Origin of the sequence: Sphingomonas sp. BE123, assembly GCF_031456015.1 — a bacterium.
GTDB lineage: Bacteria > Pseudomonadota > Alphaproteobacteria > Sphingomonadales > Sphingomonadaceae > Sphingomonas.
Window position 1 is genome coordinate 452100 of record NZ_JAVDTW010000001.1, and the last position, 113300, is coordinate 565399.

General features: G+C 66.6%; 107 protein-coding genes and 1 other RNA gene (2 of these 108 cut by a window edge). 54 read left to right on the forward strand and 54 right to left on the reverse strand.

What is annotated here, in order from left to right; all coding sequences use genetic code 11:
* From alaS to recA, 6 genes are all read right to left on the reverse strand, one after another.
* Positions 1-541: the beginning of an alanine--tRNA ligase gene (gene alaS, locus J2Y54_RS02115; protein ID WP_310036521.1), read on the reverse strand. It extends 2117 nt beyond the left edge of the window; 541 of the gene's 2658 nt are visible here — the first part of the coding sequence; the start codon lies at positions 539-541; its stop codon lies beyond the left edge, outside the window.
* 62 nt (positions 542-603) lie between these two features.
* The gene (locus J2Y54_RS02120; protein ID WP_310036523.1) at positions 604-1320 is read right to left on the reverse strand and encodes a site-2 protease family protein; all 717 of its coding nucleotides are present in this window, start codon (positions 1318-1320) and stop codon (positions 604-606) included.
* Complete coding sequence (locus J2Y54_RS02125) at positions 1317-2567, reverse strand: Xaa-Pro peptidase family protein (protein ID WP_310036525.1); 1251 nt, start codon at positions 2565-2567, stop codon at positions 1317-1319. Before J2Y54_RS02125 ends, J2Y54_RS02120 begins: the two co-directional genes overlap by 4 nt.
* Complete coding sequence (locus tag J2Y54_RS02130; protein WP_310036526.1) at positions 2564-3874, reverse strand: dicarboxylate/amino acid:cation symporter; 1311 nt, start codon at positions 3872-3874, stop codon at positions 2564-2566. The genes J2Y54_RS02125 and J2Y54_RS02130 overlap by 4 nt, the downstream gene beginning before the upstream one ends.
* A gap of 25 nt (positions 3875-3899) precedes the next feature.
* The gene (locus tag J2Y54_RS02135; RefSeq protein WP_310036527.1) at positions 3900-4541 is read right to left on the reverse strand and encodes a glutathione S-transferase; all 642 of its coding nucleotides are present in this window, start codon (positions 4539-4541) and stop codon (positions 3900-3902) included.
* Between the two features lie 265 nt (positions 4542-4806).
* Positions 4807-5877, reverse strand: a complete 1071-nt coding sequence (recA, locus tag J2Y54_RS02140) for a recombinase RecA (protein ID WP_310036529.1) — start codon at positions 5875-5877, stop codon at positions 4807-4809.
* A 174-nt stretch (positions 5878-6051) separates the two neighbouring features.
* Between recA and J2Y54_RS02145 the strand changes: the two genes are divergently transcribed.
* Positions 6052-7062, forward strand: a complete 1011-nt coding sequence (locus tag J2Y54_RS02145; protein WP_310036534.1) for an adenosine deaminase — start codon at positions 6052-6054, stop codon at positions 7060-7062.
* Entirely contained in the window at positions 7062-7580 is a 519-nt protein-coding gene (locus J2Y54_RS02150; protein ID WP_310036536.1) for a phosphoribosyltransferase family protein, read from the forward strand. Before J2Y54_RS02145 ends, J2Y54_RS02150 begins: the two co-directional genes overlap by 1 nt.
* Positions 7581-7584: 4 nt before the next feature.
* Here J2Y54_RS02150 and J2Y54_RS02155 read toward each other — a convergent pair whose 3' ends face one another.
* The 6 genes from J2Y54_RS02155 to dapA are packed head-to-tail and all read right to left on the reverse strand — an operon-like array spanning position 7585 to position 14515.
* Entirely contained in the window at positions 7585-7935 is a 351-nt protein-coding gene (locus J2Y54_RS02155) for a response regulator (RefSeq protein ID WP_310036537.1), read from the reverse strand.
* Positions 7936-7975: 40 nt separating this feature from the next.
* Positions 7976-10363 carry a response regulator gene (locus tag J2Y54_RS02160; protein ID WP_310036538.1) on the reverse strand — a complete coding sequence of 796 codons (2388 nt, stop codon included), beginning with the start codon at positions 10361-10363 and terminating at the stop codon, positions 7976-7978.
* A 38-nt stretch (positions 10364-10401) separates the two neighbouring features.
* Complete coding sequence (locus J2Y54_RS02165; protein WP_310036539.1) at positions 10402-12471, reverse strand: M13 family metallopeptidase; 2070 nt, start codon at positions 12469-12471, stop codon at positions 10402-10404.
* Positions 12472-12528: 57 nt separating this feature from the next.
* Positions 12529-13101, reverse strand: a complete 573-nt coding sequence (locus J2Y54_RS02170; RefSeq protein ID WP_310036540.1) for a DUF2062 domain-containing protein — start codon at positions 13099-13101, stop codon at positions 12529-12531.
* Position 13102: 1 nt separating this feature from the next.
* On the reverse strand, positions 13103-13585 hold the full coding sequence (gene smpB, locus J2Y54_RS02175; RefSeq protein WP_310036542.1) for an SsrA-binding protein SmpB: 483 nt from the start codon (positions 13583-13585) through the stop codon (positions 13103-13105).
* Positions 13586-13633: 48 nt separating this feature from the next.
* Positions 13634-14515 (reverse strand): 4-hydroxy-tetrahydrodipicolinate synthase, encoded by an 882-nt coding sequence (gene dapA, locus J2Y54_RS02180; RefSeq protein WP_310038431.1) that lies wholly within the window; start codon positions 14513-14515, stop codon positions 13634-13636.
* Positions 14516-14586: 71 nt separating this feature from the next.
* On the opposite strand from dapA, the gene J2Y54_RS02185 reads away from it, so the two are divergent.
* Together J2Y54_RS02185 and greB are read left to right on the forward strand one after the other, a co-directional pair.
* Positions 14587-16602 carry a lytic transglycosylase domain-containing protein gene (locus J2Y54_RS02185; protein ID WP_310036543.1) on the forward strand — a complete coding sequence of 672 codons (2016 nt, stop codon included), beginning with the start codon at positions 14587-14589 and terminating at the stop codon, positions 16600-16602.
* A 32-nt stretch (positions 16603-16634) separates the two neighbouring features.
* Positions 16635-17114, forward strand: a complete 480-nt coding sequence (gene greB, locus J2Y54_RS02190) for a transcription elongation factor GreB (protein WP_310036544.1) — start codon at positions 16635-16637, stop codon at positions 17112-17114.
* 26 nt (positions 17115-17140) lie between these two features.
* Here greB and J2Y54_RS02195 read toward each other — a convergent pair whose 3' ends face one another.
* Both J2Y54_RS02195 and aspS read right to left on the reverse strand, forming a co-directional pair.
* On the reverse strand, positions 17141-17920 hold the full coding sequence (locus J2Y54_RS02195; protein ID WP_310036546.1) for a polyphosphate kinase: 780 nt from the start codon (positions 17918-17920) through the stop codon (positions 17141-17143).
* 3 nt (positions 17921-17923) lie between these two features.
* Positions 17924-19723 carry an aspartate--tRNA ligase gene (gene aspS / locus J2Y54_RS02200; protein WP_310036548.1) on the reverse strand — a complete coding sequence of 600 codons (1800 nt, stop codon included), beginning with the start codon at positions 19721-19723 and terminating at the stop codon, positions 17924-17926.
* Positions 19724-19821: 98 nt separating this feature from the next.
* Here aspS and rnd point away from each other — a divergent pair, with 98 nt between their 5' ends.
* Complete coding sequence (gene rnd, locus J2Y54_RS02205; protein ID WP_310036550.1) at positions 19822-21000, forward strand: ribonuclease D; 1179 nt, start codon at positions 19822-19824, stop codon at positions 20998-21000.
* Entirely contained in the window at positions 20997-21281 is a 285-nt protein-coding gene (locus J2Y54_RS02210) for an I78 family peptidase inhibitor (protein WP_310036554.1), read from the forward strand. The genes rnd and J2Y54_RS02210 overlap by 4 nt, the downstream gene beginning before the upstream one ends.
* Positions 21282-21285: 4 nt before the next feature.
* Here J2Y54_RS02210 and J2Y54_RS02215 read toward each other — a convergent pair whose 3' ends face one another.
* Genes J2Y54_RS02215 through J2Y54_RS02230 form a run of 4 tightly spaced genes read right to left on the reverse strand, consistent with a single transcriptional unit; the run spans position 21286 to position 26889 of the window.
* A complete protein-coding gene (locus J2Y54_RS02215) occupies positions 21286-22791 on the reverse strand; it encodes a Ppx/GppA family phosphatase (protein WP_310038432.1) in 1506 nt (501 codons plus the stop codon).
* Positions 22792-22793: 2 nt separating this feature from the next.
* On the reverse strand, positions 22794-24980 hold the full coding sequence (locus J2Y54_RS02220; protein ID WP_310036556.1) for an RNA degradosome polyphosphate kinase: 2187 nt from the start codon (positions 24978-24980) through the stop codon (positions 22794-22796).
* An 11-nt stretch (positions 24981-24991) separates the two neighbouring features.
* Positions 24992-25615, reverse strand: coding sequence for a chromosomal replication initiator DnaA (locus J2Y54_RS02225; protein WP_310036560.1), 624 nt, complete (start codon positions 25613-25615; stop codon positions 24992-24994).
* Positions 25612-26889 carry a heavy-metal-associated domain-containing protein gene (locus J2Y54_RS02230; RefSeq protein WP_310036562.1) on the reverse strand — a complete coding sequence of 426 codons (1278 nt, stop codon included), beginning with the start codon at positions 26887-26889 and terminating at the stop codon, positions 25612-25614. Before J2Y54_RS02230 ends, J2Y54_RS02225 begins: the two co-directional genes overlap by 4 nt.
* A gap of 212 nt (positions 26890-27101) precedes the next feature.
* On the opposite strand from J2Y54_RS02230, the gene purM reads away from it, so the two are divergent.
* The 18 genes from purM (at position 27102) to J2Y54_RS02320 (ending at position 42675) form a co-directional block, all read left to right on the forward strand.
* On the forward strand, positions 27102-28196 hold the full coding sequence (gene purM, locus J2Y54_RS02235) for a phosphoribosylformylglycinamidine cyclo-ligase (RefSeq protein ID WP_310036564.1): 1095 nt from the start codon (positions 27102-27104) through the stop codon (positions 28194-28196).
* A 90-nt stretch (positions 28197-28286) separates the two neighbouring features.
* Positions 28287-28853 carry a phosphoribosylglycinamide formyltransferase gene (purN, locus tag J2Y54_RS02240; RefSeq protein ID WP_310036567.1) on the forward strand — a complete coding sequence of 189 codons (567 nt, stop codon included), beginning with the start codon at positions 28287-28289 and terminating at the stop codon, positions 28851-28853.
* 105 nt (positions 28854-28958) lie between these two features.
* Positions 28959-29162 (forward strand): hypothetical protein, encoded by a 204-nt coding sequence (locus J2Y54_RS02245; RefSeq protein WP_310036568.1) that lies wholly within the window; start codon positions 28959-28961, stop codon positions 29160-29162.
* A gap of 42 nt (positions 29163-29204) precedes the next feature.
* A complete protein-coding gene (locus J2Y54_RS02250; protein WP_310036569.1) occupies positions 29205-29900 on the forward strand; it encodes an endonuclease/exonuclease/phosphatase family protein in 696 nt (231 codons plus the stop codon).
* Between the two features lie 2 nt (positions 29901-29902).
* Positions 29903-32197 (forward strand): patatin-like protein, encoded by a 2295-nt coding sequence (locus tag J2Y54_RS02255; protein WP_310036571.1) that lies wholly within the window; start codon positions 29903-29905, stop codon positions 32195-32197.
* A 63-nt stretch (positions 32198-32260) separates the two neighbouring features.
* Entirely contained in the window at positions 32261-32599 is a 339-nt protein-coding gene (locus J2Y54_RS02260) for a hypothetical protein (RefSeq protein WP_310036572.1), read from the forward strand.
* Positions 32596-33267, forward strand: a complete 672-nt coding sequence (gene pyrF / locus J2Y54_RS02265) for an orotidine-5'-phosphate decarboxylase (RefSeq protein WP_310036573.1) — start codon at positions 32596-32598, stop codon at positions 33265-33267. The genes J2Y54_RS02260 and pyrF overlap by 4 nt, the downstream gene beginning before the upstream one ends.
* Positions 33268-33366: 99 nt before the next feature.
* Complete coding sequence (locus tag J2Y54_RS02270; protein ID WP_310036576.1) at positions 33367-33870, forward strand: GNAT family N-acetyltransferase; 504 nt, start codon at positions 33367-33369, stop codon at positions 33868-33870.
* A 75-nt stretch (positions 33871-33945) separates the two neighbouring features.
* Complete coding sequence (locus J2Y54_RS02275; protein ID WP_310036577.1) at positions 33946-35505, forward strand: leucyl aminopeptidase; 1560 nt, start codon at positions 33946-33948, stop codon at positions 35503-35505.
* A 103-nt stretch (positions 35506-35608) separates the two neighbouring features.
* Entirely contained in the window at positions 35609-36247 is a 639-nt protein-coding gene (locus tag J2Y54_RS02280; RefSeq protein ID WP_310036578.1) for a phosphoribosylanthranilate isomerase, read from the forward strand.
* Positions 36248-36291: 44 nt separating this feature from the next.
* Positions 36292-37521, forward strand: a complete 1230-nt coding sequence (trpB, locus tag J2Y54_RS02285) for a tryptophan synthase subunit beta (protein ID WP_310036581.1) — start codon at positions 36292-36294, stop codon at positions 37519-37521.
* Complete coding sequence (locus tag J2Y54_RS02290; RefSeq protein ID WP_310036582.1) at positions 37518-37898, forward strand: hypothetical protein; 381 nt, start codon at positions 37518-37520, stop codon at positions 37896-37898. The genes trpB and J2Y54_RS02290 overlap by 4 nt, the downstream gene beginning before the upstream one ends.
* The gene (gene trpA, locus J2Y54_RS02295; protein ID WP_310036583.1) at positions 37895-38698 is read left to right on the forward strand and encodes a tryptophan synthase subunit alpha; all 804 of its coding nucleotides are present in this window, start codon (positions 37895-37897) and stop codon (positions 38696-38698) included. Before J2Y54_RS02290 ends, trpA begins: the two co-directional genes overlap by 4 nt.
* Positions 38695-39555, forward strand: coding sequence for an acetyl-CoA carboxylase, carboxyltransferase subunit beta (accD, locus tag J2Y54_RS02300; protein WP_310036585.1), 861 nt, complete (start codon positions 38695-38697; stop codon positions 39553-39555). Before trpA ends, accD begins: the two co-directional genes overlap by 4 nt.
* Positions 39556-39607: 52 nt before the next feature.
* Positions 39608-40000, forward strand: a complete 393-nt coding sequence (locus tag J2Y54_RS02305) for an endonuclease domain-containing protein (protein WP_310036586.1) — start codon at positions 39608-39610, stop codon at positions 39998-40000.
* Positions 40001-40142: 142 nt separating this feature from the next.
* Entirely contained in the window at positions 40143-40790 is a 648-nt protein-coding gene (locus J2Y54_RS02310; protein WP_310036590.1) for a 3'-5' exonuclease, read from the forward strand.
* 64 nt (positions 40791-40854) lie between these two features.
* On the forward strand, positions 40855-42168 hold the full coding sequence (locus J2Y54_RS02315) for a glutamate ligase domain-containing protein (RefSeq protein ID WP_310036592.1): 1314 nt from the start codon (positions 40855-40857) through the stop codon (positions 42166-42168).
* A 66-nt stretch (positions 42169-42234) separates the two neighbouring features.
* Positions 42235-42675 (forward strand): DUF6628 family protein, encoded by a 441-nt coding sequence (locus tag J2Y54_RS02320; protein ID WP_310036594.1) that lies wholly within the window; start codon positions 42235-42237, stop codon positions 42673-42675.
* On the opposite strand, the gene J2Y54_RS02325 is transcribed toward J2Y54_RS02320, so the two are convergent.
* Together J2Y54_RS02325 and J2Y54_RS02330 are read right to left on the reverse strand one after the other, a co-directional pair.
* On the reverse strand, positions 42672-44315 hold the full coding sequence (locus J2Y54_RS02325) for an AmpG family muropeptide MFS transporter (RefSeq protein ID WP_310036597.1): 1644 nt from the start codon (positions 44313-44315) through the stop codon (positions 42672-42674). The genes J2Y54_RS02320 and J2Y54_RS02325 overlap by 4 nt on opposite strands.
* A 66-nt stretch (positions 44316-44381) precedes the next feature.
* Complete coding sequence (locus tag J2Y54_RS02330; protein WP_310036600.1) at positions 44382-44849, reverse strand: response regulator; 468 nt, start codon at positions 44847-44849, stop codon at positions 44382-44384.
* A gap of 69 nt (positions 44850-44918) precedes the next feature.
* On the opposite strand from J2Y54_RS02330, the gene J2Y54_RS02335 reads away from it, so the two are divergent.
* Genes J2Y54_RS02335 through J2Y54_RS02350 form a run of 4 tightly spaced genes read left to right on the forward strand, consistent with a single transcriptional unit; the run spans position 44919 to position 47266 of the window.
* On the forward strand, positions 44919-46268 hold the full coding sequence (locus J2Y54_RS02335; protein ID WP_310036602.1) for a pseudouridine synthase: 1350 nt from the start codon (positions 44919-44921) through the stop codon (positions 46266-46268).
* Positions 46265-46804 carry a 16S rRNA (guanine(966)-N(2))-methyltransferase RsmD gene (gene rsmD / locus J2Y54_RS02340; protein ID WP_310036604.1) on the forward strand — a complete coding sequence of 180 codons (540 nt, stop codon included), beginning with the start codon at positions 46265-46267 and terminating at the stop codon, positions 46802-46804. The genes J2Y54_RS02335 and rsmD overlap by 4 nt, the downstream gene beginning before the upstream one ends.
* 17 nt (positions 46805-46821) lie before the next feature.
* A complete protein-coding gene (locus tag J2Y54_RS02345) occupies positions 46822-47016 on the forward strand; it encodes a stability determinant (RefSeq protein ID WP_310036607.1) in 195 nt (64 codons plus the stop codon).
* Positions 46988-47266: a type II toxin-antitoxin system RelE/ParE family toxin gene (locus J2Y54_RS02350; RefSeq protein ID WP_310036609.1), complete on the forward strand. Its 279-nt coding sequence runs from the start codon at positions 46988-46990 to the stop codon at positions 47264-47266. The genes J2Y54_RS02345 and J2Y54_RS02350 overlap by 29 nt, the downstream gene beginning before the upstream one ends.
* Here the strand turns inward: J2Y54_RS02350 and J2Y54_RS02355 are convergent.
* Positions 47257-48525 carry an MFS transporter gene (locus tag J2Y54_RS02355; protein ID WP_310036610.1) on the reverse strand — a complete coding sequence of 423 codons (1269 nt, stop codon included), beginning with the start codon at positions 48523-48525 and terminating at the stop codon, positions 47257-47259. The two genes, J2Y54_RS02350 and J2Y54_RS02355, sit on opposite strands and share 10 nt — an antisense overlap.
* Before the next feature lie 36 nt (positions 48526-48561).
* Positions 48562-48777, reverse strand: a complete 216-nt coding sequence (locus J2Y54_RS02360; protein ID WP_310036613.1) for a hypothetical protein — start codon at positions 48775-48777, stop codon at positions 48562-48564.
* 88 nt (positions 48778-48865) lie between these two features.
* On the opposite strand from J2Y54_RS02360, the gene J2Y54_RS02365 reads away from it, so the two are divergent.
* Together J2Y54_RS02365 and J2Y54_RS02370 are read left to right on the forward strand one after the other, a co-directional pair.
* Entirely contained in the window at positions 48866-51199 is a 2334-nt protein-coding gene (locus tag J2Y54_RS02365; RefSeq protein ID WP_310036616.1) for a UvrD-helicase domain-containing protein, read from the forward strand.
* Positions 51200-51335: 136 nt separating this feature from the next.
* Complete coding sequence (locus J2Y54_RS02370; protein WP_310036618.1) at positions 51336-51866, forward strand: hypothetical protein; 531 nt, start codon at positions 51336-51338, stop codon at positions 51864-51866.
* 174 nt (positions 51867-52040) lie between these two features.
* Here the strand turns inward: J2Y54_RS02370 and J2Y54_RS02375 are convergent, their stop codons facing one another.
* Positions 52041-52502, reverse strand: a complete 462-nt coding sequence (locus J2Y54_RS02375) for a hypothetical protein (RefSeq protein WP_310036619.1) — start codon at positions 52500-52502, stop codon at positions 52041-52043.
* 3 nt (positions 52503-52505) lie between these two features.
* Positions 52506-53252 (reverse strand): triose-phosphate isomerase, encoded by a 747-nt coding sequence (gene tpiA, locus J2Y54_RS02380; RefSeq protein ID WP_310036622.1) that lies wholly within the window; start codon positions 53250-53252, stop codon positions 52506-52508.
* Between the two features lie 178 nt (positions 53253-53430).
* Here tpiA and J2Y54_RS02385 point away from each other — a divergent pair, with 178 nt between their 5' ends.
* Together J2Y54_RS02385 and trpE are read left to right on the forward strand one after the other, a co-directional pair.
* Positions 53431-55377 (forward strand): SurA N-terminal domain-containing protein, encoded by a 1947-nt coding sequence (locus J2Y54_RS02385; RefSeq protein ID WP_310036623.1) that lies wholly within the window; start codon positions 53431-53433, stop codon positions 55375-55377.
* A gap of 4 nt (positions 55378-55381) precedes the next feature.
* On the forward strand, positions 55382-56896 hold the full coding sequence (trpE, locus tag J2Y54_RS02390; protein ID WP_310036625.1) for an anthranilate synthase component I: 1515 nt from the start codon (positions 55382-55384) through the stop codon (positions 56894-56896).
* 4 nt (positions 56897-56900) lie between these two features.
* Here the strand turns inward: trpE and J2Y54_RS02395 are convergent, their stop codons facing one another.
* Positions 56901-57311 carry a hypothetical protein gene (locus tag J2Y54_RS02395; protein ID WP_310036628.1) on the reverse strand — a complete coding sequence of 137 codons (411 nt, stop codon included), beginning with the start codon at positions 57309-57311 and terminating at the stop codon, positions 56901-56903.
* Between the two features lie 139 nt (positions 57312-57450).
* On the opposite strand from J2Y54_RS02395, the gene J2Y54_RS02400 reads away from it, so the two are divergent.
* A complete protein-coding gene (locus J2Y54_RS02400; protein ID WP_310036631.1) occupies positions 57451-59034 on the forward strand; it encodes a class II 3-deoxy-7-phosphoheptulonate synthase in 1584 nt (527 codons plus the stop codon).
* 24 nt (positions 59035-59058) lie between these two features.
* Here the strand turns inward: J2Y54_RS02400 and J2Y54_RS02405 are convergent, their stop codons facing one another.
* From J2Y54_RS02405 to J2Y54_RS02460, 12 genes are all read right to left on the reverse strand, one after another.
* Positions 59059-60792, reverse strand: a complete 1734-nt coding sequence (locus tag J2Y54_RS02405) for a hypothetical protein (RefSeq protein WP_310036634.1) — start codon at positions 60790-60792, stop codon at positions 59059-59061.
* Positions 60789-62495, reverse strand: coding sequence for an Hsp70 family protein (locus J2Y54_RS02410; protein WP_310036636.1), 1707 nt, complete (start codon positions 62493-62495; stop codon positions 60789-60791). The genes J2Y54_RS02405 and J2Y54_RS02410 overlap by 4 nt, the downstream gene beginning before the upstream one ends.
* An 86-nt stretch (positions 62496-62581) precedes the next feature.
* Positions 62582-67138: a CHAT domain-containing protein gene (locus J2Y54_RS02415; RefSeq protein WP_310036638.1), complete on the reverse strand. Its 4557-nt coding sequence runs from the start codon at positions 67136-67138 to the stop codon at positions 62582-62584.
* 71 nt (positions 67139-67209) lie between these two features.
* Positions 67210-67606: RNase P RNA component class A (gene rnpB / locus J2Y54_RS02420), an RNA gene on the reverse strand.
* A gap of 17 nt (positions 67607-67623) precedes the next feature.
* Positions 67624-68259, reverse strand: a complete 636-nt coding sequence (locus J2Y54_RS02425; protein ID WP_310036639.1) for a DUF2306 domain-containing protein — start codon at positions 68257-68259, stop codon at positions 67624-67626.
* On the reverse strand, positions 68256-68669 hold the full coding sequence (locus J2Y54_RS02430) for a hypothetical protein (protein WP_310036640.1): 414 nt from the start codon (positions 68667-68669) through the stop codon (positions 68256-68258). Before J2Y54_RS02430 ends, J2Y54_RS02425 begins: the two co-directional genes overlap by 4 nt.
* Complete coding sequence (gene ilvD / locus J2Y54_RS02435; RefSeq protein WP_310036641.1) at positions 68650-70371, reverse strand: dihydroxy-acid dehydratase; 1722 nt, start codon at positions 70369-70371, stop codon at positions 68650-68652. Before ilvD ends, J2Y54_RS02430 begins: the two co-directional genes overlap by 20 nt.
* A gap of 7 nt (positions 70372-70378) precedes the next feature.
* Entirely contained in the window at positions 70379-71110 is a 732-nt protein-coding gene (locus tag J2Y54_RS02440) for an N-formylglutamate amidohydrolase (protein WP_310036643.1), read from the reverse strand.
* Entirely contained in the window at positions 71107-71835 is a 729-nt protein-coding gene (locus tag J2Y54_RS02445; protein ID WP_310036644.1) for an enoyl-CoA hydratase/isomerase family protein, read from the reverse strand. The genes J2Y54_RS02440 and J2Y54_RS02445 overlap by 4 nt, the downstream gene beginning before the upstream one ends.
* Positions 71836-72010: 175 nt before the next feature.
* Positions 72011-72841 carry a 4-(cytidine 5'-diphospho)-2-C-methyl-D-erythritol kinase gene (locus tag J2Y54_RS02450; protein ID WP_310038433.1) on the reverse strand — a complete coding sequence of 277 codons (831 nt, stop codon included), beginning with the start codon at positions 72839-72841 and terminating at the stop codon, positions 72011-72013.
* Complete coding sequence (locus J2Y54_RS02455; protein WP_310036645.1) at positions 72841-74430, reverse strand: tetratricopeptide repeat protein; 1590 nt, start codon at positions 74428-74430, stop codon at positions 72841-72843. The genes J2Y54_RS02450 and J2Y54_RS02455 overlap by 1 nt, the downstream gene beginning before the upstream one ends.
* 4 nt (positions 74431-74434) lie before the next feature.
* On the reverse strand, positions 74435-76096 hold the full coding sequence (locus tag J2Y54_RS02460; protein WP_310036646.1) for an electron transfer flavoprotein-ubiquinone oxidoreductase: 1662 nt from the start codon (positions 76094-76096) through the stop codon (positions 74435-74437).
* A gap of 115 nt (positions 76097-76211) precedes the next feature.
* Here J2Y54_RS02460 and J2Y54_RS02465 point away from each other — a divergent pair, with 115 nt between their 5' ends.
* Both J2Y54_RS02465 and J2Y54_RS02470 read left to right on the forward strand, forming a co-directional pair.
* Positions 76212-76946 (forward strand): uracil-DNA glycosylase family protein, encoded by a 735-nt coding sequence (locus J2Y54_RS02465; RefSeq protein ID WP_310036648.1) that lies wholly within the window; start codon positions 76212-76214, stop codon positions 76944-76946.
* Positions 76943-78718 carry a lytic transglycosylase domain-containing protein gene (locus tag J2Y54_RS02470; RefSeq protein WP_310036651.1) on the forward strand — a complete coding sequence of 592 codons (1776 nt, stop codon included), beginning with the start codon at positions 76943-76945 and terminating at the stop codon, positions 78716-78718. The genes J2Y54_RS02465 and J2Y54_RS02470 overlap by 4 nt, the downstream gene beginning before the upstream one ends.
* A gap of 37 nt (positions 78719-78755) precedes the next feature.
* Here J2Y54_RS02470 and J2Y54_RS02475 read toward each other — a convergent pair whose 3' ends face one another.
* Positions 78756-79271, reverse strand: a complete 516-nt coding sequence (locus J2Y54_RS02475) for a YbjN domain-containing protein (protein WP_310036652.1) — start codon at positions 79269-79271, stop codon at positions 78756-78758.
* A gap of 132 nt (positions 79272-79403) precedes the next feature.
* On the opposite strand from J2Y54_RS02475, the gene J2Y54_RS02480 reads away from it, so the two are divergent.
* Entirely contained in the window at positions 79404-80474 is a 1071-nt protein-coding gene (locus J2Y54_RS02480; protein ID WP_310036653.1) for a PA0069 family radical SAM protein, read from the forward strand.
* A 3-nt stretch (positions 80475-80477) separates the two neighbouring features.
* Here J2Y54_RS02480 and J2Y54_RS02485 read toward each other — a convergent pair whose 3' ends face one another.
* The 5 genes from J2Y54_RS02485 to J2Y54_RS02505 all read right to left on the reverse strand — a co-directional run bounded on the left by J2Y54_RS02485 (position 80478) and on the right by J2Y54_RS02505 (position 88233).
* Positions 80478-82073, reverse strand: coding sequence for a long-chain fatty acid--CoA ligase (locus J2Y54_RS02485; protein ID WP_310036655.1), 1596 nt, complete (start codon positions 82071-82073; stop codon positions 80478-80480).
* Positions 82074-82152: 79 nt separating this feature from the next.
* Positions 82153-85635, reverse strand: coding sequence for a DNA polymerase III subunit alpha (gene dnaE / locus J2Y54_RS02490; RefSeq protein WP_310036656.1), 3483 nt, complete (start codon positions 85633-85635; stop codon positions 82153-82155).
* 195 nt (positions 85636-85830) lie between these two features.
* Positions 85831-86310 (reverse strand): glutathione peroxidase, encoded by a 480-nt coding sequence (locus J2Y54_RS02495; protein WP_310036657.1) that lies wholly within the window; start codon positions 86308-86310, stop codon positions 85831-85833.
* Positions 86307-86990 (reverse strand): ABC transporter ATP-binding protein, encoded by a 684-nt coding sequence (locus J2Y54_RS02500; protein ID WP_310036658.1) that lies wholly within the window; start codon positions 86988-86990, stop codon positions 86307-86309. Before J2Y54_RS02500 ends, J2Y54_RS02495 begins: the two co-directional genes overlap by 4 nt.
* Positions 86983-88233, reverse strand: a complete 1251-nt coding sequence (locus tag J2Y54_RS02505) for a lipoprotein-releasing ABC transporter permease subunit (RefSeq protein WP_310036660.1) — start codon at positions 88231-88233, stop codon at positions 86983-86985. The genes J2Y54_RS02500 and J2Y54_RS02505 overlap by 8 nt, the downstream gene beginning before the upstream one ends.
* A gap of 462 nt (positions 88234-88695) precedes the next feature.
* Between J2Y54_RS02505 and J2Y54_RS02510 the strand changes: the two genes are divergently transcribed.
* A complete protein-coding gene (locus J2Y54_RS02510) occupies positions 88696-89160 on the forward strand; it encodes an Hsp20 family protein (RefSeq protein WP_310036662.1) in 465 nt (154 codons plus the stop codon).
* A gap of 101 nt (positions 89161-89261) precedes the next feature.
* On the opposite strand, the gene J2Y54_RS02515 is transcribed toward J2Y54_RS02510, so the two are convergent.
* The gene (locus J2Y54_RS02515) at positions 89262-90896 is read right to left on the reverse strand and encodes a CTP synthase (RefSeq protein ID WP_310036665.1); all 1635 of its coding nucleotides are present in this window, start codon (positions 90894-90896) and stop codon (positions 89262-89264) included.
* A gap of 83 nt (positions 90897-90979) precedes the next feature.
* Entirely contained in the window at positions 90980-91318 is a 339-nt protein-coding gene (gene secG / locus J2Y54_RS02520) for a preprotein translocase subunit SecG (RefSeq protein WP_310038434.1), read from the reverse strand.
* 218 nt (positions 91319-91536) lie between these two features.
* On the opposite strand from secG, the gene J2Y54_RS02525 reads away from it, so the two are divergent.
* From J2Y54_RS02525 to eda, 8 genes are all read left to right on the forward strand, one after another.
* Positions 91537-91908 (forward strand): MarR family transcriptional regulator, encoded by a 372-nt coding sequence (locus J2Y54_RS02525; RefSeq protein WP_310036667.1) that lies wholly within the window; start codon positions 91537-91539, stop codon positions 91906-91908.
* Positions 91895-92218, forward strand: coding sequence for an SH3 domain-containing protein (locus J2Y54_RS02530; protein WP_310036669.1), 324 nt, complete (start codon positions 91895-91897; stop codon positions 92216-92218). Before J2Y54_RS02525 ends, J2Y54_RS02530 begins: the two co-directional genes overlap by 14 nt.
* Entirely contained in the window at positions 92215-93150 is a 936-nt protein-coding gene (argC, locus tag J2Y54_RS02535; RefSeq protein ID WP_310036670.1) for an N-acetyl-gamma-glutamyl-phosphate reductase, read from the forward strand. Before J2Y54_RS02530 ends, argC begins: the two co-directional genes overlap by 4 nt.
* A 112-nt stretch (positions 93151-93262) precedes the next feature.
* Complete coding sequence (gene zwf / locus J2Y54_RS02540) at positions 93263-94720, forward strand: glucose-6-phosphate dehydrogenase (protein WP_310036672.1); 1458 nt, start codon at positions 93263-93265, stop codon at positions 94718-94720.
* A 44-nt stretch (positions 94721-94764) separates the two neighbouring features.
* The gene (gene pgl / locus J2Y54_RS02545; RefSeq protein ID WP_310036673.1) at positions 94765-95472 is read left to right on the forward strand and encodes a 6-phosphogluconolactonase; all 708 of its coding nucleotides are present in this window, start codon (positions 94765-94767) and stop codon (positions 95470-95472) included.
* Positions 95473-95519: 47 nt separating this feature from the next.
* Positions 95520-97301: a phosphogluconate dehydratase gene (edd, locus tag J2Y54_RS02550; RefSeq protein ID WP_405052892.1), complete on the forward strand. Its 1782-nt coding sequence runs from the start codon at positions 95520-95522 to the stop codon at positions 97299-97301.
* Positions 97302-97437: 136 nt separating this feature from the next.
* The gene (glk, locus tag J2Y54_RS02555) at positions 97438-98409 is read left to right on the forward strand and encodes a glucokinase (RefSeq protein WP_310036676.1); all 972 of its coding nucleotides are present in this window, start codon (positions 97438-97440) and stop codon (positions 98407-98409) included.
* The gene (gene eda, locus J2Y54_RS02560) at positions 98406-99014 is read left to right on the forward strand and encodes a bifunctional 4-hydroxy-2-oxoglutarate aldolase/2-dehydro-3-deoxy-phosphogluconate aldolase (protein ID WP_310036678.1); all 609 of its coding nucleotides are present in this window, start codon (positions 98406-98408) and stop codon (positions 99012-99014) included. The genes glk and eda overlap by 4 nt, the downstream gene beginning before the upstream one ends.
* A 7-nt stretch (positions 99015-99021) precedes the next feature.
* Here eda and J2Y54_RS02565 read toward each other — a convergent pair whose 3' ends face one another.
* The 7 genes from J2Y54_RS02565 to fabD all read right to left on the reverse strand — a co-directional run bounded on the left by J2Y54_RS02565 (position 99022) and on the right by fabD (position 104552).
* Positions 99022-99525 (reverse strand): GFA family protein, encoded by a 504-nt coding sequence (locus J2Y54_RS02565; protein ID WP_310036679.1) that lies wholly within the window; start codon positions 99523-99525, stop codon positions 99022-99024.
* Positions 99489-100457, reverse strand: a complete 969-nt coding sequence (gene mltG / locus J2Y54_RS02570; protein ID WP_310036680.1) for an endolytic transglycosylase MltG — start codon at positions 100455-100457, stop codon at positions 99489-99491. Before mltG ends, J2Y54_RS02565 begins: the two co-directional genes overlap by 37 nt.
* A gap of 22 nt (positions 100458-100479) precedes the next feature.
* Positions 100480-101739 carry a beta-ketoacyl-ACP synthase II gene (gene fabF / locus J2Y54_RS02575; RefSeq protein WP_310036681.1) on the reverse strand — a complete coding sequence of 420 codons (1260 nt, stop codon included), beginning with the start codon at positions 101737-101739 and terminating at the stop codon, positions 100480-100482.
* Positions 101740-101909: 170 nt separating this feature from the next.
* Positions 101910-102146 carry an acyl carrier protein gene (locus J2Y54_RS02580; RefSeq protein WP_310036682.1) on the reverse strand — a complete coding sequence of 79 codons (237 nt, stop codon included), beginning with the start codon at positions 102144-102146 and terminating at the stop codon, positions 101910-101912.
* Between the two features lie 102 nt (positions 102147-102248).
* A complete protein-coding gene (locus J2Y54_RS02585; RefSeq protein WP_310036683.1) occupies positions 102249-102821 on the reverse strand; it encodes a hypothetical protein in 573 nt (190 codons plus the stop codon).
* Between the two features lie 46 nt (positions 102822-102867).
* Complete coding sequence (gene fabG / locus J2Y54_RS02590; protein ID WP_310036684.1) at positions 102868-103605, reverse strand: 3-oxoacyl-[acyl-carrier-protein] reductase; 738 nt, start codon at positions 103603-103605, stop codon at positions 102868-102870.
* 11 nt (positions 103606-103616) lie between these two features.
* Positions 103617-104552 carry an ACP S-malonyltransferase gene (gene fabD, locus J2Y54_RS02595; protein WP_310036685.1) on the reverse strand — a complete coding sequence of 312 codons (936 nt, stop codon included), beginning with the start codon at positions 104550-104552 and terminating at the stop codon, positions 103617-103619.
* A gap of 188 nt (positions 104553-104740) precedes the next feature.
* Between fabD and J2Y54_RS02600 the strand changes: the two genes are divergently transcribed.
* The 5 genes from J2Y54_RS02600 to rplI all read left to right on the forward strand — a co-directional run bounded on the left by J2Y54_RS02600 (position 104741) and on the right by rplI (position 107550).
* Complete coding sequence (locus tag J2Y54_RS02600; RefSeq protein ID WP_310036686.1) at positions 104741-105112, forward strand: RcnB family protein; 372 nt, start codon at positions 104741-104743, stop codon at positions 105110-105112.
* A gap of 176 nt (positions 105113-105288) precedes the next feature.
* Positions 105289-106206, forward strand: a complete 918-nt coding sequence (locus J2Y54_RS02605) for a hypothetical protein (RefSeq protein WP_310036688.1) — start codon at positions 105289-105291, stop codon at positions 106204-106206.
* Positions 106207-106348: 142 nt separating this feature from the next.
* Complete coding sequence (rpsF, locus tag J2Y54_RS02610) at positions 106349-106717, forward strand: 30S ribosomal protein S6 (protein ID WP_310036689.1); 369 nt, start codon at positions 106349-106351, stop codon at positions 106715-106717.
* A gap of 5 nt (positions 106718-106722) precedes the next feature.
* On the forward strand, positions 106723-106947 hold the full coding sequence (gene rpsR / locus J2Y54_RS02615) for a 30S ribosomal protein S18 (RefSeq protein ID WP_066575653.1): 225 nt from the start codon (positions 106723-106725) through the stop codon (positions 106945-106947).
* Positions 106948-106959: 12 nt separating this feature from the next.
* Positions 106960-107550, forward strand: coding sequence for a 50S ribosomal protein L9 (gene rplI / locus J2Y54_RS02620; protein WP_310036690.1), 591 nt, complete (start codon positions 106960-106962; stop codon positions 107548-107550).
* 443 nt (positions 107551-107993) lie between these two features.
* On the opposite strand, the gene J2Y54_RS02625 is transcribed toward rplI, so the two are convergent.
* Both J2Y54_RS02625 and mutL read right to left on the reverse strand, forming a co-directional pair.
* Entirely contained in the window at positions 107994-108218 is a 225-nt protein-coding gene (locus tag J2Y54_RS02625) for a hypothetical protein (RefSeq protein ID WP_310036691.1), read from the reverse strand.
* Between the two features lie 9 nt (positions 108219-108227).
* Entirely contained in the window at positions 108228-110051 is a 1824-nt protein-coding gene (mutL, locus tag J2Y54_RS02630; protein ID WP_310036692.1) for a DNA mismatch repair endonuclease MutL, read from the reverse strand.
* 149 nt (positions 110052-110200) lie between these two features.
* Between mutL and J2Y54_RS02635 the strand changes: the two genes are divergently transcribed.
* The 4 genes in view from J2Y54_RS02635 to mrdA are tightly spaced (at most 13 nt apart) and all read left to right on the forward strand, a layout consistent with a single transcriptional unit that may run on beyond the window.
* The gene (locus tag J2Y54_RS02635; RefSeq protein ID WP_310036693.1) at positions 110201-111241 is read left to right on the forward strand and encodes a rod shape-determining protein; all 1041 of its coding nucleotides are present in this window, start codon (positions 110201-110203) and stop codon (positions 111239-111241) included.
* Between the two features lie 13 nt (positions 111242-111254).
* On the forward strand, positions 111255-112139 hold the full coding sequence (gene mreC, locus J2Y54_RS02640; protein ID WP_310036694.1) for a rod shape-determining protein MreC: 885 nt from the start codon (positions 111255-111257) through the stop codon (positions 112137-112139).
* Positions 112136-112648 carry a rod shape-determining protein MreD gene (mreD, locus tag J2Y54_RS02645; protein ID WP_310036696.1) on the forward strand — a complete coding sequence of 171 codons (513 nt, stop codon included), beginning with the start codon at positions 112136-112138 and terminating at the stop codon, positions 112646-112648. Before mreC ends, mreD begins: the two co-directional genes overlap by 4 nt.
* Positions 112645-113300, forward strand: the 5' portion of a protein-coding gene (gene mrdA / locus J2Y54_RS02650; RefSeq protein ID WP_310036698.1) for a penicillin-binding protein 2. Its footprint extends 1399 nt past the window's final position; 656 of the gene's 2055 nt are visible here — the first part of the coding sequence; it begins with the start codon at positions 112645-112647; its stop codon lies off the right edge, out of view. The genes mreD and mrdA overlap by 4 nt, the downstream gene beginning before the upstream one ends.

The window sequence follows — 113300 nt, forward strand, 5'->3', positions numbered from 1 at the left end:
CGCCATGGTCGTAGAAGATTTCCGAGCATGGCCCGCACGGACCATCCGACCCCATCGCCCAGAAATTGTCCTTGGTCGCGATGCGGATGATCCGCTCTTCGGGCAGACCCGCAATCTTCTTCCACAGCTCGAACGCCTGATCGTCGGTGTGATAGACGGTCGCGGTCAGCTTGTGCGCCGGCAGGCCCCATTCCTTGGTCAGCAGCGTCCAGGCATGCAGGATCGCCTGCTCCTTGAAATAGTCGCCGAACGAGAAATTCCCGAGCATTTCGAAGAAGGTATGATGCCGCGCGGTATAGCCGACATTGTCGAGGTCATTATGCTTGCCGCCCGCGCGCACGCACTTCTGGCTCGACGCCGCGGTGGTGTAGGGCCGCGTTTCAAGCCCGGTGAACACATTCTTGAACGGCACCATGCCCGCATTGACGAACATCAGCGTCGGATCGTTATGCGGCACCAGCGGCGCGGACTGGACACGGGCATGGCCCTGGCCCTCGAAATAGTCGAGGAAGCTGCGGCGGATATCGTTGGTCGAGGTCATTTTCGCGACTTAAGCGCGCGCGCGCGTTCGCTCAAGCGAAACGGTTCGATCAGGGTGATTGCCTAGCCCGCATCGCGGCGGCGCCGGTATCGCCGAACCTCCCCCATGTCGCGAAGCGCGCGGCGAATATGATCACCATCGCTGCCGCGAAATGGGATCAGATTGGCGATTCCAGCCGCGCCTGACAAAAGCAGCAACGCAGACACCAGCGGCGTCCATAGTCCCTTGATCTCTCTTGCCCGCTCCGCTCGTAGCGCGCGCTGGACATCTGCATCAGTCGGAAGCGCAACCTGATATGGTGCGTTGGACGGCACGGATTGTTCGACCGCGATCAACGTCGGATCCGCTGCGGGAACGTGGCCGGGTGTAAGCGCGAGCACTGCGACGCCAATAAGAGCTGCCGAGGCGAGATTTGCAAGCGGGCCTGCTATCGCGACGATGATGTCTTTCCGCGTCGTCTCGGCACCATCGAACGTTGAAACGACAAATCCGCCCAGTTCGCGGTCGTCCTGCGCCAACTCCGGGGTTCCCCCCAGGCTGAACGGATGGAAGCGCGCTGCCAAAGGACCAACAGCAAGTATAAGAACCCGCCCCCTGAGCCACCAAACCGCACCAGCGTGCCCGAGTTCATGGATCAGAATGACCAGATAAGTCAGAGCACCGGAGATGATGAAGGCGGTCAGAAACCCAAAATAGGGCGAGGCCGCCAGCGCCAGGATCGCTACGAAATTCGCCAGCAGTAAAATCCCACCTGCAACTCCGCGCGCCCAGTCGCTCACCCGATCGGCTCCTCAATCGACCTCGGCGGCACGCTGAACCATTTCGGCCCTGCCGCGGTCATATGGAAGCAGTCCTCCAGCCGCACGCCGAACTTGCCCGGCAGATACAGGCCCGGTTCGTTCGAAAAGCACATGCCCGGCGCCAGCTTGGTCATCTCGCCGCGCACCAGGTTGATCGGCTCATGCCCGTCCATGCCGATGCCATGGCCAGTACGGTGCGACAGGCCGGGGAGCTTGTAGTCAGGGCCATAGCCCAAAGTCGCATACCAGCCGCGCACCGCATCATCGACACGGCCCGCCGGGGTGCCGAGCTGCGCGGTGGCGAAGGCGCGCTGCTGCCCCGCGCGGACATGGTCCCATACCTTGCGCTGCTCCGCATTCGCCGCGCCATGGACAAAGGTGCGGCTGATGTCGCTTTCATAGCCATGGACCCGCGCGCCGCAGTCCATCAGCACGACTTCGCCCTTCACCACCCGCTGGGGCTTGCCCGTGCCGTGCGGATAGGCCGATGCCTCGCCCAGCAGGATCAGGTTGAACGCCACCTGCCCGCCCAGCTTGACCGTCGCCGCGCTCATCAGCGCGGCGATGTCGGCGGGGGTCATCCCCGCCTCGATCCGGGGGTAGGTCCAGCGATAGGCAGCCAGCGTCACGTCCGCCGCCTTCTGCATCAGCGCGATCTCGGCCGGTGTCTTGAACATCCGGCACCCGCGCACGACCGGGTTGGCCGACACGATCTTCACGCCCGCCAGTGCGCGCCACATGCCATCGACCGCAAAGAAGCGCGCAGTCTCTTCAATCCCCAGCGGGCGGCCGAGCAGCTTTTTCTCGCGCAGGAACCCGGCGACCACCGCGAACGGATCCTCATGCTCCTGCCACACCCGGATCTCCGCCGGAATGCCGAGCGATTCGCGGACCGACGGTTCCTCGAAAAACGGCGTGACGATGATCGGATCGCCCTCGACCGGAATTACGGCCGCAGTTAGCCGCTCGCTCCGCCCCCAGCGCACCCCGGTGAAATAGAGCAGGCTCGCCCCCGGCTCGATCAGCACCGCGCCGATGCCGTTCGCCTTCATCAGCGCCTGCGCGCGGGCAAGCCGGGCGGAGCGCTCCTCGCGCCCGATCGGCACCGCGTCGCCAGTGATCGGCTGTAGCGCCGACAGGTCGGGCTGCGCCGCCCGCGCCACGGCGGAAAAGCCGATCGGGGCCAGCGCTCCCGCTGCGAGCAGTCCGCGCCGGGTCAGCCTCATGCCACGGGCTCCGGCGACTCCTTCTCGCCCGCCGACACGATGGTCGCGAGCACCAGATCGCCGATGACGTTGAGTACGGTGCGGCACATGTCGAGGAAGCGATCGACCCCCAGCACCAGTCCGATCCCCGCCGGCGGCACGCCGACCATGCCGAGGATCAGCGCGATCACCGGGAGCGACCCCGCCGGAACGCCCGCCGTGCCGATGCCGCCAAGGATGCACACCAGCATCACCGTGATCTGCTGGGTCAGCGTGAGATCGACGCCAAAGAACTGCGCAAGGAAGATGACGGTCACGCCTTCGAACATCGCGGTGCCGTTCTGGTTGGCGGTCGCGCCGATCGTCAGCACGAAGCGCGACACCTTGGGCGGCAGCTTGAGCTTGGTCTCGGCAACGCGCAGCGCGGTCGGCAGCGTCGCGTTGGACGACGCGGTCGAAAAGGCCATCACCGCCGCTTCCTGCGTCTCACGGAAAAAGGCGAGCGGGCTCTTGCGGGCGAGCAACAGCAGCAGGATCGGGAAGATCACGAACATCTGTGTGCCGAGTGCCGCGAGCACGACGCCGACAAAGGCGAGCAGCCGCATCAGCAATTCCCAGCCGAACAAAGCGGCAAGGTTGAACATGAAGCAGAACACCGCGATCGGCGCGAGCCGGATGACGAGCCCGATCAGCCGCATCGAGACTTCGAAAACTCCCTCGATCCCGCGCTTGAGCGTCTGCACCTGCGGACGGTCGGCAGTGAGGAGGATGCCGATGCCAAAGAACAGCGCGAAGAACATGATCGCAAGGATGTCGTTCGCGGTCATTGCCGCGACGACATTGGTGGGCACGATGTTGAGGACCGCTTCCACCCCGGTCGGCGTGCTGGCGGTGCGGTCGAGGATCGCGCCCGCGCTGTCGCCCGATGCGGCGAGCAGTGCCTGCGCCTCGCCGCGATCGACCCCGGCACCGGGTTGCAGCAGATTGACCAGAACCAGGCTCACGATCACGGCAATGGTCGAGACGCAGATGGTGAGCACCAAGGTGCGCAGCCCGACTCGCTTGAGCGCGGCGATCTCGCCCATCTCGGCGATGCCGACGACCAACGCCGAGAACAGCAGCGGGATCACCAGCATGAAGAGCAGGCGCAGGAACACCTGACCGATCGGTCCCGTCACATACGTCGTGACGGTCTTGACCCAGGCCGCGTCGGCCGCGGTGAAATGAACGAACAGGCCCAGCGCAAGCCCCAGGGCGAACCCGCCCAGCATCTGCCATTGCAGCGTCGATTCGCGCCGCCGCTCCGTGATCGCCTCTGCGCCCGACATGCGTCCCCCTCAAATTGTTGCGGCGTCACGCATAGGCATAGGGGCCGCCCTTGGCGAGAGCCGTCTGATAGGCGGGCCGGGCATGGACCTTGTCGAGCCATGCGATCGTGGCGGGGCGCGACGCGTCGAGCCCCGCGCGCGACCGCGCCGCCTCGAGCGGAAAGCTCATCATCACATCCGCCGCGGTCATGGCGTCCCCGGCAAACCAGGGGCGGGCCGCCAGCACGCTTTCGACATAATCGAGGTGGACGTCGATCATCGGCTGAATTTTCTTCTGCGCTGCCTTGCCGAACAACGGAACCCGCGCCAGCACCAGCTTGACCAGCAGCGGTGGCATCAACGAGCCTTCGGCATAATGCATGAAGTGCCGGTAGTGCAGCGCCGACTCGCGATGCGCCGGCGCACCAAGCTTTCCGTCAGCCTTCTCGACCAGATATTCGACGATCGCGCCGGTTTCGGCGACGGTGCGGGGCGCGTCGCCGGTCGCGTCGGCATCGACGATCACCGGCGATTTGCCCAGCGGATGGATCGCGCGCAACTCGGGCGGCGCCAACATCGTTTTGGGGTTCCGCCGGTAGTGGCGGATCTCATAGGGCAGGCCCAGTTCCTCCAGCAGCCACAGCACGCGCTGCGATCGCGAATGTTCTAGGTGATGCACGGTGATCATCGCTGGAGCTTCCCTTGCCAATCCGGTTCGGGAAGACTTGTGCGCGGCAATGCCGCAAATGGAAAGAGCGCCGAAGCGTTGTGCAGCGCATCGCCCGCCCCGCCAGCGACCGGCAACAGGAAAGGCCCGGCGCACGCCACGCCGGGCCTTCCAATGGGATCGAGGTCCCTTGACCGCCACCGCCCCACAAGGTGCGGCACGGCCCGCAATGGCTCCCTTGTGCCCGAAACCGGTTAACGGGCGCTGAGGAACAACCCTGGTAGAATCAGAGGTCATCCTCCGCGTCGGGGCCGGTCATCATCTCTTCCGCGACCTGCTCGGTCCGGCTGCGGATCGCTGCCTCGAGCCGCGCGCACACTTCCGGATTTTCCTTGAGGAAGGTCTTGGCGTTTTCGCGCCCTTGGCCGATGCGAATACTGTCATAGCTGAACCAGGCGCCGGCCTTCTCGACCAGACCCGCCTTGACCCCGATGTCGAGGATCTCGCCGATCTTCGAAATCCCCTCGCCATACATGATGTCGAACTCGACCTGCTTGAACGGCGGCGCGACCTTGTTCTTGACCACCTTCACCCGGGTCGAATTGCCGATGATATCGTCACGATCCTTGATCTGCCCGGTGCGGCGGATGTCGAGGCGGACCGAGGCATAGAATTTGAGCGCATTGCCGCCGGTGGTCGTCTCCGGATTGCCGTACATCACGCCGATCTTCATGCGCAGCTGGTTGATGAAGATCACCATGCAGCGCGAACGGCTGATCGACCCGGTCAGCTTGCGCAGCGACTGCGACATCAGGCGTGCCTGCAGGCCGACATGGCTGTCGCCCATCTCGCCCTCGATCTCCGCCCGCGGTACCAGCGCCGCGACCGAATCGACCACCAGCACGTCGATCGCATTCGATCGCACCAGCGTGTCGGTGATCTCCAGCGCCTGCTCGCCCGTATCGGGCTGCGACACGATCAGCTCGTCGATATTGACGCCCAGTTTCTTGGCATAGACCGGGTCGAGCGCATGTTCGGCATCGACGAACGCGGCAACGCCGCCATTCTTCTGCGCCTCCGCAATCACGTGCAGCGCCAGCGTGGTCTTGCCCGAGCTTTCCGGACCGTAAACCTCGATCACGCGGCCGCGCGGCAATCCGCCAACGCCCAGCGCAATGTCGAGCCCGAGCGAGCCGGTCGAGATCGCCTCGACCTGCATCGTCTCCTTCGAGCCGAGCTTCATCGCGCTGCCCTTGCCAAAGGCGCGGTCGATCTGTGCCAGTGCGGCGTCGAGCGCCTTCTGCTTGTCCGGAGAAATGCCCATCTTTCCTTCGATCACCTTGAGGGAAGCCGCCATGAGAAGTCTCCGTCGCTAGAGGCTTTGCGCATCTTCTTCAACACGCTCGACCCGTTCCTATTTTGATCTTGTATGCACTTTGTTCTTTTCGCACAAGCGGAAAATTCCTATTTTGTTCCAGCCCTGCGCGGCGCACGCTTGCCCGGCCGCACGATTTGCCGCACATCCTGCGCGATGGACACGCGCGACTTCATCGCCGGCCTGCCCAAGGCCGAACTTCATCTGCATATCGAAGGGTCGCTGGAGCCCGAACTGATGTTCGCGCTGGCCCGGCGTAACCGCATCGACCTGCCCTTTCCCACGGTCGAGGCGGTGCGGGCGGCCTATCAATTCTCGCGGCTCCAGGATTTTCTGGACATCTATTATGCCGGTGCCGATGTGCTGCGGACCGAGCAGGACTTTCACGACCTTGCCGACGCCTATTTCGCGCGCGCTGCGGCCGACGGCGTGGTCCATGCCGAAATCTTCTTCGATCCCCAAACGCACACCGATCGCGGCATTCCGTTTCAGGTGGTGGCGGACGGGCTGCTCGCGGCGATGCGCGCGGCGGAACAACGCCATGGCGTGACGTCCAAGCTGATCCTGTGCTTCCTGCGCCACCTTGACGAGGATGCGGCGTTCGCGACGCTCGATGCCGCCGAACCATGGCTCGACCGCATTGCCGGCGTCGGGCTGGATTCGTCCGAACTTGGTCATCCCCCGGAAAAATTCGCGCGCGTATTCGCCGAAGCCGGAAAGCTCGGCCTCAAGCGCGTTGCCCATGCCGGAGAGGAAGGGCCGCCCGATTATGTGTGGCAGGCGCTCGATCTGCTCAACGTCGACCGGCTCGACCATGGCAACCGCAGCCTTGAGGACCCGCAGCTGGTTCGCACGCTCGCTGAGCGTGAGATGACCCTGACCGTCTGTCCGTTGTCGAACCTCAAACTGTGCGTGGTCGACAGCCTGGCGCAGCACCCGATCGACCGGATGCTCGATTGCGGCCTCTACGCTACGATCAACTCCGACGACCCCGCCTATTTCGGCGGCTATGTCGCGGACAATTACCGCGCGGTCGCCGCCGCACGCGGGCTGACGCGCGATCAGATCGTCCAGCTCGCGCGCAACAGCTTCACCGGCTCCTTCCTCGACGACGCCAGCATCGCCGCGCATCTTGATCGGCTCGATGCCTATGTGGGCGCACACTGATGCCGGTCTTTACCCCGATCCCGCATGAGCAATTCGTCGCCGACCTGCTCGCGCTGGCCGATGCGCTGCGCGCCGACAGCGACTGGCAGCCCGATTACCTGATCGGAATCGGCCGCGGCGGGCTGATCCCGGCAGTCTATCTCAGCCATGCCTGTGGCGGACCGATGCTGTCGGTCGACTATAGCGCGCGGAACGAGGATCTTGCCGCACCCGCCCTCGCCCGGCTGGCCGAGCGGACCCGTGCCGGTGCCCGCCTGCTGTTCATCGACGACATCAATGACAGCGGCGCGACCATCGGTCGGCTGCGTGCCGGGCTCGCCGCAGCGGGCGCGCGCGCCGGCGCGGTGCGCTTCGCCACGCTGATCGACAATGTCCGCTCCGGCCAGCGCGTCGATTATGCCGCGCGCACCATCGATCGCAGCGTGACCAAGGACTGGTTCGTCTTCCCCTGGGAAGCGGTCGCGCCCGATGCCGCGATCGCGGCCGATGCAGCCGAGCTGCCCGACCGGATCGCCTGACCGGTTACAGCGCGGCCAGCGCCTGCTCGACAGAGTCCATCGTGAACGGCTTGGCCAGTACCGGCCGGTCGCGATACGCCTCGGCCACCATGTCGCCGCTGCCGCCGGTGGCAAGGATGAACGGGACGCCCTTTGCCGCCAGCGCGTCGGCCACCGGCCAGCTCTGCTCGCCACCCGACAGGTTGACGTCGAGGATCGCAGCATCGACGCCTCCCCCCTCGACCAACTCGAGCGCGGCGGCCACGCTCTCGGCGGTGCCGGCATGGTCCTTGCCCAGCATGTCGAGGAAATCCTCGATCATCATGGCGATCAGGGGTTCATCCTCGACCACGAGGATACGTTGCGGTGCGCTCATCGCACGAGCATGTGCCCGACTATCGCCACGCGGTCGAGCGCTATTTCGCAGTCATCACCGCCCGGGCCAGCTCGCCAAGCTGCTGGACCGAAAAGGGTTTTGGCAGGAACGCGACATTGTCCAGATCAATCGACCGGCGCAGCTGTTCCTCGGCATAACCCGACATGAAGATGATCTTGAGGTCGGGATATTTCTTGCGCGCATGGCGGACCATGGTCGGACCGTCCATCGTCGGCATGACCACGTCGCTGATCAGCAGATCGGGCTTGTCGCTTTTCTCCAGCAACTCGAGCGCCGCCTCGCCATTTTCGGCGGTCAGCACGGTATAGCCCTGCCGCGCCAGCGCGCGCTCCGCGACTGCGCGGACCATGGCTTCGTCCTCGACCAGCAGGATCGTGCCGCTGCCCCACAGGTCGCCCTGCACCGCCGTGGGCGGGTTGAGCTGCGCGGCCGGCTCCGGCGCGGTGTGGACGGGCAGATAGATGGTGAACACCGCGCCCTTGCCCGGCTCGCTCTCGGCAAAGATGAACCCGCCCGATTGCTTGATGATGCCATAGACGGTCGACAGGCCAAGGCCCGTGCCCTTGCCCACTTCCTTGGTGGTGAAGAACGGTTCCCAGATATGCGCGAGCACGTCCGCCGGGATGCCCGAACCGGTGTCCGACACGCGCAACGCGGTATAATCGCCGACCGGCAGCACATCCTCGTCCATCGCGCGCACTTCATGTGCGGCGACGCTCAGCGTCTCGATCGTCAGCGTGCCGCCGCCATTGGGATTCTTGGCCAGCATCGCATCGCGGGCATTGACCGCCAGATTGACGACGACCTGTTCCAGCTGCCCCGGATCCGCGCGCACCGGACCCAGATTGCGGCCATGGTTGACGATCAGCTCGACCGTTTCGCCCAGCAGGCGCTTGAGCAGGTTCGACACTTCGGAAATGACGTCGGGCAGTTGGAGCACCTGCGGACGCAACGTCTGCTGGCGCGAAAAGGCAAGCAACTGCCGGGTCAGCGCTGCGGCGCGGTTCGAATTGAGCAGGATCTGCTGAATATCGTCATAATCGCTGTCGCCTGGCGCATGGCGCATCAGCATCAGGTCGCAATGGCCGATAATCGCGGTCAGGATGTTGTTGAAGTCATGCGCCACGCCGCCGGCCAGCTGGCCGACCGCCTGCATCTTGGTCGCCTGCGCCACCTGCCGCTTGAGCTGACCCTCCTCACCCGCATCGCGCAGGCTGAGCAGCACCGCCGCATCGCCCAGCCCCCGCGCCGACGCGATCGAGATCGACACCGCTTCATCAGGCGCATGAGCAAAGCGGACGGTCAGGTCCATCGCATGCGCCGCGCCCGCCGCGAACCGGCGGACCGCGTCGGCAAGCGTGCTCTTGTCCTCGCGCACGACGAGATCGCCCGGGTAGAGCGGCGGCGCGTCGCCATTGATCTGCGCGGCGCGGACAAACGCATCGTTCATGAACGCAAAGCGCCCATCGGCTCCGACCAGCGCAATACCGGTAGGAAGCAGCCCGATCAGCGAGCGGACATGCGTGGCGGAATCCGCCCCCATATCCTGCGCCGGGGCATATTCCTCGTCGAGCAGCGCGACCAGCATCGGGCTGGCATCGCCATCGAGAAACGGGATTTCGAGCACCCGCACTGGCGTCCCGGACAGGCCCTCGCGCTCGAACCGCACGGTTCCGCGATTGTCGGTGATCAGGAACCGGGTGATGTCCCGCCCCTCGATCATCGCCTGCTCGTCGCCCGCAGCGCGCAGCCGCAGCACGCGGTTCGCGGCGCGCACGCGGCCATCGGCGCCGATCAGCGCCATCATGATCCCCGCCTGGCCCAGCCGGTCGCCCGATTTGCCGGCGACGAGCGCCTGCGCCTGTTTGGCCAGATCGACCGCATCGGCGCCGACAAAGCGCCACACCAGCATCGCGTCGCCGACGCGCGTCACATGCGCGGTCAGCTTGGCCCCGGCGGCGTCGAACGCCCCGCTCGACGCCTGGCCGTCGCGCCACGCGGCGCGACCCGCACTGCCCAGTTGCGACGCGGCCCAGTCGCCGATCACCACTGCGGGCGGCGCGGGATAGCCGGGGAACAGCGTGCCGAACCGGTCATTCGCGCACACCAGCCGGCCTGCCCGGTCGGTCACCGCAATGGCATCGCTGCTCATCGTCGCCAGCATATGCGCCAGCGACCAGTCGATCGCCGCCGGGTCGGCTTCGCCCGCATCAGCCGCCGCCGGACGCCGCACCAGCGTCGCGGCCGCGCCGATCAGGACTGCGGCCGCGGCGAACCCTGCCGCGACCGGCAGCGAGTCGATCGCCCACAGCACGACGCCGCCCGCAATCAGCCCGGCGGCGCCGGCGGCGATCAGCGGACCGACGACACCCGCAGGTTCGTCAGATGGGGCGGGAGACGTGGCCATGGCCCCCTTTCCCGCCCCGCTGCCATAGCGTCAAGCGCTCACCAGACGCGAACGCGCTTTGCCGGGTCCAGATACAGTTTCTCGCCCGGCTTCGCACCGAATGCACCATACCAGGGGTCGAGGTTGCGCACGACCCAGGCGCGCTGGATCGACGGGCTGTGCGGATCGGTCAGCAACCGCTGCCGCAGATTCGCCTCACGATAATTGCGCCGCCACACCTGCGCCCAACCAAGGTAGAAGCGCTGGTCGCCGGTAAAGCCGTCGATCACCGGCGCTTCCTTGCCGCCCAGAGCATGCTTGTAGGCGTCATAGGCGATGGTGAGGCCCGCCAGGTCGCCGATATTCTCGCCCAGCGTGAACTCGCCCTTCACATGCTCGCCCGGCAGCGGCTCATAGGCATCATACTGCGCGATCAGCGCCTTGCCCGCCGCCTCGAACGCCTTGACGTCTTCCGGCGTCCACCAGTCGGCCAGTTCGCCCTTCTCGTTATACTTCGCGCCCTGATCGTCGAAATGGTGGCTGATCTCGTGCCCGATCACCGCGCCGATGCCGCCATAGTTGATCGCCGGATCGGCCTTGGGGTCGAAGAAGGGCGGCTGCAGGATCGCGGCCGGGAAGACGACCTCCATCATGCCGAAATTGGCATAGGCGTTCACCGTCTGGGGCAGCATGCCCCATTCCCACTTGCGCACCGGCCCGCCCAGCTTGTCGAGCATATATTGATAGTCGAAGCGGTTGGAGCGCACGGCATTGCCGAACAGGTCGTCCGCCTTGACCTCAAGCCCGGCATAGCTGCGCCACTGGTCGGGGTAGCCGACCTTGACGGTGAAGTTCGCAAGCTTCGCCTTGGCGCGCGCCTTGGTCTGCGGCTGCATCCAGTCGAGCGAGTCGATGCGGCGCCCCATCGCGTCGAGCACATTGGCGACGAGCTTGTTCATCTCCGCCTTGTATTCGGCCGGGAAATAGCGCGCGGCATATTCCTTGCCCAGCTCCTCGCCCAGCACGCCCTCGGTGAAGCTCACCGCGCGCTTCCAGCGCGGCTCGCGCTGCGGCGTTCCCTGCAGCGTCGTGCCGTAAAAGGCGAAGTTGGTGTCGGCGACCGCGTCCGGCAGATAATCCGCCATCGCCGCCAGACTGCGGACCATCATCTGGTCCTTGATCACCGCCAGCGGTGCATCGTCCAGGATCTTGCCGATTGCGGCGACCGCGCTCGGCTGGCTGACCAGCACCTCGGTGATTTTGGGGCTGACCGCCTTGAGCATGGCCGGCATGTCGAGCGTGCGCGACGACAGCTTTGCCGTCTCGGCAAGCGTGAATTTGTTATAGGTCTTGGCGGCATCGCCCGATTCCTCGCGCGTCCACTGCACCTTGGCGATCCGGGTTTCGAGCTCGACGATCGCCTTGGCCCGCGCGTCGGCATCCGCCTCGCCGGCCAGCGTCAGCATCTTGGCGAGATAGCCGGCATAAGCGGTGCGGATCGCCGCCATCTTGGGATTGTCGAGCAGGTACATGTCCCGGTCGGGCAGACCGGTCCCGCCCTGATAGATCGAGAAGATGTAGCGGTCGGGGAATTTGTCGTCCTGTCCGACATAGCCGCCAAACGCCCCCGGCACGCCCATCTTCGCCGCCTCGACCGCCAGCGCGCCATAGCCCGCCTTGCTGTCCAGCGCCTTGACCCGCGTCAGCCAGGGCTGGATCGGTGCCATGCCGCGCGCCTCGACCGTCGCGGTGTCGAGATAGCTGGTATAGGCGCGCCCCACGGCGCTCGCCGGATCCCCCTTCACTTCGTCGAGGATGCCGCGCACGCGTTCCTTGGACAGGTCGTCCAATGCGGTGAACATGCCATAGTTCGACTTGTCGGCCGGAATCGGCGTGTTCTTGGCCCAGACGCCGTTGGAAAAGGCATAGAAATCCTCGCCCGGCGCCACGCTGCGGTCCATCCCGGCAACGTCGAAGCCAAAGCTGCCCAGCTGGGGCTTGGCCGTCGCGGCGGGTGCGGGTGCCGGTGCGGGCGCAGCGGCCGACGGCGCGTCCCCCTGGCCATAGGCAGCGCAACCGCTCGCCAATGCGGTGCCGGCGAGCAGGACGGGGATCAGGATCAGACGCATCGGGTACCCTTCGGGACGATTGAGAACGCCCGTGTCTTACGCCGATGACACGCCCGATCAAGTCTCGGCTGAAACTTTCGCTCGAAGCGCAATCCGCTTGCGCCATTTCCGTGCAACCCAGGCACGCCATCCGACGATCGACAGCCCGTAACCGGCGGCGGCCGACGCGACCGAAATGATCAGCAGGCCGATCAGCAGCGCCGGGGCAGCCTGGGAAAACAGCCAGCTCAGCCATTCGCCGACGCCGGCATGATGCTCGATCAGCGCCATGAACCCGGAAATATCGGCGCTGCGACCGAGCATCGCGTTGCCGGTATAGACCGATCCGTACAGGATGAACGGGGTCGTTGCCGGATTGCTCAGAAAGGTCATCGCCGCGGCGATCGGCACATTGGCGCGGAACGGCATTGCCAGCATCGCGGCACCCGCGATCTGCAGCCCCGGGATGAGCAGGAAGATACCGACCAGCAGGCCCAGGGCCACGCCGCGCGGCACCGACCGGCGGGTAAAGCGCCACAATTCGGGCGCCAGCACGCGATGGGCGACCGGACGCAGCCACCGGATCTCCTCGATCGTGTCGCGGGTGGGCATGTTGCGCTGCCACCAGGACCGCAGGCGACCCGGCTTCATCTTACCCTCGATCGCGGAGGATCCGCCCCTGTTCACGCTTCCAGTCCCGTTCCTTGATCGACTCGCGCTTGTCGTGAGTCTTTTTGCCCTTCGCCAGCGCCAGCTCGACCTTCGCCCGGCCGCGGCCGTTGAAATAGATCGACATCGGGATCAGCGTCATGCCCTCCCGCGCAACCGCGCCCTGCAGCTTTTCTACCTGGCGTTGATGAAGGAGCAATTTACGGGGACGCTTCGGTTCGTGATTGAAGCGGTTTCCGTGCGAAAATTCCGGGATGTTGGCGTTGACCAGCCACGCCTGCCCGTCGCGGACCTCGGCATAGCTCTCCGCGATCGACCCTTCGCCGAATCGCAGCGACTTCACCTCGGTCCCCTGCAGCGCAATCCCCGCCTCGAAAAACTCCTCGAGGAAATATTCGTACCGCGCCTTGCGGTTCTCCGCGACGATCTTCTTCTTGTCGAATTCAAGGGGACGAGGGCGTGCCATGGGACGCGCGATGTAGGGGGGCGGGAGGAGAAAGGGAAGCGGATCGCCTCAGATAATCCCCGCCGCCGCCATCGCCGCATCCACCGCCGCCTTGCTCGCGTCGTTCGGCGCGACCATCGGCAGGCGCAGTTCGGCGGAAATCTCGGGGCGCAGCTTGTTGACCGCGTACTTCACCGGCCCCGGCGAGGCGTCAGTGAACAGCGCGAGGTGCAGCGCGAACAGGCGGTCGTGCAGCGCCAGCGCGATCGCGGTGTTGCCCTCGGCGCATGCCGCCTGAAACTGTGCGCACAGCTTCGGCGCGACGTTCGCGGCGACCGAGATGCAGCCCACCCCACCCATCGCGTTGAACGCGAGTGCCGTTTCGTCATTGCCCGACAACTGCGCAAAGCCCGCGCGCAACGCTGCGCGGTGCTTCGACACGCGGGCCAGGTCGCCGGTCGCGTCCTTGATCGCGACGAACTTGTCGGGGAATGCCTGAACGATCCGGATCACCGTCTCGGGCTGGATATCGGTCACGGTGCGACCGGGGACGTTGTAGAGGATGATCGGCAATTCGCACTCGGCGGCGACCGCCGCGAAATGCTGGAAGATGCCTTCCTGGCTCGGGCGATTGTAATAGGGCGGGACCATCAGCACCGCATCGGCACCCGCTTCCTTCGCCGCCTGGACGTTCCCGATCGCCACGCGCGTGTCATTCGACCCCGCCCCCGCGATCACCGGCACGCGCCCGCGCACCTGATCGGCGCACACGCGCACCACCTCGAAATGCTCGTCCTTGGACAGCGTTGCCGCTTCGCCGGTGGTGCCGACGGGGACCAGCGCCGACGAGCCCTCCGCGATCTGCCAGTCGACGAACGCGCGGAACGCAGCCTCGTCGAAGCTGCCGTTACGGAAGGGCGTGATGAGCGCGGGGATCGAGCCGGAGAACATATGCGTCAAAATGCACCAGTTTTGGGAAATTCGGGGTGGTCAATAGGGGGGGATCGCGTACTATGTCCAGCATGCTTGCCTCTGTGTTCAAGAGCGGGCTTCTGCTCGCCGGCGTTTCGGGTGTCGCGGTCTCCTCCCAGGTGGTGCAGGAGGGGGCGGACTGGTATCAGGCGCGCTTTGCAGCGGTCGCCGCCCAGATCCTTCCCGCCCCGGCGCCGCCGCCTGCGACGACGATCCAGACAACCCTCGACCAGTGGAAGCGGCTGCAGCAGTCGGACGGGCTGCCCTTCTCCGACTATGCGGAGTTCCTGCTCGCGCATCCCGGCTGGCCGGGTGAATTGAGCCGCCGTGCCGCTGCGGAAACCAGCCTTGGCGCGGGCACCGACGCACCTTCGCTCGCGGTCCGCTTCTTCACGCGCTTTCCCCCGATCACGGCCGCTGGCCGGGTCCGCTTTGCCGAAGCGCTGGCAATCACCGGACGCCGCGCCGAGGCTGAGGAACAGGCCCGGCGCGCGTGGCGCAGCGGTGTGTTGCGTCCCGGTGACGAAACCGCAGTGCTGGGCAGCTTTTCCGGCGCACTGACCCCGGCCGACCATGACGCGCGCATGGACGCGCTGCTGTGGCAGGACGCCCGCACCGCCGCGACGCGCCAGATCGGGCTGACCTCGCCCCAGCGCCGCACGCTGTTCGATGCGCGCCTCGCATTGCGCTCCAACGCACCCGATGCGCAGCAACGCGCATTGGCCGTGGAAGCATTGGGCGCGCGCGATCCCGGCTTCCTTGCCGACCGCGCGAGCTGGTTCCGCAACAATGGCGCCAGCGGCTCGGCGCGCTCGCTGCTCGCGCGGCCCCGCACCCTCGACGGCCGCCCCGGCAATGTCGAGAAATGGTATGAGGTGCTGCTGACCAACGCGCGCGCGGCAGAATCCGACCGCCAGTTCGCGCTCGCGTATGCGATCGCGTCACAGGTCGATGACGCCGTTGCGCCGGGGACCGATATCTCCGATCTCGGCCTTGGCATCCGCGACGATTACACCAGCCTTGCCTGGCTCGCCGGCACGGTTGCGCTGCAGAAGCTGGGACGCCCCGCCGATGCGATCGGCATGTTCGACCGCTATTCGCGCGGCTCGCGCACCCCGACTACCCAGTCCAAGGGTATCTACTGGGCCGGCCGTGCCGCCGAAGCCGCCGGGCAGGCGGCGACCGCGCGCGCCTATTATGAGCGCGCCGCCGCCTATTCCGACCTATACTATGGACAGCTTGCTGCCGAACGGCTCGGCCGGGCGCTCAAGGCGCCGCCGGTGGTCGATGCACGCGGCGTCCCGGCTGCCGCACGGACTGCCTTCTACAATCGCGAAGTGGTGCGCGCCGCCCAGATGCTCGGAACGCTGGGCCGCCCCGATGATCAGGGACTGTTCCTGCGCCAGATCGCCGCCGACGCGACCAGCGCCGACGATCACCTGCTCGCCGCCGAACTGTCGCGCACGATCGGGCGCCCCGATCTGGGCGTGATGGTCGGGCGCAGCGCGCTCGCCAACGGCCTCAGCGATTATACGGCGGCCGGCTATCCGTCGGTGCCGGTCCCGCCGGGACAGGAGGCGCATTTCACCCTGATCCATGCGATTGCGCGGCAGGAAAGCCAGTTCGACAAGGCGGCGATCAGCCATGCCGGCGCGCGCGGGCTGATGCAGCTGATGCCGGCCACCGCGCGCGAAACGGCGGGGAAGCTTGGCCTTGGCTATGATCGCGCCGCACTCACCAGCGACACCGATTACAATATCCGCCTCGGGTCGAGCTATATTCAGCGGATGCTCGATTATTATGGCGGCAGCTATCCGCTTGCCGTCGCCGCCTACAATGCCGGCCCGGGCAATGTGAACAAATGGATCCGCGCGAATGGCGACCCGCGCACCCCCGGCGTCGACATTCTCGACTGGGTCGAGCAGATTCCCATCTTCGAAACCAAAAACTATGTGCAGCGGGTGCTCGAAAATGCAGTGGTCTATGACCTGATGCATCCCGACCGCGCGCGGTCGCGCGGGCCGCACCGGATGAGCTGGTATCTGGGCAAGAACCGGCCGGGGTGACGCGGGCGTCGCGCCCGCGCTATGGGCGTGCGATGGATCGTCCGAACTACATCACGCCCGCCGGCTATGCCGCACTCAAGTCCGAATATGATGCGCTGTTCGCCACCGAGCGCCCGGCTTTGGTCGAAACGATCGCCTGGGCGGCGGGCAATGGCGACCGCTCCGAAAATGGCGACTATATCTATGGCCGCAAGCGACTGCGCGAGATCGATCGGCGGCTCGGCTGGCTGGCGAAGCGGATGAAGGCGGCCAAGGTGGTGGACCCGTCAAAACAGGAAGATCGCTCGAAAATCTGGTTCGGCGCGACCGTCACCATCGCCGATGAAGACGACAACCACCGCACGCTGACCCTGACCGGAGATGACGAGGCAGATGCAGGGGCGGGCCGGATCGGGTGGAACTCCCCCCTCGCTCGCGCGCTACGCGGCGCGGCGCTGGGCGACCTGCGCCGCGTGATGCTCCCGGCGGGCGAGAAGGAATATGAGGTGATGACGATCGCCTATCCGGACTGACCCGTCGCCCGGCGCGACCGGCTCGATCAGTCGATCACGCCAGCGCGCCGCGCCGCTGCTTCGACCGCGGGATCGAGCGCGGGCGGGTCCATCGGCACCCGCGCCGCCAGCGCATCAGCAATGGCCGTCAGCGCGGCGATCCGCGCCGCCTTCTTGTCATTGCCGTCGATGACGACCCATGGCGCGTGCTTGGTGCTGGTTCGCGCGAACATCTCATGCATCGCGTCGAGATAGTCCGCCCGCCGCGCGCGGTTGCGATAATCATCAAGGCCGGTCTTCCACCGCTTCCACGGCGTCTCGATCCGCTCGCGCAGCCTTTTGTCCTGCGTTTCCTGCGTCACATGGACGAACAGCTTGATCAGCGTCGCGCCGGTCTCGGCCTGCTGCGCCTCGAAGTCATTGATCTCATCATAGCCGCGCCGCCACTCGGCCCCGCTCGCATAGCCCTCGACCCGCTCGACCAGTACGCGCCCGTACCAGCTGCGGTCGAACACTGCGATATTGTGCTGTGCGGGAAGGCGCCGCCAGAAGCGCCACAGGAAATGGTGCGACAGCTCCTCCGGCGTCGGCGCGGCGATCGGCCACACCTCGAAATAGCGCGGGTCCCATTCGGCGGTCAGCCGCTTGATGATCCCGCCCTTCCCCGCCGCGTCCCAGCCTTCGAACACGATGATCGCGCGACGCTTGTGGATGATGTGCGCGGTCTGGATATGCCCCAGCCGCTCCTGCAGTGCGGCGAGCCGGTCGGCATAGTCGTCGACCTTTCCGCCCTGTTCAAAGTCGGAAAGGTCGATCGACTTGGTCATGGATCAGCCCTTGTTGTCCAGCGCCTGCGGCGCCAGCCGAATGTGCAGTTCCTTCAGCTGCTTCTCGCTCACCGGCGACGGCGCCTGCATCATCAGATCCTCCGCCTTCTGGTTCATCGGGAAGACGATGACCTCGCGGATGTTCGGCTGGTCGGCGAGCAGCATGACGATGCGGTCGACACCCGGGGCCGAACCGCCGTGCGGCGGGGCGCCGTACTTGAACGCGTTAATCATGCCCGCAAAGTTGCTGTCCACGTCCTGCTGGCTGTAGCCGGCGATCTCGAACGCCTTGTACATGATCTCCGGACGATGGTTCCGGATCGCGCCCGAGCTCAGCTCGATGCCGTTGCACACGATGTCATATTGCCAGGCGAGGATGTCGAGCGGGTCCTTGGTCTCCAGCGCCTCCAGCTCGCCCTGCGGCATGCTGAACGGATTGTGGCTGAAGTCGATCTTCTTCGCGTCCTCGTCATATTCGAACATCGGGAAGTCGACGATCCAGCAGAACTCGAACCGGCTCTTGTCGATCAGCTCGAGGCTCTCGCCAACGCGGGTGCGCGCGAGACCGGCGAGCTTGGCGGCCTGCGCCTCCTTGCCCGCGGCGAAGAAGATGCCGTCATTGGGGCCAAGGCCGAGCGCATCGGCAATCGCCTTCATGCCCTCCTGCCCGTGATTGTTGGCGATCGGGCCACCGAACACGCCATCCTTCTGCGTCGCATAGCCAAGGCCGGGGAAGCCCTCGGCCTGCGCCCATGCGTTCATGTCGTCGAAGAATTTGCGGCTCTTCTCGGCCGTGTTCGGCGCGGGGATCGCGCGCACGACATCGCCCGCCGCGACCATCGAGGCAAATCGCCCGAAACCGGAACCTTCGAAATGGCTGCTGACATCGGAAATGAGGATCGGGTTGCGCAGGTCGGGCTTGTCGTTGCCGTATTTCAGCATCGACTCACGGTACGGGATACGCTTGAACGGCAGCGGGCTGACGGTGCGGCCCTTGCCCTGCCAGTTCGCAAATTCCTCGAACACGCCGTGCAGCACCGGCTCGATCGCCGCGAACACATCGTCCTGCGTGACATAGCTCATCTCGAAATCGAGCTGGTAGAACTCGCCCGGCGAGCGGTCGGCGCGCGCATCCTCGTCGCGGAAGCACGGCGCGATCTGGAAATAGCGGTCGAAGCCCGCGACCATCAGCAGCTGCTTGAACATCTGCGGCGCCTGCGGGAGCGCGTAGAATTTGCCCGGATGCACGCGGCTCGGCACCAGATAGTCGCGCGCGCCTTCCGGCGACGACGCGGTCAGGATCGGGGTCTGGAATTCGGTAAAGCCCTGCGCGATCATCCGGCGGCGCAGCGACGCGATGACATGACTGCGCAGCATGATGTTGGCGTGCAACCCTTCGCGGCGCAGGTCGAGGAAGCGGTTCCGCAGGCGGATTTCCTCAGGGTACTCGGCGTCGCCGAACACCGGCATCGGCAGCTCCTGCGCCGCCGACTGCACGCTCACGCCCCGGGCGAACACTTCGATCGCGCCGGTGGCGAGGTTCGCGTTCACCGTCGCCTCGCTGCGCGCCTTGACCACGCCGTCGATCGTCACGACCGATTCGACGCGCAGCCCCTCCAGCACCGGCAATGCGGGCGAGTCGCTGTCGCACACGATCTGCGTCACGCCATAATGGTCGCGCAGGTCGACGAACAACACGCCGCCATGGTCGCGCTTGCGATGGATCCAGCCGGACAGGCGGACGGTCTCGCCGACCTGATCGGCGGTCAGCTGGCCGCAAGTGTGGGTGCGATAGGCGTGCATGAGCGGTTTCCAACGGTTTCAGGTGAGAAGAACAGGCCGCGCGCATCCTTCTCACGCGCCCCTTTGTCAACCCGCGCGGGCTTGGCTATGGGCCTGCGATGCATATTCACGGCCTGATTCAAGACTCGGCAACCCTCGCCAACCTCTGCACCCGCCTCGCGCAGCAACCGTTCATCACGGTGGATACCGAGTTCATGCGGGAAAACACCTTCTGGCCCGAGCTGTGCCTGATCCAGATTGCCGACACCAATGAGGCTGCGGCGATCGATCCGATGGCACCCGGGATCGACCTCACGCCCCTGCTCGATCTGTTGGTGAACAACGAGGACGTGCTCAAGGTGTTCCACGCCGGCGGGCAGGATATCGAGATTGTCTACAACCTGACCGGAAAGACCCCCCACCCGCTGTTCGACACGCAGGTCGCGGCGATGGCGCTGGGTCAGGGCGAACAGATCGGCTATTCCAATCTGGTCGAAACCTATCTCGGCATCACCGTCGACAAGGGCGCCCGCTTTACCGACTGGTCGCGCCGTCCGCTCGACCAGCGCCAGATCGATTACGCCATCTGCGACGTCACCTATCTCTCCGAAATCTTCCCCAAGATGCTGGCGAAGCTGAAGAAGACCGGGCGCGGTGCGTGGCTGGACGAAGAGATGGAGCGGATCGCCGACCCGGCAAACTACCGCAACGATCCCGATCTGGCATGGCAGCGCATCCGCATCTCCAGCCGCAAGCCCGAAGTGCTCGGCCGCCTCAAGGCGCTGGCCGCATGGCGCGAAAAAGAGGCGCAGGGCAAGGATCTGCCGCGCGGTCGCATCGTCAAGGACGAAACGATCGCCGACCTTGCCGCCAATCCGCCGCGCAAACAGGCTGACCTCGCCAAGGTGCGCGGCCTGTCCGCAACCTGGGCCGGCAACGACATTGGCGGCCGCCTGATGGCAGCGATCGAGCATGCCGTACCGATGCCCGCATCGGAAATGCCCGCGCGGGACGACCGCAAGCTTCCGCTCGGCAAGGAAGGCGCGCTGGTCGCCGACCTGCTCAAGCTGCTGCTCAAGATCCGCGCCCGCGACATCAACGTCGCCGCGCGCCTCCTCGCCCGCTCCGACGATCTGGAGGCGCTCGCGGCGGGCCAGCGTGAGGGTCTGTCGATCCTGCGCGGTTGGCGCTTCGAACAATTCGGCCGCGACGCGCTCGCCCTGGTCGAGGGTCAGCTTGGGTTCACCGTGCGTAACGGAAAGCTCAAGATGACGCGTACCGAGGAGCCGAACCCATGAAAGCGATTGCCCTGATTGCCCTGCCGCTCACCCTTGCCGCATGCGGGTACGAGCGCCCCGCCCCCGGCACCGGCATCCGCGAATGCAATGCCGACCGCGTCCAGCCGCTGGTCGGCCGCGAAGCCAAGCCGCAGGTGATCGAGCGCGCGAAGCAGCGTTCGGGCGCGCGCACCGTCCGCGTGATCAAGCCGGGTATGGCAGTGACGATGGACTATCGCTCCGACCGGCTGAACGTCGAACTCGACGACGTGAACACGATCACGGCATTGCGCTGCGGCTGACGCTTCAGCCGGTCAGCGCGATATCGGCCGTCAGGCCCAACGCTCCGGCCAGCGCGCGGTGCCGCTTTTCGACCGCCTCGCCATAGAGCGCCGCGTCGTCTGCATGCAGGTGCAGCATCAGCCGCTCGCCCGCAACCGCCACCCGCGCGCGGCGCAGCGGCCCGGCAACGCCGCCGGACAAACGCTGCCCCAGCCGCATCGCCAGTCCCCACAGCCGCGCGCGTTCGAGCAGGTCGGGAGGCGCGAGCTGGCCGACCGGGGCCGGTGACTCAAGCCCGCCGCCGAGCGAGGTAAACAACGCCTGCGCCAGAAGCGCACGGCCGCGCGCGTCGATCCCAACCCAGTTGCCATGCAGCGCGATCTCCAGCCCGCGCTCCGCGCGAAACTCGGGATTGGCGCGCCACCCGACATCGGCAAGCAGGCAGGCGGCATGGCGCAGCCGCACCTGATCCGCCGGATCGTCGTCAAACAGCGGCGCGATCCAGTCATGCAACAGGTCGCCATGTTCCGGGAACCGTCCCGACCGTCGCGCCTCGTCGCGCGTCGCGACGATCAGCGGGTCCTCACGCCGCTCCTCGATCGACAGCTCGCCATAGAGCAGCCCTTCGCGCAGCCCGAAGGCTGAAGCGACCGTCTCGCTGCTGCCAAGATGCTTGATCAGCACGCCGAGCAATGCGGCGGCGTGCTCCAGCGTCGCGACCCGGCCCGAGGACAGGTTGGGTACCGACCGGATCCGGCTCTTGCCGAGCTGGGCGATCGTCCGCTGCAATCGGGTCACCGTCGCGGCGGGCATCGCATATTCGTGGATGACCGGCAGCGGATAGCCGGTCAGGTGCATGTCGAGCCGCGCCAGCGCGCGCCACGACCCGCCGACCAGATAGAAAGGCAGGCCATCGCCACGCCGCGTCCAGCCCGATTCGGCCAGCAACCGTGCGACCAGCTTGTCGAGTGAGCCCTTGCCCTGCGCACGGATCGCCTCCAGCCGCAGCACGCCCAGCGGAAACGATACCCGGTCGGTGACCGTTCCGGCCACCACCCGAACCAGTTCGAGCGACCCGCCGCCCAGATCGCCGACGATGCCATCTGCCTCGGGAATCCCCGACAGCACGCCATAGCCCGCGGCGAGCGCTTCCGCCTCGCCCGACAGCAATTCGACCGTCAGGCCCAGCGCCCCGGCAATATCGAGCAGGCGCGCGCCATTGCTCGCCTCGCGCACCGCGGCGGTCGCCACGGTGCGCAGCGAATCGACCTCCATCTCACGCGCCAGGCTCGAGAACCGCGCCAGCGCTGCCGTGGCAAGCGTCAGCGATTCCTCGCCGATCGTGCCGGTTTCGGCCAGCGATCGGCCCAGACCCGCCATGACTTTTTCGTTGAACAGGATCGCGGGCAGGCGGGCGGCACCATCATAGACGACGAGGCGGATCGAATTGGAACCGATATCGATGATCGCGGTGCGCCGGGGCGACGCCGCCGCCTGGGTCCGCGGCCGCCGCTGAAGAAGCGTGGAAATGCTCAAGCGCCGCGCTCCGCGCGCCAGCGACGCAGCGACAGCTTGGGCACTGCCCCGCTCGACTCAAGCGCCGCGCCGCGTCCCGACAGCGACGGGTTGGTCATGAAATAGCGATGCAGGTTGAACGGCTTGGCGCCGGGTTCATCGCGGACATAGCGGCCATCGGACTGCAACTCCCAGCTTTGCTCGGTATCGATCAGATTGGCGACCATCACCTGATCCAGCACCTGATCGTGCACCGTCGGGTTGATGATCGGGAGCATGAACTCGACGCGCCGGTCGAAGTTGCGCGGCATCCAGTCGGCGGACGAGATGAACACCTCGGCCGCGTCGCTCGGCAATGCCTTGCCGTTGCCGAACGCCCAGATGCGGCTGTGTTCGAGGAAGCGTCCGACCACCGACTTGACCCGGATATGTTCGGACATGCCGACGATGCCCGGACGCAGACAGCAGATGCCGCGGATCACCAGATCCACGATCACGCCCGCATTGCTCGCTTCGTACAGCTTCTCGATCATCACCGGATCGACCAGGCTGTTCATCTTCGCCCAGATTGCGGCCGGCTTGCCCGCCAGCGCATTGGCGATCTCGCGGTCGACCAGCTCCATCAGCCGGTCGCGCAAATGGCGCGGGGAGACGGTCAGCAGCTCCAGCCCCTCCGGCTCGACATAGCCGGTGACATAGTTGAAGATCTTGGCGGCATCGCGCCCGACGCGCGGGTCGGCGGTGAAAAAGCTGAGATCGGTATAGATGCGCGCGGTCACCGGGTGATAATTGCCGGTGCCGAAGTGGCAATAGGTGCGGAACTCGTCGCCCTCGCGCCGCACCACCATCGACACCTTGGCGTGGGTCTTCCAGTTGGTGAAGCCGTAGATGACCTGCACCCCGGCGCGTTCGAGCGCGCTGGCCCAGAGCAGATTCTGCTCCTCGTCGAACCGGGCCTTGATCTCGACCACCGCGGTGACCGACTTGCCGGCTTCGGCCGCGGCGATCAGCGCCTGGATCACCGCCGACTGCTTGCCCGCGCGATACAGCGTCTGCTTGATCGCCACCACGTCCGGATCGCTCGCCGCTTGCTTGAGAAAGGCAAGCACCACGTCGAACGATTCATAGGGGTGATGGACGACAATGTCCTTCGCCTTGATCGCCGCGAAACAATCGCCGTCATAATCGCGGATCCGCTCGGGGAAGCGCGCGACAAAGGGCGGGAATTTGAGGTCGGGCCGGTCCTCCTCGACGATCAGCGCGAGGTCGCCATTGCCGAGGAACCCGCCGGTTTCGGTAAGCAGCGCCTCGCTCCCGCCCAGCTCTTCCTTGAGCACCGCTTCCAGCCCGGGGTCGATCCCCTCCTCCATCTCCAGCCGGATGACCCGGCCGCGGCGGCGGCGCTTGATCGCCGTGCGGAAGTAGAGGACCAGGTCCTCCGCTTCTTCCTCCAGCTCGATATCGCTGTCGCGCAGCACGCGGAACGTCGCCGACTTGCGGATCTCGAACCCCGGAAACAGCACCGGCGCGAACCGCTTCACCAGCGTTTCGACCGCGATGTACCGCGCCGTCTCGCCTGGCACGCGCACGAAGCGCGGCGTCGCGGCGGGCAGCAGCACCAGTTCGCGCACCGCCTCGCCATCGCTGCTGCGGACCAGATCGAAAATCACGCTCAGCCCCTTATTCGGGATGAACGGAAACGGGTGCGACGGGTCGAGCGCCTGCGGGGTGAGGATCGGGAAGATCTGCAGCCGGAAATGCTCCTCCAGCCACGTCGCCGTGTCACCGGTCACCCCGTCGGCGTCGAGCACTTCGATCCCGCGCCCGATCAGTTCGGCGCGAATATCCTGCCACACCGCCTGCTGGCTATCGACCAGGTCGGCAGCATCGGCGACGATCGCCGCCAGCTGCTGCGCCGGGGTCAACCCGTCGGCCGAATGGGCATCGACCTCCTGCATCTGCTGCCCCTTCAGACCCGCGACGCGGACCATGAAGAATTCGTCCAGATTGGATCCGGAAATCGACAGAAAGCGCAGCCGCTCGAGCAGCGGGTGCGCCGGATTGCGCGCCTCCTCCATCACCCGCCGGTTGAAGCCGAGCCACGACAGCTCGCGGTTGAAAAAGCGCGCTTCGGGCACTGCGGCGGTCGATGGGTCCGCCGCAGCGGTGGCGTTCGGTCCGGCCTTGGTCTGAGCGCGCGTCATGGGTCCTCGGTTCAGCTTTGGGCAGCGGGTTCGCGAAGCAGCCCCGCCGCGGTCAATGTGGCGCGCGCCGCCGGGATCGACAAGCGCCGGTTCCCCCGGCGGCTTGCATCTTCCTCCAGCGCTTCGGCGGTACGCAGGATCGCCAGATGGCTCCGTTCGATCCTCCGCACGATCCACGCCAATAGATCGGGCTGGGCGACAAGTTCATGACGCTCGAGCAACTGGGCGAGCAGGTCGTGCGCCAGCGCGTCGTCGGGCGCGCCGATCTGGGCGAGGACGCTGGCACCCAGGCGCGAGCGCAGGTCGGGCAGTCGCACGGCCCAGGCCGGGGGCGCGCGTTCCGCCACCATGAACAGCGGCCGCTGCTCCGCCTGCGCCGCGTTCCAGGCATGGAACAGCGCCACTTCGTCCATCCGGTCAGCATCGTCGATCATCGTGCCGCCGCTGCGGCCGACCATCGTCCGCGCGAGCAGGCTGCGCCCGGATTTGCGCGGACCGGTAATCAGTGCGGCGCGGACCGGCCAGTCCGCCCAGCGCTCGAGCAAGCGCACTGCCTGGGCATTGGATTCACCGACCAGGAACCGGTCCTCGCGCGCGCCAGCCGGTCGGGCGAGCGGCAGGGAAAGCTGCGTCATCCGTCGCTGTCATTCCCCGCTGCCGGCGTCGTAGGCGTCGGTTGCGCAGGGGCAGTGCCGCCACCGCCGCGGCGGATGCGCAGCACGCCGGCGCCCTCCTGCACCTGCCACCCGCGCGCTTCCAGCGCCGCGCGCAGCGATGCCTGGCTGCCGTCATAGGTCACCCGCATCAGCGACACACCGCCCAGCGCGGTGCTGGTGGTCGCGGCCGAACTGACCCCCGGCACGACGCGCAGCGACGCTTCCGCGCTGGTCAGCGCACCGACGCTCGGCGTGTCGAACTGGATGGTGATGACCGATCCGGTCGCTGCGGCCGGCGTTTCGCCGGTATCGATCGCTTCCTCGGTCCCGCTTTCCTCCAGCGGCACTTCGGGACGCGGCGGCTCGGTGACCAACAGCCGGTCGGGCTTGAGGATGCCCGCGCGCAGCGCGTCCTGATACGCCTTGTCGATCCGCGCGATCCCGGCATCGATCAGCGCGGGAATGGCGTTGCCGTCATTGACCCGCAGCACGAACTGGGCAAGCCGGCGATTGTCGGGCCCCTGGCCGGCGGTAAAGATTCCCGTCACCGGACCGCCGGGGTAACTGCGGCGCAGCTCGACCGTCGGGATCAGGATGTCGGTCGCGCCATATTGGTCGAGGATCGACCGCCACCAGCCGCGCCCGCGCCGCGACACCTGTCCGGCGTTCATCAGCAAGCGATCGGGACCCGAGCCATTGGGGCGGACATAATCAATGCTGCTGTTGCCGGTGCGGAACCGGGTCCAGCCCTCGGCAAAGGCGCTGCTGCCCTCGAACACGCGATGCGCGCCGCCCGAAATCTGGACCGGCACGACCAGCATCGGCGGCGATCGCATCAACGCTCCGCCCACGCCCAGGATCGATGCGGCGCGATTGCGGTCGAACAACACGCCCAGCCGCGCGACGTAGCGATTGGGGCCGATCTGCTCGCGCTCGACCACGATCCCGGTCACCAGCCCGTCCAGCGCCGAATCGGACAGGGTCGATGGCGAACCGGTCAACTGCTTCGACAGCATCGACCAGCCCTTGCGCTGCGCCAAGCGCCAGCCACCCAGGCGCGCCGCCTCCGCGCTCTTGCCGCGTACATCGACATCGACGCCGCCGACCTCGAAACTGCCCGAGCTGTTGCCCGCGTCCTCGCTCGCCCCCGCCTTCGACCCCGCGCCGCCGGACTGCGCCACGGCATAGCCGGCCGATGCAAGCAGGGCGGCGATGCCGATGGCGGCGATGGCAGAGGACGGACGAACAGTCATTCCGCGCCCTTTTGGCGAAGCGGGCGTGGAAATCCAAGCGCTATCCTCCCCCATCGTCGTCCCGGGCTTGACCCGGGACAGGGCTTTTCTGTCGATCGTTGCCAAAGGAAGCCCCGGCCCGGGTCAAGCCCGGGCAGACGAGAAGCTTTGGCGCGCGGTTTCTGTACGATCGATGGTTTCGCTTTGCACGCCCCGGCGCTAAGCGCTCCCACATGACCGATCCCGAGTCCTATACCTACGCCCAGGCGGGCGTTTCGATCGACGCCGGCAATGCGCTGGTCCGCGCCATCGCCCCGCTCGCCCGCTCCACCCGCCGTCCGGGCGCCGACGCCGACCTTGGCGGCTTTGGCGGCCTGTTCGACCTCAAGGCAGCCGGCTTCACCGATCCGCTGCTGGTCGCGGCGAATGACGGCGTGGGGACCAAGCTCAAGCTGGCGATCGATCACGACTCGCACGACGGCGTCGGCATCGACCTCGTCGCGATGTGCGCCAACGATCTGATCGTGCAGGGTGCCGAGCCGCTGTTCTTCCTCGACTATTTCGCCACCGGAAAGTTGGTCAACGGCGTCGCCGAACGCGTGATCGCGGGCATTGCCGAGGGCTGCAAACAGGCCGGCTGCGCGCTCATCGGCGGCGAAACCGCCGAAATGCCCGGCATGTATGCCGATGGCGACTATGACCTTGCCGGCTTCTGCGTCGGCGCGGTCGAGCGCGACCACTTGCTCGACGGCAAGAAGATCGCACCGGGCGACGTCATCCTCGGCCTCGCCTCGACCGGGGTTCACTCCAACGGCTATTCGCTCGTCCGCCGCCTCGCCGCGGACAAGGGCTGGAAGCTCAACCGCCCCGCGCTGTTCGATCCCGAGGTGATCCTGCTCGACGCGCTGATGGCACCCACCCGCATCTATGTCCGCAGCCTGCTGCCCCAGTTGCGCAAGGGCAGCATCCACGGCCTCGCCCACATCACCGGCGGCGGTCTGCTGGAAAACATCCCCCGCGTCCTGCCTGAAGGCTGCCACGCCCGCGTCGACGCCGACAGCTGGGCCCAGCCCCGCCTGATGGCGTTCCTGCAGGCGCAGGGAAATATCGAGCCACAGGAAATGGCGCGCACCTTCAACTGCGGCATCGGCATGATCGCCGTGGTCGCGGCGGATCGGGCGGACGCAGTCGCGGCGGAGCTGGAAGCGGCGGGCGAGACCGTTCATCGCATCGGGTCGATCGCGGCAGGGCAGCGCGGCTGCACCGTGTCCGGGAGCGCCGAAACCTGGAGCGCACGCGCCGACTGGGAAGCAACGCATAGCCACTGACGCCGCCCGCCCTGAGCGTGTCGCAGGGCCGCCTTCCCCCTTGAGGCTGCTGCGCGCAGTGCTCCGACAAGCTCAGCACGAACGGATGTGATGAAACGCAAACTCGGCATCCTGATCTCGGGTCGCGGATCGAACATGCAGGCGCTCGTGGAGGCCGCCCGCCTCGCCGACAGCCCCTACACCGTCGCACTTGTCGCCTCCGACAAGCCCGAGGCCGCCGGTCTCGCCTGGGCGTCGGACCATGGCATCGCAACGTTCGCGCGCTCGCCAAAGGGCCTCGCCAAGGCCGAGTATGAAGCCGCGATCGACGCCGCGCTGCGCGATGCCGGCGTCGAAGCCATCGCCCTTGCCGGCTATATGCGCCTGCTCTCCGACGCTTTCGTTGCGCGGTGGCGCGGGCGGATCGTCAACATCCACCCCTCGCTGCTCCCGCTCTACAAGGGCCTGGACACCCACAAGCGGGCGATCGAAGGGGGCGACAGCCATGGCGGCTGCTCGGTCCATATCGTGACCGAAGAACTCGACGGCGGCGAAGTGCTGGGCCAAGCCCGCGTCCCGATCCTCCCCGGCGACACGCCCGAAGCACTGGCCGAACGCGTACTCGCCGAGGAACATGCGCTCTATCCCCGCATCGTCGCGGACTGGCTGCGCCGGTGACCCCGCCGGCGCGTGGCGCCACTCTCCTGCACTAAACCACGGATACAACTGCAAAATCCTGCGTTATCCGGGCTCGTCACAGTTGTACTTCAGGAGGATCCGGCGATGGGACAAGCGCGCCAGCCGCACCGGTTGTCCGGGATTGCCAGCGCCGAAGCCGGATTGGTCCTGCTCGACGGCCCTGCCGGCGTCGCCATTGCCATGACGCCCGACGCTGCAGAGGAAACCGCGCGCAGCCTGCGCCGTGCCGCGGCTGAAGCACGCGGCCAGCGGCCCGCCGCGCCCGGTCCCGAATCCAGCGCGCATTGATCGCCGCTTGCCACGCGCGCTCACGCCCCCCAAACAAGGTCGATGCTGAAAGTTGCCAGCTACAACATGCGCAAGGCGATCGGGACCGACCGGCGCCGTCGGCCCGAGCGCACGCTCGAAGTGCTGCGCGAAGTGGATGCCGACATCGTCGCGCTGCAGGAATGCGACCGCCGCTTCGGGCAACGCCAGGGGGTCATCCCGCTCCATCTGCTCGACGAGCATAGCGACTGGAAGGCGGTGCCGTTCGGTGTGCGCACCGGGTCGATGGGCTGGCACGGCAATGCGATCCTCGTGCGCAAGGACGCGCAGATCCTCGATTGCGAAATCATCCACCTCCCCGCGCTCGAGCCGCGCGGCGCGGTGATGGCTGACCTGCGCGTCAGGGGACACGCCCTGCGCGTCGTCGGGATGCATCTCGACCTGTCCGGCCTGTGGCGGCGGCGCCAGGCGCACGCGATCCTCAGCCATCTGGCGGCCAGCGCGCGCCCGCTGCCGACGGTGATGATGGGCGACCTCAACGACTGGAGCGCGCAGTCGGGTTGCCTGCGCGATTTCGGCCGCGACTTCAGCTTCGCGCCGACCGGCCGCTCCTTCCACGCGCGCCGCCCGGTCGCGCGGCTCGACCGGATCATGGTCTCGCCCGAGCTGGCGATCGACGATTGCGGCGTCAACGACAGCGCCGCCGCGCGGACAGCGTCCGATCACTTGCCCGTCTGGGCCGCGATCCGGCCGGCCTGACGATGCAGGACAAGGAACTCCGCCTCGCGCTGGTCTGCTATGGCGGGATCAGTCTCGCCATCTACATGCACGGCATCACCAAGGAAATCTGGCACCTCGCCCGCGCGAGCCGCGCGCATCGCGATTTCGAGCCCGCCGGCGGTGCCAGCGAGCGCGTCTACCATGCGCTGCTCGACGAGATCGGCGACACTGCCGGGATCAACCTGCGCGTGATGGTCGACATCGTTGCGGGCGCCAGCGCCGGCGGGATCAACAGCGTGTTCCTCGCCCAGGCGGTGTCGACCGGCCAGTCGCTCGATCCGCTGACCGACCTCTGGCTCGAAATCGCCGATGTCGAAACCTTGCTCGATCCCGGCCAAGGTCCATCCCACCGGCTGGCCAAGATCTGGGCCCTGCCGATCGCCTGGATGCTGGCGGGCCGCGACGCCGCGGTCGACGGCACGGTCGAGCCGGCCGCGCAGGCCGAGGTGCGCGCCAAGCTCGAACGCTTTGTCCGCTCGCGCTGGTTCGAACCGCCATTCGGCGGCAAGCAGCTGATGAACATGCTGCTCGATGCGCTCGAAACCATGCGCGACGCGCCCGCCGGCCCGCGCCTGCTGCCCGATGGTCAGCCGCTCGACCTGTTCGTGACGGTCACCGACTTCCACGGTCACCCGCAGCGGCTCGCGCTCAACTCGCCGCCGGAGGTGGTCGAGACCGAGCATCGCCTGGTCTTTTCGTTCAGCGATCATGGCGACGCCGCCGCGCCGCTCGCCAATGCCGCCGAACTCGCCTTCGCCGCCCGCGCCACCTCCAGCTTTCCCGGCGCCTTCCCGCCCGCCACCGTGGCCGAGGTCGATCAGGTGCTGGCCGCGCGGGGCACGGACTGGCCCGGTCGCGCCGCCTTTCTCGAACATGCGCTGCCGCGCCACTTTGCCGCCGGCGTTGCCGAGAGCGCGCCACTGATCGACGGATCGGTGCTCGCCAACGCACCGTTCCGCCCGGCGATCGATGCCCTGCGTGAGCGGCCCGCACGGCGCCAGATCGACCGCCGCTTCGTCTTCATCGACCCGACGCCCGGCTATCGCATCGCGGTTGCGCCGGGCAGTGGCGATGCCGCCCCCGGATTTTTCCGCACGATCCTCGGCGCACTGTCCGAACTGCCCCGGCAGCAGCCGATCCGCGACAATCTCGAGGCGATCGGCCAGCGCTCGGCCCAGATCGAGCGCATGCTGGCAATCATCGAACGGTTGCGCGGCGAGGTCGAGGCGCAGGTCGAATCGCTGTTCGGCTACACGCTGTTCCTCGATTATCCGACGCCCAAGCGGCTGGCGGGCTGGCGCGCGCGCGCGCAGCAGGCGGCATCGACCCGGGCCGGCTATGGCCATGCCGCCTATGGCCTGCTCAAGGTCGAAGGGGTGGCGGATCGCATCGCCACCCATCTCAACCAGATTGCCGACCTGCACGGCGCCGAACGCTGGCAACGCATGCGCAGCGCGGTCGGCGCGGAAATCGCGCGGCGCGGCGCCGATTCGTTCAGTATCCAGCATAGTGGTGCGGCAAGCGTCGCAACGCTTGATCTGCTGCGCGCGCACGATCTGGGGTTCCGCATCCGGCGGCTGCGGCTGCTCGCCCGCCGGGTCAGCGAACTCGATGTCGATCATGCCCGCGCCGAACTCGTCCCGATCCGCACCGCGATCTACGAATCGCTTGCCGGCTATCTCGAATGTCAGCGCGCCGATCCGTTTCTCGGCATGCGCGAGTCGATCCGCTCGCCCGACTGCGATGTCGGTGCGGTGATGGACGAACTCGCGGCGCGGATGGACCTGCGCACGCTCGACGACGATACCGACATCCGCCTGTCGGAAGGGTTCAGCCATCTGCCGCGCGACCTGCGCCGCCCGATGCTGCTCGCTTATCTGGGCTTTCCCTTTTTCGACATCGCGACCCTGCCCCTGCTCAGGGGCGAGGGGCTCAACGAATTCGACCCGATCCGCGTCGATCGCATCTCCCCGGACGACGCGACCGCCATCCGCAGCGGCGGCGCACAGGCGACGCTCAAGGGCATCCAGTTCCACAATTTCGGCGCCTTTTTCAGCCGCGCCTATCGTGAGAACGACTATCTCTGGGGCCGTCTCCACGGTGCGGACCGGCTGGTCGACATCATCCTGTCGACGCTCCCGGCGGGCAAGCGGCTCGGCGCCGGGCGGATCGCGACGATCAAGCGCGCGCTGTTCCACGCGATCCTCGACGAGGAGGAGCCCCGGCTCCAGGCGGTCCCCGGCCTTGTTGCCCAGCTTCGCACCGAAATCGGCTAAGGCTGGCCAAGCCGGGCCGCGCGTCCTAAAGCATGGCTTCACGCAACAGGGCGAACGCAGCGGATGCAGTTTCTCAAGGCATTATTCTGGTTCCTGATCCTCGGTCTTGCCGCGGCATTCGCGGTGACCAACTGGCATCCGGTCGAAATCCACCTGTGGAGCGGGCTGATCGCCGATGTGAACCTGCCCTTCCTGTTGTTCGTCATCTATCTTGGCGGCCTGCTGCCGATGCTCGCCATCTATCACACGATGCGCTGGCGGATGCGCAGCCGCATCGCGATGCTGGAGCAGACGGTCGATGCGCTGCGTCCCGCGCCCGCGCCGGTCGCCGCAGCGCAGCCGGTTCAGGATCCGGGCGAAGCGGCGCCTGTCGACGCCAGCCAGGCGCCGTCCGTGTCATGAGCCCGATCTACGTCGCCCTCGACACGCCCGATCTCGCCCGCGCCAAGGCGATTGCGACCCGCGTGCGCACCCATGTTGGCGGGATCAAGCTTGGCCTCGAATTCTTCATGGCCAATGGCCGCCACGGCGTGCACGAAATGGCCGAGATCGGCCTGCCGATCTTCCTCGACCTCAAATTCCACGACATCCCCAATACGGTGGGCAAGGCGGTGCAGGCACTGCGCCCGCTCGAACCCGCGATCATCACCGTCCATGCCGCGGGCGGCCGCGCGATGCTGGAGGATGCCAAGGCGGCCGCTCCCACGGGCACCAAGGTCGTGGCGGTGACGATGCTCACCAGCCTCGACGCCAATGACCTGACCTCGATCGGCCTGTCGCCCGACCCGCATGAACAGGTCGTCCGCCTCGCCGAACTCGCCAAGTCGGCCGGTGTCGACGGCATCGTCTGCTCGGGTGAGGAAGTGAAGGCCGCCCACGCGGCGTGGAAGGACGGCTTCTTCGTCGTCCCCGGCGTCCGCCCGTCGCAAGGCCATAGCGGCGACCAGAAGCGAGTCGTTACCCCCCGCGCCGCGCTCGACGCCGGCGCCTCGATCCTCGTTATCGGCCGCCCGATTACCCAGGCGGAAGACCCCGACCGCGCCGCACGCGAGATCGAGGCGACCCTCTAGCCCCTTCGTCACCCCGGGCTTGACCCGGGGTCAGGCTTCTTCTTCCCGGCCGCAAGAACAACGCGCCCCGAATCGAACGGGGGTGTCACGAGCTCGAAAATGCCCACCATCCGCCCCGCCACCGCCGCCGACCTCCCCCGCCTCCACATCGTTGTCGAGCGCGCCTATCGCGGCAATTCGGCGCGGCGGGGATGGACGCATGAGGCGGACATGCTGTTCGACGCGCGCACCGACCTCGATACGCTCGTCACACTCATCGACGGCGCCAGCCGCATCCTGATCGCGCTGGACGGCGACACCATCCTCGGCTGCGTCAACATCGTCAGCCGCGGCAATGGCCTCGCCTATCTCGGCCTGCTCTGCGTCGATCCCGAGCTTCAGGCGCGGGGCATCGGCAAGCAACTCATCGCCGCCGCCGAATCCACTGCGCGCGAAACCTTCGCCGCCACCCGTGTGGAAATGACCGTCATCGACCGCCGGATCGAATTGATCGCCTGGTACGAACGCCATGGCTATGTCCGTACGGGCGAGACGCGCCCCTTCCCGGTCGCGGTCGATCCCCCGCTGACCATGGCGGTGCTGGCCAGGCCGCTGCCGCGCTGACGCCATGGTTGCACTCGCCCGGTGGCTTGGTTACCGATGTGACAAAATCACAAAACCCTAGGGAGTGTGTTGCCGATGCGTATCCTGTTGCTTGCCGCCACCTTGTTGAGCAGCCCCGCCCTCGCCCAGGCCGAACGCGCCGCCATCGGCACCGGGGTCAGCGCCAGTGACCGCGCCAACAGCGCGGAACGCCCGATCCGCTTTGCCGCAACCGCCCCTGCCGATGGTGTGCTCGTCATCCCGATGGCGGGCGCAAGCGACTTGAGCCACGTCCCCACCGCGCTCCGTGCCGCCGTGACCGACGCGGTCGCAACCGCCGGGTTCAAGGCGGCGGCGGACAAGACGCTCTCGCTCTACGGCGTCGGCGGCTATCATCGCATCGTCCTGATCGGCGTGCCCGCAGGCCAGCTCGACGCTGCCGCTCTCGCCGATTTCGGTGGCCGCGCCGCGCAGGAAACGCGCGACAATCGTCAGCCGGTCGCGATCCTCGCGGGAACGCTGGCCAGCACCGCCACCGACCCCGCCGCGCATGTCGCGCTCGGCGCCAGCCTCGGCCAATATCGCTTCGACAAGCTCAAGAGCAGCGCCGACGCCCCTGCCGTTCAGCCGCTGACCATCGTCGCCGCGCGTGGTGAGGCCAGCTTCACCCGCGACCATGCCGGGATCGCCGATGGCGCGCGCATGGCCCGCGACCTCATCACCCTGCCGTCCAACGCCAAGACCCCCGACAGCTTCGTCGCCGCCGTCCGCGCCCAGTTTGCCGGCGTGCCCAATGTCCGCATCACGGTGCTCGACGAGGCCGAAATGCGGAAGCGCAACATGGGCTCGATCCTTTCGGTTTCCGCCGGGTCGCGGCATCCGGCGCGGATGATGATCGTCGAATATCGCGGCGCGGGCGACGCTGCCCCGCTCGCACTGGTGGGCAAGGGCATCACCTTCGACAGCGGCGGCATCAGCCTCAAGCCCGGCGCGGGCATGGGGGCGATGAAGGGCGACATGGCCGGCGCCGCCGCCGTGATGGGCGGTGTCTATGCCGCCGCCCGCCGCGGGGCCCGGGCGAACGTCGTGGGCATCGCCGCGCTGGCGGAAAACATGCCCGGCGGCAACGCATCGCGCCCCGGCGACGTGGTCCGCACGATGAACGGCCAGACGATCGAGATCATCAGCACCGATGCCGAGGGCCGCATGGTGCTCGCCGACGCCAACCAATATGCGATCGAGCGCTACAAGCCCGCTGCCCTGGTCAACATCGCGACGCTGACCGGCGCCGTCATCACCGCGCTCGGCGACGATTATGCCGGCCTGTTCGCCCGTGACGAGGCGTTGGCGACCCGTGTCCAGCGCGCCGCAACCGCCTCGGGCGAGGCGGTGTGGCGCCTGCCGCTCCACCCCAGCTATGCCAAGGACATGGAATCGCCGATTGCCGACATCGCCAATGGCGCCAGCGGTTCGGGTCCCGGCGCCGGGCGCGGCGCGCACTTCATCGAATTCCTCACGCCCAAGCCGACGCCTTGGGCGCATCTCGACATTGCCGGGGTCGACGGCGCTGACGAATCGCTGCCGACCGTGCCCAAGGGTGCCCGCGGCTTCGGCGTGCGGCTGTTCGACGCGCTGGTCCGCGACTTCGAACAATAAGGGGGTCGATCGCGGCACCTGCCAGCCCTCCTGAGGCCGGCGGGCAGGTGCCGCCCAACTTCCGCTTGCCAAAGCCCCGCGCCGCGCCGATTGCGTGTCCCCGATGCCCGTTACAGCCAAGATTTGCGGTCTGTCCGCGCCCGACACGCTCGCGGCTGCTGTCGCGGGCGGGGCGAGCCATATCGGCTTCGTCTTCTTCCCCCCCTCGCCGCGCCACGTGACATTCGATCAGGCCGCGGCACTCGCCACGCTGGTTCCCGATCATGTCGAGCGGGTCGGCGTGTTCGTCGATCCCGAAGACGCGCTGCTCGACCAGGCGATCCGCGCTGCCCGGCTCGACGCGATCCAGCTCCACCGCGCCAGTCCCGAGCGCGCCGCCGCCATTGGTGCGCGCACCCGCCTGCCGGTGTGGGCCGCCGTCGCGGTCAAGGCGCGCGCCGACCTTGCCGCCGCCCATGCCTTTCGCGGCGCCGCGCAGCGTATCCTGTACGACGCCAAGACCCCCGATGACGCACGGCTTCCCGGCGGCATGGGGCTGCGCTTCGACTGGACGCTGCTCCAGGGATTCGACCACCCCCTGCCCTGGGCGCTGTCGGGCGGTCTCGATGCCGCCAATGTCGCCGAGGCGGCGGCGATCAGCGGCGCGCGCACGGTCGACGTCTCGTCCGGTGTCGAGAGCGCCCCGGGGGTCAAGGACGCGGCAAAGATCGCGGCGTTCCTCCACACCGTCGCGATGCTGTAACAAGGCTTGGCGTTCGCTGCCGAGCGGCCTAAACGCCCCTCATCATGAACCAGCCCAACTCCTTCCGCGCCCAGCCCGATGACCGTGGCCATTTCGGCCAGTTTGGCGGACGCTATGTCGCCGAAACGCTGATGCCGCTCGTCCTCGACCTCGAGCACGAGTATAAGGCCGCGAAAGCCGACCCCGCTTTCGCGGCGCAGTTCGACGACCTGCTCGAACATTATGTCGGCCGCCCCAGCCCGCTCTATTACGCCGAGCGCCTGACCGACGCGCTGCGCGAAAACGCCGAACCCGGCATGGGTGCGCAAATCTGGTTCAAGCGCGACGAGCTCAACCATACCGGCGCGCACAAGATCAACAATTGCATTGGCCAGATCCTGCTCGCGATCCGCATGGGCAAGACGCGGATTATCGCCGAAACCGGCGCGGGCCAGCATGGCGTCGCCACCGCCACCGTCTGCGCGCGCTTCGGCCTGCCCTGCACCATCTTCATGGGCGCCAAGGATGCCTCGCGCCAGCAGCCAAACGTGTTCCGCATGAAGCTGCTCGGCGCCGAAGTCCGCCCGGTCACCAGCGGCGCGGGCACGCTGAAGGACGCGATGAACGAAGCGCTGCGCGACTGGGTCGCGAACGTCCACGACACCTTCTACATCATCGGCACTGCCGCCGGCCCGCACCCCTATCCCGAACTGGTCCGCGACTTTCAAAGCGTGATCGGCAAGGAAGCCCGCGCGCAGATGCTCGCCCGCACCGGCCGCCTTCCCGACCTGCTCGTCGCCGCGATCGGCGGGGGCAGCAACGCGATCGGCCTGTTCCACCCGTTCCTCGACGACGCCGATGTCGCGATGCTCGGCGTCGAAGCGGCAGGCGAAGGCCTGGACGCCAAGCACGCCGCCAGCCTCGCAGGCGGCGAGCCCGGCATCCTCCACGGCAACAAGACCTATCTGCTGCAGGACGCGGACGGCCAGATCACCGAAGCGCATTCGATCAGCGCCGGCCTGGATTATCCCGGCATCGGCCCCGAACATGCCTGGCTCAAGGACATCGGCCGCGTCGAATACACGTCGGTGACCGACACCGAAGCGCTCGACGCCTTCCAGCTGCTCTGCCGCACCGAAGGCATCATCCCAGCGCTGGAACCTTCGCATGCCATCGCAGCCGTCGCGGTCAAGGCACGGGAAATGCGGCATGACCAAGTGATCCTCGCCAACCTCTGCGGCCGCGGCGACAAGGACATCTTCACCGTCGCCGAGGCGCTGGGGGTTGAGATATGAAGCAGCTAAAGCGCATTGGCCTCGGCCTGTGCGGCTTCGGAATGGTCGTCGTGTTGGCTTCGTTAGCCCTTCGATATGCGATCGACGAAGGATCGGCGGACGCTGTCCTGATTGGCGGAACCATTGCGGTTCTTGTCGGAGGGGTTCTCTGGCTGACCTCCAGTTTGGTCCGGCTTCTAAAAGGCGAGGTTCGACTTCGGCCGTGGGACGCCGTTAAACTCGCGTTTCTGTACTTTGCTGTATTCGCAGCTTTACGCTTCGGCGCATGGGCGATTTTTCCTGAGATGGAACGTGATGTCGTTAAGGCACTATTCCTCTCAATTTTCCCCGCACTAGTATTGGGCTTTTACTCTACCGCCTATCGGAAACCGGCATGACCCGCCTCGCCCACACCTTCGCCGCCGCAGCGCGCGACCACCGCGCCGCGCTCGTCACCTTCGTCACAGCGGGTGACGGCGACACCGCCGCAATCCTCGACGCGCTCGTCGCGGGCGGGGCCGATGTGATCGAGCTTGGCATGCCGTTCACCGACCCGATGGCCGATGGCCCGGCGATTCAGGCCGCGAACCTGCGCAGCCTCGCCGCGGGCACGCGCACCGCCGACGTGCTCGCCATCGCCTCCGCCTTCCGCCAGCGCCACCCGGAAACCCCGCTGGTGCTGATGGGCTATGCCAATACCATGACCCGCCCGACGCCCGAAGCGTTCGCACAACGCGCCGCGGACGCAGGCGTCGACGGCGCGATCATCGTCGATATCCCGGCCGAGGAAGCCGACGAGATCGCCGCCTTCGCCCCGCACGGCATCGCCACCATCCGCCTCGCCACCCCCACCACCGATGCCGCGCGCCTGCCAGCCGTGCTCGATGGCGCGAGCGGCTTTCTCTATTATGTCTCGGTCGCCGGCATCACCGGCAAGCAGCAGGCGGCACAGGACAGCATCGAAGCCGCCGTCGCCCGCCTGAAAGCCGCCACCGACCTGCCCGTAGCAGTCGGCTTCGGCGTCCGCACGCCCGAACAGGCCGCCGCGATTGGCCGCGTCGCCGATGGCGTCGTCGTCGGCTCGGCAATCATTGACATCGTCGCGGCACAGGGCGCCAATGCCCCCGCCGCCGTCCGCACCTATATTCAATCCCTGTCGGCCGCGCTGGCCACAGCACGCAAGGAAACCGCCGCATGAGCTGGCTCACCCGCGTCCGCAACGCGATCTCGCTCGTCATCCCGAACAAGGCGGAGACGCCCGACAACCTCTGGCACAAGTGCAAGGGCTGCGGGCAGATGGTGTTCGTCAAGGAACTCCAGGAAAACCAATCGGTCTGCCCGATCTGCGACCATCATGAGCGCATCGGCGGCCGCGCGCGGTTCGAGCAATTGTTCGACGCGGGCAGCTACACCATCCTCCCGAACCCCAAGGTCGCCGAAGACCCGCTCAAGTTCCGCGACCAGAAACCCTATCCCGCCCGCATCAAGGCCGCGCGCGCCAGCACCGGCGAGCAGGACGCGTTCCTCAACGCCAGCGGCACGATCCTCGGCCAGCGCGCGGTGATCGGCGTGCAGGATTTCGCGTTCATGGGCGGATCGATGGGCCAGGCGGTCGGCGAAGCCTTCATCGCCGGGGTCGAGGCCGCGATTGCCGCCAAGGCGCCCTATATCGTCTTCACCGCCAGCGGCGGCGCGCGCATGCAGGAGGGCATCCTCAGCCTGATGCAGATGCCGCGCACCACCGTCGCCATCTCGATGCTCCACGACGCCGGCCTGCCCTATATCGTCGTGCTGACCGACCCGACCTCGGGCGGCGTGATGGCCGCCTATGCGATGCTCGGCGACGTCCAGATCGCCGAGCCCAAGGCCACCCTCGCCTTCACCGGCCGCCGCGTGATCGAAAGCACGATCCGCGAAAAGCTGCCCGACGATTTCCAGACCAGCGAATATTATCTCGACCACGGCCTGATCGACATGGTCGTCCACCGCAAGGACCTGCGCGACAAGCTCGGCGCCTTGATCAGCCTGCTGGTGGAGGAAAAGGCGGCGGCGTAGGGTAGAAGAAAAAGCCCCTCCCCTTCAGGGGAGGGGTTGGGGTGGGGCAGTCATGGCAACGGAAAACGAACTCTCCGCTTTCGCCCGACAGAACCGCCGCAACCCCACCGAATACGAAAAGCACCTCTGGCGCCACCTCTCCAATCGCCAACTCGCCGGCCACAAGTTCCGCCGCCAGCACAAGTTCGCACCCTACATCGCCGACTTCTTCTGCCCCGCCAAAGGCCTGGTCGTCGAACTCGACGGCAACACCCACCGCACGGATCGCGACGAAGCCCGCAACATCTTTTTCCTCCGCTCCGGCTTCACCACGCTCCGCTTCACCAACGCCGAGGTGCAGGAGAATATCGAAGGCGTCCTTCAAGCGATACTGTCAAAGCTGGAGGCACTTCCCGATAGGTGGCCCGACGATGCCAAGACTGCCCCACCCCAACCCCTCCCCTGAAGGGGAGGGGCTTTAGAGTGCCGCGATGCCGGCCCAAACCTCGGCCCGCCAGCGCCCGTCGCTTGGCTCATCGTAGCCGAGGTCTTGCCCCGCCTTCGCTCAGGAGCCAAGCTGGCCTGTACCAACGATCTTGGGGACCCAGATGGAAGCCGCAGCCGTCATCCTGATCGTCGCCATTCTGGCGCTTTGGCTGCTTGGGGCGAGATTGAAAAAGGTTGCACCCAATCAACAGGCCGAAAACGCTGCCACCACCGATCTTTCAATGCTGCCCGAGCGCTTTGTTATCTTTGATTTCGAAACAACCGGACTGAATCCCGACAGCCACGAGATTATTGAGATTGGCGCGATCCGAGCCAACCGAGACTCGGATATGCACGAGACGTTTCAAACCTTCGTCATCCCGCAGGGGCGGATATCGGCGCGCATCACGGAAATCACCGGCATCAATCGCGAAATGGTCAAGCGCGACGGGCTGCCGCTCAATCAGGCGCTAAGCGAGTTCCGAGCATTTGTCGGCGAACTACCCCTCATCGCATACAATGCCGAGTTTGATGATGGATTCTTGAAGTCGGCCTGCCGACGCGTCGAGGCAGAAGCCTTCTCGAATGAAGTTTGCTGCGCATTGAAGATGGCGCGTCGGGCATGGCCGGGGCGGCGCAGCTACAAGCTTGCAGAACTGGCACGAGACGGCGGGTTGTCACTCGAAAACGCGCACCGCGCGCTGGGCGACTGCCACCGAACCTTGATCGTTTACACGGCGGCTGCTCGGAAGCTGCGCAGCCATAGATGACGCCCTCGCGCTTCCCTCAAACAGCCCTCCCCACCACCCCCACACCCGCTATACACCCCCCACAATGCCCGACCACGCGACCTCCTCCTCCCCCGCCGTGCAACGCCAGCTCGACCGTCTCTGGGCGCTCGGCCCCGGTGCCGATGTCCTCGGGCTCAGCCGCATTACCGCGCTGCTCGATCGGATCGGCAATCCGCACCTCAGCCTCCCGCCGGTGCTCCATGTCGCAGGGACCAACGGCAAGGGCTCGACCTGCGCCTTCCTGCGCGCCGCGGTTGAGGCCGCGGGCCTGAGCGCGCATGTCTATTCCAGCCCCCACCTCGTCCGCTTCAACGAGCGCATCCGCCTTGCCGGCCAGCTGATCGACGACGCCACCCTCGCCACCCTGCTCGAACAGGTGCTCGACGCCGGGGGAGACATCGGCGCGAGCTTCTTCGAGGTGACCACCGCCGCCGCCTTCCTCGCTTTCGCCCGCAGCCCGGCGGACGCCTGCATCATCGAGGTGGGGCTGGGCGGGCGGCTCGATGCCACCAACGTCATTCCCGCCCCCGCCGCCTGCGCCATCGCCCAGCTCGGCATCGACCACCAGGCATTCCTCGGCGACACCGCCGAGGCCATTGCCGGGGAAAAGGCCGGCATCGCCAAGCCCGGCGTCCCGCTCGTCACCATGGCCTATGGCGACAGCGTCACCGCCCGCATCGCGCAGGTCGCCGCCGCCGCGAACGCTCCGGTCCACGCGCGCGGCACCGCCTGGGACTTCACCGTCACCCCCGATCGCCTCAGCTACCGCGACGCACAGGGCGAGGTCGCGACCCCGCTCCCCACCCTCGCCGGCCCGCACCAGCCGACCAACCTCGCGCTCGCCATCGCCATGCTGCGCCACCAGCGCGCGCTGACCATCCCCGACAGCGCCTTCGCCAGCGCCGCCACCGCCACCCGCTGGCCCGCGCGGATGCAGCGGCTAATCTCCGGTCCGCTCCACGCGCACCTGCCCGCCGGCGCCGAAATCTGGCTCGACGGCGGCCATAATGAAGCCGCCGCACAATCGGTCAGCGCCACGCTGGCACAGGTCGCAGACGGTCGCCCCGCGCACCTGATCCTCGGCATGTTGTCGAACAAGGACGCGACCGGCCTGCTCGCCCCCTTCGCCCCGCTCGCCGCCAGCTTCACTTCGGTCCCGGTCCCCGGCCACGCGCACCACGATCCGGCGGATCTCGCCGCCACCGCCCGCGCGCTCGGCATCCCCAGCACCGCCACCGCGCCCGACGTGCCCGCTGCGCTTGCTGGCATCCACGCGGACGCCCCGCTCGTCCTTGTCCTCGGTTCGCTCTACCTTGCCGGTGAAGTGCTCCGCGCAAACGACGAACTCCCCGACTGATCCTTATTGCGATTGACTATCAATATAAGGATGGCAGACTGGCGCTCCCGATCAAGGAGTCGCCCGTTGCGCTACACCCCCGCCCGCGCCGAAACCCTCGGCACCCTCCTGCCCCGGCTCCAGCCCGAGGATCCCGCCGCCCGGCTATTGCTGTTCGGCATTCGTCAGCTTGGCGCGCACGGGCTGGGCGACGCTGCCGCCGCGCACGCCTTCATCACCGCGTTCGGCAAGGGCTTTCGCCGCCCGCTATTGCTGTTGCGCACCCTGATGGCGGAGATGTCCGCCGCCAGCGCGGGTCCGATCCAGATCGCCCCCTGGTGCTGCGCGCGCATGACCGCGTCGGAAGGCGCGCTGATCGAGGTGATCGCCAGTGTCGAGCGCGACAGCGAACGCGCGCGCCTGCTCCTGTCCGACCTGCTCGGCATCCGCCGCATCGACGGCGTGCTGGCCACCGCCCACGCGCTCGCCAATGCCTTCGCCGATGCCGGGATGCCGGTTGAGGTCTAGCGGGCGTCCGGTGCCGTCTCGGTCGCTGCGGTACCGATCGACCGGTCGACCAGACCGGTGCGGATCATCCACCAGAAGATCAGCACCCCGGGCAGCGCCAGCACCGTCGTGAACAGATAATAGTCCACATAACCCATGCCCTCGATCAGCAACCCTGCGGTCGTGCCCGACAGGAACCGCCCCAGGATGCTCGCCGCCGCCGACAGCAGCGCAAATTGCGTCGCCGTGAAGCTCAAGTTACACAGTGCCGAGAGGTACGCGACCACGCACACCCCGCCGACGCCGCTCGCGAAATTCTCGAACCCCATCGCCGCGGCCATGCCGATATTGCTCTTGCCGCTCGCCGCCAGTGCCGCAAACGCGGCGTTCGAGATCATCATCAGGAACAGGCTGAGCAGCACCGACCGCTTCATGCCAAGCTTCACATAGAGCACACCGCCGACGAAAATGCCGAGCAACAGCGCAACGAAGCCGACGAACACGTCGTAAAACGCAATCTCGGTCTTGCTGAACCCCAGATCGTTGAACAGCAGCCGCAGCGTCAGGTTGGCGAGCGTATCGCCCAGCTTGTGGACCAGCACGAACAGCAGAACGACCGCGCCACCCTCCCGCCGGAAAAACTCGATCAGCGGCCCGACCTTGCCGCTATCTGCCGGTGCCGCCGCGATCGGGCGCAGCAATGCGATCCCCAGCAGCGCAGCCGCACCCGCGACCAGCAGCACGATCGCCAGCGGATCGCTCCACCCGCGCCACAGCCCGACGCCGACCCCCGCGACCGTCACCAGCCCCAGCCAGGTCAGCGCGCTCGGCTTGCCCGCATCGCGCGCGCGGCGGGCGGTCAGGTCGAACAGCGGGAACAGATAGCCGACCAGCACCATGTTCGACAGGATGTTGACCCCCAGCACCCCGTCGATCCAGCGCCCGGCCAGGTACAGCGGGACAAATGAGAGGATGAAGGCGAGATAGGGCCGCTGCCCCATCCGCTCGGGCCATTCGCGGCTGACCTTGCGCTCGGGCTCGCCGACGATCAGCCCTGCGAGGATCGCGGGCAGCGCAAAGATCGCGCAGGCGGCATAGGCGACGCCCCATCCCGCACCGTCCGCGACATACAGCGCCAGTCCGCCTGCCCCGGCGGACCCGATCCGCCAGCCATATTGCGACATGCCCGATCCGATGCCGAGCTGGCGCGGCTCGAGCAGTTCGATGCGATAGGCGTCGATCACGATGTCGAACGTCGCGCCAGCAAGGCCGACCATGATCGCCGCCGCCACGACCCAGCCGAGCGACGCGGCCGGATCAAGGCTGCCGAGGAACACCACCGCCCCCGCGACCAGCGCTCCGGTGACGATCAGCCAGCTGCGCCGCATGCCGATGGCGCCGAGCACGGGGATGCGGAACTTGTCCACCACCGGCGCCCATGCCCATTTGAGGTTATAGGCGAGGAAGGTCAGCGCGAACGCGGTCACCGCCGACTTGGTGATCCCGTCCTGCGCCAGCCGCGTGGTCAGCGTCGCGCCGATCATCGCGAACGGGAAGCCCGACGAAATGCCAAGCGCAAGCGCGGCCAGCGGCGCCTTTTCGAAATAGGGCCGGATCCCGTCGATCAACGATCCACTGGCCGGCGTCACCGCGTCACGCATGCAATCCCCCAAACTCTGGCCGCGAACCCTAGCGGGAAAAACGCGGCTGCAAAGCCCGGGGACGGATTATTGCGCGACGGGCTGGAACAGGCGCAGGGCGGACGGAATGCGCTTGGGCGTCCGCCCTTCGGTCAGCGCCTCGCAAATGTCGATTGCCGCAATCAGGTCGCGCTGCTTGTACGGCTTTATCAGGCAGCCAAGCCCGATCGCTTCGAACGCATCGGGATCGCGCCCGGTGACGATCAGTACCGGGATGTTTTCGGCACACGCCGCATGCGCCACATCCGCGCCATTGCCATCGCGCAGCCCCAGATCGACCAGCACGATATCGGGCTTATCCGGTGCAATGATATGGCCGATCGCCTCACCCACCGAATCGGTCGTGGCGACAACGGTAAAGCCCTCATCCGACAGGAAATGTTCGGTATCGAACGCCACCAGCGGCTCGTCCTCGACGATCAGCACCCGAACGATCCGCCGTTTCTTCTTTCCGAACACCATGACCCACCCGAACGTTACGCCTGTCAAACGCATTGCGCGCATTCGGGTTCGCCCAAGCACAAGATTTTTGCGCGAAACCGAAAGCCGCTGTATCGCGCCCGAATGTCCCCTGCACCCACTCCTGAATCCTCCAGGCCAGGCGACCGTATCGCCAAGCTGCTCGCCCGCGCCGGCATTGCCTCGCGACGCGAGGTCGAACGCATGATCGCCGAGGGCCGCGTCGCGCTCGACGGTCAGGTCCTGACCACGCCCGCGACCGTGCTCACCTCGCTTCACGGCGTCACCGTCGATGGCAATCCGGTCGCCGCGCCCGCCCCGGCGCGGCTGTTCCGCTTCCACAAGCCCGCCGGACTGCTCACCACGGAGCGTGACCCCGCCGGCCGCCCGACCATCTATGACACGCTGCCAAAGGGTCTGCCGCGCCTGATGCCGGTCGGCCGCCTCGACTTGTCGACCGAGGGGCTGCTCCTGATGACCACCGATGGCGAGTTGAAGCGCCAACTCGAACTCCCTGCCACCGGGGTCGAACGCAGCTACCGCGCGCGGGCCTATGGTCAGGTCAGCCAGGAACAGCTTGAGGAGCTGATGCTCGGCGTCGAGATCGAAGGCGTCCGCTACGGCTCGATCAACGCCAATCTCGAACGCCGCACCGGCGCGAACGTCTGGATCGAACTGACGCTGACCGAGGGCAAGAACCGCGAAGTCCGCCGTGTCCTAGAACATCTCGGGCTCAAGGTCAGCCGCCTGATCCGCACCCGCTACGGCCCGTTCGAACTCGCCGACATGCCCGTCGGTGCGGTCGACGAAATCCGCCAGCACGACCTGATCGTCTTCCGCAAGGCGCTGACCGGCCCCGGCGGCGGCAAGGCCGCATCCAACCTGCACTTGTCGGGCAAGTCCAAGGCGATCGATGCGCCCCCCGAAGCGGCGCCTGCAGACCCTGCCGCGACGCCTCCGGCCAACCGCGCCGAGCGCCGCAAGGCCGGCGCCCAGATCAGCGAGCCCGAAGCCTATAAGCCCGCACGTCCGCAACGCCCCGAGGCCGAGAAAAAGGGACCCGAGAAATTCGGCGTCGGCCAACGCCGCCGCCATCAGGCCAAGACGCAACGACAAGCCAACCCTGCCCCGTTCGGCGAGGGTCAGGCCGAAGGGCAACGCCGACCGCGGCCCGCCACCGCTGAGGGTCCCGTCCGACCGGGACGAAACCCGCGCCCCGATGCGCCCGGTCGATCCGCTCCTGCGTCGGGCAAGCCCTTCGCCAAGCCTTCGACCCCGCGCCACGCCCAGCATGACGATGACGGCAGCCCGCTGCTCGACCGGCCCAAGCGCGCGCGTCCCACCGATCGTCGCCCCACCGCGGCGCCCGGCAAGCGCCCGCCGACTGGCAAGGGTGGCCCGACCAGACCCCCGCGCGGCACGCCCGCGCCCGGTAAGCGAGGCCCCCGCTCATGAGGATCATCGCCGGCACCTGGCGCGGCCGCCCGCTCGTCGCGCCCAAGGGGGACGCCACCCGCCCCACCGCCGATCGCACGCGTGAGGCGCTGTTCTCGATGCTGACGAGCCGGGTCGGCAGTTTCGAGGGGCTGGCCGTCGCCGACCTGTTCGCGGGTTCGGGCGCGCTCGGGCTTGAGGCACTCTCGCGCGGTGCAGCCTCCTGCCTGTTCGTCGAACAGGACCGCGCCGCGCTCGACGCCCTGCGCGCAAACGCCGACAAGCTCGGCATCCGCCCCGACATCCGCGCCGGATCGGTGCTCTCGCTCGGCCCCGCGCCCAAGCCGCTCGACCTGATCATGATGGACCCGCCTTATGGCACGGGCGCCGGATCGGTCGCGCTCGACAAGCTTGCCCGGCTCGGCTGGACCGGCCCTGCCACCTGGATCAGCATCGAAACCGCCAAGGCAGAGGCCGTCGCGGTCGCGGGATTCGTGACCGATACGGAGCGGGTTCACGGCAAGGCCAAGCTGACAATCTTGCGACCCGCCACCTGACGGCGCATAGTGCCGCCATGGGAAAGCTCGACCCGATCTACTCGGAATTCGAAACCGAGGAAGAGGCGCAAGCCTATGAAACCTGGTTCCGCGCCCAGGTGCAGGCGGCGCTCGACTCCCCTGAACCCGACGTGCCGCATGACCAAGTAATGGCGGAGATCGACTCGATCATCGAAAAGCATCGTGCAGCGCAAGCTCGTATGGGCGGCTGACGCCCGGCGCGATCTGCGCGACATCTTCACCTTTATCGCCGAACGGAATGTCTCTGCGGCGCTGCGAATGAACCAACGCATCCGCGAAGGCGCTGAACGTGCCTTGGCGCTCCCACTCGCATATCGCCCCGGGCGCCTGCCCGACACGCGAGAGTTGATCGTCCATCCGAATTATGTGTTGGTGTATCGCGTTCTGGACGACCGGGTCCGTATCCTCCGCATCCTCCACACCCGTCAACGCTACCCCTGACCCGCTCGCCCCTTCAGCGCCAGCAGCGCCACCAGGCTCAACGCCGCCGCCGCGCTCAGATACCAGCCCACCGGCGCCAGCCCCGCATCCATCGCCAGCTTCTGCGCAATGACCGGGGTCAGTCCCCCGCCGATCACGCCGGCAATGTTGAACGCCATCGACACGCCGGTATAGCGCACCCGCGCCGGAAACAGGTCGGTCAGCCACGCACTCAGCGGCCCATAGACGAACCCCATCGCGAACAGCAGCAGCGCAAGGAACGCGAACACGCCGCCCAGCCCTGCGCCCATCAGCGGCGCGATCGCGAACCCGCTCGCCGCAACCATCACGCATCCGCCCGCCAGCACGCGGCGCGGATCCCAGCGCGCATCCGCCGCCCATGCGGCAAGGTAGATCCCCGCCGCCATGAACAGGATCGCGACCAGCTGCACCCCCAGAAAATCGCCCATCGCATAGCCGAGCGACTTGGTCCCCCAGCCGAGCAGGAACGCGGTCGCGATATAATAGGTGGCGAAACAGCAGACCGCGCCCAGTGTCCCGCCCATCAGTACCGCGCCATGCCGCCCGACCACTTCGCCCAGCGGCACCTTCGCCGGCGGCGCTTCGGCCAGGCACGCCTTGAACTCCGGCGTCTCGCCCAGTTTCAGGCGCACCCACAGCCCGACCAGCACCAGCGCCGCCGACAGCGCGAACGGAATGCGCCAGCCCCATTCCGCGAACTCGGCCGGGCTCATCCAGCTCAGCAGCAGCAGGAACAGCCCATTGGCGGCAATGAACCCGGCGGGCGCGCCCATCTGCGGCGCGCTGCCGAAGCGCGCGCGCCAGCCCGGCGGTGCATTCTCGACCGCGAGCAGCGCCGCGCCGCCCCACTCGCCGCCCAGACCAAAGCCCTGCCCGAAGCGCAGCACGCACAGCGCAAATGGCGCCACCCATCCCGCCATCTCATAGGTTGGCAGGAACGCCACCAGGGTCGTCGACACGCCCATGGTGAGCAGCGACGCGACCAGGGTCGCCTTGCGTCCGATCCGGTCGCCATAATGGCCGAACACCGCCGCCCCCAGCGGCCGGGCAAAGAAAGCGACGCCCAGCGTGGCAAAGCTCAGCATCTGCTGAACCCCGGCATCGCTCTTGGGAAAGAAGATCTGCCCGAACACGAGGGCAGCAGCGGTCGCGTAGATATAGAAATCGTAGAATTCGATCCCCGTGCCGACAAAGCTCGCCCACAAGGCGCGCCGCCGCCGCGTCCGCTCAGCGTCCATCCATGTCCTCCCCGTGTCGGCGCCCCCCCGGCGCCGTTATTCCTTGTTCTCGTAACAGGTCGTGCGCGTCACCTGCACCACCTTGCCGTCCTTGTCCTTGATCTCGTTCCGCCCCTCGACGCACGGCTTCTGCTCGGGCTGTTGTCCTTCGAACCCGTTCGTCCGCCACCCGACATACAGCGCCACCCCGGCCAGCGCCGCGATCAGCACGAGCCTGCGTTTGTCGAACCTGCGCTTCAGTTTATCCAGCATGGGCCTTCCCTGCCCCACTCCGCGCGCCCCGGCAACTACCGACGCAATGCCGCTTGCCCCGACTCGCCGCGTTCCCTACCTGTTCGCAATGTCCGTACCTCAGCCTTCCGCCGACGATCCCCCCTATCTGCGCGGCCTCAATGCGCCGCAGCGCGATGCCGTCCTCACGCTCGACGGCCCCGTGCTCGTCCTCGCCGGCGCAGGCACGGGCAAGACCGCCGCCCTCACCGCGCGGCTCGCCCACCTGCTCTGGACCCGCCGCGCCTATCCGTCGGAGATCCTGTCGGTCACCTTCACCAACAAGGCCGCGCGCGAGATGCGCGAACGCGTCCGCCACCATGTCGGCGACGCGGTTGAGGGGATGCCGTGGCTCGGCACCTTCCACGCGATCGGTGCCAAGATGCTGCGCCGCCACGCCGAACTGGTCGGGCTGCAGAGCAACTTCACCATCCTCGACACCGACGACCAGTTGCGCCTGCTCAAGCAGCTGATCGTCGCCAACGACCTCGACGAAAAACGCTGGCCCGCGCGCCAGCTTGGCGGCCTGATCGACGGGTGGAAGAACAAAGGCCTCACCCCCGACATGCTCGACGCAGGCGAGTCCGAGCATTTCGCCAATGGCAAGGGGCAGGCGCTCTACCAGCAATATCAGGACCGGCTGCGCGCGCTCAACGCCTGCGACTTCGGCGACCTGCTGCTGCACATGCTCACCATCCTGCGCACGCACCGCGACGTGCTGCAGCACTATCAGCAGCGCTTCCGCTACATCATGGTGGACGAGTATCAGGACACCAACAGCGTCCAGTATCTCTGGCTGAGACTCCTTGCTCAAGAACGCAAGAATATCTGCTGCGTCGGCGACGACGATCAGTCGATCTACAGCTGGCGAGGCGCGCAGGTGGAAAATATCCTGAAGTTCGAAAAGGACTTCCCGGGCGCCAAGGTGATCCGCCTTGAACAGAATTACCGCTCCACCCCGCACATTCTCGCCGCCGCCGGCGCGGTGATCGCGAACAACTCCGGCCGCCTCGGCAAGCAATTGTGGACCGAGATCGACGCGGGCGAGAAGGTCCGCGTCATCGGCGTCTGGGACGGCCCGGAGGAGGCGCGCCGCGTCGGTGAGGACATCGAATCCGCCCGCATCCGCACCGGCAAATCGCTCGACGATTTCGCCATCCTCGTGCGCGCGCAGCACCAGACGCGCGAGTTCGAAGACCGTTTCATCGCGACCGGCCTGCCCTATCGCATCGTCGGCGGCTTCCGCTTCTACGAACGCGCCGAAATCCGCGACGCGCTCGCCTATCTCCGCCTCGTCCACCAGCCCGCCGACGACCTTGCCTTCGAACGCATCGTCAACGTTCCCAAGCGCGGCCTCGGCGACAAGGCGATTGCCAAGATCCACATGCTCGGCCGCAGCGAGGGCATTCCGCTGCTCGTCGCCGCCGCGCGCATCCTCGACACCGACGAACTCACGCCGCAAGCCCGCCGCGCACTCGGCAGCTTCGTCGGCGACGTCGCCCGCTGGAGCCAGATGCTCCGCGCCCCCGCGCCCGTGGAGGGCGAAGCGCTGCCGCCCACCCGCATCGGCCAGCTGCCACACACCGAACTCGCCCAGATCATCCTCGACGAAAGTGGCTACACCGCGATGTGGCAGGCGGACCGCACCGCCGAAGCCGCCGGCCGCCTCGAGAACCTGTCCGAACTCGTCCGCGCGATGGAGGAATATGAGACGCTCGGCGCGTTCCTCGAACACGTCTCGCTCGTCATGGACAACGAGAATAACGCCGACGAGCCCAAGGTCACGATCATGACCATCCACGCGGCCAAGGGGCTGGAATTCGATACCGTCTTCCTTGCCGGGTGGGAGGAAGGGCTGTTCCCCAGCCAGCGTTCGCTCGACGAAGGCGGGCTCGCCTCATTGGAGGAAGAACGCCGCCTCGCCTATGTCGCGATCACCCGCGCCCGCCGCCAGGCGACGATCCTGCACGCCGCCAACCGCCGCATCTACGGCCAATGGACCAGCAGCATCCCCAGCCGCTTCGTCGGCGAACTGCCCAAGGAACATATCGAAGAGGAAAGCACCCTCTCCGGCGGCGCGAGCCTGTGGCGCGCCAACTGGAGCGAACACACCGACCCCTTCGCCCATGTCGGACGCGGCACCGGCCGTGGCCCCGGCTGGCAACGCGCCGCCGCCCCCAGCTCCACTTTCACCACCGCCCCCAAGCGCGTCGTGGAGAACCGCGGCAGCGCAGTCAGCCTCGGCAACAAGGGCCGCGACGACCTCTCGCTCGGCATGCGCGTCTTCCACCAGAAGTTCGGCTATGGCGCGATCGTCGAGATCGAAGGCAACAAGCTGGAGATCGAATTCGAGACGGCGGGCCGGAAGCGGGTGATGGACAGCTTCGTCACCATCGATGCCTGAGGGCCGCCGCTGCCCCGTCCAGGGCAGCGCGGCACCGGGAGTGTGGTAAACAACCGCTGACTCGCGACCTCCGCACAGCTTCAGCGGGTAGATTCACCGGAATGTGCGCCGCGCCGCGCGGTGCTACGCCGGTGTCATGTCCGACGATCGCCTCATCCTTTCGCTCAATGCGCAATCCGCGCGGGTGCTCGGCGCCATCGACGCGCTTCAGGCATTTGTCGCGGCGCCGCATCCGGGCAATCTCGATCCGCTGATGCACCTGCGCTGGAACTTCACACGCGAAATGCTGCTGTTCTTCGCGCGAACCGAAAAGGAGCTGCTCGAACCGATGTCGCGGGACTCGCGCCCGGGCGTTGCCGAGCGCGCGGTCCGCTCCAGCCGCGACATGGCCGGCGTCTATGGCCATTTCACCCGCCACGTCGCGCGCTGGCACGCGCCCCCCTGTCCGGCCCTGTGGGGTCCCTATCGCGATGCCGTGACGATGTTGACGCGCATGGTGGCCGCTTGCCTCGCCAGCCAGCAGCAGAAGATCTATCCCTTGCTCCCGGTGCAGCCCGGTGGCTGGCCGCGCATCCTCACCTTCGCGCCGATCAACTATGCGGCAGAGGCGTGGAAGATCCGCGCGCTGCTCCCCGCGCTGGACCGCCACGACGCCGCCGCCGGCTGACCGAATTCTTCGCCGAAACCGCTTTCCTACAGACCCCTGCCGGACATATCGAAACGGTCCCCTCGCGCCATGGGACCGCCGATGCTCGCCGCTACGCCTCGCAGCTTTGCCAACGCCCTCACGCCAGCGCCCCGACGCGAAGCTGACAGCCCGCGCGTACACACGCAGAATCTGTCAGTTTCGTCCGGACAGTTCCTTTCGCACTGCCACGCCCCGCTCGACCCGCACCGCGCCAACCGCCCACAGCGCCCAGGCAATCAGCAACGGCTGCGCCAGCAAGCGCGGCACATGGTACCAGGCCGACAGCCCCGTCCCGCTCCCGCCCAGCCACGCCAGGTCGATCATCGCGTGCTTCACATTGGCCGGCCACACGCACAGCGCATAGAGCGCCAGCGCCCAGCCGGCAGTCAGCCGCCATTTGCGCGTCAGCAACGCGGCGGCGCAGATCAGCTCGACCGCGCCGGTGGTCAGCACCACCTCGCGCGCATCCCATGGCACCCAAGCGGGAACGATCCGCGCCATCGCATCGGTGAACAGGACATGCGCCACCCCCGCCGCGGCGTAAAACAGCGCGAGCAGCCACCGCCCGACCCGTCGCCCCGGCGTTTCCGGCACGTCGGGGGGCGCATCGGTCATCGCTTACAGCTTTGCAGCGGCTTCGATGATCGGCACGAACTTCGCGGCGGTCAGGCTCGCTCCGCCGACCAGCGCGCCGTCGACATTGTCGACCGCCAGGATCTCGCCGGCATTGGCCCCGGTCACCGATCCGCCATAGAGAATCCGGATCGCCTCGGCCTTCTCCGCCCCGACCATCATGCCCAGCTTGGCGCGGGCGATGGCGTGGATCAGCTCGATCTCTTCCAGCGTCGGGGTGCGCCCGGTGCCAATCGCCCAGCGCGGCTCATAGGCCAAAGTGAACCAGCTGCCATCGGCATCCTCGGGCACCGACTTCTCGATCTGTGCCTGCACCACCCGCTCGGCGCGACCGGCGTTGCGCTCCGCCTCGGTCTCGCCGACGCACAGGATGACATTGAGGCCGTGGCGATGCGCCGCCGCTGCCTTGGCCCAGGCGTCATGGCTGGTTTCGTTCTGGTCCGCGCGCCGCTCGCTATGGCCGACGATGGTCAGCGTCGCGCCGGCGTCCTTGAGCATCGGGGCCGAGATGCACCCGGTATGCGCGCCGCTGTCATTCTCGTGGCAATCCTGCCCGCCGATCGGCATCCCGCCGGCCACCGCGACGGCCGGGGCGATCAGCGTCGCCGGGGGACACAAGGCGACATCGACGCCGGGATGCGCAGCCGCCGCACTGGCGATCGCTGCCACCTCGCCCAGCGAGTCGGTTACGCCGTTCATCTTCCAGTTTCCCGCCACCAGCTTGCGCCGCATCCTGTGTCCCCTGATTGTCCATTATCGGACATTGTCGCTGCCCGGCGCGATAGGCGGGGCGCGGGCCATGCACAAGAACCTTGCCCGACCCGGCGCAACACCCGGTGCCGATGTCGCTTGATGCCGTTCCCGCTGCCCCCTAAAGCGGGCGCAATCCTTTCCTTTGCTGCGAGTTTCCATGCTCACCAATTTGCGCCGCGTCATTTTCTCGACCCCCGGCAAGATCGTCGCCCTCCTGCTGCTCGTCGCGCTCGGCGTCGGCTTTGCGATGATGGACGTCCAGAATCTCGGCGTTGGCGGTCCCTCCACCGGCGGACCGCTGGTCGAGGTGGGCGAGCGGAAGCTGACCGAACAGGAATTGCAGGACCGCCTGAGCAACGCGCTCGACCGCGTCCGCGAACAGCAGCCGATGCTCGACATGGCCCAGTTCGTCCGCACCGGCGGGTTCGATCAGGTGCTGAACCAGGTGATCGACGGCATGGCGCTTGAGGAATATGCCCGCCAGCAGGGCATGGCCGTGTCGCCCGCCGCGATCGACGGCCAGATCGCGTCGCTGCCCGGATTTCAGGGGTTTGACGGCAAGTTCAGCCAGCAGCGCTTTGACCAGTTCCTCCAGGATCAGCGCCTGACCGCCGAACAGGTCCGCGCCGACATCCGTCGCCAGACGATGATTCAGTGGCTGATCGAACCGCTCGCCGTCGCCGGCCCCGTGCCCACCGAATTCGCCCTGCCCTATGCCTCGCTTCAGCTTGAGCGGCGCAAGGGTTCGGTCGGCTATGTCCCGATCGGTGCGATTGCTCCGGGAACGCCGCCGACCGCTGCCGAACTGCAGACCTATTATCAGCGCAACAGCGCGCGCTACACTCTGCCCGAACGGCGCGTGATGCGCTACGCGGTCGTAAGCCCTGCGCAATTCGCCGAAACGACTAAGGCAACCGACGCCGAGATCGCCGCCGAATATAAGCGCAATGCGTCGCAATATGCTGCCAGCACGCGCCGCAACCTGGCGCAGATCATCGTCGCCAGCGAAGCGACGGCAAAGCAGATCGCGGAAAAGGTCAAGGCCGGCACCGCGATGGCCGACGCCGCCCGCGCCGCCGGGCTTCAGGCCTCGACCATTCCCAATGCGGAGCAGCAGGCCTTTGCCAAGGCGAGCAGCCCGGCCATCGCAACCGCCGCCTTTGCCGGCGGCGAAGGCACGGTGGTCGGCCCGCTGCGGTCGCCGCTTGGCTGGCATATCGTCCGCGTCGAGAAAATCGAACAGGTCGCCGGCAAGACGCTCGATCAGGTCCGCGGCGAACTGGCCGAGGCATTGTCGCAGCGCAAGCTGGCTGAAGCGCTGGCCGATCTGCGCGCCCGGATCGACAGCGGCATTGCCGGCAACTCGACCTTCGACGAACTGGTGGCCGATGCGAAGCTGCAGCCGCAGACCAGCGCGCCGCTGTTCGCCGATGGCCGCCCCGCTCCGGCCACCGATGCCGCGCCGGATCCCGTGCTCGCCCAGATCGCCCAGGCTGGCTTCAGCATGGAAACCGGCGATGATCCCCAGCTCGCCCCGATCGGTACCGATGGCGGCTTTGCGCTGGTAAAGACCGAGCGCGTCGTCGCGGCGGCGCCCCGGCCGCTGGCCGAAATCCGGCCGACCGTTGCCGACGATCTCGTCCGCAGCCGTCAGCTGGAAGGCGCCCGCAAGGCCGCAAACGCGATCCTCGCCAAAGTGAACAAGGGCATGCCGATCGCCCAGGCGATGCAGGAGAGCGGCCTGAAGCTTCCTGCGGTCCAGCCGCTCGACGCGATGCGTGGCCAGATTGCCCAGATGGGGGATCAGCTTCCGCCGCCGGTCCGCCTGATGTTCAGCATGGCCGCCAATACCGCCAAGACCGTCGCGGCGCCGCAGGGCGGCGGCTATTGGATCGTCCGGCTCGATGCGATCGAACCCGGCAATGCACGCGGCAATGCGGCGCTCATCGCCCAGACCCGTGGTGGCCTTGGCCAGCTGATCGGCGATGAATATGTCGAACAGTTCGCCGCAGCGGCGCGCAAGGCGGTCACGGTGAAGCGCAACGAAGCGGCGATTGCCCGGGTTCGCGCCCAGCTCAGCGGTCAGGCCTCCGGCGGCAATTGATCGGATGCACGGCGTGATCGAAGGGGCCGAGGCGGCACGGGCGGCACTCGACGCAGGAAAACCGGCGCTGGTGTGGCGCCGCCAGCTCGCCGACACCGACACCCCGGTTGCCGCTGCGCTGCGGCTGATCGAGCCGGGGCGCGGCGACTTCCTGCTCGAATCGGTCGAAGGCGGCGCGGTGCGCGGCCGCCACAGCATGATCGGGCTCGCCCCCGATCTGGTGTTTCGCGCCAATGGCGACCGCGCCGAGGTCAATGCCCAGTGGCTGACCGACCCCGACGCGTTCACCGCGACCGATTTGCCCACGCTCGACGCGCTGCGCGCCCTAGTGCAATCGTGCCGGATCGACGTTCCCGAGGCGCTTCCCCGGGCGTTGGCCTGTCTGGTCGGCTATTTCAGCTACGAGACGATCGGGCTGGTCGAAACCCTGCCCCGCGCCGCGAACGATCCGCTCGGATTGCCGGACATGATCTTCGTCCGCCCGACCGTGATCCTGATCTTTGATCGCCTGGCTGACTCGCTGTTCCTGGTCGCCCCGGTTTGGCCGACGGCTGGCGTCGATTCGGACCGGTTGATCGCGGAAGCTGCCGACCGGATTGATGCCACCGCCGCCCGGCTGGCAAGCGCCCCGCTCCCGCCACGCGCTACTGCGGACCCGGTCGCGATCGTTCCGGCCCCGGTGACCGACCCGGCCGACTATGCCGCGATGGTGAACCGCGCCAAGGAATACATCACCGCCGGCGACATCTTCCAGGTCGTCCTGGCCCAGCGCTTCACCGCGCCCTTTGCGCTGCCGCCGATCGAACTGTACCGGGCACTGCGCCGCGTGAACCCGTCGCCATTCCTCTATTTCCTCGACCTGCCCGGCTTCGCGCTGACCGGGTCGAGCCCCGAAATCCTGGTTCGCGTCCGCGATGGCGAGGTCACGATCCGCCCGATCGCCGGCACGCGTCCGCGCGGCAAGGACGCCGCCGAGGACGTCGCCAACCGCGACAGCCTGCTCGCCGATGCCAAGGAGCGCGCCGAACATCTGATGCTGCTCGACCTTGGCCGCAACGATGTCGGTCGGGTCGCCCAGGCCGGATCGGTCCAGGTTACCGACAGCTACACCGTCGAATTCTACAGCCATGTCATGCACATCGTGTCCAACGTCGTCGGCCGGTTGCGCCCTGACGCCGATGCGCTCGACGCCTTGTTCGCCGGCTTCCCTGCCGGAACGGTCAGCGGCGCGCCCAAGGTCCGGGCGTGCGAGATCATCGCCGAGCTGGAGCGCGACCAGCGCGGCCCCTATGCCGGGGGCGTTGGCTATTTCTCGCCGGACGGTTCGATGGACAGCTGCATCGTGCTGCGCACTGCGGTGGTGAAGGACGGCACGATGCATGTCACCGCCGGCGCCGGGATCGTCGCGGACAGTGATCCTGCATATGAACAACGCGAGTGCGAGGCGAAGTCCGGCGCGCTGTTCGCTGCGGCGCGCGAAGCGGTCGCCCGCGCGGCCGAACCCGGATTTGGGCAATAGCGGGTCAGTCTTCCCCGCCGGGGATGGCCGCCTCTTCGGCCTTCTTGGCCCGCTGCTCGGCCTTCCACTGCTGCAGCATCCGGATCGTGCACCCGCTCTGGCCATAGCTGCCGATCGGCGAACAACTGCCGGGCAGCACCTGCCGGTTGACCTCATCGACCAGTTCGGCCCGCCGCACCCAACTCGTTCCCTCCGGCCCCGGCTCCGATTTGCGCAGCTCCTTGGGAATACGAAATGGCGAGTCGCCGGGCCGGGCGCAGATCACGACCTCGTCAGGGCCATCCGGTTTGGGACAGGCCTCATCGCCGTACAGCAGCACGCTGCGCACCCGCCGCGGCGGATCGGCCGGCGCGGCACCATCCTGGCTCAGGCCCGGCGCCGCGAACAACAGCGTCAACGTCAACAACCCGGACATGGCAGCTCCTTTGCGATCCACCCCTATCGCATGGTTTCAGATGAAGCGCGCCTGAACGGCGGATGCACGAGCGGAATTTACCCAGAAAGCGTGAAATGAGCACTTGCCATAATTTACCCCCCGGGGGTAAGGGCCGCGTATGACGACACTTGCAGGTTCAAAGATCCGCCGTTTTCGCGAAGAACGCTCGCTGTCCCGCGCAGCGTTCGGCGCATGGTTCGACACGCCCGGTTCCACCGTTCAAGGGTGGGAAGAGGACGGAAAGCGCGCATCGCCGGCCGTCGTGAATCAGATTGCCGCCAACGGCATCGCGCATCATCAGGATTGGTATGTACTGGTCCGCAACCTGGAGCAGGCAATGGACTGGACCCCTGACAGCTGGACCAAGGCCGAGGCACGTCAGCTTCCGATTTACCCCGACCGGGATGCGCTGGATGCCGCGACACAGCAGCTTGCGAGCTTCCCCCCGCTGGTGTTCGCGGGCGAGGCGCGCGCGTTGACGCAGGAGCTTGCCCGCGTGTCGCGGGGCGAGGCATTCCTGCTGCAGGGCGGCGACTGTGCGGAGAGCTTTGCCGAGTTCCACCCGAACAACATCCGCGACACCTTCCGCGTCATCCTGCAGATGGCCGTCGTCCTGACCTTTGCCTCGAAACTTCCGACGGTGAAGCTCGGCCGGATGGCAGGCCAGTTCGCCAAGCCGCGTTCGGCGCCCACCGAAGTGATCGATGGCGTCGAACTGCCAAGCTATCGCGGGGACAATGTCAACGACATCGCCTTCACGGCGGAGGCGCGGATCCCGGATCCCCAGCGGATGATCCGCGGTTACACCCAGTCGGCAGCGACCTTGAACCTGTTGCGGGCGTTCGCCAGCGGCGGCTATGCCAATCTCCACCAGGTGCACAAATGGACGCTCGATTTCATGGGCCGCAGCCCGTGGGCCGACAAGTTCGCCGATGTGGCCGACCGGATCGGCGAGGCGCTCGACTTCATGGAAGCGTGCGGAATCAATCCCGATACCGTGCCGCAGCTCAAGCGCACCGATTTCTACACCAGCCATGAAGCGCTGCTGCTCCCCTATGAGCAGGCGCTGACGCGGCAGGACAGCCTCACCGGCGACTGGTACGACACCAGCGCGCATTTCCTGTGGATCGGGGACCGTACGCGCTTCGACGGGTCGGCGCATGTCGAATTCCTGCGCGGGATCGGCAATCCGATCGGCATGAAATGCGGGCCCAGCCTCGAGCCGGACGCGCTGCTGCGACTGCTCGACACGCTGAACCCGACGCGCACGCCGGGCCGGATGACGCTGATCACCCGCTATGGCCATGACAAGATCGAGGACGGCCTGCCCAAGCTGGTCCGGGCGGTAAAGCGCGAGGGGCATCCCGTGGTGTGGAGCTGCGATCCGATGCACGGCAACGTCGTGAAGGCGGCCAACGGCTACAAGACGCGCCCGTTCGATCGCATCCTGGCCGAAGTGCGCGGTTTCTTCGCGGTCCACCGGGCCGAGGGCACCTATGCCGGTGGGATCCATGCCGAAATGACCGGCCAGAATGTCACCGAATGCACCGGCGGCATGATCGATGTCAGCGAGCGCGACCTGGCCGACCGCTATCACACCCATTGCGACCCGCGGCTCAATGCCGGTCAGAGTCTCGAACTCGCCTTCCTGCTCGCCGAAATGCTCAACGACGAGATGGCGGAACGGCGCAAGGCAGCCTGAGCTTGTCCACCCGATCCTGTGCGGTCAGATGCCGCGCAGGATCGGCAGCCCGTCGCGCGCCGGGATTGTCAGCGCCGCTTCGATCAGGGCGATCCGCACGGCACAGCGATCGGCAGCATCGGCTTCCCCCTGCAGGCTTGCCCGCACCCGTTGCTCGGGCAGGCGTGTTGCGGCCATGATCCGCTCGATCACATAGCCCGGCACGGTCACGTCGCGACCGCCCCGTGAGAACGGACCGCGCGTTTCGAGAACGAAGCTGTCGATCAGCTTTGCCTGGGCCTGCTCAATCTGTTCGAACCCCGATGGTGGCGGTTCACTGGAGCCTTCCCAATAGCGGTCGCAGCGTTCCGGTCCGATCCGCTGGACCAGCCGCGCCCGCTCCACATCCAGCCGCCGCAGGTCGCGGACCAGCGCAGCCGGCGCGGTCGCGAGGCTCATGCGCACCCGCTCGTCGAGCGCCGCGCGCAATCGCGCGGCCAGTGGCTGCATGCCCCGGCCTTCGCGCGCCACGATCTCCCAGTTGCTCTTGAGCATGTTGGCGAGCTCGGGATTACCGGCTTCGGCAGCCGCGAGATTCAATGTCGGAAACCCCGCTTCGCGCAGCGCTGCGTCGATCTCCGGCATACGCTTCGTCAGATCCGGTGGCGCCAGTCCGGTGCCGCCGAATACCGTCTCGGCTGGCGAGGCGGCCGGCTTCTGCAGATCGGAGCATTTGGTCATCAACGACAGCCCGAACAGGATGGCCACGCCGATCGGGAAGATCGGGAGGTCGTATTTGGGCCGCGGGTTTTCCCACAATGCGACGCGCATGCCGTCGAAATGCTGCTCGACCTCCGGGCGCTCCCGCCGGACCGCTTCCAGCAGTTCGCGGACATGCTGACGCTTGACCCCGCGCCCGCGCCGCGAATGCTCGTGCGCAAAGCTGGTCAATTCGGTCCATGCCCGATGCCAGCGGTGCGACGGCTCGCTGACCGTATCGATAAAGTCAGAGACCGCGATTTGCCGGTTGATGAACGCGATCGCATCGCTCTCGCCCAACTCGCCCGCACGTGCGCGCCAGTTGAAGAAGTCGGCGGCCGGCTTCATCAGGCATCGCGACGCTGGCGCGCCATGGGCGATGATGTCGGCGCACCACCGCTCGACATCGGCATAATATGCCATTTCGTCGATCCGGCGCGATGTGCGGATCGCGTTGAAATGCTCAAGCAGCGCGCCCTCTTCCTCGGGCGACGGCATGGTCTGGCGGCGCTCGCCGGAGTCGAACAGGATCCCGATAATCGCGTCAAAATGCGCGCCACCATCCAGCGTCGCATCGCCCGCGACAAAGGCAGCAATGGTTCCATCGAGGCGAGTGTCGTACAGCGGCGGCACCAAGGTGAGATCGGCAGCAATCGGAACGTCCCGCGCGACGCTTCCCGCCACACCCGCTCGGGGCGCAAGGACCAGCCAGGGGGGCGCGTCGATATCGGGCGCGAGCGCGACGGCCAACGCTCCGCGCATGGGCAGCGCGTCCGCCAGCACGAGGCGCCGGAACGGGTTGATGGCGCTAAGTCCGGCCGCCGGGCTATCGTCGCTCGGCGCTTCAGCGCTGGCCGCGAGCTGCAGCGCATGATCGCGTGCTGCGCGCAACGCGGCGAAGCGTTCGGGGTCGGAATCGGCGTCGAATGCCTTGAGCCGGGCGGCGTATGCGCGTCGGATCGCGCGCGTGTCGCCGGTCGGAGCAATCGCAAGCAGCGTCCATGGCAACGCACCGTTCACAGGAACCGCTCACCTTCAAGCGTGTCCAGCAGGCCCGACAACTGACCGTGCGCAATGCGGATGCCGCGCGGATCCTGCCGCTCCAATGCTGCCTGGAATTCGAGGGTCCCGTGGCCGATCCGCTCGCGCTCCGCACCGATGAAGCTTTCATAACACCGCGCGGCGCGGGCAAGCAGCGCGGCGTTGGCAGCCTCTTCGCGCGGATGATATTTGAGGGCGGCGAGCAGTTCGCGGCGCTGCGCGACATCGCGCTCGGTCATGGCATCGACCTCGTCGAGAATGACGAGGTTGCGGGTCATGCCGGTTTCCGGAACATGGACATCGACTTCCAGCAAGCCACTCGAGTCATAGCTGAACCGGCATTCGACCCCCACCATGCCAGCAGGTCGCGGTGGGACCGGTACGGTGATTTCACCGAGCTTGATGTTGTTGCGGACCTCGCGTGCCTCACCCTGATAGATGCCGAATTGGACTTCGCGCTGATTATCGGCGAGCGTGCGGAAATAGCTGATCCGGCTCGCCGGGATCGGTGTGTTACGCTCGATCACCGGTGAAAACAGCCCGCCGTGCAGCGCGCCGCGCGCGTCGCGCTCGGTCGTGTCCACGCCCAGCGAGAATGGGCAGACATCGCTCAGCCGGATTTCATCGAGCGCGGCATCCTTGGCCAGCAACGCCGCCTGGACCGCCGCCCCCAACCCAACGGCATGGTCCGGATGGACGGAGGCGTTGGGAAAGCGGCTGAACATGCGCGTGACCGCCTTGCGCACGACCGGCATGCGTGTCGCGCCGCCGACCAGCACGATCTCGCTCAACAGATCGACGCGCGTGTCGCTCTCGCGCAGCGATCGCAGGACCGGATCGCGCAGCCGCTCGATCAGGCCGGCGGCCTGCGCCTCGAACTCGGCGGCGCTGACGATCGTTTCGAACTGGACGCCGGCGATCGTGACCTGAAACGGCGCCTGCGCCGCATCGGAAAGTGCGCGCCGGGTGCGTTCGGCCGCGGCGCGCATGATCTCGTGAACCAGCGCCGGCGCAGCGAGTGCCTCCATTGCCGCAAGGTCGAGCCGGGTGCGGGCAAGCGCCATAATCGCGTCGTTGAAATCCTCGCCGCCCAACCGGTTGTCACCCGCGGATGCGCGCACTTCGACCACGCCGTCGAACATCTCGACGATCGAGACGTCGAACGTGCCTCCGCCCAGATCAAAGACCAGAAAGGGTTCGCGATCCGCGCAATCCTGGATGCCGAAGGCCAGCGCCGCTGCGGTCGGCTCATTGAGCAGGCGCCTGACCTGCAGCCCCGCCAATTCACCCGCGCGGCGCGTGGCCTTGCGCTGGCGATCATTGAAATAGGCCGGCACGGTGATGACCGCCTCGCTCACCGTCGTTCCCAGATAGGCTTCGGCGTCCGCCTTCAGCCGCCCCAGCACAATCGCCGAAAGATCCTCCGCCGTGAATGCGACGCCGCCGAGCTTGGTGACGTGCCGTGTGCCCATGTAGCGCTTGAACGCCGTGGCAGTCCGATCCGGATGGGTCGATTGACGCTCCCGCGCAGCAAAGCCGACGAGCAGTGCCCCGGCATCATCGATACTGACCGCGGACGGGGTGAGCAGGTCGCCCAGTGCATTCGGAATCAGGACCGCACGCCCGTCCTGCCATACCGAAACGGTACTGTTCGTCGTACCGAGATCGATCCCGATAATCATCAGCTTTGCCCCCGAAGGGGCTGATTCTTTCCCCTTTCTTGACGCTATCGCGATCGCCGCGCGGCGATCAAGCGCCGAAACCGGCGCTACTGCCAGTTTCCGAGCAGGACGAAGGGGGCCCAGTAGAATGGGTGGGCATAGCCGGTGACCGCGGGACCGGTCGGCGCAGCCGGAGCGGATCGTGCCTTGCCGCGATCGACGCCATCGGCATCGCCGGCGGATTGGCTGGTCATCAGCGCGAGTTGCGCCTGGCGCAGCGCCTCCGCCTTGCTGATCCCACCCCGGGCATGGATCGCGTAGAAACGCTGCATCAGCACAGCGGTCGACTCGTCGGCCACCGACCACAGCGAGGCGAGGACCGCCGATGCGCCCGCCTTCTGCGCCAATTCGGCGAGGCTCGCATCGACTTCAGAGCCGTTCTGGCTGCTGCCCGGAACACCGGTCTGACACGCGGACAAGGCAAGAAGATCGACGTCGATCGCGGTGAAGCGCCCGTCCTTGATGAATTCGGTCAGCGGCAGTTCCTGGCCGGTGCCAAGCAGGAGGAAGGATTTGTCCGCGCTGGTCGGGTCGAGTGCAAAATGGGACGCGATGTGGATCACGCGATAGCCCCCGGCCATCGCGGCGCCGAGCGCCGAACGGTCGAATGCGGCGTCCAGCTTGACCACGCCGGGTAGCACCCCGGTGGTGGCATCGCCCGCGCGGACAATCCCGCTGAGTTCCGCAGGCACTGCCGGGAGCGGGCTCAGCCCCGCCCCGCCCTGGCTCGCACCGAGTGCCGCAACCTGCCACTCCGTCGCTTCGGACGGCCCGGTCTGCACTTCGTCGATCGACCGGAAGGCGCTGAACGCATAGCGCTGCGCCAGCCAGCCCTTGCCATCATGCAACGCCGCCATCGGCAGGTAGCGCAGGGCATCGTCGAGCGAGAGCATGACCTTGCTCACACCAGCTGCGCGCAGCGCCCGGTCCACCGGTTCGAACAGCGTGCGGTACAGGCGCGTCGCGGGGTCGGCGATAAACACCGCCTTGTCGCTGATAGCCTGGCGATACTGGCCGATATCCTTGCGCAACGCGGCAATGTCGACCGGGACGACGACCGATTTCTGGAAATTCGCGGTGGTGATGAGCCAGTGAATGCGGTCCGGCAGCACGACGGCATGGAGCGCCGCGATGTCCTTGCCCAGCCGCCTGACCGTAGAGATCAGGCGCGGTTGGATCGCCGCAACACGATCCGCCTTCTCCGCCTGATCGGGTGTCAGGCTCGCGTCGAGACCGTCAACCGCATCGGCCAGCGCGCCCAATTCGCCGCGAAACGCGGTCTGCGCCGCGCCCAGCGCAGTCGTTGCGGCAGCAAGTTCCTGTTGCTGCTCCGGCGTCAGACTGCCCTGGCGTTGCAGCGCAACGAGCCGGTCGCGTGCCGCACCCGCCTGCTCGAGCGCGGTGACTGCCGCCTCGAATGCCGCAAAGCCATGCGTCTGCTTGGTGTCGAGCGGCATTTGCTCAAACGCATCGCCCTCGCGACGACGGTCGCGGGTGTAATTGTAGCTCTCGAAATCCTTGAGCATTGCCAGGACATGTTCCGCTTCACCGAACCGCCCCATCTCCATGAAGATGTCGGCAAGATAGCGGTAGCGGTCCTGATGGACGCGGATGAAGCATTCACGAATTTCGGGATCGAGATCGGCGATGCGTTTGCGCGCATCCTGCAATTTGTTCACCGCGACCTTGGCGAAAAACAGCGCCGCTTCGCGCCGCCCGCCGCCATGCGCTTCCGTTGCCGCGCTCGACCAGTGGCAGGAGGATTCGATCAGTGCGAAATAATTGTCGCGGCTGCCATAGCGGGTGGTGAGCGCCGCTTCCTTGATCGCCAGCGAACGGGTCTTGGTCGCGAGATAGCGGTCCATGCGCCCGTAAAGCAGATAATGTTCCTCGAGCCCGCGGAACCCTTCGAACACCGCATATTCCGAGCCATTCTCGATTGCGGCGTCGAGGTCCTTGAGCAGGCTGGCTTCGCGGACGGCGAAATCCGGTTCGGGCATCGTCCCGGCGGTCGGTGCGCCAATCGGGATCGGTTCGAACCCGGCAATCGCGGTCAGGCATTTAAGCGTCGCACGCGGGCCGCATGCGGCGAGCCAGGCCTTGCCATCCTCGCTGCCGCGTCGCGCTGCTTCTGCCAGCCAGTAGCGCGCCTGCGCCACATCGGGTTTCATCCCCCAGCCCAGCGCCGACGCCCGGACCATGGCGAGCGCGCCGCCGCTCCAGCCGGATGCAGCGCCATGCTTGAACCAGCGCAGCGCCATCGCCGGGTCCTTGGCGACCCCTGCGCCGTGCAGATAGGCCTCACCCAGCGCGACCCGCGCGGTGTAATTGCCGCAATGAACCGCCCAGCGCAGCAGGCGGATGGCCTCTTTCGGATTTGCCCGGGTCCCCTCTCCCGCGAGATACATGCGCGCGAGCAACACCGCGTTGCTGTAGTTGGCAGACGCTGCACGCTGCATCCATTCGAACGCTTGCACTGCGTCGGTTGCCGGCGCGCCAACCCGTTCGCTTTCGGTGAATTCGAGATCGCCCTTGTAATAGAGCGCCAGACTGAGCGCCGCATTCGTCTCGCCCCGGCGATACGCTTCTTCCCAGGCACGGACCGCGCGCTCCGCGCTTCTCTGAACCCCGAACCCCTTCAGGAAGATGTACCCGATCGCCCGCTGCGCGTCGGCCGATCCGCGCTCGGCAGCGATTTCGAACCATTTCATTGCCGCGACGGGATCGCCCTTGCCGTCATCGAGCAAGCGCCAGGCATATTTGGCCGCAGCCTCCTTCATGCCGAGTGCTGCCAGCTTCTCGAACAACGGGATATGCGAGGAATCGCCATTGAAGCTGAACATCGCCGGCGTGTCGAACTGGGCAACGAACGCCTTGCGCCGGTCTTCGGGCAGCGCCTTGAACTCCGCAGTGTCGGCGTAGCGCGCCAGTTCGCGCTGGGCGGCTTCCTGCAGACGAAGCGCGATCATCAGCTTGAGCTGATACTCCTTGGCCACCGACGGATCGCTTGCTGCCCGGGCATATTGCACAGCAAGGCCGAATTGCTGGCGCGCCAACGTGCCCTTTTGCAGCGCCTTTGCAACCTCGGTCAGCACCTTGGGATCGGTTATCGCGGCGATTTTCGCGCGCCACGGCGCACTGTCGATGACCAGCCCCCCGCGCTCGATCACCGGTCCGGGATGCGCCAGGGCCGCCAGCGCCCAGCCCTCACCCCGTTCCGCACTTGTCGTCAGGATCCTGAGCGCCTCTCCACGCGCGGCATCATCAGGCTGGTCGCGCAGCATGACCTCGACCAGCGGACGACCGGTATCTTCGACACCGCCCGCAAAGGCGCGCGCATAATAGGTGCGTGCGGCCTTGATATCCATCGGGACCAGTTTGCCTTCCGCAAACACGTCGGCGGCGACCGCTGCAAAATCAGGATTCTCATGGCCCGCCATGCGGTGGTACCATTCTACCGCCGCCGGATTATCGCTCGGCACCCCGGTAAACTCGCTCGACGCCAGTCCGAACGCCAGCTTGCGCATCCCGTTGCCGTTACCCGCCTCGGCTGCCTTGCGATACCATTCGCGCCCCGCTGCCTCGTCCCGCGGCATTCCGCGCCCGTTGGTCGCCATGTCTCCCAGCTCGACCATGGCGTCGTCATCGCCCTCGTCCGCCGCCTTTCGATACCAGGCGATCGCCATCTGGGTATCGCGCACTAGACCGATCCCCTCGCGGTAATAGGTACCCAGTCGTCGCATGGCGCTGGTCTGTCCGCGATCGACGGCACGCCGCATCCAGTCGGCTGCGGCATGTTCGTCCTTGGGACCGCCCCGGCCGACCTGGAGCATGACCGCGAGGTTCTCGGCGCCCCAGCCCGACCCGCTATCCGCCGCCTTCTGGTACAGCCGCCGCGCCGCGTGCTCATCCTTCGGGCCGCCCTGCCCCATCTCGGTCATATAGCCGAGCGCGGCGATCGCGTCGGCGTTGCCCAGTTCGGCTGCACGGGCATACCATGTACGGGCCAGCGCATAATCCTTGCGCACCCCCTTGGTCCCAAAGCGATGATGGTCGCCCAGCGTCCGCGCCGCGCCGCGATGTCCCAATTGCGCGGCGCGCGCATAGGTACGGAGCGCCGCCTCGACATTGGCGGGGGTGCCGGTGCCGTTGAGGTAATAATCTGCCAGCCGCCCGAGCAACCACACATTACAGCCGGTCTCGCCCGACTGTGCCAGCGCGAACGCGCGTTTGACGTCCTTGGGAACACCGCTCCCGGTCTCGTACATCGACGCCAGCGTGTTGACCGCCTGCAGGCTGCCCCCCGCCGCCGCGCGTTCGATCAGCACCAGCGCCGCCTTGTTCTCGCCCGCCTTGGTCAGCGCGCGGCCGAGATTGGCCATGGTCGACGCGTCCTGCGGATGCGCCTCCAGCGCGCGCCGGCACAGCTCGATCGCGCGGTCGGCGACCAGATCGTCGAAATCGACCCCGGTGTCATCGTCGGGCGTCGGCAGCCGCGCCTCCTGGGCGCAGACCTTGCGCAGGTCGCCCTGCCGCGCCTCGGCATGGCTTGAGATGATCGCCGCGAGCGACCCGCTCGCAGCCAGCAACAGGCCGCGTCTCATATCCTCACCTTCGGCCCGAGTATCGGACAGGCAAGGGGGCGGTGACAAGCCCCCGCTTTCAGACGAGATAGGTTGCCAGAGGGCCTGTAAGCCGGGTTCTGTCCACGCGGCCCTTTCCCCGAAGGGAGGTGCGCGCGATAGGCGACCATTCCTCTAGGCCCGCATTTGCATGCGGGCTCAAGCAATCAACCCGGACCGCGGGGCGGAACTCCCCATGCGCGGTCCCTATTCGATCTTGCTCCCGGTGGGGTTTGCCGTGCCGCTTCCGTTGCCGGTCGCGCGGTGCGCTCTTGCCGCACCCTTTCACCCTTGCCCTCAGTCCGAAGACCAGCGGGCGGTCTGCTCTCTGTGGCACTTTCCCTGACCCCGGCGAACCGGGACCGCCGGGCGTTACCCGGCACCGTGTTTCCGTGGAGCCCGGACTTTCCTCGGTGCATCTGCATGCAACGCGGTCGCCCGGCCCTCTGGCGCGGGCAGCGATAGGCTCAAACGCGCGACCGTGCAAATAGCGACCGCGCGCTGGGCCACCATGACAGCCAGATCTCGACGATCAGCAGTGGCAGGACAAAGCTCAGCCACCCGCGCGTCGCGGCGCGGATCTCAGCATTTTCGATGAACCTGAGCAGGGCGCCATCGTCGGCGGCCATCATCCGAACCCAGACGAACGACAGCGCGATGGCGGTGGCCCGAATCACGAAACCATGATGCACGTCGAACCGCCGCCGCCGCGCGGCTTGCCACGCGATCACGACAAAGCCGATCCAGACTGCGGCGAACAGGGTCAGCGGCACCTGAGTCTCCGGCGCCGCGATCGTGCTGCCCAGATGAAGCGCGAACAGCCCGGCGAGCAGCGACGCGGCGAGATAAAGCCGACCCAGCACGCGGTGCAGCAACGGCCAGCGCTCGCGCACCGACACCGCGAACTGGACCGGGGCGATCAGCAATAGCGGGATGGCCAGCGCAACATGCGCGAAATACCAGATGCGGCGCCCCCACAAGGTCTCTCCCGTCGGTGCTTCGCGCGTCGCGATGAATGCGAACGAATCGCTCAGGAACCATCCTGCTGCAACCGCGACGATCAGCCAGAACAGCGCCCAGCCCCATCGCCGTGCAGCACTCACCGGCGATCCGCGCCCTTCACCGTAGCAGGAAGGCGATAGCGCGCATCGTCGATCGCCACCTCGATCGCGTTGGAATCGATAATCGTCACGCGCGCTGCCTGAGCGCCGTCCGCAGCAATCACGCCACGCCCGTCACGCGTGACCCGCAGGCGATGGAAACCGCCATCGGGATGGCGGATCGTCAGCATCAACCCGTCCTGCGTCTGCGCACGGTCGATCGTGCAGCGGGTCGTGAATGCATCGCCACCACCGAGCGCGCAGGGAATGCGCCCCTCTGCGGTATCGCGCGCCGCCTGAGCCCGCGCGTCCTGCGCCAGTTCCGCCTTCGTCTTGACCGGTCCGGGATCGCAGGCCGCGAGCGCGAGCAGCGCCCCCGCGGCCGCCAGAACTTCAGATATCCGCAAAGACATGCGTTTCGGACTTCGCCCCCGGATGCGTGACCGCGCCCTTATAGGCAGGTCCGACCGTCTGCGCATAGCGCCACAGCGCGCCCGACTGATAATCATTGCGGCGCGGTTGCCAGCGGCTGCGGCGCTCGGTCAGCACCTCCTCGGCGACAAGCAGGTCGATCGTTCCCGCCTCCGCATCGATGCGGATCGTGTCGCCATCCTCGACCAGCGCGATCGGCCCGCCCTCGGCCGCTTCCGGGCCGACATGGCCGATGCAGAAGCCGCGCGTCGCACCCGAAAAACGCCCGTCGGTGATCAGCGCGACCTTCTCGCCCATGCCAAGCCCATAAAGCGCGGCGGTGGTCGACAGCATCTCGCGCATGCCGGGACCGCCCTTCGGCCCTTCGTAGCGGATCACCACAACCTCGCCCTCGGCGATCGAACGCGCCTCGACCGCGGCAAACGCGTCTTCCTCGCAGTCGAAGCAGCGCGCCGGCCCCTCGAATTGCAGCCGCGCCATGCCGGCGACCTTCACGATCGCGCCATTGGGGGCAAGAGTGCCGCGCAAGCCAACCACGCCGCCGGTCGGGGTGATCGGCGTCTTGACGTCATAGATGACCTTCTGATCCGGGTTCCAGGTGACCTGATCGATATTCTCAGCGAGCGTCTTGCCGGTCACGGTCATGCACTCGCCATGCAGCAACCCGTTCGCCAGCATCGACTTCATCAGCATGTAGACGCCGCCGGCCTCATACATGTCCTTGGCGACATACTTCCCACCCGGCTTGAGGTCTGCTGCATAAGGCGTTGATTTAAATACTTCGGCGACATCGAACAGATCGAATTCGATCCCCGCCTCGCTCGCCATGGCAGGCAGATGCAGGGCGGCGTTCGTAGATCCGCCGGTCGCGGCGACAATCCGCGCCGCATTCACGAACGCCTCGCGCGTGCAGATATCGCGCGGGCGAATGTTGCGCTCCAGCAACTCCATCACCTGATACCCCGCTGCCACCGCGATCTGTTCACGGCTTGTGTAAGGTGCAGGAACCATGTTGCTGTTCGGCAGCGACAAACCGATTGCCTCGCCGACACAGGCCATCGTGTTAGCGGTGTACTGACCGCCGCACGCGCCATGGCCCGGGCACGCGACCTTTTCGAGCGCATGGACCTCGCTGATCGGGCAGGTGCCGGCCGCGAACTTGCCGACCACTTCGAACACATCGACCACAGTGACGTCGCGGTCCTGATAGCGGCCGGGCAGGATCGACCCGCCATAGACGAAGATCGACGGGATATTGAGGCGCAGCATCGCCATCATCATCCCCGGCAGCGACTTGTCGCACCCGGCAAAGCCGACCAGCGCGTCATAGCAATGGCCGCGCACGCTGAGTTCGACCGAGTCGGCGATGACCTCGCGGCTGACCAGGGAGGATTTCATCCCCTGATGCCCCATCGCGATGCCGTCGGTCACGGTGATGGTGTTGAAGCGGCGCGGCATGCCGCCATTGCTCTCGACACCCTTGCGCGCGGCATCGGCCTGCGCATCCAGCGTGGTATTGCACGGCGCGCTGTCGTTGCCCGCGCTGGCGAGCGCGACGAACGGGCGCGCGATTTCTTCCTCGCTCAGCCCCATGGCGTAATAATAGCTGCGGTGTGGGGCGCGCTCCGGCCCGACGGAGACGTGGCGCGAAGGCAGGCGGGTTTTGTCGAAACGATTGGTCATGCCGCGCCTATGTCGCCGCAGCCCGCCCCTGCGCAAGATGATCGCGCACGATTGTTACCAAATTCGTCAGAATTTCGCACCAACGCGTCACACCCGCCGGGTCGGAGATGTGATCGTTGCGGATTTCGATACCGAGATAGGGGATGCCCGTCGCCTCGGCATGCCGGTTCATGGTCGCGTTGAGGATACGCCCCGAATAGGGCTCGTTATCCCCGGTCGGGATGCCCTGCGCGCCCAGCCAGTCGATCGCCGGGCGGGCTGCCCGCGCATCGCGATTGTAGAGCACGCCCGCTTCCCATGGCCGCGGTGCGGCGATGCCGGTTTCGAGCGCGGGGGTGAAGCTGTGGACCGACACAATCAGCGCCGGGCGCTGCGCGCGCACCTGCGCCGCGATCGCGCGATGATAGGGCGCGTGGAAACGCGCGATCCGTTCGACCCGATCTGCACCTGCATTGCCCGGGATCGCGTGCCCGTCGCTGACATGCGGGATCAGGCCGGGCGCATCGACCTCGCGATTGAGGTCGATCACCAGCCGCGAGACGGTGGCGAGCAGCGCGGGCGCGCCGAGCCGCTCGGCCAGCCCCCGGCTCACCGCCGCCGCCCCGATATCGATCGCGATATGCTTGACGAGCAAGGCGGGGTCGATGCCGAGGTCGATATCCTCCGGCACGTGGTTGCTGGCGTGATCGCACAGGATCAGCACGTCGCCAGCACCCGCAATCCGTTCCGCCACGCTCACCGTTTCCCTCCAAGAAATGCGCCGAGCCGCTGGGCAAAGGCAGCCGAGCCGAACGCATCCTCGAACGCCTGATCGTGCCCCGACGCGGCAGGATCGTGCAGGATCGACTTGAGCAATCGCACCGCATCGGGATCATTGGCGCAGATGGTCGCCGCCATCGCCCGGGCGCGCTCGGCCGCATCGCGCGCGCGGCAATGCGCCAGCCCGATCCGCACCGCCTCATCGGCGTCGATGCGGTCGCCGGTGAACAACATCCGCGCCGCCTGCCCCGCTCCGACGCGCGCGCGCAGCCGCGCGACATCGCTCGCCGGATAGCCGATGCCGAGCTTGGCCGGCGTGGTCGCAAACAGCGCCGCGTCCCCTGCAACGACAATGTCACAGGCCAGCGTCAGCGCGACGGCGGCGCCATAGCACCCGCCATCGACCGCAACGATCACCGGGATCGGCAGCGCCGAGAGTGTCTCGATCCCCGCCGCCATCGCAGTGCGGAAGCGGGTACGCAGCGCCGGGTCAGCAATCAGCGCCGGGAATTCAGCGAGATCAGCCCCGGCGGAGAACGTGCCGGGCATCACGGATTCGACGATCAGCGCATGCGCGCTGCTTGCCGCCACCGACGCAGCGGCATCGGCAATCGCGTCCCATGCGGGTATCGACAACGCATTGCGGGCACCATCCCGGTCGAGCATCAGGCGCGCGATGGATTGATCGAACTGAAGCCGGATCATTGGCAGCCCAGAGGGCGAGGATGGCGCCCGCCCGAAAGCGGGGGCCACCCACGGGCGTCTCGCTCCCGGCGCATGACCCGCAGCGACCGCTCCGCAAGAACCGGGCCAAGCGCCATCACCCTCAGCGGAACATGGTCCCGATTGCCGCCGCGCCCCATAATGGAACAGCCACCTGTCACGTCAGCACCGTTTCGAGACACCACCAGCCCGGCTGGTCCGCGCGCAGTCGCTCAGCCGCAGCTCCGCAAGTCGCGGCATCTGCAAAGGTCGCAAAGCAAGTCGCGCCAGACCCCGACATCCGACACAGCTCGGCCCCCGGCTGACGCTCCAGCCATGCCACCGCATCGGCAATCTTGGGTGCGATCGTCAGCGCGGGCGGATAGAGATCGTTTCGTCCCGCCCTGGCGCGTGCGATCAGGTCGCCGTCAGCCGGGATCGGTCCGCGATCCACCCGATCCCATGCTGCAAACACCGGGCCGGTCGCCACCGCGACGCCCGGATTGACCAGCAGTACCGGGACCCCGGGCGCGCCCTCGATCCACTCCAGTTGCTCGCCGCGACCGGTGCCGATCGCAGTTCGCCCATAAAGGCACGCGGGCACGTCGGACCCAAGCGCATCGGCCACCGCGAACAAGCGCGGGTCGGCGATCGCAATCCCCTCACGGCGCGCCAGCAATCGCAGCGTCGCCGCGGCGTCAGCCGATCCGCCGCCGAGTCCCGACGCAACCGGTAGCCGCTTGTCGAGCGTGATCCGACCCGGCGTTTTCACGCCGAACGCTGCGGCGAAGCCAGCGCGCGCGCGCGTGACCAGATTATCGCCCTCACCCGCCAGCGCTCCGCCGAACGGGCCCTCGACGGCAAAACCTTCGCCCGCTGGATCGATCCGGACGACATCGCCATCACGCACGAACGCGAACAGCGTCTCCAGCTCATGATAGCCGTCATCCCGCCGCCGCCGCACATGCAGCGCCAGGTTGAGCTTGGCCGGCGCGGGCTCGATCAGGATCAGTTTGCCGCCACCTTCTCACCGGACCCGTTGGCGAGCTTTCCCGCCAGTCGAGCCTGCTGCTCCCCCTCGGCATACAGCGCAGCGGCGCGCCAGGCGTAACGCGCTTCAAAGCGACGTCCGGCGCGCCAATAGGCATCGCCCAGATGCTCGTTGATCGTTGCGCTCGCGGGTTGGCCCTGCGCCGCCGCCTCCAGCAGCGGCAGTGCGCGCGCGACGTCACCGCTGCGAAAATAGGCCCATCCGAGCGAGTCGGTGATCGCCGGATCATCGGGACGCAGCCGGTTGGCTCGCTCGAGCAGCGCGACCGCTTCGGTCAGGTTTTCGCCGCGATCCGCCTGCGCATAACCCAGATAATTCAACGCGACCGGTTCGTCCGGAGCCAGTTCGACCGCCTTGCGCAGATGCGGAAGCGCTGCATCCCAGCGGCCCGCACGCTCCAGCGCACCGCCGAGCTGCAAGTAATGGACCCAGCTTGCCGCTGCCCCCGCCCGTGTCAGCGCAGCGCCATAGTAAATGGCGGCATCGACATTGCGGTCCTGGTCGGCGAGCAGATCGGCATAGCGTCGCAGGTCGCGCTCGCCCGCGTCGCGCCGCACTGCCAGCGCTTCGGCCTGGGCGAGCGCGCCTGCAGCATCCCCCTGCCGCCGCCGCAGTTCGATCCGCTCGCCAAGTGCGGCCGCCGCGAACGGGCTGTCGGGCCGGATCGCACCCAGCACCAACTGCGCGCGATCATATGCCTTTTCCTGGCCCAGCGCCGCTGCAAGCAGCAGACGCGCGCGATCGTCTCCCGGGTCGAGCGAGAGTGCCGCACGGGTCAACAGGATCGTGAGCACCTGCGTCTCCTGCCCGCCCAGATCGGCTGCCAGCCGGGTCAACAGCCGGCTGGTCCCGAACGCAGTGCCCGGCCGCATCGGGCGCAGGCCATCGCGCAATGCCGCCAGGGTCGCATCGTCCCCTGCCAGCATCTCCCGGGCCAGCCGCCGATTGCCGATTCCCGCGACAAGCGTCGCCGCGTTCAAGCGCAGATCGATACTGCCCGGATCGGCTCCGGTGGCCGTGCGATAGGCGGCGAGCGCTTCCTCACGCCGCATCGACGCGAACAGAAGCAGGGCGCGATGCTCGCTGATGTAGCGGCGGCTGAGCCCGCTTTCTCCCGCATTGTCGAGGATCGCGAAGGGGTCACCGCCACGGTCGAACGCGGTCCACGCGCGCAAAACCGGCGCCAGAAAGTCGAGCGGCCCCGCCCCGATCCGCCCGAGCGCGTCGTCGGCAGCAGCCTTGTTGCGCGTCCGCACCGCATCGGCAAAGGCCAGGATCGCGGTGTCTGCCGGCGCGACACCCGCCCGCTCGAGTACCGCCGCCGCGCGCCGCGCCAGCGCAAGATCGCCGGCCGCCAGCGCGTTGCGATAGGCACGAATGGCCACCACCTCATCCGCTGGCGCCGCCGCCAGCGCTGCGGCATAGCCGGCAGCGGCAAGATCGACTGCGCCGTCGGCCGCAGCCGCCCGCGCCCGCACATAGGCGCCGAGATCGGCATGCGCGACCGACGGAAGCAGCAGCGCGACGGCTGCGCCGGTCAGGACCAAGGCCTTACATGTTGGGATAGTTCGGCCCCCCACCACCTTCGGGCACGACCCAGTTGATGTTCTGAGTCGGGTCCTTGATGTCACACGTCTTGCAGTGGACGCAGTTCTGCGCGTTGATCACGAACTTGGGCTCGCCCACATCTTCGCCGACGATCTCATACACCCCAGCCGGGCAGTAACGCTGCGCCGGCTCGTCATACATCGGCAGGTCGTACGACACCGGAATCTCCGGGTCCTTGAGTGTCAGGTGAACCGGCTGATCCTCTTCATGATTGGTGTTCGACATGAACACCGAGGACAGCCGGTCAAAGGTCAGCACGCCATCGGGCTTGGGATAATCGATCGGCTGGACCAGATCCTTGCGCCACAGGCTTTCATGATCGGGCTTGTGGCCCATCGTGAAGGGCATCTTCACGCCCCAGCTTTCAAGGAACATCGTGACATTGGCCAGCGCCGAGCCGACCAGGTCGCCGAACTTCTTGACCAGCGGAACGACGTTCCGAACGATGCTCAGCTCCTGATAGAGCCAGCTTGCCTCGAACGCCTCGGGATAGGCGGTCAGTTCATCGCCCGAGCGGTCCGCCGCCACCGCCGCGAACGCGGCCTCGGCTGCCAGCATGCCGCTTTTCATCGCGCCATGCGTGCCCTTGATCCGCGGCACGTTCAGGAATCCGGCGCTGTCGCCGATCAGCGCACCGCCGGGGAACACCAGCTTGGGGATCGACTGCAGGCCGCCGTCGCTGATCGCACGTGCACCATAGGACACGCGCTTGCCGCCCTTCAGGATCTCCGCGATCGCCGGATGCGTCTTCCAGCGCTGCATCTCCTGGAACGGCGACAGATAGGGGTTCGAATAGTTGAGCCAGGTGACGAAGCCCAGCGCCACCTGGCCATTGGCCTGATGGTACAGGAACCCGCCGCCGTTCGATCCAGTGGTTTCGTTGAGCGGCCAGCCCTGGGTGTGAATCACCCGGCCCGGCTGATGCAGTTCGGGATCGATGTCCCACAATTCCTTGATGCCCAGGCCATAAATCTGCGGCTCGACCCCGTCGCGCAGGCCGAACTGCTTCTGGATTTGCTTCGACAGGTGCCCGCGCACGCCCTCGCCGAAGAAGGTATAGCGCGCATGCAGCTCAAGGCCGGGCTGATAGTCGGGCTTGCGGGTCCCGTCGCGGGCCACGCCCATGTCGCCGGTCGCGACGCCCTTCACCGATCCGTCGTCATGGTAGAGGATTTCCGCCGCGGCAAAGCCGGGGAAAATCTCGACGCCAAGACCCTCGGCCTGTTCGGCGAGCCAGCGGCACAGATTGCCGAGACTGCCGGTATAGGTCCCCTCATTGTGCATGAAGCGCGGGGTCAGGAAATGGGGCACGTTCCACTTGCCCTTTTTCGACAACAGCCAGTGCTGGTTGTCGGTCACCGGCACCTGTGCCAGCGGGCAACCCTGGTCGCGCCAGTCGGGAAGCAGTTCATCCAGCGCGCGCGGATCGATCACCGCGCCCGACAGGATATGGGCTCCGACCTCGGACCCTTTTTCAAGAACACAGACGCTGAGTTCGCTGCCCGCCTCGCTGGCCAGCTGTTTCAGCCGGATCGCCGCCGCGAGGCCCGCCGGCCCCGCGCCCACGATCACCACGTCATAGGGCATCGACTCGCGTTCGCTCACTTCCTGTCTCCTCTCGGAACACCGGCGTAACATCTCGTCGTGTGTCCGGCGCGTTCCGTCCCTGCCCCGATGAAGGCAGATTGACGCTGGCGTCAAGGCATGACTCTTTATCTTGATGGGCATTGAGGGGGTCTTTGACTGGCGAAGCGAGGCTGCGAGCGCGCTGCAATGGTGGCGCGACGCGGGCGTTGACGTGCTGGTCGATGACCAACCGCGCGACTGGATGGCGGCGCCCGCGCCGCGCGTCGCGCCCGATGCTGCCGTCATTTCCCGCCCGGCCGAGCCGGAAGCGCCGGCACCGCTGCCCGCGACCCTCGCTGCCTTTGTCGATTGGCGCTATGGTGCAGGCGCGCCCGAAGCCGTGCTCGGCGCGCCGATCCTTCAGCCTGCCGGGGAACCGGATGCGCCACTGATGGTGGTCACCGACCTGCCCGAATTCGACGGCGCGGAACCCGAACTCCTGTCGGGCCCGGCCGGGCGGCTGTTCGATCGGATGCTGGCGGCGATCGGAACGGATCGCGATTCGGTCTATCTGGTGCCGCTATGCGCCGCGCGCCCGATCACGGGTCAGGTTCCCCGCGACCTTGAGGATCAGCTGGGCCGATTGCTGCAGCATCATATCGCCCTCGCGGCGCCAGCCCGCCTGCTAGTCCTTGGACAAACGGCGAACCGTGCGATTCCCGGGGTCGGCGCGACCGATCCGGGTGACGGTTTAACGCCTGTTAACCTATTGAATGCACAAATCCGGGGGGTCGCCACCTTTCATCCGCGCTTTCTGCTGACCAAGCCCGCGGCCAAGGCCGACGTGTGGAAAGCGCTTCAAACCTTGATCAAGGAGCAGAGCCAGTGACTGCGCGCCTTCTGCTTGCCCTGTGTGCCCTTGCCCTGCCTGCCGCAGCGCATGCCGCCGACGAAAAACTGGCGCCTGTGCAGGAACAGTCGCGTGCCGGCGACGGCGTCCCCACTCAGCTCGATCGCGACGCGCGGGAGGGCTACCGCGCCGTGTTCGCCGCGATCCGCGATCAGCGCTGGGCCGACGCGCAACTGCGTCTCGACGCCATGCGTCCCGGCCTGCTGCACGCCACCGCCCGCGCCGAACTCTATCTCGCGAAAGGGTCGCCGAAAGTCGAACTGCCGCAGTTGCTGGCGCTGCTCGGCGAGGCACCGGAACTGCCACAGGCAGCGCAGCTCGCACGGCTCGCTCAGCTGCGTGGCGGCACGGCCCTGCCCGTGTTGCCGGCCGCTCAGCGGCTGATCTGGCATGATGGCGCCCCGATCCGCAAACGCTACCGCTCCGCCCGGTCCGACGCAGCGGCGGCGCAGGTGGCAAGCGCGATGGCGCCGCTGATCAAGCTCGACGATGCCCCCGCGGCCGAAGCGCTGGTCGAGGGGCGTGCCGCAGAGCTCGATCCCGAAACGCTGACCGAATGGCGTCAGCGGATCGCATGGATTTATTACACGATCGGTCGCGACGCCGATGCGCGTCGCGTTGCTGCAATGGCGCAGGCGGGTAGCGGAGAGTTCGCGCCGCTCGCCGATTGGGTGCAGGGACTGGCCGCATGGCGCCAGAATGATTGTGCCGCAGCACAGGCGGCCTTCACCGCGGTTGCCCAGCGCGCGAGCGATACCGAGAAGCGCACGGCCGGCCTCTACTGGGCATCGCGCGCCGACATGGCCTGCGGTCGCCCCGACCTGGTCAGTGCACGGCTGAAAAGCGCCGCGCAGCATGACGAGACCTTCTATGGCATGCTCGCGCGCCAGGCACTTGGCATTCGCGACAGCGCGGCCCCGGTGGAGCGCTTCATCGCCGCCGACTGGAAAGCGCTTGAGCGGCGCCCGAATGTCCGGGTTGCGGCGGCGCTTGCCGAAATCGGCGAAGATGCGCTGGCCGGTGAACTGATCAAGCATCAGGCGCGGATCGGCGACGCACGGGAGCATGCCGCGCTGACCCGGCTTGCCGGACGGCTCGGGCTGCCAGCGATCCAGCTCTGGCTCACGCATAACTGCCCGCCCGGCGCGCGCCCGGTCGAGGAAGCGCGCTACCCCGCCCCCGATTGGACGCCGGACGGTGGCTGGCGCGTCGACAAGGCGCTGGTCTTCGCCCACACGCTGCAGGAATCACGCTTCGACGCGCGCGTTCAAAGCCCTGCCGGCGCCTATGGCCTGATGCAGATCATGCCGGCCGCTGCGACCGATATCGCGCGCAAGCGTGGCATCTCGATCCGCCGCGACGACCTCACCCGTCCCTCGACCAATATCGAGGTGGGCCAATCCTATATCGAGCAGCTGCGCGACCAGTCCTTTACCGGGGGCCTGCTGCCCAAGGTGATCGCGGCGTACAATGCCGGGCCGACGCCGGTCACCAACTGGAACGCGCAGATCCGCGACAAGGGCGATCCGCTGCTCTACATCGAGAGCATTCCGTACTGGGAGACGCGCGGCTATGTCATGACGGTGCTGCGCAACTACTGGATGTACGAAAAACATGCCGGTCGCGACAGCAGCAGCCGGGCAGCACTGTCTCAGGGACTGTGGCCCAAGGTGCCGGGCAGTGCGGGCGCGCCGATGGTTCGCCTGACCGCTGCCGCGGCGCAAGATAACAGCGCGACCGGCGCGAACTGACGGGATCGCGCCGCCGGGTTGCCCCGGCGGTCGTCACTCAGCCCTTCGGCTTGGCGGCAAGCTCGGCCTTGAAGAATGGCCCGAGTTCGGCGAGGATCCCTTCCCACACCGCCAGGACTTCGCCGAAATTGCGCTTGGTCAGGCCACCGGTGGTGACCACGTCCCAACTGACCATCAGCTCCCCTGCCTCGGTTACTGCCATCTGCGAAAACCGCCGGTCGCGGTTCCAGCGATTGGCCAGGTCGGCCGTGTTGTCGGACTCTTTCGCATAGGTGACGCGAAACTGGAGCGAGCTGCACTGCTTGGTGTCGACGCAACCGTAGAAAAACGTCTCGAACTGGCTGCCGGAAGCGGCGCTCTCGATCAGCGGATCGCCCTGGCTGTCGAGCACCAGCTTTGCCTTGTACCCACCCGCCCGAAATGCATCGACCACGGTCGCCGGCGCGCTCGCGCACACCATGTCCGCCGCGCACGGCTCGCTATCCTGCCCCGCCGCGGGTGAAGCGACCGACATGATGCTAAAGATGCTGGCGAAAAGGAAAAAACAGCGCATTGAGCCCCCCTTGATGATTGTTCCGGTGTGGCGCGGCGTGCCAGCCACGGTCAACCTGCTTTTGCGCCGCCACATCGCAGACGGCAGCCATATGTACTTGCTTTGTTCCTTTTCGGCTTTTATCGTCCGGCCATGTCCAAACTTCGCCCCGTCCGTGGCGCGACCGAAAACCGCGCCAGCGCCCGTTTCGGGCTCCCGGCCCGCGAACTGGATGGCGACTGGCTCGACGCGCGCGCGATTGTCGACGACGCCGAGCCGCCGTTGCGTACGACGGTTACGGTCGAGCGCGCCCGAAGCATTCTCAGCCGCAACACATCCCCCGACATTCCCTTCGACCGATCGGTCAATCCCTATCGCGGTTGCGAGCATGGCTGCATCTACTGCTTCGCGCGCCCGACCCATGCCTGGCACGATCTGTCCCCTGGTCTCGATTTCGAAACGCGGCTGTTCGCCAAGCCCGATGCGCCGGCATTGCTGCGTCAGGCGCTCGCAAAGCCGGGCTATGTCTGCCAGCCGATCGCCTTCGGCACCAACACCGATCCGTACCAGCCGATTGAAGCGACCTGGCGGATCACGCGCGACTGCCTTGCGCTGCTCGCCGAGTGCCGGCATCCGGTCACCATCACTACCAAGTCCGACCGGGTGACGCGCGACATCGACCTGCTCGGTCCGATGGCGGCGCAGGGGCTGGCGGCGGTGATGCTCTCGATCACGTCGCTCGACCCCAAGGTCGCCCGCACGGTCGAGCCGCGCGCGCCGCACCCCGAACGCCGGCTCGCTGCAGTCGCCAAGCTGCGCGCCGCGGGAATCCCGACGTTCGTGTCGCTGTCCCCGGTCATCCCCCAGATCACCGACCATGAGGTCGAACACATCATGGAACGCGCGGCGGAAGCCGGCGCGCTTGGCTGCTTCTTCCTGCCCGTCCGCTTGCCATTCGAAGTCGCGCCGCTGTTCCGCGCCTGGCTCGACGAGCATTTTCCCGACCGTGCGGCCAAGGTGATGGCGACGATCCAGTCGATCCGCGGCGGACGCGACAACGACCCCGATTTCCACACGCGCATGCGCGGCCAGGGGCCATGGGCCGAACTGCTGCGCACCCGTTTCAGGATCACGGCGAAGCGGTTCGGGCTCGACCAGCCCTTCCCTCCGCTCCGCCGCGACCTGTTCCGACCGCCTGCCGGGGACCAGGGGGAGTTGTTCTAGCCGTTACGCGGCCGCGAAGGTGAAGTCCTTGAACTGTTCGCGCAGGGCGGTCTTGAGCAGCTTTCCGGTCGCGGTGTGCGGGAGCGACTCCACGAACCTGATCTCGTCGGGAAGCCACCATTTCGCGACCTGCGTCGCCAGATGTGCCTGGACCTGCTCGGCCGTCACATCGCTTTCCGGCTTTCGCACGACCAGCAGCAGTGGCCGTTCATCCCATTTGGGGTGATGGATGCCGATTGCCGCCGCCTCGGCAACCCCGGGGCAGCCGACTGCTGCATTTTCCAGTTCCACCGAACTGATCCACTCGCCGCCGGACTTGATCACGTCCTTCGCCCGGTCGGTAATCTGCATGATGCCATCGGGGTGCAGGATCGCGACATCGCCCGTGTCGAACCAGCCATCGGCGGTCAGGCACGGCCCGTTCGCATCCTGGAAATATTGTTTGATGATCCACGGACCCTTGATCTGCAGACGCCCGGAACTGACCCCGTCGCGCGGCAACAGCTTGCCATCCTCATCGACGGTGCGCAGTTCGACCCCGAACGGCGCGCGCCCCTGAAACACGGTCTTGTCGACCTTCTGCTCGAAACTCAGATCGTCCCAGTCGTGCGTTGGCGCGCCCATTGTCCCGATCGGCGATGTTTCGGTCATGCCCCAGGCGTGATTGACCCGCGCGCCCATCTTCATGATCCGTTCGATCATCGCGCGCGGCGCGGCCGATCCGCCGATCGTCACGACCTTGAGATGTTGCGGCGCTTCGCCCGTGGCGTCCATATGCTGGAACATCGCGAACCACACGGTCGGAACTCCGGCGGTGTGGGTCACCTTTTCGCGGTTCATCAGGTCGCACAGCGTCTTGCCGTCATTGACTGCCGACATGACCAGTTTCACCCCCGCCATCGGCGCGGCGAACGGCAGGCCCCAGCCGACGGCATGGAACATCGGCACGACCGGCAACACGACGGCCTGGGTCGACAGGTCGAACACCGCCGGCTGCAGTTCCGCCATTGCATGGATCATGGACGAGCGGTGGGTGTAGAGCACCCCCTTGGGATTTCCGGTCGTACCGCTGGTATAGCACAACAGGCACGGCTCGCGCTCATCGCCTTCGACCCAGGCATAATCGCCGGTCTCTGCGGCAATCAACGCCTCGAAACTGTCCGAACCGTCGCCGTCGAAGACTATGTAATGCTCAATCGTCGTCCATTGCGGCTTGAGCCGGTCGATGATCGGCTGAAATGCCCGGTCATAGATCAACACCCGATCCTCGGCATGATTGCCGATATAGGCCAGTTGATCGTCGAACAGGCGCGGGTTGATGGTATGAACAATCCCGCCCATGCCGATCGTTCCGTGCCAGGCGACGAGATGGCGGCTATGGTTCATCGCCATCGTCGCGACGCGATCGCCCTTGCGGATGCCCAACCGCTCAAGTGCCTGTGCAAGCTTGCGCGAATCGCGCGCGATCCCGGCCCAGTCGGTGCGGGTCTCGCTGCCATCGGCCCAACGGCTGATGATCTCGCGCGACCCATATTCGCGCTCCGCGTGCTCGATCACTCGGGGTACCCGAAGTTCGAAATCCTGCATCGCGCCCAGCATCATACTCTCCTTGTTCCGCGCGGGTTTCCGCGTCCGTCAACCCATCCTGCGGCTTCGAAAGCGGCGATGCAAGGGGAACTCAGCTTGCCAGCGCCAACCTTGGCTGTTGCGTCGGGGCAAGGTCGGCACGCACCACCCCCGGCAGCCCCTCGATCCGCGTCGCGAGTTCTCCGTCGAGCCGGAAGTTGCGCCCCAGCACCAGCTCCGCCTCGCCGCCATCGGGCAGCGGCGCATCCACCACCACTTCACAGCGCCCGCCGCGCGCGTCGTCCAGCAGCCGCGCCACCGCTGCCATCGCCGCAGGCTCGCTGACCGCCATGCGCAGCGTCAGGCGGACGTCCTTCGCCATCCCCTCGAACGGTTGGACCTTGCGCACCGTGACGCGCGGGCTGTCCTCGCCGGGACGCCGATCAAGCTCGACCGTGAGGATACCGCAGCCGCCAACACGCGCGGCATCCTCCATTTCCTTCGCGGTGAATTCCTCGAAACAGGTGCACGGCACCGTCCCGCTCGCATCCGACAGCGTCGCCATCATGTAGCGCTTGCCGCGTGCCGAGGTGCGCCAGCGCGCATCCTCGATCAGCGCGGCAATGGTCGCGCCGGCACGTCCGCCCTCGGCAATCTCGATGTCGTTCAGGCTGGCAATGCTCCGCGCAGAATGCAGCCTGGCAAGATGCTGGTAGCGGTCCAGCGGGTGCGCCGAGAAGAAGAAGCCGAACGCATCCTTCTCCGCCTCGATCCGCTGACCCAATGTCCATTGGGCATTTTTGGGAAGCTGGATTGCCGACCCGACCGGCTCGGCTTCGCCGAACAGACCGCCCTGCCCGCTGGTACGGTTCTCATGCGTGCGCTGCGCCACCGCCATGATCGTCTCGGCAGCGGCATGGACCTTGGCGCGGTCGGGCGCGACGCTGTCGAACGCACCTGCCCCTGCCAGCGCCTCGACCTGGCGCTTGTTGAGCAACCGTGGGTCGATCCGTCGCGCGAAATCGTCCAGATTCTGGAACCGCCCCTTGGCTCGGCGTTCCTCGACCAGCAATTCCATCGCCCGCTCGCCGACGCCTTTGAGTCCAGCCAGCGCATAGCGCACGGCGAATCCCTCTCCCAGTTCGTCGACTGAGAATTCGGCCTCGCTGGCATTGATGTCGGGCGGCAGGCACGCAACGCCCAGCCGTTTCATATCCTCGACGAACACCGCCAGCTTTTCGGTCTGGCCCATGTCGAAGCACATCGATGCGGCATAGAATTCGTGCGGGTAATGCGCCTTCAGCCACGCCGTATGATATGCGAGCAGCGCATAGGCCGCCGCATGCGACTTGTTGAAGCCGTAGCCTGCGAACTTGTCGATCAAGTCGAACAGTTCGTTGGCCTTGGCTTCGGAGATGTTGTTGACCTTGGCACAGCCCTCGACGAACAGCGCGCGCTGCGCGTCCATCTCGGCCTTGATCTTCTTGCCCATCGCGCGGCGCAGCAAATCCGCGCCGCCGAGCGAATAGCCGGCCAGGATCTGCGCGGCCTGCATCACCTGTTCTTGATAGACGAAGATGCCGTAGGTTTCCTTGAGGATCCCTTCCAGCAACGGATGCGGATATTCGATCGGCTCCAGCCCCTGCTTACGCCGCCCGAACATCGGGATATTGTCCATCGGACCCGGGCGATAGAGCGAGACGAGCGCGATGATGTCGCCGAAATTGGTCGGCCGCACCGCCGTCAGCGTGCGGCGCATCCCTTCCGATTCCAGCTGGAACACGCCGACCGTCTCGCCGCGCTGGAGCAGTTCGTACACCGCCGGATCGTCCCAGCCGAGCGCGGCGAGATCGATGCTGATGTTGCGCGCGGCGAGCAGATCGACCGCCTTTTGCAGCACCGACAGCGTCTTGAGGCCAAGGAAGTCGAACTTCACCAGCCCGGCGCCCTCGACATATTTCATGTCGAACTGCGTCACCGGCATGTCGGAGCGCGGGTCGCGGTACAAGGGCACCAGCTCGGCCAGCGGCCGGTCGCCGATCACCACGCCCGCCGCGTGAGTGGACGAGTGGCGCGGCAACCCTTCCAGCCGCATCGCCAGGTCGATCAGGTGGCGGACATCGTTCGCGCTGTCATATTCGGCCTTGAACTCGCTTACCCCGTTCAGCGACCGCGACAGCGTCCACGGATCGGTCGGGTGGTTGGGCACCAGCTTGGCGAGGCGATCGACCTGGCCATAGCTCATCTGCAGCACGCGCCCAGTGTCCTTGAGCACCGCGCGCGCCTTCATCGTTCCGAACGTGATGATCTGCGCGACCTGATTGCGCCCATATTTCTGCTGGACGTAGCGGATCACCTCGCCGCGCCGGGTTTCGCAGAAGTCGATGTCGAAGTCGGGCATCGACACGCGTTCCGGGTTCAGGAATCGCTCGAACAGCAATCCCAGCGCGAGCGGATCGAGGTCGGTGATGGTCAGCGCCCAGGCGACTACGCTGCCCGCGCCCGAACCGCGCCCCGGCCCCACCGGAATCCCGTTCGCCTTCGCCCATTTGATGAAGTCCGCAACGATCAGGAAATATCCGGGGAACCCCATCTGCACGATGATGTCGGTTTCAAACGCCAGTCGATCGAAATATTCCTGTCGCTTGGCCGGATCGGTGATCCCCGCCGTCTCCAGCCGCGCCTCAAGCCCCGCGCGCGCATCCGCGCGCAGCTGCGCCGCCTCACCCTCGATATCGCCGGCAAGGCTCGGCAGGATCGGCTTGCGCTTGGGCGCGGCAAAGGCACAGCGCTGCGCGACCACCAGCGTGTTGTCGATCGCCTCGGGCAGGTCATCGAACAGCCGCTTCATCTCGCTGGCGGGCTTCATCCACGCATCGGGTGAAGAGCGCTGGCGATCGTCGCTGGCGACATAGGCAGATCCGGCAATGCACAGCATCGCGTCATGCGCCTGATGAAAGTCCGGCACGGCGTAGCACGCCGGATTGGTCGCGACGATCGGCAGGCCACGGTCATAGGCCAGGTCGAGCAACTTGGGCTCGGCGCGCGCTTCAACCTCGTCCAGTCGCCGGATAATCTCGATGTACAGACGATCGCCGAACAGCGCCTGCAACCGGTCGGCATAGGCCAGCGCCGCGTCCTCCTGCTCTTCGGCGAACAGTCGCGCCAGCGCACCCTCGCGCCCGGCGGTCAGCGCGATCAGGCCTTCGGTGCGCCCCTCCAGCGCGGCGAACGGAACGTGCGCGTCCTTCTCGATCGGGCGGTCGAGATGCGCCATCGACACCAGATGGCAGAGATTTTCATATCCCGTCGCGTCCTGCGCAAACAGCGCCAGCCAGTCGAGCGCCGGCGTCACGCCATCCGGCACATCCGGCCGCTCGACGCACAGCAACGATCCGACAATCGGCTGCACCCCGGCCTTTTTCGCCGCATCCGAATAGGACATCGCGGCATAGAGGCCGTTGCGATCGCACAGTCCGGCCGCCGGAAACCCGAGTTCCCGCGCCCGCGAAGCAATAACCTTCGGCTCGATCGCGCCCTCCAGCATCGTGTAGGCGGAAAAGACGCGAAGGGGCACGAAACCGGAATGAGGCATGGGGATGGTTATAGGTGCGCGAACCCGCGAGGGTCAAAGCAGCCGGTCGCGTTTTCCACAGGTTAATCCTCCCCGGAGCGGGGAGGTGGCAGCGCGCAGCGCTGACGGAGGGAGCCCGAGGCAAGGGAGTCCGCTGCCTCGGGCCCCCTCCACCAGCTTCGCTGGTCCCCCTCCCCGTTCCGGGGAGGATTTCGATTACAACAGCTTCTCGATATCCGCCGCGATATCCTCGGGCTTTGTCTGTGGGGCGTAGCGCTCGACCACATTCCCCTCACGATCGATCAGGAACTTGGTGAAGTTCCACTTGATCCCCTCGGTCCCGAACAGCCCCGGCGCCTGTTTCTTGAGCCAGCGATAGAGCGGCGCCGCATCCGCGCCATTGACGTCGATCTTGCCGAACACGGGGAAGGTGACGTCATAGGTCAGCGAACAGAAATTCGCGATCTCCGCCGCATCCCCCGGCTCCTGCGCGCCGAACTGGTTGCATGGGAAGCCCAGCACCTCGAACCCGCGCGCGCCATAGCGGCGGTGCAGGTCTTCCAGCCCGGTATATTGCGGCGTAAACCCGCATTTCGACGCGACGTTGACGATCAGCAGCACCTTGCCCGCGAATTCCGACAGGTCTGCCAGCGCGCCGCTCGCGGTGGTGACAGGAATTTCGGTGATCGTCGTCATGCCGCTTCCTCCAATAACCCTTCATGCAGTCGCACAACGCGGTCCATCTTCGTCGCCAGCCGCTCGTTATGCGTCGCGATCAGCGCCGCCGCACCTTCGCCGCGCACCAGCCGCAGGAATTCGGCGAGCACCACATCGGCGGTCTTTTCGTCCAGATTGCCGGTCGGTTCGTCCGCCAGAACCAGCGCCGGCCGGTTCGCGAGCGCGCGGGCGACGGCGACTCGCTGCTGCTCGCCGCCCGACAACTGGCTCGGCCGATGCGTCAGCCGATGGCCCAGGCCCAACGCGGTCAACAGCGCCTCGGCCCGCCCACGCGCATCGGCATGGGTCGCGTTCTGGATCAGCTGCGGCAGCACGACATTCTCGGTCGCGTCAAAATCGGGCAGCAGATGGTGGAACTGATAAACAAAGCCGAGCTTGTCGCGCCGCGTCAGCGTGCGTTCGTGGCTCTCCAGCTTCGCCACCTCGATCCCGGCAATGCGGATCGATCCCTCGAACCCGCCTTCAAGCAGGCCGACTGCCTGCAACAGCGTCGATTTGCCCGAGCCTGACGGGCCCAGCAGCGCGACGATCTCGCCCGGCGCGACCGACAGGTCGATGCCGCGCAGCACTTCGATCGTGGCGTCGCCCTGGGTGAACGCACGGCGCAGGCCAGTGGTCTGGAGGACGGCTTCACTCATAGCGCAACACCTGGACCGGATCGGTGCTCGCCGCCTTGAACGCGGGGTAGAGCGTGGCAAGGAAGCTGAAGCCCAGCGCCATCAGCGCGATGCTGGCGACCTCCACCGGATCGGTCTTGGCGGGCAATTCGGTCAGGTAACGCATCGATGGATCCCAGATTTCCTGTCCGGTGATAAAGCCGAGGAAGCTCAGCACCCCCTGCCGGAAATAGAGCAGGACGAAGCCGAGGATCAGTCCCGCGACGATCCCCAGCCCGCCGATTGCGGTGCCCACCGTCACGAAGATCTTGATCAACCCGCTCCGCGTCGCCCCCATCGTGCGCAGGATCGCAATGTCGCGGGTCTTGGCGCGCACCAGCATGATCAGTGACGACAGGATGTTGAACACCGCGACCAGGATCAGGATCGACAGCACCGTGAACGTCACCAGCCGATCCACCGCCAGCGCCTCGAACAACGTGGCGTTGAGCGTGCGCCAATCGCTGAGCTGCGCGGTCTGTACGACCTTCTGCGCCAGCGGAGCGAGGATCTCGCCGACCCGGTCAGGATCGACCGTATCGATCTCGATCATGCTGACCGAATCGCCCATCAGCAGCAATGTCTGCGCGGTCTCCATCGGCATGACCACGAACGCCTTGTCATAGTCATAGACGCCGACTTCGAAGATCGCGGCGACGCGATACGACACGATGCGCGGCACGGTGCCGAACGGGGTCGACGGCCCTTGCGGGCTGATCAGCTGGACGCTGCTGCCCAGCGACGCGCCCAGCGTGCTCGCGAGGCGCGACCCGATTGCCACGCATTCGCAGTCGGCGGTCAGGTCCTCCATCCGCCCCAGCACGACATTGCGGTTGAGCGTCGGATTGGCACGCAGGTCGGCGACCGTCATGCCGCGGATCAGAACCCCTTCGACGCGGCCCTGAAACCCGGCCATCAGCGGCTGCTCGATCAGCGGGGTGGCACTGGTCACACCAGCGGTTTTGCGGGCTTCGGCGACCACTGCGCGCCAGTCGCGCAGCTGCCCGCCATAGCCCTGCACCACCGCATGGCCATTCAAGCCGGTGATCTTGTCGAACAGCTCGGCGCGAAAGCCGTTCATCACGCTCATCACGATCACCAGCGCGGCGACGCCCAGCATCACCGCGACCAGGCTGATCGACGCGACCAGCGCGATAAATGCCTCGCCCCGGCCCGGCAGCAGGTACCGGCGCGCGATCATGCGTTCATATCGGGAAAGGAACATGGCGCGGTGTTAGGGGGTGGCGCGAGCGCGCGCAATCGCGCTGTTGCCAAATAAACACAGGGTGAACGCAAAGCGCGGCACATCTGCCATGGCCCCGTGACAAGCGCCCGCAGCGATCCTAGCAGGATGTCACGAAGCAATGGCAAAGGCCGTGGTTCGGGGAGGCTCTTCAGCCCCGTCCTGAAAGGGATGTGCGGGCAGAAGTGGCCACTTAAGGGGGCTGACGAGGCATCGTCACGCAGGGGCCCGGGTCGGAAACGGCCCGGGCCTTTGGCATTTCAGGGCCTTGCTTTCCGTCAGCATCAGACAGGCGCAGATCAAGCGCCATGCGCAACCCTTGAAAGCCGCTTCCGGCTTCCCAAATCTTGCCCAGCACGGTGCCGCACGGGCCGTGTCACTTCAGGCATCGCGGATGAACCGGATGCCGCAAGACGTTGAAATTGCTCATTGGAGGATTACGCTATGCGTCAGATCGACTTGACCCCCTTCCGCCGCTCGACGATCGGCTTCGACCGGCTCTTCGACATGCTCGAGGCGACCGCGCGCCAGTCCAGCAGCGAGAATTATCCCCCCTTCAACCTCGAGCGCATCTCCGAGGATCGCTATCGGATCACGATCGCCGTCGCCGGATTCAAGGCCGACGAGATCGAGATCACCGCTCAGCAGAATCTGCTGCTCGTGTCCGGCAAGAAGGGCGAAACCCAGGACAACAACCCGACCCAGATGCTGCATCTCGGCATCGCGAATCGCGGGTTCGAGCGTCGGTTCGAGCTGGCGGACTTTGTGCGCGTCGAAAGCGCGGACCTCACCGACGGTCTGCTGGTGATCGAACTGGTCCGCGAGGTTCCCGAGGCGATGAAGCCGCGCAAGATCACCATCGGTGCCGGATCGACGAGCACGCCGATCGAGCATCGCGACGTCGCCTGATCAACCCACCCCCGCAACGCGCTGACCCCTTGCGCGTTGCACCACAGCGGCGCCCGGATCCTCAGGTTCGGGCGCCGTTCGCTATCTGCGCACGGGGTTGATCAGACCAGGCGCGACTGGCGTACCGCCGCGGCGATGAAGCTCGCAAACAACGGGTGCGGATCGAACGGCTTGGATTTCAGTTCGGGATGGAACTGCACCCCGATGAACCAGGGATGGTCGGGACGTTCGACAATCTCCGGCAGCAGCCCGTCGGGCGACATGCCCGTGAACATCAGGCCGCCCGCCTCAAGCGGCGCGCGATAGGCGCCGTTGACTTCATAGCGGTGGCGGTGCCGTTCGCTGATCTCGGTCGCGCCATAGACGCTCGCGACCTGGCTGTTGCCCGACAGCTGCGCGGGATAGGCGCCAAGCCGCATCGTGCCGCCCAGATCGCCACCGGCCTCGCGCTTCTCGATCCCCTCCTGCGTCATCCATTCGGTGATGATGCCGACCACGGGTTCCTCGGTCGGGCCGAATTCGGTCGACGATGCCGCAGCGACCCCGGCCGTGTTCCGCATCCCTTCGATGCAGGCCATCTGCATGCCGAGGCAGATTCCGAAAAAGGGCACATTGCGTTCGCGCGCGAAGCGGACACTGGCGATCTTGCCCTCGCTGCCGCGCTCGCCAAAGCCGCCGGGGACGAGGATGCCATGCATCGGTTCAAGCGCGGCAGCGATCTCTGCCTCGCCCTTTTCGAACAGCTCGGCGTCCAGCCAGCGGACATTCACCTTGACCTTGTTGGCGATGCCGCCATGGACCAGCGCTTCCTGCAGCGACTTGTACGCATCCGGCAGGCCGACATATTTGCCGACCACGCCGATCGTCACTTCGCCTTCGGGGTTGAACAGGCGGTCGGTAATCTCGGTCCAGCGCGACAGGTCGGGCGCCGCACCCGGTTCGATCCCGAAGGCGCGCAGCACTTCGCTGTCCAGCCCCTCGGCATGATATTGCAGCGGCACCGCATAGATGCTCGGCGCGTCGAGCGCCGGGATGACCGCGCTTGCCGGGACGTTGCAGAATTGCGCGATCTTGCCCCGTTCGCTCGCCGGCAGCGGCTTTTCGGCGCGGCACACCAGCACATCGGGCTGAACGCCCAGCGACGCCAGCTCGCGAACGCTGTGCTGGGTCGGCTTGGTCTTCAGCTCGCCCGCCGCGGCGATATAGGGTACCAGCGTCACATGGATGCTGATCGAGCGGCCACGCCCAAGCTCGTTCTTGAGCTGGCGGATCGCTTCGATGAACGGCAGCGATTCGATGTCGCCGACCGTCCCGCCAATTTCGCACAGCACGAAATCGAGATCGTCGGTTTCAGCCTGGGCGAATTGCTTGATCGCATCGGTGACATGCGGAACCACTTGGACGGTCGCACCGAGATAATCGCCGCGCCGCTCACGCTCGATGATCGTCTTGTAGATCCGGCCAGACGTCACATTGTCCGACTGGCGCGATGCAACGCCGGTGAAGCGCTCATAATGGCCAAGGTCGAGATCGGTCTCGGCGCCGTCGTCGGTCACATAGACTTCGCCATGCTGATAGGGCGACATCGTGCCCGGATCGACGTTCAGATAGGGGTCGAACTTGCGGATGCGCACCTTGTAGCCGCGCGCCTGAAGCAGCGCCGCGAGGCTGGCGGCCATCAGGCCTTTTCCAAGCGAGGAGACCACGCCGCCGGTGATGAAAATATACCGCGTCATGGGAGTCACCGCTTATCCTTCAAGCACGAGTTGGGGCAAGCGCCCGACTCCGGGCGCCGTTAAAAAAGTTTCGAACTGACCGCTTAGTTGGCGAGCGGAACCGCGCTGTTGTCGGCAGGCGCCACCGGAGCCGGCTGCGTCGCCGGTGCACTCTGGCTTGCCGGCGCGGTCGCGCGGCTGGTGTCGATCGCCGTATCCCCGCGCGTCGCCGCGATCACCGCCAGCGTGATGCTCATGACCACGAACAGGCCGGCGAGAATCGCCGTCGCGCGCGTCAGGAAATTCGCCGCGCCACGCGCCGACATCAGACCCGACGGGCTGCCGCCCGTGGTCAGACCGCCGCCTTCCGAACGCTGCATCAGGATCACCGTCACCAGCAGTGCGGCGATGATGGCGTGAACGACAAGAAGGAAGGTGAACAGCATGGCGGTCTTTCTCGGGAAAGCGGCCACATAGTGAACCGCGCCGCGCGGATCAACCGCCGATCGTCCCTGCTGGATCCGGGGAAACACAGTGGCTGGGCCCGATCACCGAAATGAAACAATTTGCGAACCGGGTTGAAACCGCATCGGTGGCGGAACGTTCAAGCCGGGTACGCCCGCGATTCTTGCGGGTCAGTAACGGATTGACGAGTGATGCGATGAACGCGGTGACACCCCCCTCTCTCGGCCAGTGGAAGACAACGCTGATCGACTATGTCCGGTCCGGCGAGCCGGATCTTACCAACCGCCAGATGGCGCTGATGCTGCTCGTCTATCTCGAACCCGGCCCGCATACCGTCCGCGGCCTTGCCCGAACGCTCAACGTGTCGAAACCCGTAGTGACACGTGCCTTGAACAGGCTGGGTGCCCTCGGCTATCTGCGCCGCCAGCGCGATGAATCCGACAAGCGGAACATCTTTGTCGCGCGCACACCTGAAGGGGCGGAGTTTCTTGCAGAATTCGGACAATTCGTCACCGGCGACGCCGGGGCCGGCAGCGACAGTCCCCGTCGCGAACTTGCCGACGCGTAATCGATTCGCGCTGCGCGGTCGTTCGGTCCAGATCGATCCGCGTCGCGACGCCGCGCGGCGCGACCTGGCCGATGTCCGGCTGGCCGATCGCATCTTCGCGCCGCATTATGCTGCACCGCTGTTCCAGCGTGCCGTGCAGGAAACGCCAATTCGCGCCGGGCGCGATCCGGAGAGCGAGGCGATTGCCGCATTGCCAGCGGGAGCGGAATTCGAGGTGCTGGAAATTTCGGGAGGCCTTGCATGGGGCCGGGCGCCGTCGATCCAGACCGTTGGGTATGTTGACGCATCGGCGCTGGGAATCGCCGCATGAGCATTTCGGTTTTCATCGATGGCGCAGCCGGCACGACCGGCCTTGAGATCCGCGACCGCCTTTCCGGTCGGGCGGAAATCAGCCTGATCGCCCTGGATGAAACCGATCGCAAGGATGCGGCGCGCCGTACCGAAGCACTGAACGCGGCCGATTTCGTCATCCTGTGCCTGCCCGATGACGCTGCCCGCGAAGCGGTAGCGCTGATCGACAATCCCCGCACGCGGGTGATCGATGCGTCGACGGCGCATCGCGTCGCCGATGGCTGGACCTATGGCTTTCCGGAGCTCGAGCCAGCCCAGGCCCAGCTCATTGCCGACGCGCCGCGCGTGTCGAATCCCGGCTGCTGGCCGACGGGCTTCCTCGCGCTTGTCCGGCCGCTCGTGCGGGCCGGGCTCGTGCCGCCGGAATGGTCGATCAGCGTCAGCGGCGCCTCGGGCTATTCGGGTGGCGGCAAGGCGATGATCGCCGATTTCGAGAGCGGTGCGGAAACCAGCGGCTACCGCGCCTATGGCCTCGACCTCGACCACAAGCATCTGCCGGAAATGCAGAAGCACGCCCGCATCGAACATCCACCGATCTTCATGCCGGCCGTGGCGCGCGCCTATCGCGGCATGCTGATCGAGGTGCCGCTCGCGCTGCATTATCTTCCGCGCAAGCCCTCCCCCGCGCAGATCGCCCAGGTTCTGGCAGACGCGTATCGCGACTCCCCGATCATCGGGGTGCTCGCCGATGATACGGCCGCGCCCGTGGTGCGGCTTGAAGAGGATGCCGGCACCGATCGCCTTACCCTGCGCGTCTTCGGCAGCCCCGACCGCAGCCACGCGCGTCTGATCGCGACGCTCGACAATCTGGGCAAGGGGGCGGCAGGCGCGGCGGTGCAGAATCTCAACATCATGGCGGGATTCGACCAGACTGCAGGCCTGGTCCTGTAACACCAGCCCGCAAACACGGTGCGGCCGTGCTTTAGGGATGAATAGCTATGCGCGGCTTCGCAAGCGCTCCGGCGACTGCTAGGGCCGCATAGAAATCAAGTTGGGAGGATCGATGCGCCAGCCATTCGGAAAGCTGCTGCTGTTCGGAGCAACGGGCGACCTTGCCCAGCGGATGCTCATTCCGTCGCTGTTCGGCCTGCACGCCGACCAATTGCTGCCGCCTGCGCTGACGATTACGGGAACCGCGCGGTCAACGTTGTCAGATGCCGAGTATCGTGCGTTCTGCGCCACCGCGCTGGAAACCTATCTGCCCGAGGACAGGAAGGATGCGGCCGCGATCGCCACGTTCCTGGATCGCGTCCAGTATCAGCCGCTCGATGCCTCCACGCTGGAGGGCTATGATGCGCTGGCGGAAAAGCTCGGCGACATTTCCGACGGCCTCGCCATCTTCCTGTCGACCGCACCCAAATTCTTCGAACCGACGATCAAGGGGCTCGCCTCGGCCGGACTGGCGGGCGACAATGTCCGCATCGGCCTCGAAAAGCCGCTGGGCACCGACCTGCCGTCCAGCCGCGAAATCAATGACGCCGTCGCCAGCGTGTTTCCAGAGGACCGCACATTCCGGATCGACCATTATCTCGGCAAGGAAACCGTCCAGAACATCCTCGCGCTGCGCTTTGGCAACGCGCTGTTCGAACCGGTGTGGAATGCCGCCGGGATCGACCATGTCCAGATCACCGTGTCAGAGACGGTGGGGCTTGAGGGGCGAGCGGGCTATTATGACGATGTCGGCGCGCTGCGCGACATGGTCCAGAACCACATCCTGCAGCTGCTGGCATTGATCGCGATGGAACCCCCCGCCCGGTTCGACGGCACGGCGATCCGCGATGAAAAGGTCAAGGTACTGCGCTCGCTGCGCCCCATTGCCGGGCAGGACGCCGCGAACCTGACCGTCACCGGCCAGTATACCGGCGGCGCATCGACCGGAAAGATCGTCGCGGGCTATGCCGAGGAGCTCGAGCAGGATTCGCGGACCGAGACGTTCGTCGCGATCAAGGCGCATGTCGACAATTGGCGCTGGCAGGGCGTGCCCTTCTACCTGCGCACCGGCAAGCGCATGACCGAGCGGCGCAGCGAGATCGTCGTCCAGTTCAAGCCGGTTCCGCATTCGATCTTTGCCGAACGCGGCGGCGTACTCCAGTCGAACACGCTTATCATCCGGATCCAGCCGGAAGAATATGTTCGCCTGCTCGTGATGGCGAAGGAGCCCGGCCTTGACCGCGACGGCATCCGCCTGCGCGAAGTGCCGCTCAATCTCAGCCTCGATACCGAATTTGCCGGGACGCGTCGCCGGATCGCCTATGAACGGCTGCTGCTCGACCTGATCGAAGGCGACCCGACCCTGTTCGTGCGCCGCGACGAGGTCGAGGCGCAATGGACCTGGATCGACGCGATCCGTCAGGGCTGGGACATGGCCGACGTCAAGCCCAAGCCCTATGCCGCCGGAACCTGGGGGCCAAGCGCCGCTATCGCACTGACCGAGCGTGACGGGGTCACCTGGAACGAGTAACGCGTCGCCGACGCGCACTGCGCCCGCGACTGGAGTGGAATGACATGGCCGAAGAAATCGAATGGTGGGATTATGAGGACGCGGGCGAGTGGAGCGACGCGCTGTCGGGCGACATCGCGTTCATCATCGAAAGCGCGATCGATGCCCGCGGCAGCGCGGTGATCGCGCTCGCCGGTGGCAAGACCCCTGCCCCGGTTTACGAAAAGCTCGCGGCCGCCAAGCTGGACTGGAAGCGGGTCACGATCATTCCGACCGACGACCGCATCGTGCCGCTGGGCGATCCGCTGTCGAACGTGACCGGCCTGGGCAAGGTGTTCATCCCCAAGGGCGCGCGCGTCGTGCCGTTGGTCAGCGAAAAGGCCGATGACTACAAGGCCGCCGGCCGCGCCGCCGATGCCCGCCTCGCGGACCATCATTTCCCGCTCGACCTTGTCCTGCTCGGCATGGGGACCGACGGCCACACCGCGTCGATCTTTCCCGGCCCCGACTTTGACGAGGCGGTCAACGGGCCGAAGGAGCGCCGCGCGCTTGGCGTGATGCCCGATCCGCTGCCGCCCGAGGCACCGGTCGCGCGCGTCACCCTGTCCGCTGCGGCCATTGCCACGGCTCAATCGTTGATGGTCGCGATCAGCGGCAAGGAAAAGCGCGCCGTGCTCGAACAGGCGATCAAGCAGGGTGCGTCCGGGGCATTGCCCATCGGCCGCGTCCTTGCCGCGACCGAGCTTGCCGTCGACATTCACTGGCTGGAGTAACCCGCGTGCCGACCCTTCATCCCGAAATCGCGGCTGTTACGGATCGCGTGATTGAGCGCTCGCGCGATCGCCGCGCGGCCTACCGCGATCTGATGACGCAGCAGCGCGAAGGCGGTGTCAGCCGCCGTGGCCTGGGCTGCGCCAACCTCGCCCATGCCTATGCCGGCACGGACGAGCAGCGCGACGTGATGAAGCCCGCGAACCGGATGAATATCGGGATCGTGACGGCCTATAACGACATGCTGTCGGCGCACGCGCCCTATTACCGCTATCCCGAACAGATGAAGATCTGGGCGCTGGAGGCGGGCGCCACGGCGCAGGTCGCTGGCGGCGTCCCCGCCATGTGCGATGGCGTGACTCAGGGCTATTCGGGCATGGAGCTGTCGCTGTTCAGCCGCGACACGATCGCGCTGTCGACTGCGGTGGCGCTCAGCCACAATACGTTCGAGGGTGCCGCGCTGCTCGGCATCTGCGACAAGATCGTGCCGGGGCTGTTGATGGGCGCACTGCGCTTCGGCCATCTTCCGATGATCCTGATCCCGGCCGGCCCGATGCGCACGGGCATCGCCAACAAGGAAAAGGCGCGGGTCCGCGAACTCTATGCCGAGGGCAAGGCGAGCCGCGAGGAACTGCTCGAATCCGAAATCGCCGCCTATCACGGCAAGGGTACCTGCACCTTTTACGGCACCGCCAATTCCAACCAGATGATGATGGAGGCGATGGGCCTCCACGTCCCCGGCGCCTCTTTCATCAATCCGGGCACCAAGCTGCGTCAGGAACTCACCAAGGCGGCGGTGCAGCGCCTGCCCCAGATCGGCTGGGACGGCGACGATTACCGCCCGATCGGTGAGGTCGTGGACGAACGCGCCATCGTCAATGCGGCGGTCGTGCTGCTCGCCACCGGCGGATCGACCAACCATCTGATCCACCTGCCCGCGATCGCGCGCGCGGCGGGCATCCTGATCGACTGGGAGGATTTCGACCGCCTCTCGCGCAGCGTTCCGCTGCTGGCGCGCGTCTATCCCAATGGCTCGGCCGATGTGAACGGGTTCGAGGATGCCGGCGGCCCGACCTTCGTGATCCGGGAACTGCTCAAGGGCGGCATCCTCCATGGCGATACGCTCACCACCTTCGGCGACGGCCTCGACGCCTATGGCAAGAAGCCGGTGCTGGAGAATGACGCGCTCGCCTGGGCCGATCATGGTGACGTCAGCGGCGACGACAGCATCGTGCGCACCATCGATGCGCCCTTCTCGCCCGAAGGCGGCTTCCGCATCCTCGCCGGCAATCTCGGCCGCGCCTGCATCAAGGTGAGCGCAGTCGAGCGCGACCGCTGGACGATCGAGGCGCCGTGCCGCGTATTCGAAACGCAGCAGGCGGTGCAGGACGCATTCAAGGCGGGCGAGCTCGACCGCGACGTCGTCGTCGTCGTGCGCTTCCAGGGGCCGCGCGCCAACGGCATGCCCGAATTGCACAAGCTCACCCCGCCGCTCGGCGTCCTGCAGAATCGCGGCTTCCGCGTCGCGCTCGTTACCGACGGGCGCATGTCCGGCGCATCGGGCAAGGTTCCCGCCGCGATCCACCTCTCGCCCGAGGCGCTGGGTGGTGGCCCGATCGGCAAGCTGCGTGATGGCGATATCGTGCGCCTCTGCGCTGAAACAGGCGAGCTCAACGCGCTGGTCGATGCGGCCGAATGGGACGCGCGCGACCTCGCCGCAGCACCGCCCCCGGATCTGGGCAGCGGGCGCGAACTGTTCGCGATGATGCGTCAGGGTGCCAGCGAAGCCGAAGCCGGCGGATCCGCGATGCTGGCTGCGGCTGGGTTGTAAATACTAAGCCCCTCCCCTTCAGGGGAGGGGTTGGGGTGGGGCCCATCCACATGGGCCACGGTCTCGGTGAGACTGAACCGCCCCACCCCCAACCCCTCCCCTGAAGAGGCGGGGCTAAGAACTAGGGAGAAGACGTTTGGAAGTCGTAGCGGTCGATATCGGCGGGACCCATGCCCGCTTCGCCATTGCCGAAGTCGAAAACGGCCGCGTCGTCGCGCTCGGCGATCCGGTAACGCAGAAGACCGCCGATCACGCCAGCTTTCAGCTCGCCTGGCAGGCATCGGCGCGCGAATTCGCCCGCCCGATGCCCCGCGCTGCGGCGATCGCCATCGCCTCGCCGATCAATGACGAACTGATCAAGCTGACCAACAATCCCTGGATCATCCGCCCGCCGCTGATCCACGAACGGCTCGACGTCGACAGCTACAGCCTGATCAACGATTTCGGCGCGATCGGCCATGCCGTTGCCCAGCTGCCCGACAGCGATTTCGTTCATCTGTGCGGCCCGGTGACAGCGTTGCCGGAAAAGGGATCGATCACCGTCTGCGGACCCGGCACCGGGCTTGGCGTCGCGCAGGTGTTCCGGCCCCCGACCGGCGGTTACCATGTCATCGCGACCGAAGGCGGGCATATGGATTTCGCCCCGCTCGACGGGATCGAGGACGCCTTTGTGCGCCGCCTGCGCTCGACCTACACCCGCGTTTCGGCCGAACGGATCGTGTCGGGGCCCGGCATCGTCCCGATCTACGAAACGCTCGCGCAGATCGAGGGCAAGGCGGTGCACAGCCTGTCCGACAAGGAAATCTGGACGCTGGCGCTGGAGGGCAAGGACAGCCTCGCCGTCGCCGCGCTCGACCGCTTCTGCCTCAGCCTCGGCGCGGTCGCGGGCGACCTTGCGCTCGCCCACGGCCCGACCGGCGTGGTGATCGCGGGCGGGCTCGGCTTCCGGCTCAAGGATCACCTGCTCGGCTCTGGATTTGCGCAGCGTTTCGTCGCAAAGGGGCGCTTCCAGGGGTTGATGTCCTCGATCCCCGTCAAGCTGATCACCCACCCCCAGCCCGGCCTCTACGGCGCGGCGGCGGCCTATGCGCAGGAGCATACGCAATGAGCATCGAAACCATCATGCGGACCAGCGCGGTCATCCCCGTCCTCGTCATCGACGACGCGGCGACCGCCAAGCCCCTCGCCGAGGCGCTGGTCGCAGGTGGTCTGAGAGTGCTCGAAGTCACGCTGCGCACGCCTGCCGCGCTCGACGCGATCCGGGAGATGAAGAAGGTCCCCGGCGCGATCGTCGGCGCGGGCACCGTGGTCAACACCGACCAATTTGCACAGGTGATGGATGCGGGTGGCGAATTCATCGTCTCGCCGGGCCTGACCGACCGCCTTGGCCAGGTCATCGTCGAAAGCGGCGTCCCCTTCCTCCCCGGCATCGCCAACGCCGGCGACATCATGCGCGGCTACGACCTCGGCCTGCGCCACTTCAAATTCTTCCCGGCGGAAACCAGCGGCGGGCTGAAGGCGCTCAAGGCGCTCGCCGCCCCGTTCTACGAAGCGAAATTCTGCCCCACCGGCGGCATCACCCCCGCCACCGCCCCCGACTGGCTCGGCTTCGATCCCGTGCTGTGCGTCGGCGGCAGCTGGGTCACGCCCAAGGGGGCAAGCATGGCGGAAGTCGAAGCACTGGCGCGCGAAGCGGCGGGGATCCGGGGCTGACGGCACCTCAGCCGCGCCGGCCAACCAACCTCACAACTCTCCTCCACATGATCCGCGGCAGCCATTCGCGGATCGTGCTGGCCTCGGTCCGCTTCACGCTGTCAGCCACGAATCGATACCAGGGCGGCTTGCGGTCGATGAAGATTTCGCGCGCGACGTGCATCCCGTCGGCATCGAACAGCCCCGCAGAAACCGCAAGTTCCGGTCCGTCCTTCGGCCGATGGAAGATATGGGCTCCACAAGCGCCGCAAAAGCCGCGTTCCGCAAACGCGGTGGCCGCATAGATTTGCAGCGTTTCCCCTTCGATGCGCGCCCCCGGAACCTGCAGCGCCATCCACGGCCCGCTGGTCCACCGCCGACACATCCGGCAATGGCACACGCCGACATCTGTCCGCGCCGGATCGACAATCACCGTAACGCCCCCGCAAAGACACCGACCGATCAGGCCAAGCGCAGGGGCCGTCTCGGCCATGGCTACATCTCCCCCCGCGCCCGCCGCAGCGCATACCATTTCTGCACGTTCGCGTTGTGCTGTTCCAGCGTGTCGGCGAAGATGTGCCCGCCGGTGCCGTCCGCCACGAAATACAGCGCGTTGGTCGTCTCCGGATCCAGTACCGCGTCGATGCTTGCGCGGCCCGGATTGGCGATCGGCCCCTCGGGCAGGCCCGCCATCGCATAGGTGTTGTACCCGTTCTTCGCCTGCAGTTCGGAGCGCAGGATACGGCGACCGAGCGGCTTGCCCCTGGTCACCGGATAGATCACCGTCGGATCGGCCTGCAGCGGCATCCCGCGCTTCAGTCGGTTGGAATAGACCCCCGCAACCATCCGCCGCTCTTCGGGCTTGCCGGTTTCCTTTTCGACGATCGAGGCGAGGATCAGCGCCTCCTGCGGCGTGTTCACCGCGATGTTCGGCTTGCGGCGCTCCCACGCCTCGGCAAGGTATCGGTCCATCGCGCTTTGCATGCGATCCAGCACCGCCTGCCGCGTATCGCCGCGATTATAGGCATAGCTGTCGGGCAGGATGCTGCCCTCGATCGGCACGTCGACCTCGCCCTTCAGCTGTTCGGCCGCCATCAGCCGCTCATGGACGAGGATCGATGGCATCCCCTCCGGGATCATCACGAAGCGCTGCAGCGTGCGTCCACCCTGCAGCATCTTGAGGATATCCGACTGGCTGATCCGCGCGGGAATGCGATATTCCCCCGCCTGGATCGGGGTATCGTCGCCAAAGATCCGCGTCATCGCAAGGAACAGGTCGGCGTTGCGGATCGCGCCCTGTTTTTCCAGCTCGCGGGCGGCAGCGGTCAGGGTCGACCCTTGCGCCACCATCAGCGATACGTTGCGCGTCCCCGGCCCCGCGCCGCCCCATAGCTGCGCTGCCCAAAAGGCTGCGCCGACCAGCGCGAGGATCAGGAGGACGCCGAAACAGCCGAACTTGCGCACCAACGCCTCCCGAACCCGTGGATCAGACCGCCTTCATCACCAGCGATGCGTTGGTGCCGCCAAAGCCGAACGAATTGTTCAGCACCGCGCGCACCTTCCGCTCCTTCGCCTGGTGCGGGACAAGATCGACGCCCGCGCAATTCTCGCTCGGATTGTCGAGGTTCAGCGTCGGCGGCACGATGCCGTCGCGCATCGCGAGAATGCAGAAGATGCTCTCAACCGCGCCCGCGCCGCCCAAAAGATGCCCGATCGCCGACTTGGTCGAGCTCATCGACAGGTCGCCGATCGCATCGCCGAACAGCCGCCGTACCGCGCCCAGCTCCAGCTCGTCGCCCAGCGGGGTCGAGGTGCCGTGCGCGTTGATGTAATCGATGTCCGAGAGCGCGAGGCCCGACTTCTTCATCGCCATCTGCATCGAGCGGAACGCGCCCGAGCCTTCGGGATGCGGCGCAGTCACGTGATAGGCGTCGCCCGAGAGGCCATAGCCGACCACTTCGGCATAGATTTTCGCGCCGCGTGCCTTGGCGCGCTCATACTCCTCGAGCACGACGATGCCCGCACCCTCGCCCATCACAAAGCCGTCGCGACCCTGATCCCATGGCCGGCTCGCCCGCCACGGCTCGTCGCGGAAGCCCGTCGAGAGCGCGCGCGCCTGGCCGAAGCCGGCGATGCCGATCGGACAGATCGTGCTTTCCGCGCCGCCCGCGAGCATGACATCGGCATCGTCCATCGCGATCATCCGCGCGGCGTCGCCGATCGAATGCGCGCCCGTCGAACAGGCGGTCACGACCGCGTGGTTCGGCCCCATCAGGCCGTATTTGATCGACACCTGACCCGAGATCAGGTTGATCAGGCGCCCATGCACGAAGTGCGGCGACACGCGCTTCGGCCCCTTTTCGGCGAGCACGAGCGATTCGCTCTCGATGCCCGGCAGGCCGCCAATGCCCGATCCGATCGAGCACCCGGCGCGATACCGTTCCTCCTCGCTCATATCGAGCAGGCCGGCATCCTCGATCGCCTGTCCGGCGGCATCGATGCCATAGACGATGAACGGGTCGACCTGACGCTGGATCTTGTGATCCACGCGCTTGCCCGCGTCGAAGCCGAACTCATGGTCCGCGGGCTTCACCTCGCAGGCGTAATTGCTCTGGAAATCGGTCGCGTCGAAGCGCGTGATCGTTCCAGCGCCGGACCGGGCGGCGATGATGTTCTTCCAGCTGGTTTCGACGTCCCCGCCCAGCGGGGTGACCAGTCCAAGGCCGGTTACGACGACGCGGCGCATAGCAACTCTCCGGTATCAGGCATCCCGCCCGCTCAATCGGGTGATTGGGCGCGGGCCGAGGATGCAGCAACTAACATGGTTTGCAAAAACAAACGGCTCCCCACCCCATGCCGGGATCGGGAGCCGTTCGTCAAATCTTGCCCCTCGGGGCAGCCATGCGGGAAGCCCGCTTAGCCCTGATGGCTGTCGATATAATCGATGGCGTCCTTGACGGTCAGGATCTTCTCTGCCGCATCGTCAGGGATCTCGACGCCGAATTCCTCTTCGAACGCCATCACCAGCTCGACGATGTCAAGGCTGTCGGCGCCCAGATCGTCGATGAAGCTTGCTTCGGGGCTAACCTTTTCGGCTTCGACGCCCAGATGCTCGACGACGATCTTCTTAACCCGATCGGCGGTCTCGCTCATTACCCTGTTCCTTCTTGATTGGATCGTTGAACCTTCGATTGCTGACCGCACTAGAACGGCGCCCCGCCCCGCGCAAGGGGGTCGCGGCGCGCGTCCCGTCGCTCAGTTGGCGCTATAGGCCTCTTCGGCGGCAACCATGTTGGCGAGGCCGACCAGCCCCTGCATCAGCAGTTCGGCGACCGGCTTGCGTTCGCCCTCCGGAACCGAATCGATCTGCGCGCCGGCAGCGGCAGCGGCCTTCCACGCAACACCGATATTCGCGCTGCTGATCGTGCCCTGGGCCAGCCCAGCGCGAGCCGCAGGATCGAGCGCAGCCATCGCCGCCTCGAAATGCGCGGTTTCGACAGCATGCGGCTTCAGCTTGTAGCGCGCATTGGATTCCAGCACGCGGCCGCTGAAATAGCGAATGGCAATCTGCTTGCGCTTCTCGCCCCAGCCCTGGCTGCGTTCGCACGAACTGATGCGCATGCCGACGGTGCGCATCACCGCTTTTTCTTCATTGGTGGTCGCCTCGAACCCCTTGAGCGCCAGCGCCGCCAGCAGGTCGCGGTCGATATTCCCGCCCAGGGTGCGATACACGCAGCCCACCGGCGCCCGATCGCGCAGCCGCGTATCGTCAACCCGCCCCTGTACTGCCGGCGCCATGAGCGCGGCGGCCATCATCATCAGCGACATCAATCATCCCTCCCCGTCATTGAATTCCCGTGTGAAGGCCCATGCCTCACAGCATCGCCATTCCGCCATTCACGTGCAGCGTCTGACCGGTGACATATCCCGCTTCCTTCGACGCGAGATAGACCACCGCCGCGCCGATATCCTCGCCACTGCCAAGGTCTCCTGCCGGAATCCGGGTGAGCAGCGCGGTCTTCTGCGCCTCGGGCAGCACATCGGTCATCGCCGAACGGATGAAACCGGGCGCGACGCAATTGACCGTGATGTTGCGGCTCGCCAGTTCCTGCGCCAGCGCCTTGGACATGCCGACCAGTCCCGCCTTCGACGCAGCGTAATTGGCCTGTCCCGGATTGCCGGTCGCGCCCACCACGGACGTGATCGAAATCATCCGCCCGAACCGCGCCTTCATCATCGGCTTGGCAGCCGCGCGCATCAGGCGGAACGCAGCTTCAAGGTTGACGCGGATCACCTGATCCCATTCCTCGTCCTTCATCCGCATCGCGAGATTGTCGCGCGTGACGCCGGCATTGTTGACGAGGATGTCGAGCTTGCCGAGCGCCTCGACCGCCTGCGGTACGAGCGCGTCGACCGCCGCCGCGTCGCTCAGATTGCACGCCAGCGCGACATGATCGCCGCCCAGCTCGTCGCGAAACGCCTCCAGCTTTTCGGCGTTGGACCCCGAAACCGCCAGCCGCGCCCCCTGCGCCGCCAACGCCTTGGCGATCGCCGAACCGATGCCTCCGGAAGCGCCCGTCACCAGCGCGGTCATGCCTGTCAGATCGAACATGTTCATTCTCCTCAGAGCGCTTTTTCGAGCGCTTCGATATCGTCCATCGTCACCACGCTGGTGACGGTCGCATCCGGCGCGATCCGCTTGACCATCGCGCCCAGCACCTTGCCGCCCAGTTCGACATAGTCGTGCACGCCCGCGTCGAACATCGCCGCGACCGATTCGCGCCACCGCACCATGCCGGTCACCTGCTCGACAAGCAGCCCACGGATCGCGTCGGGATCACTCACCGGCGCAGCGGTCACATTGGCATAGACCGGCACCAGCGGCGCGCGGATCGCGACCTCGGCCAGCGCCTTGGCCATTGCGTCGGCGGCGGGCTGCATCATCGGGCAATGGAACGGCGCCGACACCGGCAACAGCACCGCGCGCTTCGCCCCGTGATCCTTGGCGATTGCCACAGCGCGATCGATCGCGCCCTTGGCGCCCGAGATGACAACCTGCGACGGGTCATTGTCATTCGCGACGGTGCACACCTCACCCGCGGCCGCCGCGTCGGCAATCGCCTGCGCCTTGACCAGATCAGCACCCAGCAGCGCCGCCATCGCGCCCTCGCCCACCGGCACTGCGGCCTGCATCGCCTGTCCGCGCAGCTTGAGCAGCTTGGCGGTCGTCGCCAGGTCGAGCGCACCGGCGGCACACAACGCCGTATATTCGCCCAGCGAATGCCCGGCGACGAAGTCCGCCTTGTCCGCCAGTCGCACCCCGCCTTCCTTTTCAAGCACGCGCAGCACCGCGATGGCATGCGCCATGATCGCCGGCTGGGCATTCTCGGTCAGCAACAGGTCGCCTTCGGGACCCTCGGTCATCAGCTTGAACAGCTTCTGGCCGAGTGCATCGTCCACTTCCTGAAACACTTCGCGCGCCGCCGCGCTGGCCTGGCTCAGGGCCAGCCCCATGCCGACCGACTGGCTTCCCTGCCCCGGAAAGATGAACGCACGCATAGTCTGGGCTCCCTCGAAATCAGGCCCGCCGCCCTATGCGCGCGACGCCTATCCCGCAAGATGAACAAAGCTGAACGGATTGCGACACGCGGCGACCATTTTGCGCACCCTGCGCGAAATCCCTGCGACACGCTGCCCCCAGATTGGTCGTGTCGCCCGAAACCGGGCTCGAACGCAGGAGACTGAAGATGAAGAAATTTGTTCTCGCCGCCGTCGCCGCATCGGTTGCGGTCAGCCCGATCCTGGCCGCCGCGCCCGCCGCTGCCGCCCCGGCACAGCAGACGCGCACGGTCGTCAAGCACAAGCCCAACGGCAAGGTCGTGGTCAAGCAGAAGACGGTGAAGAAGGCGCCGCAGCAGCGCTATCGCACCAGCTGGAAGCGCGGCGAACGGTTCGATTATCGTCAGGCGCGCAACTATCGCCAGGTCGATTATCGCCACTATCGCGGCCTGAAGGCTCCGCCGCGCGGCTATCGCTACGTCCAGTCGGGCAATGACGTGGTGCTGGTCGGCATCACCAGCGGCATCGTCGCCGCAGTGCTCGCGAACATGATCCGCTAAGCGAGTCGCGATTACCGGCCTTGCCCCCTTGGGCCCGGGATAGCAGGGCGGTGGTGCCGACCGGCATCGCCGCCTTGCGCTGTCCCATGCCGACCCCAATCGCATGCACGATACGCAATCGTCGTTACCGCGGCGTCATGATATGTCCCGTGCCGGGACAAGCATGAGGCGCGCGCATGGTTCGGACCCTGATTGGCCTGTTCGCCCTGCTCATCCTTGCATCGCCTGTCCGGTCACAGCCGGAGGATCCCGCGCTCGATCCGCAGTTCGAGGGGCAGATCGCCTATTTCGGAAACTATACCGGGGTCACCTCGCTCCCGGTCGAGGGCCGCGATGCGCAGCGCGCCTGCCCGGGCCGTGAGCGGCGGTGCGGGGAGCGCATCGTGGGCGGCGGGGTCAAGGTCGTGCTGAGCTTCGCGGGCGAGCGCGTGTCCGGCTTCTTTCTGTCGGTGGGCGGGTTCACCGGCCCGAACGGCCTCGCCGAAGGCACGTTGGTCGGCCGGCGGACGAGCGCGGGTTGCGAGCTCTATCAGGCCGACGGCACGATGTGGCAGGCGAATGTCTGCGGCGCGCGCGGGTTTCGCGGGACAATCGCCTCGGTCGCGGGAACTCCCAAACAGGCGGCGATCGAATTCTCAACCGTCGGCATGTATCTGCGCGACGCCGGCGCGATCAGCCGGCTTGCGCAAGAGGCCGCGCAGCGCGAGCGCCGCATCGACTGGTTGCGCAACCGGCTCGCGCGCGGCGGGCCCGCCGATGCCGCTTTCCGGCTTTCGGTGGAGCTTGATTCCTATTCGCGCCACTATCGCGGCATCGATCCGGACTGGCTGGAGGATCCGGTGGCCAGCGGAAAGCCGGGCCGGAATCGCCAATGGACGCTGGAAAGCCGCTATGCCGCGCAGGGCACGAGCGGTACGGTCCGCGCCACGATGCTCGGCGATCGGGTGCTCTGTCTGGCGTGGGACGGCGGCGAGTGCCTGCCGATCGGCGATCCGGCCCCCTTCCCGACCCCCGACCCCGCCGACGACGATGACGGCTGGCTGTCGCGCAGCCCGGCGCCGATCGCCGAACCCGGCCCCCATCGGGACCGCTAGCGGCACTTGCCATCAGCTGCGGCTTGCGCTAGGGGGCCACGCTTCGCGGACGGGGTGACCTTCGCGAGAACAGTGGAACGACAGCCGGAGGGGCGACCGCATGGGGCGGCGTCAGCGATCGGCCAACAGTGAGAACAGACGCATGGCTCTGTACGAGCATGTGTTCCTTGCGCGCCAGGATCTGGCACAGGCGCAGGTGGACGCACTGGCGGAAACCGCCACCAAGATCGTCGAGGATAATCAGGGCAAGGTCGTCAAGACCGAGACCTGGGGTCTTCGCAGCCTCGCCTACAAGATCGCGAAGAACCGCAAGGCGCATTACGTGATGCTCGAAATCGACGCCCCTGCCGGTGTCGTCGCCGAGCTCGAGCGCCAGACGCAGATCAACGAAGACATCATCCGCTACATGACCGTCCGCGTGGACGCGCTGGAGCAGGGTCCTTCGGTGATGATGCGCAAGGGTGACCGCGAACGCCGCGGTCGTCGCGACCGTGACGGTGGTGAGGAGTAATAAACATGGCACGTCCCTTTTTCCGCCGCCGCAAGAGCTGCCCCTTCTCCGCGAAGGATGCCCCCCGGATCGACTATAAGGACGTCCGGCTGCTGCAGGGCTTCGTTTCGGAGCGTGGCAAGATCGTCCCCTCGCGCATCACGTCGGTGAGCGCGAAGAAGCAGCGCGAGCTGGCGATTGCCATCAAGCGTGCGCGCCACCTGGGCCTTCTGCCCTTCATCGTGAAGTAAGGAGCGCAGCTCATGGAAATCATTCTGCTCGAGCGCGTCGAAAAGCTCGGCCACATCGGCGACGTGGTGAAGGTAAAGGACGGCTTTGCCCGTAACTACCTGCTCCCGAACAAGAAGGCGCTGCGCGCCAACGAAGCCAACCGCAAGGTGTTCGAGGCGAACCGCGAGCGCATCGTCGCCGAGAACGCCGCCAAGCGCACCGAAGCCGAGAAGGAATCGAAGGGCCTTGAGGGCGTTTCGGTCACCCTGATCCGTCAGGCGTCGAACACCGGCCAGCTGTACGGCTCGGTCGCGGTGCGCGACATCGTCGAAACGCTCAACGCCGATGGCCACAAGGTCAGCAAGGCGCAGGTCGTGCTGGACAAGCCGATCAAGGCGATCGGTCTGTACGAAGTCCGCGTTGCCCTGCACGCCGAGGTGGTCGTGACCGTCAAGGTCAACGTCGCCCGCTCGCCGGAAGAGGCCGAGATGCAGGCACAGGGCGTCAACGTGATGGAGGCGATGTTCGAAAAGGACGAAGCCGGCTTCACCGAGGACTATGATCCCAACGCCGAGCCTGGCGAGATCGCCAGCGCTGCGACCGAGGAGCAGGCCGAGGGCTAACCCCCTCGCCGCTTCCGGCCCAGACAAAGAGAAGGCCGCCCGGTGACACGACCGGGCGGCCTCTTTTTTTCGCTTGGGAGCGAAACCTGTGCGTTACGGCGCGACGACCATCGCGCCCAGCACCGCAACCAGCGGAATGGCGGCCAAGGCCACCGACATCAACTTACCCATTTCTGTTCTACCTGAAGCGTCGTTCAGGGTTAACAATGCGTAGGGGATGGGAAGGTTGCATCGGCACTGATGGAAACGCTCCTCGTCACCCCGGGCTTGACCCGGGGCCCAGCTGCCTTTGGCGGTTGAAGAAGCAGGACCCCGGCTCAGGGCCGGGGCGACGGTGAAGGACTACTTCCACCCGAACAGCTTCTCGGTATAATGCGGCGCCAGCTTCACCCAAGTGCAAGCACGTTCAGCGAAGGATTCCTGCTGAAATAAGCGTGATGCTTTCACATGACAGAGCGCCAGCCCGTTTCCTCCAAATAGGAAATGAACAAGTCTATTGAAGCTGGATCCAACTCAAACTGCACTTTAAAGCCGCCATTTGGATGTGGCCCCAAAACCTCAACATCGCGAACCCCAGGCGCATCAGCTAGCACTGCCTCAAGCGCCCCTGAGGTTTGTGAAGCCAAAAAATCTTCACGGGTATACATGAACCGGTGATATTGGCGCATAGCTTCGGACTACTTCCTCCCGAACAGCTTCTCGATATCGCCATGCGCCAGCTTCACCCAGGTCGGGCGGCCGTGGTTGCACTGGCCCGAGTGCGGCGTGACCTCCATCTCGCGGAGCAGCGCGTTCATCTCGGCGACCGACAGTACGCGGCCCGCGCGTACCGATCCATGACACGCCATCGTCGCGGCGACATGGTCGAGCTTTTCCTTGAGGCTCAGCGCCTGGTCGAACGCCGCCAGTTCGTCGGCGATGTCGGTGACGAGCGCGATCACATCGCCCTTGCCCAATAGCGCCGGGGTCGCGCGGACCAGCATCGCGCGCGGGCCGAAGCGTTCCAGCTCCAGCCCGAACTCCGCCAGCTCGCCCGCGCGGGCTTCCAGCCGGTCGCACGCCGGTTCGTCCAGCTCGACCACCTCGGGCAACAGCAAGGCCTGGCTCGCCACCCCGCCGCTGCTCACCGCGCGGCGCATGCGTTCGAGGACGAGGCGTTCATGCGCGGCGTGCTGGTCGACCAGCACCAGACCGTCCTCCGCCTCCGCGACGATATAGGTCCGCGCCACCTGCCCCCGCGCGACGCCGAGCGGGTAGCTGATCGCCGCCGGAACCGGCTCGGCGGCGGGTTCGGCGCGGGCTTGTGGAGGTGGGGTGAAAAAGGTCGGGCGGTCGCGAACATATCTAAGCCCCTCCCCTTCAGGGGAGGGGTTGGGGTGGGGCGTATAAGTCTCATCGAGACCGAAGCCCGTTTGGATAGGCCCCACCCCCAACCCCTCCCCTAAAGGGGAGGGGCTTGAAGAAGAGGAACTCGCCCACAACCCCATCACCGCCGCATCGGGCCGCTGCACGCTGCGATGCCCCGCCCCGTCCAGCGCGCGCCGCAACCCGCTGACGATCAGCCCGCGCGCGAGTTGCGGATCGCGGAAGCGCACTTCGGTCTTGGCCGGATGGACGTTCACATCGACCTGATCGGGCGGCACATCGAGGAACAGGGCGACTACCGGATGCCGGTCACGCGCCAGCATCTCGGCATAGGCGCCGCGCACCGCGCCGGTTAGCAGCCGATCCTTGACCGGCCGACCGTTGACGAACAGATATTGGTGATCCGCCACGCCGCGGTTGAAGGTCGGCAACCCGGCAACCCCGCCCAGCACGATCCCTTCGCGCTCGAAATCGATCCCGACGCTGTTCGCCGCCAGATCGCGGTCGGTCAGCGCCGCGACGCGCGCGATCCGGTCCATCCCCTCCTGTACGGCCAGCACCCGCCGCCCGTCATGCTCGACCGAAAAGCCGATCTCGGGCCGCGCCATCGCCAGCCGCTTTACGACGTCGAGGCAGGCGGCATATTCCGACCGCGTCGAGCGCAGGAATTTGCGCCGCGCCGGGACTTTCTCGAACAGCCCCTCCACCCGTACCCGCGTGCCGGGGGGCAGCGCCGCCGGCCCCTCTGCGGTCAGCACGCCATTGTCGACGGTGCGCGACCAGCCATCGGCGCCGCGCGGGCGGCTCTCGACCGTAAAGCGCGACACGCTGGCGATCGACGGCAACGCTTCGCCCCGGAACCCCAGCGTCGTGACCGCATCGATCGCGTCGTCGGGCAGTTTCGACGTCGCATGTCGCTCCAGCGCCAGCGCCATTTCGGGCGGCGTCATGCCGCACCCGTCGTCGGTCACCTCGATCAGTTCGATCCCGCCGCCGGACAGCCGCACGGCGATCCGGGTCGCACCCGAATCGACAGCGTTTTCCACCAGTTCCTTGAGCGCGCTGGCGGGGCGTTCCACCACCTCACCCGCTGCAATCCGGTTGACAAGATGCTCCGGCAAGCGTCGTATTGACATGCAAGCCGGTGTAGCCCAAGCGGCGCCATCCCGCGACCCGTATCCGCCAATTTTCCTTCGGCCGGAGTCGATCCGACCGAAACGGGTCAAGGTATGATTTTCAGTGCGAAACCCGGCCCGGGCGGCCGTGACAGAACGGTGCGATCAGAATGATTTTCTCCCGCCTTTTCAAATTCATGTCCCATGACCTCGCGATCGATCTCGGGACCGCGAATACGGTTGTGTATCTGCGCGGGCGCGGGGTGGTGCTGAACGAGCCGTCGGTGGTCGCGGTCGAAACGCTGAACGGCATCAAGCGGGTCAAGGCGGTTGGCGACGACGCCAAGCTGATGATGGGCAAGACCCCCGGCACGATCGAAGCGATTCGGCCGCTGCGCGATGGCGTGATCGCCGACATCGACGTGGCAGAGCAGATGATTTCGCACTTCATCCGCAAGGTTACCGGACAGCGCAAGTTCATGCGCTGGCCCCAGATCGTGATCTGCGTCCCGTCGGGCTCGACCAGCGTCGAGCGTCGCGCGATCCGTGACGCCGCACAGAATGCCGGCGCCAGCCAGGTGTTCCTGATCGAAGAGCCGATGGCCGCCGCGATCGGCGCGGACATGCCGGTGACCGAACCGATCGGCTCGATGGTGGTCGATATCGGCGGTGGCACGACCGAGGTCGCCGTCCTCTCGCTGCGCGGCCTTGCCTATTCGACCTCGGTCCGCGTCGGCGGCGACAAGATGGACGAAGCGATCGTCTCCTATGTCCGCCGCAACCATAACCTGCTGATCGGTGAAGCGACGGCAGAGCGGATCAAGCAGGAAGTCGGCGTCGCCAAGCCGCCCGCAGACGGCATCGGCCAGACGATCCACATCAAGGGTCGCGACCTCGTCAATGGCGTGCCCAAGGAAATCCAGATCAACCAGGGCCAGATCGCCGAAGCGCTGTCCGAACCGGTCGGCACGATCGTCGAAGGCGTTCGCATCGCGCTTGAGAACACCGCGCCCGAACTGGCCGCGGACATCGTCGACCAGGGCATCGTCCTGACCGGCGGCGGCGCGCTGCTCGAAGGGATTGACGAGGTGCTTCGCGATGAGACGGGTTTGCCCGTGACCGTCGCCGAAGACCCGCTAACCTGTGTGGCGCTGGGTACCGGACGTGCGCTAGAGGATCCGGTGTTTCGTGGTGTTCTGATTCAGGTCTGAGGAAGCGGGGGCTATGGCGCCGCCACATAACCGGCGCCCCGGCTTTTCGCGGCGGGCGCAATACGGGCTCTTCATCGGCTATGTGGTCGCGGTCGGCGGGGCGCTGGTCGCGGTCGGCCTGCTGTTGCTGTCGACCCTGAACCCGCCTGCCTTTGCGGTGGTGCGCGGCGCATTTTCCGAACTGGTGACGCCGGTCGCCTCGGGCGCAGACTGGACCCGGCGCAGCGTGTCCGGCGTCCCCTCCTGGATTGGCAGCTTCTTTGGCGTGCGCGCCGAGAATGCGCGGCTCAAGGCCGAGCTGGAAGCCAATCGGACGCTGATCGACCACGCCCGCGTCGTCACCCGCGACAATCGGCGCCTGCGCGCGCTGCTCAAGTTGCGCGACCGCGTCGCCGATCCGGTCGTCGCAGCACGGATCGTCTATGCCAGCGGATCGAGCACGCGCCGCTTTGCCACGCTCAACGCCGGCAGCTGGCAGGGCGTGCGGACGGGGCAGCCGGTACGCGGGCCAGACGGGCTGATCGGCCGTGTGGTCGAAACCAGCCCCAACACCGCGCGCATTCTGCTCGTCCTCGACCCTGAAAGCGTGGTTCCGGTGCGCCGGATCCGCGACGGCCTGCCTGCCATTGCCGCCGGGCGCGGCGATGGCTTGGTCGAAATCCGGTCGGCCGGGGAAGCGCAGCAATTGTTCGAGCCGGGGGACAGCTTCGTCACCTCCGGCACCGGGGGGCTGTTCCCGCCCAACATTGCCGTCGCGGTGGTGGTCGAACGTGCCCGCGACACCGCCCGCGCACGAGTGACCGCCAATCCCGACATGCTCGATTACGCGCTGGTCCAACGCAGCTTCTTCCCCGAAGCCGCGCAGGATGCGCGCCCGTCGGCACCGGGGACGCGGTGACCGGAACGCCCTATGCCGGCCTGGGCCAGCCGCAAGGCTCGCGGCGGGCGCGCTGGGTGGCGCCGCTGTCGATCATCCTTGCCTCGCTGGTCACGCTGATCCCGCTCAAGGCAAGCGTTCCGCTCCTGCCGCCCTTCGGCCTGATGATGCTGCTGGCATGGCGGCTGCACCGCCCCGAACTGCTCAAGCCATGGGCGCCGGTCCTGCTCGGACTGGTCGACGATCTGGTCAGCGGGCAGCCACTGGGGAGCGCGATGCTGCTGTGGACCGTCGCGTTCATTGCCATCGACGTGCTCGACACGCGTATCGTGTGGCGCGATTTCCTTCAGGACTGGCTGCTTGCCGCCGGCGCCATCGGTTTCTGCCTGATCGCGGGTCGCTTGATTGCGACGTCGCTTGATGCGCATGTCGATACGGTGTTGCTGATTCAGATTCTTGTATCGATCGCGCTGTTTCCGGTGCTGTCGCGACTTGTGTCCCGGCTTGATCGACGGCGGGCGTGGCGATGAGCCGACCCGTGCGCATGATCAGCGAGGCGCAGCAGGGCTACAGCTTTTCGCGCCGTGCGGTCCTGCTTGGTGGCATCCAGTCGACGCTGGGCCTTGTCCTGGCCGGCCGGCTGACCTGGCTCGCGGTCTATGAGAATGACAAGTACAAGCTGCTGGCGGAGAGCAACCGGGTCAACATGACCCTGACCCCGCCGCGGCGGGGCTGGATCGTCGATCGGCGCGGGGTGCCGATCGCCAATAACCGCACCGATTTTCGCGTCGACATCATCCCCGATCGGCTTGAAAACAAGGATCAGGTGCTCGCGACGCTGCGCGATATTCTGGCGCTGACCCCGGAGGATATCGCCCAGATCGAGGACGATCTGAAGGGCGCAGCCGGTTTCCGCCCGGTTCAGGTGGCGGAAAACCTGGATTTCGAACAGTATGCAGCGGTCAATGTGCGCCTGCCCGAACTTCCCGGTGTTGCGCCGGCGCGCGGTTTTGCGCGCAACTATCCGGCCGGTGCCGCGGTCGGGCATCTGGTCGGTTATGTCGGCGCCGCCACGGCAGAGCAGTTTCGCGAGAGCAAGGATCCGCTGCTGCTGACCCCCGGGTTCAAACTGGGCAAGGACGGGCTTGAGCGGACGCTGGAGGATACATTGCGCGGTTCCCC

What these genes read in the sequence shown, in the direction of transcription:
- J2Y54_RS02225 (WP_310036560.1), bottom strand. Translation starts at nt 25,615, where the DNA reads ATGACGCAGCTTTCCCTGCCGCTCGCCCGACCGGCTGGCGCGCGCGAG.
- J2Y54_RS02165 (WP_310036539.1), bottom strand. Translation starts at nt 12,471, where the DNA reads ATGCGTCTGATCCTGATCCCCGTCCTGCTCGCCGGCACCGCATTGGCG.
- purN (WP_310036567.1), top strand. Translation starts at nt 28,287, where the DNA reads ATGAAACGCAAACTCGGCATCCTGATCTCGGGTCGCGGATCGAACATG.
- fabG (WP_310036684.1), bottom strand. Translation starts at nt 103,605, where the DNA reads ATGTTCGATCTGACAGGCATGACCGCGCTGGTGACGGGCGCTTCCGGA.
- J2Y54_RS02385 (WP_310036623.1), top strand. Translation starts at nt 53,431, where the DNA reads ATGCTCACCAATTTGCGCCGCGTCATTTTCTCGACCCCCGGCAAGATC.
- J2Y54_RS02310 (WP_310036590.1), top strand. Translation starts at nt 40,143, where the DNA reads ATGGAAGCCGCAGCCGTCATCCTGATCGTCGCCATTCTGGCGCTTTGG.
- eda (WP_310036678.1), top strand. Translation starts at nt 98,406, where the DNA reads ATGAGCATCGAAACCATCATGCGGACCAGCGCGGTCATCCCCGTCCTC.
- pgl (WP_310036673.1), top strand. Translation starts at nt 94,765, where the DNA reads ATGGCCGAAGAAATCGAATGGTGGGATTATGAGGACGCGGGCGAGTGG.
- tpiA (WP_310036622.1), bottom strand. Translation starts at nt 53,252, where the DNA reads ATGCGGCGCAAGCTGGTGGCGGGAAACTGGAAGATGAACGGCGTAACC.
- J2Y54_RS02500 (WP_310036658.1), bottom strand. Translation starts at nt 86,990, where the DNA reads ATGAGTGAAGCCGTCCTCCAGACCACTGGCCTGCGCCGTGCGTTCACC.
- J2Y54_RS02585 (WP_310036683.1), bottom strand. Translation starts at nt 102,821, where the DNA reads ATGTCGCTGATGATGATGGCCGCCGCGCTCATGGCGCCGGCAGTACAG.
- J2Y54_RS02270 (WP_310036576.1), top strand. Translation starts at nt 33,367, where the DNA reads ATGCCCACCATCCGCCCCGCCACCGCCGCCGACCTCCCCCGCCTCCAC.
- aspS (WP_310036548.1), bottom strand. Translation starts at nt 19,723, where the DNA reads ATGCACGCCTATCGCACCCACACTTGCGGCCAGCTGACCGCCGATCAG.
- J2Y54_RS02365 (WP_310036616.1), top strand. Translation starts at nt 48,866, where the DNA reads ATGTCCGTACCTCAGCCTTCCGCCGACGATCCCCCCTATCTGCGCGGC.
- J2Y54_RS02305 (WP_310036586.1), top strand. Translation starts at nt 39,608, where the DNA reads ATGGCAACGGAAAACGAACTCTCCGCTTTCGCCCGACAGAACCGCCGC.
- rpsR (WP_066575653.1), top strand. Translation starts at nt 106,723, where the DNA reads ATGGCACGTCCCTTTTTCCGCCGCCGCAAGAGCTGCCCCTTCTCCGCG.
- J2Y54_RS02625 (WP_310036691.1), bottom strand. Translation starts at nt 108,218, where the DNA reads ATGCGCCAATATCACCGGTTCATGTATACCCGTGAAGATTTTTTGGCT.
- J2Y54_RS02565 (WP_310036679.1), bottom strand. Translation starts at nt 99,525, where the DNA reads ATGGTATGCGCTGCGGCGGGCGCGGGGGGAGATGTAGCCATGGCCGAG.
- J2Y54_RS02250 (WP_310036569.1), top strand. Translation starts at nt 29,205, where the DNA reads ATGCTGAAAGTTGCCAGCTACAACATGCGCAAGGCGATCGGGACCGAC.
- J2Y54_RS02185 (WP_310036543.1), top strand. Translation starts at nt 14,587, where the DNA reads ATGCTTGCCTCTGTGTTCAAGAGCGGGCTTCTGCTCGCCGGCGTTTCG.
- dnaE (WP_310036656.1), bottom strand. Translation starts at nt 85,635, where the DNA reads ATGCCTCATTCCGGTTTCGTGCCCCTTCGCGTCTTTTCCGCCTACACG.
- trpA (WP_310036583.1), top strand. Translation starts at nt 37,895, where the DNA reads ATGACCCGCCTCGCCCACACCTTCGCCGCCGCAGCGCGCGACCACCGC.
- rsmD (WP_310036604.1), top strand. Translation starts at nt 46,265, where the DNA reads ATGAGGATCATCGCCGGCACCTGGCGCGGCCGCCCGCTCGTCGCGCCC.
- J2Y54_RS02335 (WP_310036602.1), top strand. Translation starts at nt 44,919, where the DNA reads ATGTCCCCTGCACCCACTCCTGAATCCTCCAGGCCAGGCGACCGTATC.
- J2Y54_RS02315 (WP_310036592.1), top strand. Translation starts at nt 40,855, where the DNA reads ATGCCCGACCACGCGACCTCCTCCTCCCCCGCCGTGCAACGCCAGCTC.
- greB (WP_310036544.1), top strand. Translation starts at nt 16,635, where the DNA reads ATGGATCGTCCGAACTACATCACGCCCGCCGGCTATGCCGCACTCAAG.
- J2Y54_RS02280 (WP_310036578.1), top strand. Translation starts at nt 35,609, where the DNA reads ATGCCCGTTACAGCCAAGATTTGCGGTCTGTCCGCGCCCGACACGCTC.
- J2Y54_RS02600 (WP_310036686.1), top strand. Translation starts at nt 104,741, where the DNA reads ATGAAGAAATTTGTTCTCGCCGCCGTCGCCGCATCGGTTGCGGTCAGC.
- J2Y54_RS02400 (WP_310036631.1), top strand. Translation starts at nt 57,451, where the DNA reads ATGACGACACTTGCAGGTTCAAAGATCCGCCGTTTTCGCGAAGAACGC.
- rnd (WP_310036550.1), top strand. Translation starts at nt 19,822, where the DNA reads ATGCATATTCACGGCCTGATTCAAGACTCGGCAACCCTCGCCAACCTC.
- rplI (WP_310036690.1), top strand. Translation starts at nt 106,960, where the DNA reads ATGGAAATCATTCTGCTCGAGCGCGTCGAAAAGCTCGGCCACATCGGC.
- J2Y54_RS02605 (WP_310036688.1), top strand. Translation starts at nt 105,289, where the DNA reads ATGGTTCGGACCCTGATTGGCCTGTTCGCCCTGCTCATCCTTGCATCG.
- J2Y54_RS02220 (WP_310036556.1), bottom strand. Translation starts at nt 24,980, where the DNA reads ATGACGCGCGCTCAGACCAAGGCCGGACCGAACGCCACCGCTGCGGCG.
- J2Y54_RS02505 (WP_310036660.1), bottom strand. Translation starts at nt 88,233, where the DNA reads ATGTTCCTTTCCCGATATGAACGCATGATCGCGCGCCGGTACCTGCTG.
- J2Y54_RS02195 (WP_310036546.1), bottom strand. Translation starts at nt 17,920, where the DNA reads ATGACCAAGTCGATCGACCTTTCCGACTTTGAACAGGGCGGAAAGGTC.
- J2Y54_RS02135 (WP_310036527.1), bottom strand. Translation starts at nt 4,541, where the DNA reads ATGATCACCGTGCATCACCTAGAACATTCGCGATCGCAGCGCGTGCTG.
- dapA (WP_310038431.1), bottom strand. Translation starts at nt 14,515, where the DNA reads ATGTTCTCCGGCTCGATCCCCGCGCTCATCACGCCCTTCCGTAACGGC.
- J2Y54_RS02260 (WP_310036572.1), top strand. Translation starts at nt 32,261, where the DNA reads ATGCAGTTTCTCAAGGCATTATTCTGGTTCCTGATCCTCGGTCTTGCC.
- J2Y54_RS02275 (WP_310036577.1), top strand. Translation starts at nt 33,946, where the DNA reads ATGCGTATCCTGTTGCTTGCCGCCACCTTGTTGAGCAGCCCCGCCCTC.
- J2Y54_RS02445 (WP_310036644.1), bottom strand. Translation starts at nt 71,835, where the DNA reads ATGATCCGGCTTCAGTTCGATCAATCCATCGCGCGCCTGATGCTCGAC.
- J2Y54_RS02410 (WP_310036636.1), bottom strand. Translation starts at nt 62,495, where the DNA reads ATGATTATCGGGATCGATCTCGGTACGACGAACAGTACCGTTTCGGTA.
- J2Y54_RS02515 (WP_310036665.1), bottom strand. Translation starts at nt 90,896, where the DNA reads ATGACGCGGTATATTTTCATCACCGGCGGCGTGGTCTCCTCGCTTGGA.
- J2Y54_RS02290 (WP_310036582.1), top strand. Translation starts at nt 37,518, where the DNA reads ATGAAGCAGCTAAAGCGCATTGGCCTCGGCCTGTGCGGCTTCGGAATG.
- fabD (WP_310036685.1), bottom strand. Translation starts at nt 104,552, where the DNA reads ATGCGTGCGTTCATCTTTCCGGGGCAGGGAAGCCAGTCGGTCGGCATG.
- J2Y54_RS02145 (WP_310036534.1), top strand. Translation starts at nt 6,052, where the DNA reads ATGGACACGCGCGACTTCATCGCCGGCCTGCCCAAGGCCGAACTTCAT.
- J2Y54_RS02415 (WP_310036638.1), bottom strand. Translation starts at nt 67,138, where the DNA reads ATGAGACGCGGCCTGTTGCTGGCTGCGAGCGGGTCGCTCGCGGCGATC.
- J2Y54_RS02330 (WP_310036600.1), bottom strand. Translation starts at nt 44,849, where the DNA reads ATGCGTTTGACAGGCGTAACGTTCGGGTGGGTCATGGTGTTCGGAAAG.
- rpsF (WP_310036689.1), top strand. Translation starts at nt 106,349, where the DNA reads ATGGCTCTGTACGAGCATGTGTTCCTTGCGCGCCAGGATCTGGCACAG.
- J2Y54_RS02510 (WP_310036662.1), top strand. Translation starts at nt 88,696, where the DNA reads ATGCGTCAGATCGACTTGACCCCCTTCCGCCGCTCGACGATCGGCTTC.
- J2Y54_RS02395 (WP_310036628.1), bottom strand. Translation starts at nt 57,311, where the DNA reads ATGTCCGGGTTGTTGACGTTGACGCTGTTGTTCGCGGCGCCGGGCCTG.
- J2Y54_RS02210 (WP_310036554.1), top strand. Translation starts at nt 20,997, where the DNA reads ATGAAAGCGATTGCCCTGATTGCCCTGCCGCTCACCCTTGCCGCATGC.
- J2Y54_RS02155 (WP_310036537.1), bottom strand. Translation starts at nt 7,935, where the DNA reads ATGAGCGCACCGCAACGTATCCTCGTGGTCGAGGATGAACCCCTGATC.
- J2Y54_RS02125 (WP_310036525.1), bottom strand. Translation starts at nt 2,567, where the DNA reads ATGAGGCTGACCCGGCGCGGACTGCTCGCAGCGGGAGCGCTGGCCCCG.
- J2Y54_RS02635 (WP_310036693.1), top strand. Translation starts at nt 110,201, where the DNA reads ATGATTTTCTCCCGCCTTTTCAAATTCATGTCCCATGACCTCGCGATC.
- J2Y54_RS02480 (WP_310036653.1), top strand. Translation starts at nt 79,404, where the DNA reads ATGTCCAAACTTCGCCCCGTCCGTGGCGCGACCGAAAACCGCGCCAGC.
- J2Y54_RS02375 (WP_310036619.1), bottom strand. Translation starts at nt 52,502, where the DNA reads ATGACCGATGCGCCCCCCGACGTGCCGGAAACGCCGGGGCGACGGGTC.
- J2Y54_RS02255 (WP_310036571.1), top strand. Translation starts at nt 29,903, where the DNA reads ATGCAGGACAAGGAACTCCGCCTCGCGCTGGTCTGCTATGGCGGGATC.
- J2Y54_RS02495 (WP_310036657.1), bottom strand. Translation starts at nt 86,310, where the DNA reads ATGACGACGATCACCGAAATTCCTGTCACCACCGCGAGCGGCGCGCTG.
- mutL (WP_310036692.1), bottom strand. Translation starts at nt 110,051, where the DNA reads ATGTCAATACGACGCTTGCCGGAGCATCTTGTCAACCGGATTGCAGCG.
- purM (WP_310036564.1), top strand. Translation starts at nt 27,102, where the DNA reads ATGACCGATCCCGAGTCCTATACCTACGCCCAGGCGGGCGTTTCGATC.
- J2Y54_RS02325 (WP_310036597.1), bottom strand. Translation starts at nt 44,315, where the DNA reads ATGCGTGACGCGGTGACGCCGGCCAGTGGATCGTTGATCGACGGGATC.
- J2Y54_RS02475 (WP_310036652.1), bottom strand. Translation starts at nt 79,271, where the DNA reads ATGCGCTGTTTTTTCCTTTTCGCCAGCATCTTTAGCATCATGTCGGTC.
- fabF (WP_310036681.1), bottom strand. Translation starts at nt 101,739, where the DNA reads ATGCGCCGCGTCGTCGTAACCGGCCTTGGACTGGTCACCCCGCTGGGC.
- J2Y54_RS02465 (WP_310036648.1), top strand. Translation starts at nt 76,212, where the DNA reads ATGGGCATTGAGGGGGTCTTTGACTGGCGAAGCGAGGCTGCGAGCGCG.
- trpE (WP_310036625.1), top strand. Translation starts at nt 55,382, where the DNA reads ATGCACGGCGTGATCGAAGGGGCCGAGGCGGCACGGGCGGCACTCGAC.
- J2Y54_RS02170 (WP_310036540.1), bottom strand. Translation starts at nt 13,101, where the DNA reads ATGAAGCCGGGTCGCCTGCGGTCCTGGTGGCAGCGCAACATGCCCACC.
- J2Y54_RS02485 (WP_310036655.1), bottom strand. Translation starts at nt 82,073, where the DNA reads ATGCTGGGCGCGATGCAGGATTTCGAACTTCGGGTACCCCGAGTGATC.
- J2Y54_RS02355 (WP_310036610.1), bottom strand. Translation starts at nt 48,525, where the DNA reads ATGGACGCTGAGCGGACGCGGCGGCGGCGCGCCTTGTGGGCGAGCTTT.
- J2Y54_RS02130 (WP_310036526.1), bottom strand. Translation starts at nt 3,874, where the DNA reads ATGTCGGGCGCAGAGGCGATCACGGAGCGGCGGCGCGAATCGACGCTG.
- accD (WP_310036585.1), top strand. Translation starts at nt 38,695, where the DNA reads ATGAGCTGGCTCACCCGCGTCCGCAACGCGATCTCGCTCGTCATCCCG.
- J2Y54_RS02360 (WP_310036613.1), bottom strand. Translation starts at nt 48,777, where the DNA reads ATGCTGGATAAACTGAAGCGCAGGTTCGACAAACGCAGGCTCGTGCTG.
- recA (WP_310036529.1), bottom strand. Translation starts at nt 5,877, where the DNA reads ATGGCGGCTTCCCTCAAGGTGATCGAAGGAAAGATGGGCATTTCTCCG.
- J2Y54_RS02525 (WP_310036667.1), top strand. Translation starts at nt 91,537, where the DNA reads ATGAACGCGGTGACACCCCCCTCTCTCGGCCAGTGGAAGACAACGCTG.
- J2Y54_RS02150 (WP_310036536.1), top strand. Translation starts at nt 7,062, where the DNA reads ATGCCGGTCTTTACCCCGATCCCGCATGAGCAATTCGTCGCCGACCTG.
- smpB (WP_310036542.1), bottom strand. Translation starts at nt 13,585, where the DNA reads ATGGCACGCCCTCGTCCCCTTGAATTCGACAAGAAGAAGATCGTCGCG.
- J2Y54_RS02245 (WP_310036568.1), top strand. Translation starts at nt 28,959, where the DNA reads ATGGGACAAGCGCGCCAGCCGCACCGGTTGTCCGGGATTGCCAGCGCC.
- ilvD (WP_310036641.1), bottom strand. Translation starts at nt 70,371, where the DNA reads ATGACCAATCGTTTCGACAAAACCCGCCTGCCTTCGCGCCACGTCTCC.
- argC (WP_310036670.1), top strand. Translation starts at nt 92,215, where the DNA reads ATGAGCATTTCGGTTTTCATCGATGGCGCAGCCGGCACGACCGGCCTT.
- trpB (WP_310036581.1), top strand. Translation starts at nt 36,292, where the DNA reads ATGAACCAGCCCAACTCCTTCCGCGCCCAGCCCGATGACCGTGGCCAT.
- J2Y54_RS02160 (WP_310036538.1), bottom strand. Translation starts at nt 10,363, where the DNA reads ATGGCCACGTCTCCCGCCCCATCTGACGAACCTGCGGGTGTCGTCGGT.
- J2Y54_RS02345 (WP_310036607.1), top strand. Translation starts at nt 46,822, where the DNA reads ATGGGAAAGCTCGACCCGATCTACTCGGAATTCGAAACCGAGGAAGAG.
- pyrF (WP_310036573.1), top strand. Translation starts at nt 32,596, where the DNA reads ATGAGCCCGATCTACGTCGCCCTCGACACGCCCGATCTCGCCCGCGCC.
- J2Y54_RS02580 (WP_310036682.1), bottom strand. Translation starts at nt 102,146, where the DNA reads ATGAGCGAGACCGCCGATCGGGTTAAGAAGATCGTCGTCGAGCATCTG.
- J2Y54_RS02230 (WP_310036562.1), bottom strand. Translation starts at nt 26,889, where the DNA reads ATGACTGTTCGTCCGTCCTCTGCCATCGCCGCCATCGGCATCGCCGCC.
- J2Y54_RS02430 (WP_310036640.1), bottom strand. Translation starts at nt 68,669, where the DNA reads ATGTCTTTGCGGATATCTGAAGTTCTGGCGGCCGCGGGGGCGCTGCTC.
- mreC (WP_310036694.1), top strand. Translation starts at nt 111,255, where the DNA reads ATGGCGCCGCCACATAACCGGCGCCCCGGCTTTTCGCGGCGGGCGCAA.
- zwf (WP_310036672.1), top strand. Translation starts at nt 93,263, where the DNA reads ATGCGCCAGCCATTCGGAAAGCTGCTGCTGTTCGGAGCAACGGGCGAC.
- J2Y54_RS02370 (WP_310036618.1), top strand. Translation starts at nt 51,336, where the DNA reads ATGTCCGACGATCGCCTCATCCTTTCGCTCAATGCGCAATCCGCGCGG.